The sequence below is a fragment of the Pedobacter jeongneungensis genome, from assembly GCF_039538295.1.
In the GTDB taxonomy this organism is placed as follows: Bacteria; Bacteroidota; Bacteroidia; order Sphingobacteriales; family Sphingobacteriaceae; genus Pedobacter; species Pedobacter jeongneungensis.
Genome location: NZ_BAABBY010000001.1, coordinates 1 through 115,343 on the forward strand (window position 1 = coordinate 1; position 115,343 = coordinate 115,343).

At 41.5% G+C, this 115,343-nt stretch carries 113 protein-coding genes, 2 rRNA genes and 1 riboswitch (1 of these 116 running past the window's edge); of the genes, 73 read left to right on the plus strand and 42 right to left on the minus strand.

Going from position 1 to position 115,343, the window contains the following annotated elements; translation table 11 throughout:
- The 3 genes from ABD769_RS00005 to ABD769_RS00015 form a co-directional block, all read left to right on the plus strand.
- A 23S ribosomal RNA gene (locus ABD769_RS00005) occupies positions 1-125 on the plus strand; the annotation flags it as partial.
- Between the two features lie 139 nt (positions 126-264).
- A 5S ribosomal RNA gene (rrf, locus tag ABD769_RS00010) occupies positions 265-376 on the plus strand.
- A gap of 1,025 nt (positions 377-1,401) precedes the next feature.
- On the plus strand, positions 1,402-3,168 hold the full coding sequence (locus tag ABD769_RS00015; RefSeq protein WP_425568843.1) for a S8 family peptidase: 1,767 nt from the start codon (positions 1,402-1,404) through the stop codon (positions 3,166-3,168).
- A 167-nt stretch (positions 3,169-3,335) separates the two neighbouring features.
- On the opposite strand, the gene ABD769_RS00020 is transcribed toward ABD769_RS00015, so the two are convergent.
- The 4 genes from ABD769_RS00020 to ABD769_RS00035 all read right to left on the minus strand — a co-directional run bounded on the left by ABD769_RS00020 (position 3,336) and on the right by ABD769_RS00035 (position 7,622).
- Entirely contained in the window at positions 3,336-4,115 is a 780-nt protein-coding gene (locus ABD769_RS00020) for a polysaccharide deacetylase family protein (protein ID WP_344848009.1), read from the minus strand.
- On the minus strand, positions 4,116-5,048 hold the full coding sequence (locus tag ABD769_RS00025; protein ID WP_344848012.1) for a glycosyltransferase family 2 protein: 933 nt from the start codon (positions 5,046-5,048) through the stop codon (positions 4,116-4,118).
- Complete coding sequence (locus ABD769_RS00030) at positions 5,048-6,229, minus strand: glycosyltransferase family 87 protein (protein ID WP_344848015.1); 1,182 nt, start codon at positions 6,227-6,229, stop codon at positions 5,048-5,050. Before ABD769_RS00030 ends, ABD769_RS00025 begins: the two co-directional genes overlap by 1 nt.
- A gap of 106 nt (positions 6,230-6,335) precedes the next feature.
- Entirely contained in the window at positions 6,336-7,622 is a 1,287-nt protein-coding gene (locus ABD769_RS00035) for a hypothetical protein (protein ID WP_344848018.1), read from the minus strand.
- A 175-nt stretch (positions 7,623-7,797) separates the two neighbouring features.
- Here ABD769_RS00035 and ABD769_RS00040 point away from each other — a divergent pair, with 175 nt between their 5' ends.
- From ABD769_RS00040 to ABD769_RS00055, 4 genes are all read left to right on the plus strand, one after another.
- Positions 7,798-10,872 carry a SusC/RagA family TonB-linked outer membrane protein gene (locus tag ABD769_RS00040; RefSeq protein WP_344848020.1) on the plus strand — a complete coding sequence of 1,025 codons (3,075 nt, stop codon included), beginning with the start codon at positions 7,798-7,800 and terminating at the stop codon, positions 10,870-10,872.
- Between the two features lie 19 nt (positions 10,873-10,891).
- A complete protein-coding gene (locus ABD769_RS00045) occupies positions 10,892-12,589 on the plus strand; it encodes a RagB/SusD family nutrient uptake outer membrane protein (protein WP_344848023.1) in 1,698 nt (565 codons plus the stop codon).
- A gap of 44 nt (positions 12,590-12,633) precedes the next feature.
- On the plus strand, positions 12,634-15,036 hold the full coding sequence (locus ABD769_RS00050) for a hypothetical protein (protein WP_344848026.1): 2,403 nt from the start codon (positions 12,634-12,636) through the stop codon (positions 15,034-15,036).
- 471 nt (positions 15,037-15,507) lie between these two features.
- A complete protein-coding gene (locus ABD769_RS00055) occupies positions 15,508-16,476 on the plus strand; it encodes a phosphatidylinositol-specific phospholipase C (protein ID WP_344848029.1) in 969 nt (322 codons plus the stop codon).
- 104 nt (positions 16,477-16,580) lie between these two features.
- On the opposite strand, the gene ABD769_RS00060 is transcribed toward ABD769_RS00055, so the two are convergent.
- Entirely contained in the window at positions 16,581-17,210 is a 630-nt protein-coding gene (locus ABD769_RS00060) for a Crp/Fnr family transcriptional regulator (RefSeq protein ID WP_344848030.1), read from the minus strand.
- Positions 17,211-17,563: 353 nt separating this feature from the next.
- Here ABD769_RS00060 and ABD769_RS00065 point away from each other — a divergent pair, with 353 nt between their 5' ends.
- The 9 genes from ABD769_RS00065 to ABD769_RS00105 all read left to right on the plus strand — a co-directional run bounded on the left by ABD769_RS00065 (position 17,564) and on the right by ABD769_RS00105 (position 27,903).
- Positions 17,564-18,169, plus strand: a complete 606-nt coding sequence (locus ABD769_RS00065; protein WP_344848033.1) for an N-acetyltransferase — start codon at positions 17,564-17,566, stop codon at positions 18,167-18,169.
- A 19-nt stretch (positions 18,170-18,188) separates the two neighbouring features.
- The gene (locus ABD769_RS00070) at positions 18,189-19,289 is read left to right on the plus strand and encodes a M20/M25/M40 family metallo-hydrolase (RefSeq protein WP_344848036.1); all 1,101 of its coding nucleotides are present in this window, start codon (positions 18,189-18,191) and stop codon (positions 19,287-19,289) included.
- Positions 19,290-20,321: 1,032 nt separating this feature from the next.
- On the plus strand, positions 20,322-20,399 hold the full coding sequence (locus tag ABD769_RS00075; protein ID WP_082035969.1) for a potassium-transporting ATPase subunit F: 78 nt from the start codon (positions 20,322-20,324) through the stop codon (positions 20,397-20,399).
- Between the two features lie 38 nt (positions 20,400-20,437).
- Positions 20,438-22,150 (plus strand): potassium-transporting ATPase subunit KdpA, encoded by a 1,713-nt coding sequence (gene kdpA / locus ABD769_RS00080; RefSeq protein WP_344848039.1) that lies wholly within the window; start codon positions 20,438-20,440, stop codon positions 22,148-22,150.
- A gap of 222 nt (positions 22,151-22,372) precedes the next feature.
- Positions 22,373-24,400, plus strand: a complete 2,028-nt coding sequence (gene kdpB, locus ABD769_RS00085; protein ID WP_344848042.1) for a potassium-transporting ATPase subunit KdpB — start codon at positions 22,373-22,375, stop codon at positions 24,398-24,400.
- Between the two features lie 132 nt (positions 24,401-24,532).
- Positions 24,533-25,093 (plus strand): K(+)-transporting ATPase subunit C, encoded by a 561-nt coding sequence (locus ABD769_RS00090; RefSeq protein WP_344848046.1) that lies wholly within the window; start codon positions 24,533-24,535, stop codon positions 25,091-25,093.
- 214 nt (positions 25,094-25,307) lie between these two features.
- On the plus strand, positions 25,308-26,378 hold the full coding sequence (locus ABD769_RS00095; RefSeq protein WP_344848049.1) for a porin: 1,071 nt from the start codon (positions 25,308-25,310) through the stop codon (positions 26,376-26,378).
- Between the two features lie 141 nt (positions 26,379-26,519).
- Positions 26,520-26,768, plus strand: a complete 249-nt coding sequence (locus ABD769_RS00100) for a hypothetical protein (RefSeq protein ID WP_344848052.1) — start codon at positions 26,520-26,522, stop codon at positions 26,766-26,768.
- A gap of 4 nt (positions 26,769-26,772) precedes the next feature.
- The gene (locus ABD769_RS00105) at positions 26,773-27,903 is read left to right on the plus strand and encodes a sensor protein KdpD (protein ID WP_344848054.1); all 1,131 of its coding nucleotides are present in this window, start codon (positions 26,773-26,775) and stop codon (positions 27,901-27,903) included.
- A gap of 260 nt (positions 27,904-28,163) precedes the next feature.
- Here the strand turns inward: ABD769_RS00105 and ABD769_RS00110 are convergent, their stop codons facing one another.
- From ABD769_RS00110 to ABD769_RS00120, 3 genes are all read right to left on the minus strand, one after another.
- On the minus strand, positions 28,164-28,958 hold the full coding sequence (locus tag ABD769_RS00110; protein ID WP_344848057.1) for an SDR family NAD(P)-dependent oxidoreductase: 795 nt from the start codon (positions 28,956-28,958) through the stop codon (positions 28,164-28,166).
- Positions 28,959-29,149: 191 nt separating this feature from the next.
- The gene (locus ABD769_RS00115; RefSeq protein WP_344848060.1) at positions 29,150-29,674 is read right to left on the minus strand and encodes a response regulator; all 525 of its coding nucleotides are present in this window, start codon (positions 29,672-29,674) and stop codon (positions 29,150-29,152) included.
- 128 nt (positions 29,675-29,802) lie between these two features.
- Positions 29,803-30,165 carry a hypothetical protein gene (locus ABD769_RS00120; protein WP_344848063.1) on the minus strand — a complete coding sequence of 121 codons (363 nt, stop codon included), beginning with the start codon at positions 30,163-30,165 and terminating at the stop codon, positions 29,803-29,805.
- Between the two features lie 364 nt (positions 30,166-30,529).
- On the opposite strand from ABD769_RS00120, the gene ABD769_RS00125 reads away from it, so the two are divergent.
- Together ABD769_RS00125 and ABD769_RS00130 are read left to right on the plus strand one after the other, a co-directional pair.
- Positions 30,530-30,691 carry a hypothetical protein gene (locus tag ABD769_RS00125; RefSeq protein ID WP_344848066.1) on the plus strand — a complete coding sequence of 54 codons (162 nt, stop codon included), beginning with the start codon at positions 30,530-30,532 and terminating at the stop codon, positions 30,689-30,691.
- 14 nt (positions 30,692-30,705) lie between these two features.
- On the plus strand, positions 30,706-31,215 hold the full coding sequence (locus ABD769_RS00130; RefSeq protein ID WP_344848068.1) for a DinB family protein: 510 nt from the start codon (positions 30,706-30,708) through the stop codon (positions 31,213-31,215).
- A gap of 205 nt (positions 31,216-31,420) precedes the next feature.
- On the opposite strand, the gene ABD769_RS00135 is transcribed toward ABD769_RS00130, so the two are convergent.
- The 3 genes from ABD769_RS00135 to ABD769_RS00145 form a co-directional block, all read right to left on the minus strand.
- Positions 31,421-32,311, minus strand: a complete 891-nt coding sequence (locus ABD769_RS00135; protein WP_344848070.1) for an SDR family oxidoreductase — start codon at positions 32,309-32,311, stop codon at positions 31,421-31,423.
- Positions 32,312-32,795: 484 nt separating this feature from the next.
- Positions 32,796-34,754 carry a PAS domain-containing sensor histidine kinase gene (locus tag ABD769_RS00140; protein ID WP_344848073.1) on the minus strand — a complete coding sequence of 653 codons (1,959 nt, stop codon included), beginning with the start codon at positions 34,752-34,754 and terminating at the stop codon, positions 32,796-32,798.
- Between the two features lie 102 nt (positions 34,755-34,856).
- Positions 34,857-35,246: a winged helix-turn-helix transcriptional regulator gene (locus ABD769_RS00145; RefSeq protein WP_344848075.1), complete on the minus strand. Its 390-nt coding sequence runs from the start codon at positions 35,244-35,246 to the stop codon at positions 34,857-34,859.
- Between the two features lie 90 nt (positions 35,247-35,336).
- Here ABD769_RS00145 and ABD769_RS00150 point away from each other — a divergent pair, with 90 nt between their 5' ends.
- On the plus strand, positions 35,337-36,077 hold the full coding sequence (locus tag ABD769_RS00150) for an SDR family NAD(P)-dependent oxidoreductase (protein ID WP_344848078.1): 741 nt from the start codon (positions 35,337-35,339) through the stop codon (positions 36,075-36,077).
- A 331-nt stretch (positions 36,078-36,408) separates the two neighbouring features.
- On the opposite strand, the gene ABD769_RS00155 is transcribed toward ABD769_RS00150, so the two are convergent.
- The 5 genes from ABD769_RS00155 to ABD769_RS00175 form a co-directional block, all read right to left on the minus strand.
- Positions 36,409-37,953, minus strand: a complete 1,545-nt coding sequence (locus ABD769_RS00155) for an FAD-dependent monooxygenase (RefSeq protein WP_344848082.1) — start codon at positions 37,951-37,953, stop codon at positions 36,409-36,411.
- A gap of 77 nt (positions 37,954-38,030) precedes the next feature.
- Positions 38,031-38,156, minus strand: a complete 126-nt coding sequence (locus tag ABD769_RS00160; protein WP_344848084.1) for a hypothetical protein — start codon at positions 38,154-38,156, stop codon at positions 38,031-38,033.
- A 154-nt stretch (positions 38,157-38,310) separates the two neighbouring features.
- Positions 38,311-39,135 (minus strand): helix-turn-helix domain-containing protein, encoded by an 825-nt coding sequence (locus ABD769_RS00165; RefSeq protein WP_344848086.1) that lies wholly within the window; start codon positions 39,133-39,135, stop codon positions 38,311-38,313.
- A gap of 25 nt (positions 39,136-39,160) precedes the next feature.
- Complete coding sequence (locus ABD769_RS00170) at positions 39,161-39,652, minus strand: cupin domain-containing protein (RefSeq protein WP_344848088.1); 492 nt, start codon at positions 39,650-39,652, stop codon at positions 39,161-39,163.
- Positions 39,653-39,661: 9 nt separating this feature from the next.
- On the minus strand, positions 39,662-39,913 hold the full coding sequence (locus ABD769_RS00175) for a hypothetical protein (RefSeq protein WP_344848091.1): 252 nt from the start codon (positions 39,911-39,913) through the stop codon (positions 39,662-39,664).
- Positions 39,914-40,172: 259 nt separating this feature from the next.
- Here ABD769_RS00175 and ABD769_RS00180 point away from each other — a divergent pair, with 259 nt between their 5' ends.
- From ABD769_RS00180 to ABD769_RS00205, 6 genes are all read left to right on the plus strand, one after another.
- Positions 40,173-41,048: an alpha/beta fold hydrolase gene (locus ABD769_RS00180; protein ID WP_344848094.1), complete on the plus strand. Its 876-nt coding sequence runs from the start codon at positions 40,173-40,175 to the stop codon at positions 41,046-41,048.
- Between the two features lie 79 nt (positions 41,049-41,127).
- Entirely contained in the window at positions 41,128-42,099 is a 972-nt protein-coding gene (locus ABD769_RS00185; RefSeq protein ID WP_344848097.1) for an aldo/keto reductase, read from the plus strand.
- The gene (locus ABD769_RS00190; RefSeq protein WP_344848101.1) at positions 42,100-42,927 is read left to right on the plus strand and encodes a helix-turn-helix domain-containing protein; all 828 of its coding nucleotides are present in this window, start codon (positions 42,100-42,102) and stop codon (positions 42,925-42,927) included.
- Positions 42,928-43,472: 545 nt separating this feature from the next.
- Complete coding sequence (locus tag ABD769_RS00195; RefSeq protein WP_344848104.1) at positions 43,473-44,132, plus strand: SdpA family antimicrobial peptide system protein; 660 nt, start codon at positions 43,473-43,475, stop codon at positions 44,130-44,132.
- Positions 44,133-44,205: 73 nt separating this feature from the next.
- Entirely contained in the window at positions 44,206-45,117 is a 912-nt protein-coding gene (locus ABD769_RS00200) for a sporulation-delaying protein SdpB family protein (protein ID WP_344849529.1), read from the plus strand.
- Positions 45,118-45,128: 11 nt separating this feature from the next.
- Positions 45,129-45,704 (plus strand): sporulation delaying protein family toxin, encoded by a 576-nt coding sequence (locus ABD769_RS00205; protein WP_344848107.1) that lies wholly within the window; start codon positions 45,129-45,131, stop codon positions 45,702-45,704.
- Positions 45,705-45,764: 60 nt separating this feature from the next.
- Here ABD769_RS00205 and ABD769_RS00210 read toward each other — a convergent pair whose 3' ends face one another.
- From ABD769_RS00210 to ABD769_RS00220, 3 genes are all read right to left on the minus strand, one after another.
- The gene (locus ABD769_RS00210) at positions 45,765-47,036 is read right to left on the minus strand and encodes a serine aminopeptidase domain-containing protein (RefSeq protein ID WP_344848110.1); all 1,272 of its coding nucleotides are present in this window, start codon (positions 47,034-47,036) and stop codon (positions 45,765-45,767) included.
- Positions 47,037-47,206: 170 nt separating this feature from the next.
- Complete coding sequence (locus tag ABD769_RS00215) at positions 47,207-48,289, minus strand: sensor histidine kinase (RefSeq protein ID WP_344848113.1); 1,083 nt, start codon at positions 48,287-48,289, stop codon at positions 47,207-47,209.
- A 108-nt stretch (positions 48,290-48,397) separates the two neighbouring features.
- Positions 48,398-49,144 carry a LytR/AlgR family response regulator transcription factor gene (locus tag ABD769_RS00220; RefSeq protein WP_344848116.1) on the minus strand — a complete coding sequence of 249 codons (747 nt, stop codon included), beginning with the start codon at positions 49,142-49,144 and terminating at the stop codon, positions 48,398-48,400.
- Positions 49,145-49,530: 386 nt separating this feature from the next.
- On the opposite strand from ABD769_RS00220, the gene ABD769_RS00225 reads away from it, so the two are divergent.
- The 4 genes from ABD769_RS00225 to ABD769_RS00240 are packed head-to-tail and all read left to right on the plus strand — an operon-like array spanning position 49,531 to position 52,516.
- Positions 49,531-50,367 carry a sporulation delaying protein family toxin gene (locus ABD769_RS00225; protein ID WP_344848119.1) on the plus strand — a complete coding sequence of 279 codons (837 nt, stop codon included), beginning with the start codon at positions 49,531-49,533 and terminating at the stop codon, positions 50,365-50,367.
- 54 nt (positions 50,368-50,421) lie between these two features.
- On the plus strand, positions 50,422-50,979 hold the full coding sequence (locus ABD769_RS00230; protein ID WP_344848122.1) for an SdpA family antimicrobial peptide system protein: 558 nt from the start codon (positions 50,422-50,424) through the stop codon (positions 50,977-50,979).
- Entirely contained in the window at positions 50,972-51,985 is a 1,014-nt protein-coding gene (locus ABD769_RS00235; protein ID WP_344848125.1) for a sporulation-delaying protein SdpB family protein, read from the plus strand. Before ABD769_RS00230 ends, ABD769_RS00235 begins: the two co-directional genes overlap by 8 nt.
- 24 nt (positions 51,986-52,009) lie before the next feature.
- On the plus strand, positions 52,010-52,516 hold the full coding sequence (locus ABD769_RS00240) for a PH domain-containing protein (RefSeq protein ID WP_344848127.1): 507 nt from the start codon (positions 52,010-52,012) through the stop codon (positions 52,514-52,516).
- 12 nt (positions 52,517-52,528) lie between these two features.
- Here the strand turns inward: ABD769_RS00240 and ABD769_RS00245 are convergent, their stop codons facing one another.
- Positions 52,529-53,425: a helix-turn-helix domain-containing protein gene (locus ABD769_RS00245; RefSeq protein ID WP_344848130.1), complete on the minus strand. Its 897-nt coding sequence runs from the start codon at positions 53,423-53,425 to the stop codon at positions 52,529-52,531.
- Between the two features lie 161 nt (positions 53,426-53,586).
- On the opposite strand from ABD769_RS00245, the gene ABD769_RS00250 reads away from it, so the two are divergent.
- From ABD769_RS00250 to ABD769_RS00300, 11 genes are all read left to right on the plus strand, one after another.
- Positions 53,587-54,438: an aldo/keto reductase gene (locus ABD769_RS00250; RefSeq protein WP_344848133.1), complete on the plus strand. Its 852-nt coding sequence runs from the start codon at positions 53,587-53,589 to the stop codon at positions 54,436-54,438.
- Between the two features lie 55 nt (positions 54,439-54,493).
- Positions 54,494-54,946 (plus strand): nuclear transport factor 2 family protein, encoded by a 453-nt coding sequence (locus ABD769_RS00255; RefSeq protein ID WP_344848136.1) that lies wholly within the window; start codon positions 54,494-54,496, stop codon positions 54,944-54,946.
- Positions 54,947-54,956: 10 nt separating this feature from the next.
- The gene (locus ABD769_RS00260; RefSeq protein ID WP_344848139.1) at positions 54,957-56,027 is read left to right on the plus strand and encodes an alpha/beta hydrolase; all 1,071 of its coding nucleotides are present in this window, start codon (positions 54,957-54,959) and stop codon (positions 56,025-56,027) included.
- A gap of 13 nt (positions 56,028-56,040) precedes the next feature.
- Positions 56,041-56,763: a carboxymuconolactone decarboxylase family protein gene (locus ABD769_RS00265; RefSeq protein WP_344848142.1), complete on the plus strand. Its 723-nt coding sequence runs from the start codon at positions 56,041-56,043 to the stop codon at positions 56,761-56,763.
- 20 nt (positions 56,764-56,783) lie between these two features.
- Positions 56,784-57,845, plus strand: a complete 1,062-nt coding sequence (locus tag ABD769_RS00270) for an alpha/beta hydrolase (protein ID WP_344848144.1) — start codon at positions 56,784-56,786, stop codon at positions 57,843-57,845.
- Positions 57,846-57,856: 11 nt separating this feature from the next.
- Complete coding sequence (locus ABD769_RS00275; protein ID WP_344848147.1) at positions 57,857-58,348, plus strand: cupin domain-containing protein; 492 nt, start codon at positions 57,857-57,859, stop codon at positions 58,346-58,348.
- Between the two features lie 352 nt (positions 58,349-58,700).
- Positions 58,701-58,958: a DinB family protein gene (locus tag ABD769_RS00280; protein WP_344848150.1), complete on the plus strand. Its 258-nt coding sequence runs from the start codon at positions 58,701-58,703 to the stop codon at positions 58,956-58,958.
- A 7-nt stretch (positions 58,959-58,965) separates the two neighbouring features.
- Positions 58,966-59,175, plus strand: coding sequence for a hypothetical protein (locus ABD769_RS00285; protein ID WP_344848153.1), 210 nt, complete (start codon positions 58,966-58,968; stop codon positions 59,173-59,175).
- Positions 59,176-59,972: 797 nt separating this feature from the next.
- On the plus strand, positions 59,973-60,212 hold the full coding sequence (locus tag ABD769_RS00290) for a hypothetical protein (protein WP_344848156.1): 240 nt from the start codon (positions 59,973-59,975) through the stop codon (positions 60,210-60,212).
- Positions 60,213-60,244: 32 nt separating this feature from the next.
- Complete coding sequence (locus ABD769_RS00295; RefSeq protein WP_344848158.1) at positions 60,245-60,529, plus strand: helix-turn-helix domain-containing protein; 285 nt, start codon at positions 60,245-60,247, stop codon at positions 60,527-60,529.
- A 4-nt stretch (positions 60,530-60,533) separates the two neighbouring features.
- Positions 60,534-61,406, plus strand: a complete 873-nt coding sequence (locus ABD769_RS00300; protein WP_344848161.1) for a reverse transcriptase family protein — start codon at positions 60,534-60,536, stop codon at positions 61,404-61,406.
- 334 nt (positions 61,407-61,740) lie between these two features.
- Here the strand turns inward: ABD769_RS00300 and ABD769_RS00305 are convergent, their stop codons facing one another.
- Positions 61,741-62,118, minus strand: a complete 378-nt coding sequence (locus ABD769_RS00305) for a DUF7674 family protein (protein WP_344848164.1) — start codon at positions 62,116-62,118, stop codon at positions 61,741-61,743.
- 556 nt (positions 62,119-62,674) lie between these two features.
- Between ABD769_RS00305 and ABD769_RS00310 the strand changes: the two genes are divergently transcribed.
- The 3 genes from ABD769_RS00310 (at position 62,675) to ABD769_RS00320 (ending at position 65,955) form a co-directional block, all read left to right on the plus strand.
- Positions 62,675-63,871 (plus strand): sulfite oxidase, encoded by a 1,197-nt coding sequence (locus ABD769_RS00310; protein ID WP_008245487.1) that lies wholly within the window; start codon positions 62,675-62,677, stop codon positions 63,869-63,871.
- Between the two features lie 158 nt (positions 63,872-64,029).
- Positions 64,030-64,560 (plus strand): DUF305 domain-containing protein, encoded by a 531-nt coding sequence (locus ABD769_RS00315; protein WP_056095405.1) that lies wholly within the window; start codon positions 64,030-64,032, stop codon positions 64,558-64,560.
- A gap of 3 nt (positions 64,561-64,563) precedes the next feature.
- Entirely contained in the window at positions 64,564-65,955 is a 1,392-nt protein-coding gene (locus tag ABD769_RS00320) for a beta-propeller fold lactonase family protein (protein ID WP_056095402.1), read from the plus strand.
- A 6-nt stretch (positions 65,956-65,961) separates the two neighbouring features.
- Here the strand turns inward: ABD769_RS00320 and ABD769_RS00325 are convergent, their stop codons facing one another.
- The 5 genes from ABD769_RS00325 to ABD769_RS00345 all read right to left on the minus strand — a co-directional run bounded on the left by ABD769_RS00325 (position 65,962) and on the right by ABD769_RS00345 (position 70,327).
- The gene (locus ABD769_RS00325) at positions 65,962-66,948 is read right to left on the minus strand and encodes a YeiH family protein (RefSeq protein ID WP_008245480.1); all 987 of its coding nucleotides are present in this window, start codon (positions 66,946-66,948) and stop codon (positions 65,962-65,964) included.
- 117 nt (positions 66,949-67,065) lie between these two features.
- Positions 67,066-67,815, minus strand: coding sequence for a substrate-binding domain-containing protein (locus tag ABD769_RS00330; RefSeq protein ID WP_008245473.1), 750 nt, complete (start codon positions 67,813-67,815; stop codon positions 67,066-67,068).
- 11 nt (positions 67,816-67,826) lie between these two features.
- Positions 67,827-68,747: a molybdate ABC transporter substrate-binding protein gene (locus tag ABD769_RS00335; protein ID WP_056870676.1), complete on the minus strand. Its 921-nt coding sequence runs from the start codon at positions 68,745-68,747 to the stop codon at positions 67,827-67,829.
- Positions 68,748-68,766: 19 nt separating this feature from the next.
- On the minus strand, positions 68,767-69,222 hold the full coding sequence (locus ABD769_RS00340; protein ID WP_008245470.1) for a DsrE family protein: 456 nt from the start codon (positions 69,220-69,222) through the stop codon (positions 68,767-68,769).
- 19 nt (positions 69,223-69,241) lie between these two features.
- Positions 69,242-70,327 carry a c-type cytochrome gene (locus ABD769_RS00345; protein WP_187593149.1) on the minus strand — a complete coding sequence of 362 codons (1,086 nt, stop codon included), beginning with the start codon at positions 70,325-70,327 and terminating at the stop codon, positions 69,242-69,244.
- A 144-nt stretch (positions 70,328-70,471) separates the two neighbouring features.
- Here ABD769_RS00345 and ABD769_RS00350 point away from each other — a divergent pair, with 144 nt between their 5' ends.
- Genes ABD769_RS00350 through ABD769_RS00360 form a run of 3 tightly spaced genes read left to right on the plus strand, consistent with a single transcriptional unit; the run spans position 70,472 to position 72,300 of the window.
- On the plus strand, positions 70,472-71,371 hold the full coding sequence (locus ABD769_RS00350; RefSeq protein ID WP_056095397.1) for a LysR family transcriptional regulator: 900 nt from the start codon (positions 70,472-70,474) through the stop codon (positions 71,369-71,371).
- A gap of 37 nt (positions 71,372-71,408) precedes the next feature.
- The gene (locus tag ABD769_RS00355; protein WP_344848202.1) at positions 71,409-71,870 is read left to right on the plus strand and encodes a hypothetical protein; all 462 of its coding nucleotides are present in this window, start codon (positions 71,409-71,411) and stop codon (positions 71,868-71,870) included.
- Positions 71,871-71,910: 40 nt separating this feature from the next.
- Positions 71,911-72,300 (plus strand): YidH family protein, encoded by a 390-nt coding sequence (locus ABD769_RS00360; protein WP_008245456.1) that lies wholly within the window; start codon positions 71,911-71,913, stop codon positions 72,298-72,300.
- Between the two features lie 160 nt (positions 72,301-72,460).
- Here ABD769_RS00360 and ABD769_RS00365 read toward each other — a convergent pair whose 3' ends face one another.
- From ABD769_RS00365 to ABD769_RS00380, 4 genes are read right to left on the minus strand one after another with little or no spacing between them, the layout of a single operon-like run.
- Entirely contained in the window at positions 72,461-73,753 is a 1,293-nt protein-coding gene (locus ABD769_RS00365; RefSeq protein WP_265856908.1) for a voltage-gated chloride channel family protein, read from the minus strand.
- Positions 73,754-73,771: 18 nt separating this feature from the next.
- Positions 73,772-75,052, minus strand: coding sequence for a phosphopyruvate hydratase (gene eno / locus ABD769_RS00370; RefSeq protein WP_008245454.1), 1,281 nt, complete (start codon positions 75,050-75,052; stop codon positions 73,772-73,774).
- A 58-nt stretch (positions 75,053-75,110) separates the two neighbouring features.
- Positions 75,111-75,524, minus strand: a complete 414-nt coding sequence (locus ABD769_RS00375) for an EamA family transporter (RefSeq protein ID WP_008245453.1) — start codon at positions 75,522-75,524, stop codon at positions 75,111-75,113.
- A gap of 9 nt (positions 75,525-75,533) precedes the next feature.
- Complete coding sequence (locus ABD769_RS00380) at positions 75,534-76,082, minus strand: phosphatase PAP2 family protein (RefSeq protein WP_187593151.1); 549 nt, start codon at positions 76,080-76,082, stop codon at positions 75,534-75,536.
- 42 nt (positions 76,083-76,124) lie between these two features.
- Positions 76,125-76,193: riboswitch (Fluoride riboswitch) on the minus strand.
- 227 nt (positions 76,194-76,420) lie between these two features.
- Between ABD769_RS00380 and ABD769_RS25050 the strand changes: the two genes are divergently transcribed.
- From ABD769_RS25050 to ABD769_RS00420, 8 genes are all read left to right on the plus strand, one after another.
- Positions 76,421-76,759, plus strand: coding sequence for a four-helix bundle copper-binding protein (locus ABD769_RS25050; protein ID WP_008245450.1), 339 nt, complete (start codon positions 76,421-76,423; stop codon positions 76,757-76,759).
- A 1,544-nt stretch (positions 76,760-78,303) separates the two neighbouring features.
- Entirely contained in the window at positions 78,304-79,695 is a 1,392-nt protein-coding gene (locus tag ABD769_RS00390) for a TolC family protein (RefSeq protein ID WP_056095310.1), read from the plus strand.
- 7 nt (positions 79,696-79,702) lie between these two features.
- The gene (locus ABD769_RS00395) at positions 79,703-82,924 is read left to right on the plus strand and encodes an efflux RND transporter permease subunit (RefSeq protein ID WP_056095306.1); all 3,222 of its coding nucleotides are present in this window, start codon (positions 79,703-79,705) and stop codon (positions 82,922-82,924) included.
- Positions 82,925-82,936: 12 nt separating this feature from the next.
- Positions 82,937-84,016, plus strand: a complete 1,080-nt coding sequence (locus tag ABD769_RS00400) for an efflux RND transporter periplasmic adaptor subunit (RefSeq protein ID WP_056095304.1) — start codon at positions 82,937-82,939, stop codon at positions 84,014-84,016.
- Positions 84,017-84,084: 68 nt separating this feature from the next.
- Complete coding sequence (locus ABD769_RS00405; RefSeq protein WP_056095301.1) at positions 84,085-84,315, plus strand: hypothetical protein; 231 nt, start codon at positions 84,085-84,087, stop codon at positions 84,313-84,315.
- Entirely contained in the window at positions 84,312-84,878 is a 567-nt protein-coding gene (locus ABD769_RS00410) for a hypothetical protein (protein ID WP_056095298.1), read from the plus strand. The genes ABD769_RS00405 and ABD769_RS00410 overlap by 4 nt, the downstream gene beginning before the upstream one ends.
- A 31-nt stretch (positions 84,879-84,909) precedes the next feature.
- Positions 84,910-85,092 (plus strand): hypothetical protein, encoded by a 183-nt coding sequence (locus tag ABD769_RS00415; RefSeq protein WP_056095295.1) that lies wholly within the window; start codon positions 84,910-84,912, stop codon positions 85,090-85,092.
- Between the two features lie 88 nt (positions 85,093-85,180).
- Positions 85,181-85,537: a response regulator gene (locus tag ABD769_RS00420; protein ID WP_056095291.1), complete on the plus strand. Its 357-nt coding sequence runs from the start codon at positions 85,181-85,183 to the stop codon at positions 85,535-85,537.
- Between the two features lie 73 nt (positions 85,538-85,610).
- On the opposite strand, the gene ABD769_RS00425 is transcribed toward ABD769_RS00420, so the two are convergent.
- From ABD769_RS00425 to ABD769_RS00480, 12 genes are all read right to left on the minus strand, one after another.
- Entirely contained in the window at positions 85,611-86,000 is a 390-nt protein-coding gene (locus tag ABD769_RS00425) for a YidH family protein (RefSeq protein WP_056095288.1), read from the minus strand.
- Positions 86,001-86,340: 340 nt separating this feature from the next.
- Positions 86,341-86,796, minus strand: coding sequence for a DsrE family protein (locus ABD769_RS00430; protein ID WP_056095285.1), 456 nt, complete (start codon positions 86,794-86,796; stop codon positions 86,341-86,343).
- 4 nt (positions 86,797-86,800) lie between these two features.
- Positions 86,801-87,880: a c-type cytochrome gene (locus ABD769_RS00435; protein ID WP_199562757.1), complete on the minus strand. Its 1,080-nt coding sequence runs from the start codon at positions 87,878-87,880 to the stop codon at positions 86,801-86,803.
- Between the two features lie 12 nt (positions 87,881-87,892).
- Complete coding sequence (locus ABD769_RS00440) at positions 87,893-89,233, minus strand: MBL fold metallo-hydrolase (protein WP_056095282.1); 1,341 nt, start codon at positions 89,231-89,233, stop codon at positions 87,893-87,895.
- A gap of 122 nt (positions 89,234-89,355) precedes the next feature.
- Positions 89,356-89,637, minus strand: a complete 282-nt coding sequence (locus tag ABD769_RS00445; protein ID WP_187593152.1) for a DUF983 domain-containing protein — start codon at positions 89,635-89,637, stop codon at positions 89,356-89,358.
- Positions 89,638-89,747: 110 nt separating this feature from the next.
- Complete coding sequence (locus ABD769_RS00450) at positions 89,748-90,161, minus strand: DUF6691 family protein (protein ID WP_090985890.1); 414 nt, start codon at positions 90,159-90,161, stop codon at positions 89,748-89,750.
- A gap of 11 nt (positions 90,162-90,172) precedes the next feature.
- The gene (locus ABD769_RS00455) at positions 90,173-90,730 is read right to left on the minus strand and encodes a YeeE/YedE family protein (protein WP_056095272.1); all 558 of its coding nucleotides are present in this window, start codon (positions 90,728-90,730) and stop codon (positions 90,173-90,175) included.
- A 163-nt stretch (positions 90,731-90,893) separates the two neighbouring features.
- Positions 90,894-91,232, minus strand: a complete 339-nt coding sequence (locus tag ABD769_RS00460; protein WP_197413310.1) for a rhodanese-like domain-containing protein — start codon at positions 91,230-91,232, stop codon at positions 90,894-90,896.
- Positions 91,233-91,248: 16 nt separating this feature from the next.
- Entirely contained in the window at positions 91,249-91,869 is a 621-nt protein-coding gene (locus ABD769_RS00465; RefSeq protein WP_056095270.1) for a class I SAM-dependent methyltransferase, read from the minus strand.
- A 7-nt stretch (positions 91,870-91,876) separates the two neighbouring features.
- The gene (locus ABD769_RS00470) at positions 91,877-93,295 is read right to left on the minus strand and encodes an MBL fold metallo-hydrolase (RefSeq protein ID WP_056095268.1); all 1,419 of its coding nucleotides are present in this window, start codon (positions 93,293-93,295) and stop codon (positions 91,877-91,879) included.
- Positions 93,296-93,380: 85 nt separating this feature from the next.
- Positions 93,381-94,178 carry a sulfite exporter TauE/SafE family protein gene (locus ABD769_RS00475; RefSeq protein WP_056095265.1) on the minus strand — a complete coding sequence of 266 codons (798 nt, stop codon included), beginning with the start codon at positions 94,176-94,178 and terminating at the stop codon, positions 93,381-93,383.
- A gap of 124 nt (positions 94,179-94,302) precedes the next feature.
- Entirely contained in the window at positions 94,303-94,944 is a 642-nt protein-coding gene (locus ABD769_RS00480; RefSeq protein ID WP_090985886.1) for a Crp/Fnr family transcriptional regulator, read from the minus strand.
- 505 nt (positions 94,945-95,449) lie between these two features.
- Here ABD769_RS00480 and ABD769_RS00485 point away from each other — a divergent pair.
- The 19 genes from ABD769_RS00485 to ABD769_RS00570 all read left to right on the plus strand — a co-directional run.
- Positions 95,450-96,430, plus strand: a complete 981-nt coding sequence (locus ABD769_RS00485) for an efflux RND transporter periplasmic adaptor subunit (protein ID WP_265856928.1) — start codon at positions 95,450-95,452, stop codon at positions 96,428-96,430.
- Complete coding sequence (locus ABD769_RS00490; RefSeq protein WP_187593154.1) at positions 96,423-97,637, plus strand: efflux RND transporter periplasmic adaptor subunit; 1,215 nt, start codon at positions 96,423-96,425, stop codon at positions 97,635-97,637. The genes ABD769_RS00485 and ABD769_RS00490 overlap by 8 nt, the downstream gene beginning before the upstream one ends.
- Before the next feature lie 285 nt (positions 97,638-97,922).
- Complete coding sequence (locus ABD769_RS00495) at positions 97,923-98,360, plus strand: hypothetical protein (protein WP_265856930.1); 438 nt, start codon at positions 97,923-97,925, stop codon at positions 98,358-98,360.
- Positions 98,361-98,468: 108 nt separating this feature from the next.
- Positions 98,469-98,957, plus strand: coding sequence for a DUF3347 domain-containing protein (locus ABD769_RS00500; protein WP_344848249.1), 489 nt, complete (start codon positions 98,469-98,471; stop codon positions 98,955-98,957).
- A gap of 117 nt (positions 98,958-99,074) precedes the next feature.
- Complete coding sequence (locus tag ABD769_RS00505) at positions 99,075-99,647, plus strand: DUF3347 domain-containing protein (protein ID WP_344848252.1); 573 nt, start codon at positions 99,075-99,077, stop codon at positions 99,645-99,647.
- A 7-nt stretch (positions 99,648-99,654) separates the two neighbouring features.
- Positions 99,655-100,131: a heme-binding domain-containing protein gene (locus tag ABD769_RS00510; protein ID WP_344848255.1), complete on the plus strand. Its 477-nt coding sequence runs from the start codon at positions 99,655-99,657 to the stop codon at positions 100,129-100,131.
- A gap of 80 nt (positions 100,132-100,211) precedes the next feature.
- On the plus strand, positions 100,212-102,926 hold the full coding sequence (locus ABD769_RS00515) for a multicopper oxidase domain-containing protein (protein ID WP_344848257.1): 2,715 nt from the start codon (positions 100,212-100,214) through the stop codon (positions 102,924-102,926).
- A gap of 12 nt (positions 102,927-102,938) precedes the next feature.
- On the plus strand, positions 102,939-105,476 hold the full coding sequence (locus ABD769_RS00520) for a heavy metal translocating P-type ATPase (protein WP_344848260.1): 2,538 nt from the start codon (positions 102,939-102,941) through the stop codon (positions 105,474-105,476).
- 194 nt (positions 105,477-105,670) lie between these two features.
- The gene (locus ABD769_RS00525) at positions 105,671-106,000 is read left to right on the plus strand and encodes an ArsR/SmtB family transcription factor (RefSeq protein WP_344848262.1); all 330 of its coding nucleotides are present in this window, start codon (positions 105,671-105,673) and stop codon (positions 105,998-106,000) included.
- A gap of 38 nt (positions 106,001-106,038) precedes the next feature.
- Positions 106,039-106,608, plus strand: a complete 570-nt coding sequence (locus tag ABD769_RS00530; RefSeq protein ID WP_344848265.1) for a DUF6428 family protein — start codon at positions 106,039-106,041, stop codon at positions 106,606-106,608.
- A 7-nt stretch (positions 106,609-106,615) separates the two neighbouring features.
- Entirely contained in the window at positions 106,616-107,107 is a 492-nt protein-coding gene (locus ABD769_RS00535) for a GNAT family N-acetyltransferase (protein WP_344848268.1), read from the plus strand.
- Between the two features lie 4 nt (positions 107,108-107,111).
- Entirely contained in the window at positions 107,112-107,531 is a 420-nt protein-coding gene (locus ABD769_RS00540) for an arsenate reductase ArsC (protein ID WP_344848271.1), read from the plus strand.
- A gap of 3 nt (positions 107,532-107,534) precedes the next feature.
- Entirely contained in the window at positions 107,535-108,614 is a 1,080-nt protein-coding gene (gene arsB / locus ABD769_RS00545; RefSeq protein WP_344848274.1) for an ACR3 family arsenite efflux transporter, read from the plus strand.
- A 27-nt stretch (positions 108,615-108,641) separates the two neighbouring features.
- Entirely contained in the window at positions 108,642-109,412 is a 771-nt protein-coding gene (locus ABD769_RS00550) for a metallophosphoesterase family protein (protein WP_344848276.1), read from the plus strand.
- A 9-nt stretch (positions 109,413-109,421) separates the two neighbouring features.
- Positions 109,422-109,754, plus strand: coding sequence for a helix-turn-helix domain-containing protein (locus ABD769_RS00555; protein ID WP_344848279.1), 333 nt, complete (start codon positions 109,422-109,424; stop codon positions 109,752-109,754).
- Between the two features lie 16 nt (positions 109,755-109,770).
- The gene (locus ABD769_RS00560; protein ID WP_344848282.1) at positions 109,771-110,508 is read left to right on the plus strand and encodes a metallophosphoesterase family protein; all 738 of its coding nucleotides are present in this window, start codon (positions 109,771-109,773) and stop codon (positions 110,506-110,508) included.
- 503 nt (positions 110,509-111,011) lie between these two features.
- On the plus strand, positions 111,012-113,192 hold the full coding sequence (locus tag ABD769_RS00565) for a TonB-dependent receptor (RefSeq protein WP_344848285.1): 2,181 nt from the start codon (positions 111,012-111,014) through the stop codon (positions 113,190-113,192).
- Between the two features lie 416 nt (positions 113,193-113,608).
- Positions 113,609-113,929, plus strand: a complete 321-nt coding sequence (locus ABD769_RS24965) for a DUF6660 family protein (protein WP_425568844.1) — start codon at positions 113,609-113,611, stop codon at positions 113,927-113,929.
- A 102-nt stretch (positions 113,930-114,031) separates the two neighbouring features.
- On the plus strand, positions 114,032-115,343 hold the beginning of the coding sequence (locus ABD769_RS00570) for a CusA/CzcA family heavy metal efflux RND transporter (protein ID WP_344848288.1). Its footprint extends 3,071 nt past the window's final position; only the first 1,312 of its 4,383 coding nucleotides appear in the window; the start codon lies at positions 114,032-114,034; the stop codon falls past the right edge of the window.

The following is a 115,343-nucleotide window of genomic DNA, read 5'->3' on the forward strand; positions in this document are numbered from 1 at the left end:
GCGAAACTAGCCACGAGATGAGAATTCCATATAGGACCGTAGCAGACTACTACGTTGATAGGCTACAGATGTAAAGCTGGTGACAGCACAGTCGAGTAGTACTAATCATCCGAAGCTTTCAAAGCAACAACATTCGTTGTTTGTTCTTCTAACATAACTTCTTTCAATAATATGTCATTTAAGCAAAAAGGGTAAAGACCAGAGACCAAAGACGTATTTCGCTTTAGTCTTTAAGCTTTCATCTTTAGTCTTAATTAAAAATATTTAGGTGCCTATATCGGTGGTGTCCACCTCTTCCCATTCCGAACAGAGAAGTTAAGCCCACCAGAGCCGATGGTACTGCGGTAACACGTGGGAGAGTAGGTCGGTGCCAAATCTTAAAAGAAACCCTTTAACAGAAACGTTAAAGGGTTTTCTTCTTTTACAGCGGGTTTGTAATAGACTTCTCACCATTAAGGAGTTGAGAGAAGTTAAGTCCACCAGGGCCGATGGTACTGTCCCGGAACTCCGGGATGGGAGCCCCCGGTCGGTGCCAAATCTTAAAGAAACTCTTTAACAGAAACGTTAAAGGGTTTTCTTCGTTTACAGGGGTTTGTAATTGACTTCTCACCATTAAAGAGTTGAGAGAAGTTAAGCCCACCAGGGCCGATGGTACTGTCCCGGAACTCCGGGATGGGAGCCCCCGGTCGGTGCCAAATCTTAAAAGAAACCCTTTAACAGAAACGTTAAAGGGTTTTCTTCGTTTACAGAGGTTTGTAATTGACTTCTCATCATTAAGGAGATGAGAGAAGTTAAGGGTTGTTCCCGCAGATAGCGCTGATCGCCGCAAGGGCCTTCCATCATCCATTTTACATCTTCCAATTAAATAATTAAGATAAGTTAAGCTCCCTTTTTTTTAATGGCCTTAACTTATTAATGATAAAAGGAACCTAAAGTATTTCTCACCATTAATGAGTTAAGATAAGTTAAGGGTTGTTCTTGCAGATAGCACTGATAGCCGCAGAGGCCGTTCCGTCATCCATCTTCCATTTTACATCTTCCATCATACCTCTATCCATGGTTAAATAGCCCTGATGGGAGCGGTATCCCTTTTGGGCAAAGATGATTGCTTATGTTAAAATGATTTCCCAAAAGGATTAAGCTTACAGCAGGACGGAACCCAACCTAAATGCACAGAAACCTGCGCTCCAAAAAAATATACTAAATTCAGTTATATCAATATTTAGCGTATAATGCTGATATGTTCTCACGGATTAAGCAGATCGCTTTCGAAAACTTTGCGCCTTACATCATCCATTTTCCATCTTACATCATCTCATCCCCCTTGTTAAAAAATGTAAAATCTTACGTCCTCAAGGTAATAAAACCGTATTATTGTAGCATTACGTACATAATGCTATGATGAACGCTAACCTGAAGAAATTAACTTTCCTTGTTTTTATTTTCTGCATAAGCCTGAGTGCTTTTGCCCAGAATAAAAATGTACAACTCCCCGCCAATTGGTTTAATTTAGATTTAACGGAAAACGGATATTTTGGTATCAGTACCGAAAAGGCTTATCGTGAGCTGTTAAAAGAAAAAAAGCCTAAACAGAACATTATTTTAGCTGTAATTGATGGGGGAGTAGATACCACTCATCCCGATTTACAACGTATTTTATGGACGAATAAAAAGGAAATACCTGGTAACGGAATTGATGATGATGGCAATGGTTATATAGATGATATACACGGATGGAATTTTATTGGATCTAAAAAGGGAAATCTGGAATTTGATAATTTAGAACTGGTGAGGTTATTAAGGATTTACAGGCCAAAATACCAGTCTACTACTAATTTAACCCCTTTAGATAGTACGCAAAAAGAAGAATTTAGGTTGTACAAAAAAATGGTGGGCGATTTTGGTAAGAAATACGAAGATGCCAGCAATACATTTGCTTTCCTCATTGCCATTAATAAAGTTTTAGATTCTGTAGCCAAAATTAATAAAAAGGAAATGCCAACGCTTGAGGACATTGACCGCTACAAGGCTGATGATGATACGGAAGAGCAGGTGAAAACCATTATCAGAAAAGGTTCTAAAGAGGATGGTGGTTTTGATAAATTTTACAAAAGTATAAAAGAAGGGTACAAGCAATATGATGCCATGCTGAAATATAACCTGAATCCTAAATATGATATGCGGGCCGAATTGGTAGGGGATGATTACAGCAATTCTTACCAGAAATATTATGGAAATAACGATGTGAAAGGACCGGATGCTTTCCATGGTACACATGTATCGGGCATTATCGGTGCCGACCGTACAAATTCAATTGGTATATCAGGCGTAGCCAATAACGTCAGTATCATGGCCGTCAGGGTTGTGCCTACCGGTGATGAGCGCGACAAAGATGTAGCCAATGGGATCCGTTACGCGGTTGATAATGGTGCAAAGGTAATTAACATGAGTTTTGGTAAGAGCTATAAATGGGATAAGAAAGCTGTAGATTCTGCAGTTAAATACGCTGAGAGCAAAGGTGTATTATTGATACATGCAGCTGGAAATGATAACCAGAACAATGATCTGGAAGAAAATTACCCGAACAAGTTTTTTGATAGCAAAGAAGCTGAAGTTTATAAAGAAGCCAACAAAAAGCCAGCGAAACCCGATTTTACTCCACCCCGCCCAATGGGACAGAATAACGGAATGGGAATGCGGCCTCCTTTCGAACGATCAACATTGGTTAAACCCATCGTAATAGATTCGGCAAAATTTGCCCTTCCGCATGCCAGCAATTGGATCGAGGTGGGCGCAAGTGCATACAAAGATGATGATAACCTGAAAGCTGATTTCTCTAATTATGGCAAATATAGCGTTGATGTTTTTGCGCCTGGATTTTTAATTAAATCGACAGTGCCCGATAATAAATATGAAGAAGCGGATGGAACAAGTATGTCCTCGCCTGTTGTTGCTGGTTTGGCCGGTTTAATTTTAAGCTATTATCCACAGTTAAAACCTGCTCAGGTAAGGGAAATTATTATGAAATCAGTTTCGAAAGTAGCCCACAAAGTGAAGTACAAAAATGAAAAAGGTGAAAATGTTCGGGTACTTTTTAGCGAAATATGTGTGAGCGGAGGCATTGTTAACGCTTATAATGCACTAAAATTAGCAGAGACGTATAAATAAAGTAGATTTTTAGTTTTTTGGAGCGCAGGGCCATTACAGCTATTTAGGTTTGTTCCCGTGCTCCTCTGTATCCCTTTGCTGCGCTTTCGGGGATGCCGCTTCGCCCGGGGCTAAATGCTCCTGTAACTGCCCCGAATACCAAACGTTCAAATATTTTTCTTAAAAAACTACCGGGGCAGATTTTTAATAAACTCCTGAAAAGTTCCGAAGGGATAGTTTTTCGCTTTCATCCACGAAATAAGTGCTTTCATACGTTCGATCATTTTTAATCCTGTATTTTTCCTCACATAACCCGGGAAACCAAAACGTTCAAAATCGTTCAGATCAGTAAATTCCCAGGGGTGGAAATAAATATTCAGGTATTTATCCTTTTTGTAGGTCCAGCTGGCCAGTGTTTTGTAAATGCTGAGTGGTAAGTTATGAAATGACAACCAAAATAAAGGAAACCTCACAAGCGGACTTACCGATGCCGGAATCTGCAATACGTTCTCTTTAACAAAATGCGTTCTCGAAATATTAAAATTATTGTACCTTCCGGGCAAATAGGTGGGGTTTATCGAAGTGTTATAGGTGTAGCCTGCTTTTTCTATTTCTTTTTCATCAACAGGCATCATCCTCGCCATGCGGTAACCTGTAATTTCTTTCCCGGAAAGTTCTTCGAGTTTAAGTTTGGATTGAAGCAGGTGTTCGGGTTTAAAATCTGAATGATAATAACCGTGAGAAGCCAGTTCATGTCCTGTTTCTGTAATCCGTTTAATCAGGTCGGGGATATTTTCGGCAAAAGTAACGGTGCAAAAAAAAGTGGCTTTTACTTTATATTGATCCAGAATGTCTAAAATAGCCACGGTACCCGCCCTCGAAATGGCGATCTGATCTTCAAATGAAATATCTTTTCCATATTCAAAGGGCATATCAAATTCTTCGATATCAAAACTTAACAGTACCATTTATTTTTGCTGAATATTAGTTGAACGGATAATATAATTGGGACGGTTTTTAGACTGCATGAACATTTTACCAACGTAAATCCCAATTATGCCCAAAATAATAAGCTGCAGTCCGCCAAAAAAGACAATGGTCATAATTACCGATGCCCAGCCAGAAACTTCTACGTGGTTTACAAAAGCATAAATAATGTAAGGGATATACAGGACTGATGCGAATGAAAGAATAAAGCCCAGATAAACAGCAGAATACAGTGGTTTTATACTAAACGAAGTTACACCATGTAAGGCTAACCTTAACATTTTTTTAATGGTGTATTTGCTTTGTCCCGAGAAACGTGCAGCAGGATTATACCTGATGGCAAACTGTTTAAAGCCCAGCCATTTTACCAGCCCGCGTAAAAAAGGCTCATTTTCGTGGAAATTCCTGAAAACACTCACCACTTTTTGATCAAGCAAACGAAAATCAGCTGCGCCAGGTTCTAAATCAATATCAGATAACCAGTTTAAGGTTTTATAAAACAGGTTTGAGGAGCTTCTCTTGCCTTTTGACAGGTTTTTATCTTCTTCCCTTATGGTATAAACCACTTCAAATCCTTCCTGCCATTTCTGTAGCATTTCAGGAATCAGTTCTGGCGGATGTTGCATATCGCAATCCATAGAAATTACACAATCGCCAAAAGCATGATCCATACCGGCTTTTACCGCCAGTTGGTGACCGAAATTTTTCGAAAATTCCAGAAAGAAAATATTATCAGCCGTTGCCGCATAATCCTTAATTTTTTCGAGGGTATAATCGGCGCTTCCATCATCCACCAGGATAATTTCGTAACGGTAATCGATCAACGAAAAAACATTTTTAATACTTTCGGCAATTACGAAAATATTATCGGCTTCATTGTAGGCAGGGATTACTATAGAAACTAATTTATTCATTAATCGGCAATCTGATAAGATTTAAAATCTTCTTTCATCATTTGGTATATTATGGTTAGCCAAATAATTACGCAAGGTAGGGCTTTAAGCGAATATAGACGAATAAATTCTTTAACAGCCCGGGGAAAAATATCGGTTGGTGATAAGCTAGTTAATACAAAAGCAAAAATAAATAAGGCAATTATCCATCCTTTTTTGGGGTTTTGCTGCACCATAAACCAAACGGCTACACCTACAAAAGCAATAATATAAGTTGGCGATTCTGACCCGCTGCTAAATATCACGGTAAAAATCAATGTCGAGGCCAGTAGCATTAACCTAAAACCCAAATATTTGTATTGGTTAATGCGGGTATATGGCAAACCAAACAAGATTAAACCGCCCAATAAAAACGGCATGTTCGGAATGTTGATATTACCTGTTGCCCTTCTAACGATGCCCATTAAAGAAATATCCTGAAAAGAAGTTAGAGAGGCATTCAGCTCATTTTTATGTGCCAAAGAATGGTACCAATCGCTGTATGATTGTATGACAAATGCCGGTGATGATATCATCATGGGCACAGCAAACAACAAAGCAAATGCAATAAAACAGCCTAAAATGAATTTTAACTTGTTTTTGGTGAAAAAGAAAAAGGCTAATCCAACTATCCCGTAAAGTTTTACCAATGTACCAAATGCAATAAAAAAGGCAGATTGTATTTCCTTTTTTTTGATCAGGTAAGAAAAACTGAGTAATATAATTCCGGTTAAGGCAATGTTGAACTGAAAACTAAAAAGTGCCGTTAATGCCTCATGCGCGGAGATCCAGGCGATAATTGTCCTTTTTTTAAGCGATATAGGTAAGCTGTATATGCCCCAAAGCAATATACATACATTGGCAATGTTCCATAATATACAGCCTAAACCGTCGGGTAACAGGGCAAATGGTGCAATAAAAACCGAAAATACTGGTCCGTAATGGTTACTGTCTAAATATTCGGGATAATTGCTGTATAAATTCTGGAGATCTGCGGTATGCCAGTACACATATTTAAAGATCAGGTAATTATTGTACGAATGATGGTGATATTGCTTAAAACCGGCAACAACAGCCAGCAGGAGATAAATAGCAATAACACATTCCTTTTTTAAAAGAAATGTGAATACTTTGTTTAAACCGGCGTTTTTCGAAATGTTCATTATGATTAGTGCCGCTAATATAACTATTTTAACAGCTTGCTTAATGATCTATTCCTTTTTGGGATTTGTTTTTCGTAGAGATGATGAAAATTTGAATAAGAGAGGATTAAAACTTCTCGCCGGTTGTTAAATCAGCAAGGCTGAAGTTTTTAAAAGAACCTATACCTGCAAAAACAACTTTGAAACCCATTAACTTTCCAATTGGGGTACGATATTTGGTTTTAAAGATTTCCCTGCCGTTTATAAACAGGATTACCTGTTGTTTTTCTACCCTCAGTTTAACCTGGCCACCATTGGTGAGGTCATGTCCAAATTCTCTCAAATCATCTTTTTGACCTGTTTTTTTAACTTCCGAAAACTTGTATGAACCCCAAACCGTACACTCAGGTTTGATGATACTCAGAAAATGTTTATCGCGTTCTCCATAGAAAACCAGATCTACCTGAGAGCAACGCACCCCTGGTCTTTCTGCAGAAGTAGTAATACCGGCATTGAACTCGAAATTATCGGCACTGATTTGTGTGGGTTTAACATTAGCGAACGACACAAAAAATGTTTTACTCGTATCAACACCTGCATCCAGCGCATCTCTGCTGGTTACGTGATAATCATGCATTGTAGAAAGCCTTTTTAATATCGGATAAACCCTCGTCGAATCATTTTGCATGGTTGCAATAATATCCCAACCTTTGCTTTGCAGGTACACATAAGCTGTATCTATAATGGTATTTTTATGGTATAATAAAGGGAAATACCTTCCCGGAGTTTCGTAATAATGATTTGCCGTACTGTCGCTAAAATTCGATTGCTTTAACCTGCCGTCTCCAAAATCTATCACAAAATTGCTTAATTCATCAGATAGTTTTCCTTTTACACCAAGCTTAAAAATAGCGGAGTGCGGGCTTTTCCCTTCCGGATTTAAACAGACCAGCTTTACATTGCGAACTTCATCATTTTTAAAAAAATAGTAAACACCGGTAGATACGGCTATGATAAAAAAAGCAAATATGAAATAAAGGGTATAATTAGGCTTTGGTTTTACAGGTATTGATGGTGCAGCATGAACTGTACTGTTTTCCCTTTCGGTTACCGGGTGTAAAAGTTCAAATTCGTACCAGTCCCTAAAACCGATAAATTGTGCAAGGGCATCTCTCGTTGCTTTTTGCGGGTAATAACGTGTAGGTTTTTTCAGTTTTCCGAAAATACGTTTTAATGTATTTTCACTTAAATGCACTTTGGTTTTCCGGTGCAGTAAACCACTGAGTTTAATGTAATCGCTATTCTTCCATTCCGAAATGCTTTTTTCACCGATCTGAAGTGCTACTTTTTTACAACAGATATCCAGCTGTTTAAAAAAAACAGAATTTTCAGCCTGTACAAATTCACTATTCATTCGGTCTAAGTGGGTGATTATTAGTTTGTTGTCTTATCAATAATATTGATAAACATTTGTATAAATGGTTATCGTTTTGGGACTTGAATCATTGCCTAAGTTTATCATAGCAAATGAAGGTAAAAAGTTTCTTCGCTGCAAAACAAACTATTTTTTATAAAACTAACCAAATTTAATGAAAAGAAAACTACTCTTAATGGTGTTCTTCTTGTGCAGTTGTTATGCACTAAAGGCACAAACCAGATCGGTTACCGGGAAGGTGATTGATGCAGGTACCAAAGAAAGCCTGATTGGTGTTACCATTAGTATTCCTGGTACAAAAACGGGTACTACAACCGATGCCAGCGGTCTCTTTAGTTTAAATGTTCCAACCGGTACGGATAAACTTTTGGTTACATATATCGGTTATCAGGAACAAATGGTTTCGATAACCGGCACAAACCTGACCATTAGTTTGGCTGCCGATACCAAAAATCTTAACGATGTAGTAGTGGTGGGTTACGGTACCCAGAAAAAGAAAGATTTAACGGGCGCAATTTCTACCATCAGTGCCGAGGATATTACGGGAAGGCAAACCGCTCAGATTTCAGAGTCCTTACAGGGTGCTGTTCCGGGTGTATCGGTAACGCGAAGTAGTGCGGCACCAGGTGCGGGGGCAACAGTGCAGATCAGGGGCGTAACCACCTTAAACTCAAATGCACCTTTGGTAGTGGTTGATGGGATACCTGTAAGCAGTATGGATCTGGTGAACCCAAATGATGTAGAATCGTTCAGTGTGTTAAAAGACGCTTCTTCCGCATCCATTTACGGGTCAAGAGGTGCCGCTGGTGTAATTTTGATTACCACCAAGCGCGGCAAGAACGGAGCTTCAAACCTTGATTATAATTTTGAGTACGCCCTGCAAAAACCTACAGCTTTACCTACCTATGTAAACTCGCCTACCTACATGCGGTATTTTAACGAGCAGGCCACTAACGATGGGTCGGCAACCGGACCCTACGCAAATGACTACATTGTAAACTTTGATGCGCGCAGGGCCGCAACGCCAGATCTGTTCCCTTTTGGAAATACCGATTGGCAAAGCCTGATTTTAACCAGAGATTACGCCCCAAGGCAGGAGCATAACCTGAGTTTTACTTCGGGTACCGAAAAGTTAAAAACCAAAGCTTCTTTCGGTTACCAGGATATTGGCGCTTTTTACAATAACTACAATTACGAACGTTACCAGTTTAGGGTAAATAACGATATTAAACTCAGTGATAAATTCAATGCTAATGTCGATTTATCGTTCAGGCGTTTAAATAACCTTTCGCCGGTAAATAACCCATTTAGCGGGCAGAGCCCGATTTACGAAGCGAGGTTAATGCCGCCTATTTATGGTGCTACTTATACCAATGGGGCTTATGCCATTGCAAAAGACGGGCGAAACCCGCTGGCCCAGTTAAATGAAGGTGGAACCACAACAGGGGCTTCTAACCAGTTACAAGGCCGGCTGGCTTTAAATTTTAAACCCATTAAAGATTTAACCTTAACGGCGCAGGTTGCACCTACCTTCGATTTTGACAAGAGTAAGGCTTTTTCGAAAAAAATTACCTACACCAATGCTGATGGTACATCAAGTGCTGCTACCAATACTGCTTTAACCACTTTAAGGGAATCACGTAACGAAACTTACCAGTTAAACAGTCAGTTTTTAGCTAATTACACCAAAAGTTTTAACAATAAGCACAATTTTAGTGCGCTGGCAGGTTTCGAGAGCATTTACTTTAATTACGAAACATTGGGTGCAGGCCGCGACGGATTTGCATTAACGGATTATCCCTATTTAAGTGTGGGCTCACAGCTTTTGAGGGATAATTCAAGCGATGCTGGGCAAGAAAGCCTTCAATCATTTTTCGGCAGGTTAACCTACGATTTTATGGGTAAATATTATATTCAGGCCAATTTAAGGTACGATCAGTCCTCACGTTTTGCTCCCGGATTCCGTGGTGCATCTTACCCTTCTTTTTCGGCCGGATGGAGCATTTCGGAAGAAAACTTTATGAAAAATGTAAAGTGGGTAAGCTTTCTAAAATTAAGGGCTTCTTATGGTGGGGTGGGCAATCAGCGCATTACCAATCCGTATCAAAACAATGCACAAAATTATTATCCTTCTCAGGCATCTATCGATCTGTCCAATACCGCACTGTTTTATCAGAACGGCGTATTGGTGCCCTTAACAACTGCGGCCCAAACCATTTATGCCATCAGGGATATCAGATGGGAAACCACAAAATCATCCGATATCGGTATCGATGCCGCTTTCTTAAATAACCGCTTAAGTATTACTGCAGATTATTATAAAAAGAGTACCAAAGATATATTGCTTTCTCTGGATATCCCCTATAATCTGGGTTACGACAGGCCGACTCAAAATGCAGGAATTTTAGATGTATATGGATGGGAACTTGGTTTAAACTGGAAAGATAAAATTGGCGATTTTACTTATAGCGCAGGTTTTAACATTGCCGATGCCAAAAGCAAGATCAAAAATATGAATGGTACCCGCCAGGAAATCAACAGTCAGCAGGTAAATATGGAAGGCAGCCAGTTTAACGAATGGTATGGCTATTTATCTACAGGAATTTACCAAAATGTAGCCGCTGCAAACGGGGCCGCTAAAACCAGCTCGGCCATTACCGCTGGCGATATCGGTTATGTTGACCTCGATCATAATGGGATTATCAACGCTGATGATCGTGTTCTGCTAGGTGGTTCTCTGCCACGGTACCAATATGGAGGCAATATCAATATCGGTTATAAGGGATTCGATTTTAGTATGGCCTTTCAGGGTGTGGGCAAAAGGTTAAGCAGATTGAATAATGATGTGGTAAGGCCTTTCCAGGAGCAGTTCGGTAATTTTCCGACCTTGCTCGATGGCAATTTCTGGAGTAAAACAAATGGCGCAGAACAAAATCTTGCAGCGCAGTATCCAAGGTTATCAAACACCAGCAGCACAAACAATTATGCCAGTTCTGATTTCTGGTTGATAGACGGATCATATTTCAGGTTAAAGAATGCCACGCTGGGTTACACCTTTAGTAAACAGGCGTTATTAAAAAAAATCGGCCTGCAGTCTATCCGGATTTATGTTGCCGCAAATGATTTCCTCACCAGCAGTAAATTTCCGAAATATGCCGATCCCGAATCTGGAAATGCCAGTTATCCCATCGTTACCACCTTTTTGGGCGGAGTTGCAGTTAAGTTTTAACGGTTCAAAATATTATAAAATGAAAAAGTTATTCATCATCATATCTATCCTGGCTTTCTGCGGATTTTCTTGTAAAAAGTTTGATTTAAACCCCTTATCAAGTCCCGGTTCTGATAATTTTTATTCAAACCAGAACGAACTGGAGCTCGCTGTAAACGATTTGTACCGTTTGGATTTCTGGACGCCGGTTAAAGAAAGCACTGGCGCCTGGGAAGAATTCTTTTCCGATAATTGTTTTTACCGCGGTGGCTCAGGCGGTAATCCGGTAATTGCCGGCAGTTTATCCTCAACAGATGGTAATGTGCAAACCTTTTATCAAAATTGTTATAAGGCAATTGCCCGCGCCAATACTTTTTTAGAAAGTAAAGACCGTGCCGCATCCAATACACCATTAGCCGTTATAACCAGGCTTGAAGCCGAAATGCGTTTAATAAGGGCTTACCAATACACCAAATTGATTACCCATTTTGGGGATGTGCCGCTCATTTTAAAAACGCAGACCATAGAAGAAGCGAGCAATGTTGGTAAAACAACAAAAGCAGATATTTACAGCTTTATAAAGACAGAATATGATTTTGCTGCTCAAAACCTGCCACAAAGTTATGGCGCAGCAGTTAAAAGATTAACCAAAGGTGCCGCCCTGGCTTTAAAAGCGAGAACAGCCTTATACATGGGCGATTGGGAAACGGCAAGAACAGCTTCTTTAGCGGTAATGGAATTAAACGGTGCAGGCGCTTATTCTTTAAATACTTCTTACGCTGCATTATTTCAAAGGGCTGGGGAACAAAGTGCCGAAATTATTTTAAGCATCCCGCGCGATCAGACCCAAAAGGTATCAAGTGTACCCGATGATATTTTAACCCGTAATGCAGGTGGATTTGCCGCTACCATGCCAACCCGCGAACTGGTTGATGCTTACGAATGTACCGATGGTAAACCAATTGATGAATCTCCCTTGTACAATCCATTAAAACCATTTGATAACCGCGATCCACGTTTGGCAGCCACAGTGGTGCCTTTTAATACCTATTGGCTGGGCTATAATTTTAATCCGCATCCGGATTCAACACAGGTTTGGAGCAATAAGTTAGGGCGGAAAGTAACCAATAACGATACCCGGGCAGTTGCACCTTTTGCCACCTTTACCGGTTTTGTTTGGCGCAAAGGTGTAGAGCAGAGCTGGTCGGATACCCATAATGAAGATAATGATGCCATTATTATCCGTTTTGCAGAAGTGTTGATCACTTATGCCGAAGCTAAAGTAGAATTAGGACAGGCAGATGCAACTGTTTTAGATGCCCTGAATAAGGTAAGGGCGAGGGCTTATGGTGTTGCGTCAACTCAAACCGGATCCTATCCTGCAGTTACCACGCTTGATTTAACCGAACTCAAAAAAGTAGTAAGGAGAGAAAGAAGAATAGAATTTGCATTTGAAGGTTTACGTTACATGGACCTCATCAGGTGGAAGCTTGCCGAAAAAGCACTTACTAAACCCGTTATTGGCTTACCCGATCCTGCTAACCATAACAGGGCGAAATGGCCTTTCCCGGGTGTTACACCAATCGATGATGATGGAATTGCCGATTATTCAGGTTTTGGTGCTGATGTAAAAATTCTGTTTACCCGGAGTTTCGATAAAAACAAACAGTATTTATGGCCAATACCCGCCGTTGAAGTAAGATTAAATCCAAAATTGACACAAAACCCGAATTATTAAATACAACAGCCGGAACAATACTTCCGGCTGTTTAAAACATACACATGAAAACAAACCTTATATTAAAACTTAGTGCCTTAATAAGCGCTGCCGTTTTTACCGTTCAATTAACCGCTGCCCAAACAAAACCCTTACAGGTAAGTGGTGTTTATCCGCATCTGGCCACATTTAACGAAAGCTGGGATAAGCAAAACTGGCAAATAAAAGGAGCTACGAAAAGCTATGGCGATGGTGGCGAAAATGGTATAGGTGCCATTACGCCCTGGGCAGGCAAACTTTGGATGGTTACCTATTCACCTCACATGCCTAAAGGAAGCTCAGACAAGTTATATAGTATCGATAACAACCTTAACGTTACCATACATCCCAAAAGCATTGGAGGCACCCCGGCTAACCGGATGATCCATAAAGAATCCAATCAGTTAATTACCAGCAATTATTTTATAGATGACAAAGGTAATATCAGGGTAATCCCGTTTTCGGTGATGCCCGGCCGGATGACTTCAACCACGCGCCACCTTACCGATCCGGCCAACATGGTTTATTTTTACGACATGGAAGGGATGCTTTACGAAGTTAATGTGCATACACTTGCCGTAAAAAAACTATTTAATAAACCTGTGCCTGGTTGGCATGGCAAAGGCGCTTATACAGCACAAAAACAATTGGTAGTGGCCAATAATGGTGAAGAAGCTGTTTTTAAACTCACAAAAGACATGCTCGAAGCAGGCGATTTACCAAAAAATGATGAAGAAAAAGGTGTTTTGGCCAGCTGGGATGGAAAAACATGGAAAATAATTGAACGCCGACAGTTTACCGATGTAACCGGACCAGGTGGTATTTATGGTTCTCCAAATGATAAATCGCCGCTTTGGAGCATTGGATGGGATAAACGTTCGGTGATGTTGAAATTACTGGATGGTGGAAAATGGTACACCTATCGTTTACCCAAAGCAGCCCATACCTACGATCACAGTGGTGGTTGGTACACCGAATGGCCACGTATCCGCGAGGTTGGCAACGGCAAAATGCTGATGGACATGCATGGCATGATGTACGATTTTCCAAAAACTTTTTCGAGGAACAACAGTGGGGGGATTGCCCCGGTAAATAGCCATTTACGCTACATTCCTGATTTTTGCAGCTGGAACAACCAGATCGTAATTTCGACTGATGAAACCACCGTTTTGGAAAACCCGATGGCTGGCAGGGCGCAATCTAACCTATGGTTCGGGCAATGGAACGATTTAAAAGACTGGGGCGGTGCAACCGGTTGGGGCGGCGTTTGGGATAATGATGAAGTTAAATCTAATATCCCTTCAGATGCCTTTTTGGTCAATGGTTTTGATAAAAAGGTTTTACACCTTGCTCAGCAATCGGCAGAAGCTGTGCGTTTTACCATTCAGACAGACAAAAACGGGAATAATATATGGGAAAACTACAAAACAATAACTGTTGCGGCCAATAAATATAAGTATTTTGTATTTCCGGCTGATTTTAAGGCAACCTGGGTACGGATCATAACAGATAAGAACTGTATAGCCTCAGCATTTTTTCATTTTACCGGAAAGATGCATAAAAACGAAGATCCGATGTTTAACGCACTGGCCGGGATTACTGAGAAAGTTAAAGTGAACAATAATTTAATCCGTCCTTCAAATTACAATAAAAACCTTCAGGTTTTAAATACAACAAACAGCAAAAAACAATATCAGGAAGTTGACGAGAAATTATCGTTTTTAAATCCTGCTGCCGATAGTACCGCACAAATGGAAAAGCTTTTGGCCATAACTAAAAATTATAGTGTTGATGATGCTTCCGTTATTATAAAAGATAAAACCGGCACTTTCCGTTTGCCAAAAGGATCAGCTGAATACGAACTTTTTCCTTACCGCGATAAAAGAGAGGTAGAATCCGAACGTTTTATGATGAACATCCAGGGTACTTTTTACGAAGTTGGCCGCGAATCCGGATTCAGTGCCATCAGGCCAGTTGCCACCCACAATAAAAAGATTACGGATTTTTGCACCTGGCGGGGATTATTAGTGATGAGCGGTACCAGGCAGGGCGCAAATCCAGATGGACACTATTTTGGTAACCAGGCCAACGGATTGTGGTATGGCGGTATTGATGACCTGTGGAAAATGGGTAAACCAGTGGGAGAGGGTGCCGTATGGAAAAATACAGCTGTAAAAGCGAACGAACCATCATTACCATACATTATGACGGGCTACGACCAGAAAAAGGTAAGCCTGACAGCTGATAAAGATGCAGAAATCACCCTGGAGATTGATTTCGACCTATCGGGTTTTCACCCTTATAAAACATTTTCTATCAAAGCAGGAGAAACCATAAATTATACATTCCCCGATGGTTTTAGTGCACACTGGGTGAGGGCTGTTGCCAATAAAAACTGCCAATCAACCGTAATGTTTACCTATTTCTAGAAAATCCGACAAATTAATTATGATTTACAGCGCTGGTTATTAGTTTTTTAGCTGTTCATAGTTTTGGATAGGCTTTGGATATGTTTGAATCATCACATCACCTCTGTTAATTACTATAATTGTAATGTAATGAGGTATTAGGGATATCTGATGTACAATGTCTAGGGACAACAAACGCGATCGATGCAGGGGCTTACGCCCTTGCATTTGATTTCAACACTTTTCCATTTCAACTGAATTTAATCGGAAATTAAAAGGTTGCCCTATATCAAACCGTAAATATTTGGTTAGTATTTACAAGGTTTAGTTGATTAATATAAGGCCATGGTGTAATAACACTGTGGCCTTTTCTTTTTATGCCACTCAAATTAAACAATCATTATAAAATTGTTAAGTGTATCGATTTAGTAAAACCTTTTACTAACTTTAAGACACTGAACCAAATAGATCATCAATCTTCCTTAAAAAACTATGAAGAAACTTCAACTGCCACTTTTCGTGGCCCTGGTGCTCACCTTTAGCGCCTGTAAAAAAGAACAAGAACAGACTGAAAAATTTTCGGGACCAAAACTGAAAGAAAATGTTAATCCAAGTGCAGCATTATTAAGTTTTTCACTCAATAACTGGATGAGTGTACTTGCCGATCAGAACAGCATTGCTACTATTTCTATCCCAGGTACGCACGATTCTGGTGCTATGATAGAACCCGTTGCCGGTACGGCTAAATGCCAGAACCTGAGCATTGCCGATCAGTTAAATGCAGGTGTGCGCTACCTTGATATCCGTTGCAGGCACATCGACAATGGTTTTGCCATTCACCACGGGGCCATTTACCAGAACCTTAATTTTAATGATGTGCTGAATGCCTGTATCAATTTTTTAAACAGTCACCCAACAGAAGCCATTATTATGAGTGTGAAAGAAGAGCATACCCCATCGAACAATACCCGTTCCTTTGAGCAAACTTTCGACTCTTATGTACAGCAAAATCCAGGCAAATGGGATTTAGGGAATAATATCCCAACCCTGGGCAGTATCCGCGGAAAAATCAGGTTGTTAAGAAGGTTTGGGGCATCGTCATCAAAAGGGATCGATGCTACTGCCTGGGCCGATAACACCACGTTCGATATCAACAATGCTGCTGCTAATTTAAAAATACAGGATTTTTACAATGTTAACGATGTAAATACGAAATGGACCAGAATAGAAACCTTGTTGAACGAAGCAAAAAATGATACTTCGAATAAACTTTACCTTAATTATGCAAGCGGATACAAAGCGGGTATATTCAGTATCCCTAGCATTACTACAGTTTCAAATGCTGTCAATCCAAAAATCACTACCTTTTTTACCAATAATACGCATGGTAAATTCGGTATTATCCCGCTTGATTTTGTTGATTCGGGCCGGAGCCAATTAATTGTAAACACAAATTTCTAAACCTAAACCACTTGATTTATTGGTTCAGGTAAATGGCGGTACATCCAAATGGGGTGTGCCGTCTTTTCAGGCTAAATTAGAATGTATTTATTGTTTCAGGTCGTTTATACCTCCACAGGCTCTTTGTCCGCTTTATTCAATTCTTTACTTCTGATCCTGCTTAAGGTTTCTAATCTCATGCCTAAATAGCTGGCCAGATAGCGTAGAGGTATTTTGTTCAGGTCTATTTTTTTGCTTTCTTCCAGTTTCTGATACCTCCGCAGTGCATTTGGAATCCGTGCCAGGATCGATCTTTCGGATGCCGCGTAATAATGTAAGGCTAAAAGTTTTCTGCCAACAATATTTGCTTCCTCAAAATTGGCATAAGCATATTCGATCAGCGTATAAGGCACGCGGATCAGTTCACAATCTTCTAATGCCTGCAAATATTCAACAGAGTGGTTGGGCTGAAGATCGGGATGGCGGATAGCCCCGACAATGTTGTTTCCAAAACAGAACCAGGTGGTGATATCTTTATCGCTGTCTTTTATAAATCCCCGCACAATGCCGCTAACAACGAAATAAAGTGCCGCATTACTATCAACAGGAGAAACAATGTGTTTATTTTTTCTAACGGTTAAAAGTGTACACTGCTTTGCATAAAGCGCAACAAGAACGGGAGAAATTGGATGATATTGCTCCATATACTGGATGAGTGGCTTAACAAAAGAGCTGCTGTCGGGATTAGGCGTCATATCATAAAATTTAGGTTAAAAGGGATCTACATAAGATATAATGTACTAAAAAATTTTGAATACTCAGGTATATATCTGCTTTACAATTACTAAGCCTGGCCAGGTTATTCCTGTTAGGTTTAAACTAACATACGATAAATATGAAGAGAAAGTTTTCTGCTTATTTATAACAAAATCCTATCGTGCTTTTTCAAAATGGAATTAAGCCTTTCATTTTGGTAGGGTAAGGAAAGCTTGACCATATTTTTTAAATAAAAATAAGGACCCCTGAAGTATTTTAACAGCGATTGTGGCAAGGGTAATGATTTGCGGTATTCGATTTGTAATAGGCGCGGCATGAAATTTTAATCATCATGGATAACCAGATCATTTTTGTACGTATCGCCAATCATAACGATGCACCTTACGCAGAAGAAATTATAACAGAAACAGAACAATCGGCCATAGCACGTGGCTCAGGAATCGCCAAAAGAACCGCAGCATCAGTAATTGAAAAAATGACAGCTGGCAAGGCGGTAATCGCCCTAACCAATACCGGAGAATGGGTAGGGTTTTCTTACCTCGAAACCTGGGAAGGAGGCCGTTTTGTTTCCAATTCGGGATTAATTGTTGCCCCAAAATTCAGGAATTCGGGGGTGGCGAAAGCAATCAAAGACAGGATTTTTAAAATGTCGAGAAGGTTGTACCCCAATTCAAAAATCTTTAGCATTACCTCTGGTCCCGCCATTATGCGGATGAATGCTAAACTTGGTTTTCTACCGGTAAGTTTTGCCGAAATTACCCACGACGAGCATTTCTGGGAAGGTTGCAAAAGCTGTGTAAACTATGATATTCTGGAACGCAAGAAAAAATGCAACTGCCTGTGTACCGCGATGCTTTTTGATCCTGAATATTTTATCGATGCCCAGCCTGTGGTGTACCAGCAGGCAGAAATTTATCAGGAAGTTGCTCATTCTTAATTACCTAACCACATCAGTCATGAATACCATTAGTAAAATACACCTTACCGAAGGCCCTGATCTTAACCATTTATACCAGGAATCGGTCGAACTTCTTTCTACATTAATTACCATCCCATCATTCAGTGGCGAAGAAAACCTCACAGCCGATCATATCGAATCTTTTTTAAATCAGCACGGCATTAATACTTTTAGGAAACATAATAATGTTTGGTGCTACAATAAATACATGGATGCGGCAAAACCCACTATCCTTTTAAACTCTCACCACGATACGGTGAGACCCAACGGACAATATACCCGCGATCCTTTTAGTCCGGTTATAGAAAGCGAAAAATTATATGGTTTGGGCAGCAATGATGCCGGAGGGCCATTAGTATCATTAATAGCCACTTTTTTATATTTCTTTGAGCGGAAAGACCTGCCTTTTAACCTTTGTTTAGCTGCTACAGCCGAAGAAGAAACTTCAGGCGAACTGGGTATCCGCGACATTCTGGGTGATGTTAAAGAAATTGCCTTTGCCATTGTTGGCGAACCAACCTGCATGCAGATGGCCATTGCCGAAAAAGGTTCGATGGTGATTGATTGTGTTGCTAAAGGTCGATCAGGTCATGCAGCGAGGGAAGAGGGAGATAATGCCATTTATCATGCTTTAAAAGATATTGAATGGTTTAAAAGTTACCTGTTCCCGATTATGGATAATCAGCCGCAGCCCGTAAAAATGACGGTGACTGAAATTAAAGCGGGCATTCAGCATAATATCGTACCCGGCGAATGCAGTTTTACTGTTGATATCCGGTTCGACCATAATTATACTGAAAGGGAAATTGTAAATACCATCATTAACCATACTTCATGCAATTTTACGCTGCGGCCAAATGTTTTAAAACCATCTTATATCGATATTCTTCATCCTTTGGTTGTGGCAGGAATTGGTCTGGGCAGGCAAACATACCTTTCGCCAACAAGTTCAGATCAGGGCTGGCTGGATATGCCATCCATTAAAATGGGACCGGGTAATTCTGCCCGCTCGCACACGGCTGATGAGTTTATCGGTGTGGAAGAGATTGAAGAAGGGATTGATATTTATATTAGTTTGCTGGAATCGCTGTCATTCTGAACCTCTGCTAACCCTCGTTTATAACGAGTGTTGTAATAGGATATCGTTTGCAACGATAAAATCGTATGACTATTTATGCACTCGTTTGGAAACGAGCGCAAGCATGAAAGACTCTGAAACAAGTTCAGGGTGACGGCCCTCTGAAAGCCTCGTCATTGCTGAGAAGGCTTTTTCAGCCGACGAAGTAATGACGACCATATTAAAGGGGCTGTCAATAGTAGTGTAATAAAGGATCTCTAGCCGATGAAACACAGAACCCAAATTACACCGTGTTCAAAGCAGTAGGTTTATTTAAGCCATTGCTCATACAAAACAGATTCTTTACTGCGTTCAGAATGACAGTTACCTGGTCTTAGCGTCTCGCTAAGACTAAGTTTTTTTGCCACGGAAACTCAGAAACACAGAATTAAATGGTAGTTCTCACCCGGAATTCTTAATCGCGGTTGTCATTCTGAACGCAGTGAAGAATCCCTAACCGATGAAACACAGAACCCAGATTGGGAGCTAATTTTACATAAAAGCCCCTGAAAAAAGTTCAGGGTGACGACTTAATAAAATGAGCGTCATCTCGACTGTATCGCAGTGAAGCAGAGAGATCTATCTCGAGACAGATTTAGCATCGCTGAACACTTCGTGGTTCTTGGCTTCGTTGCACTCCACTCAAAATGACGGAATGAAGTGAGGTTACGCTAAGGCCAGAGGAGAGATTTAACCCTGCATGAAAGACGCTGGAACAAGTTCAGGGTGACGACTCTCTGAAAGCCTCCCAGCAATGGCGGGTAATTCCCACAATGAAAAAAACCTTTCCAAAATGGAAGGGTTTTTTTGTGCCCAAATTTTAATAATAAAAAATATTTATATGTAATTAATTGTAAATCAGTTTTTTATACTGTTTTTGCCTTTTGTGGTACGGGAGTTGGCTAATGGCATTCAAAATCATTAGAATCATGACAACACTTATTGTTTTAATCCTCGTTTTGCTCTGCTGGGCTACTTACAAATCAATCGACTGGTTCGAAAAAATCTAACATTATGATCGCATTATTCATTATCGCCATCGCCGTATTTATCTACATGATTTACGTGCTGATCAAACCCGAAAAATTTTAATCTTTCTCCTCAGTGGAGAGCAATTAACAAATCAAAAAATGAACACTGAATTAACAGGCATTATTGCCACCTTCCTGCTTACCCTGGTTATCGCAATACTATTGGGTAAATACCTGGCCAAGGTTTTTGCAGGAGAAAAAGTCTGGACAGATTTTTTAAAACCATTGGAAACTGGTATTTATAAGCTTTCCGGCATTAACGTAAAAGAACAGATGAACTGGAAGCAGCAGATGAAAGCCCTGCTTACCATTAATATATTGTGGTTGTTTTACGGCTTTTTCGTACTCATCTTTCAGGATAAACTTCCCTTCAATCCGGATGGAAACCCAGGGATGACCCCCGATCTGGCTTTTAACACCATCATCAGCTTTGTTGCCAACTGTAACCTGCAGCATTATTCGGGCGAGAGTGGCGTAAGTTACCTCACCCAGCAATTTGTACTGATGTTTCTTCAGTTTGTAAGTGCGGCAACAGGTATAGCCGCTGCGGTGGTATTTTTTAAAGCTTTCAGAGATAAAACAACAACTCAACTGGGCAATTTCTGGGAATTTTTTGTAAAATCAATAACCCGTTTATTGTTGCCATTATCAATTGTTGTGGCCCTGATTTTAACTTTTAACGGTACGCCTGCAAGTTACGACGGGAAAGACAAATTTATTTCTTTACAGGGCGATACGGTAAATGTTTCGAGAGGACCTGCTGCACAAATGATCGCCATTAAACACTTAGGTACTAATGGAGGTGGATATTTCGGCGCCAACTCAGCACACCCACTCGAAAACCCAAGTTACCTGACCAACATGACCGAAATTATTGCACAAACCATTATTCCTTTGGCTATGGTGATTGCTTTCGGGTTTTTTATCCGCAGGAAAAAACTGGCCTGGACCATTTTCGGTGTAATGACGATCGGTTTCTTTATGTTACTCTTACCAACAATAAGTTCCGAATTAGGCGGTAACCCGGCTTTGGCAAAAATGGGTATCTCGCAAACCACGGGCGCAATGGAAGGTAAAGAAATGCGGATTGGTCCTGCAGCTACCGCATACTGGAGTACACTAACTACTGTAATTTCTACCGGATCGGTAAACGGAATGCACGACAGTACCATGCCTTTAACCGGTTTATGGCAATTGCTGGCCATGATGATCAACTCATTTTATGGGGGTTGTGGGGTAGGTTTATTAAACTACTTTATTTACCTGATTGTTGCTGTGTTTATTTCTGGCCTGATGGTGGGGAGAACGCCGGAGTTTCTCGGACATAAAGTAGAAGCAAGAGAGATTAAAATTGCCGCCATTATTACTTTGTTAAGTCCGTTTTTGATCCTTGCCGGAACAGCCATTGCGAGTTATATTTTTACCAGCCACGGCGATGCTGCATGGGCTGTTCAACCTAAAAACTGGCTCAATAATCCTGGTTTCCACGGATTTTCTGAAATGCTGTATGAAATCACTTCATCCAATGCCAACAACGGTTCGGGTTTTGAAGGATTGGGCGATAACAATATCTTCTGGAACTTATCAACCGGTATTGTGATTTTCCTTGGCCGTTTCCTACCGATTATCGGTCCGGTTGCCATCGCTGGTTTATTGGGTGCGAAAAAATTCATTCCTGAATCGGCTGGTACACTTAAAACAGATACCAAAACCTTTGCCCTGATGACTTTTGCGGTAATCCTGGTATTGAACGCATTATCTTATTTCCCTGCGTTGGCATTAGGTCCATTGGCAGAATACTTTACACACTAAAATGGAAAAGGTAAGATGGAGGATGGGAAATGGAAAGTTAACCATTAACTCCTTCATCATCCATTTTACATCTTCCATTATACAAAAATCAATATGGAAAAGGTAAGATGACATGGAAAACGTAAGATGGAGGATGGGAAATGGATAATTAACCATTAAGCCTTACATCATCCATTATACATCGTCCATTTTACATTAACCATCATACATAAAAATAAAAACATGAAACCCAATAATAAATTGTTCGAACCTGCCTTAGTGCAGACCGCGCTAAAACAATCTTTCATTAAGCTCGATCCAAGGGCGATGGTCCGCAACCCGGTAATGTTTACCGTAGAGATCGGAACCCTGGTGATGGCTTACGTTACCGTGTATTCTTTCAGCCATAGCGGACAGGGATCACCATTATATAATTTTTTCATCTTTTTGGTACTGTTGCTTACGGTATTGTTTGCAAACTTTGCCGAAGCCATTGCCGAAGCAAGGGGTAAAGCACAGGCCGATAGTTTACGTAAAACCAGAGAAGAGACACCGGCCAAAGTGCTTTTGGCAAACGGAACTATCGAGATCCGTTCTTCAAACCAGTTAAAAAAAGGAGATGTATTTATCTGCGAAGCCGGTGATACCATCCCTACTGATGGAGAAATTATTGAAGGGATTGCCACTATCGACGAATCGGCCATCACCGGCGAATCGGCTCCGGTAATCCGTGAATCGGGTGGTGATAAATCTTCGGTAACCGGTGGTACAAAAGTTTTATCTGATGAGATCAAAGTTCAGGTAAGTACTGCTCCCGGCGAAAGCTTTTTAGATAAAATGATTGCCCTGGTTGAAGGGGCTTCACGTCAGAAAACACCAAACGAAATTGCCTTAACCATTTTACTGGCTAGTTTTACACTGGTATTCATCATTGTATGCGTAACCTTAAAACCTTTTGCCGATTACGCTAATACACCAATTACCATTGCTGCGTTGATCTCACTTTTTGTGTGTTTAATCCCAACCACCATCGGCGGACTTTTATCGGCCATTGGTATCGCCGGAATGGACAGGGCATTAAGAGCCAATGTAATTACCAAATCGGGTAAAGCGGTAGAAACTGCCGGTGATATTGACGTGCTGCTTCTGGATAAAACCGGAACCATCACCATCGGTAACCGTAAAGCCACCAATTTTTATCCAACTGCCGGCATAAACATTAAAGCTTTTACCGATGCCTGCGTATTAAGCTCGTTGGCTGATGAAACCCCTGAGGGAAAATCGATCATCGAACTGGCTGCCGAGCAGGGTGTTAAATCTGCCGGAACGCCAGAGGGATCTGCATTTATCAAGTTTACTGCCGAAACCCGTTCGAGCGGACTTGATACTGCTGATGGCAGAAGGATCAGAAAAGGTGCTTTCGATTCGATCAGGAATATCGTGCAGAAAGCCGGAAATAATTTCCCTTCTGATATCGAAAACCACGTAAAAACCATCGCCACCAATGGCGGAACACCTTTAGTGGTATCTGAAAACGAAAAAGCGCTTGGCGTAATTGAGTTACAGGATATTATTAAACCGGGCATTAGCGAACGTTTCGAACGTTTGCGTAAAATGGGCGTAAAAACGGTGATGGTTACCGGCGATAACCCTTTAACCGCTAAATATATCGCAGAAAAAGCAGGGGTTGATGATTTTATCGCTGAGGCTAAACCCGAAGATAAAATGAACTATATCAAAGATGAGCAAGCACTTGGCAAGCTGGTGGCGATGATGGGCGATGGTACCAATGATGCCCCTGCTTTGGCACAAGCCGATGTTGGTGTAGCCATGAACAGTGGAACACAGGCCGCTAAAGAAGCAGGTAATATGGTGGATCTGGATAATGACCCGACCAAACTGATCGAGATAGTTGAAATTGGTAAACAATTGCTGATTACCCGCGGTACACTCACCACCTTCTCAATAGCAAATGATGTGGCCAAGTATTTTGCCATTGTACCGGCATTGTTTATTGCATCGATACCTGCTTTGCAAAGTCTGAACATTATGGGCTTGCACTCACCAGAATCGGCAATTATGTCGGCAGTGATTTTTAACGCCATCATTATCCCAATCCTGATCCCATTAGCCTTAAAAGGTGTGGCCTACAAACCCATCGGTGCAACCGCTTTATTACGCCGTAACCTGTTTATATACGGTATAGGCGGTGTGGTAGCTCCATTTATAGGTATAAAAATAATCGATTTATTGGTGGGGTTATTTGTGTAAAGAAAAATGTCATGCTGAGCGCAGCGAAGCATCTGCAGGCGATAAAGAACTATCTAAAATCCGGCACTGCCTGATAAGTTAGAGATGCTTCGTTTCTCAGGATCACAACAATAAAAATTAAAAAATAAAAAGATGAAAAAGTACATTATTCAATCTATCCGCTTAACACTTGTATTATTGGTGTTGTTATGCGTAGTATATCCAATCACAGTGGCCTTTATCGGTAAAATGTCTAAAGGAAACGGTGGAGGAGAAAAAATTACCAGAAATGGTAAAGTTGTGGGTTATGCCTTGTTGGGACAATCGTTTAACAAACCAGAATATTTCTGGGGAAGACCATCGGCAGTTGCTTACAATGCAGCAGGTTCGGCAGGTTCTAACAAAGGACCATCTAACCCCGATTATTTAAAAGAGGTTCAAACCCGTATTGATACTTTATTGAAATACAATCCTGGGCTTAAAAAATCAGATATCCCTGCTGATATGGTTACAGCATCAGGAAGCGGATTAGATCCCAACATTTCTGAACAAGGTGCGGCCATTCAGATCCAGAGGGTTGCTGCAGCCCGTAAAATCGATGTAAAAAAGGTAAAAGAACTCGTTGCCATGAATACCCTTAAACCTTTCATGGGCGTTTTCGGCCCTTCATCAGTAAATGTGCTGAAATTAAACCTTGCCCTTGATGAACTTTAATAGCAGGACTAAAAAAGTATCGTCATCTCGACCGTAGTGGAGAGATCTGAGGAGTAGATTTCATAGATCTCTCCGTTCCAGTCGGGATGACGACCGCGGGGGGAGCATTAACAAAAAACAATTTCCCAAAACAATAACAACTGCAATGCTTTAAGGCCTGGTACCAACAAACCTGGGCCTTAGGCTTTGCCTAATACAAAACAATTCAGATAAAATGAAAAAACTATTATTACTTGCCGCTACACTTACAACCGGATTATTAGCTAAAGCGCAGGATGAACCAAAAATTAAAGTAAGCGGATACCTTGAAGCTTATTACGGATACGATTTTAATAAACCTGCCGATCATAACCGCCCTGGTTTTATTTATTCGCATAACCGCGCAAATGAGGTAAACCTGAACCTTGGTTTTATCAAGGCTGCTTACGATAGCGGAATGATCAGGGCCAACTTAGCGGTAATGGCCGGAACTTATGCCAACGCCAATCTTGCTGCCGAACCTGGTGTGTTGAAAAACATCTTTGAGGCCAATGCAGGGGTGAAATTATCTAAAACAGAAAACCTGTGGATTGATGCCGGTATATTTTCATCGCACATTGGTTTCGAAAGTGCAGTTTCAAAAGATTGCTGGGTGCTTACAAGGAATATCTCCTCAGAAAATACCCCTTATTACGAATCAGGAGCAAAAATTACTTATGGTACCAAAGATGGCAAATTTACAGCTACCGCCCTGTACCTGAATGGGTGGCAACGCATAACCCGTCAGAATGGGAATGATAAACCTGCCGGCGGACTACAATTCACCTGGAAACCTACTGATAAAATCACTGTAAATTATAGCAATTATCTGGGTACAGAAGGTGCTGATTCGGTTAGGGTAAACAGGTTTTACCACAATGTTTATGGTATTTTTCAGCTTACCGATAAGTTTGGCGTAACGCTTGGTTTTGATTACGGAACCCAGCAAAAACAAAAAGGCAGCAGTGATAAAAGCGAAGTCATTTCTCCTGTAGCCATTGCCCAATACAAATTTGCACCAAAATGGGCTGTTGCCGGACGATTCGAATATTATGAAGACAAAAACGGAATTTTTATCGCCACCGGAACGCCACAGGGTTTTAAAACAAAAGGTTATTCGTTAAACGTCGATTACTCGCCGATAAGCAATGCGGTAATCAGGCTGGAAGGAAAAACTTATGATAGTAAAGACAAAATATTTGCCCGCGAAGGCGCTGCGGTTAATGCCAATGCAAGTTTAACAGCAAGTATTGCGGTGTCGTTTTAATATCCGGTTCGTCATTTCGACCGAAGTGGAGAAATCTATGAAGTATTTGTTTCATAGATCTCTCCCTGCCCGAAGCAGGCGGGCATTTCGCTTTGCTTCAGTCGAGATGACGAACATTTAAAAAATAAATAAAATAAAACAATGCATCCCTACATAGAAATCTTATTCAGCTTCTTTTTAGCATTTCTCGGCATGTTAATGATGAGAAAATTAAGCTCGTTAAAAAGAAAACGGATAACTGCCGACAAGAAAAGTTATGCCACAGAAAAATACTTTAAACTGCTTTTTAATAAGATTTCCTTTAGATTTATGATGGTATTGTTTATGCTGGTGATGATTATTGCAATTACTATATTGATCGAAAACGGAATCATGAGCGTTAGCTGGTAATATCATGGAAGAAGAACAAAAAGAAGAATCGGTAAGGCACTTTTTGGATCTGGTAAAGAAATCCAGGCGCGGAAAACTGAAAATCTACATCGGTATGAGCGCAGGCGTGGGCAAAACCTATCGGATGCTCCAGGAATCGCATGCATTGCTGCGCAATGGGGTAGAGGTTTGCATTGGTTATGTTGAAACCCATAAAAGGGTAGAAACAGAGGCGCTTGTTGCGGGTTTGCCGTTAATCCCCAGGAGGAAAATTTTTTACCGTGGTAAGGAAATTGAAGAAATGGACCTCAAAGCAATTCTGAACCGCCATCCCGAAATTGTAATTGTTGATGAACTTGCCCATACCAATGCCGAAGGCAGCAAAAACAGTAAACGCTGGCAGGATGTTTTCGATCTGCTCGAAGCCGGTATCAGCGTAATTTCGGCGGTAAATATTCAGCATTTAGAAAGTATAAACGAAGAAATTGAACAGATTACCGGTATTGCAGTTACCGAACGGATTCCCGATAAAATTCTTGAACTTGCAGATGAAATTGTAAACATCGATCTTACTGCCGATGAATTGGTTACCCGGTTAAAGGAAGGTAAAATTTACGATCAGTCGAAAATCGAAAGGGCGTTGGGCAACTTTTTCCAGTCGGATAAAATCCTTCAGTTGCGCGAGCTGGCGCTAAAAGAAGTGGTACACCAGGTAGAGCGGAAAATCCAGACCGAAATCCCAAAATCGATTAAACTCCGTCCCGAACGCTTTTTGGCCTGTATTTCCTCCAATGCTGAAACCGCTGGTGTAGTAATCCGAAAAACAGCAAGACTGGCTTCCTATTACCGGTCGCCATGGATGGTGCTTTATGTGCAGAGTGATAGTGAAAGCATGGAACGCATTAAACTGGATAAACAACGGCACCTGATCAATCATTTTAAACTGGCTACCGAACTGGGTGCCGAAGTAATTAAAATAAAAAGCAACGCCATTACCAAAACCATAATTGATATTGCTTCCGAAAAGGAAATTACCACGATATGTATCGGTAAACCCCATCTTAATATTTTTCAGGTGATTTTGCGTACTGCCGTTTTTAACGGACTGTTGAAAAACCTGGCCATGAAGAATATTGATCTGGTGATACTATCTTAGACAGTTATGAATGGTACTGTAGCTGAAGGTGTGGCGATTATTTTTTAGCCACGGATGCACTGAAAACACGGAAAATAATTCGAACAATTATCATTCCCATTGGTCAGTTATTTGTGATACAGGTATAGTCGGATCGTCATTTCGCTGTGCTCCAGTCGAAATAACGACCAGACTATTATAATAGTTTGTCATCCTGAGCCTGTTGAAGGATTTGAGCAATAGCATAAAGATTCTTCACTCCGTTCAGAATGACAATACCTTTATAGTATAGACCGTACCAATCCGCCCTCTACCCTGATGGCTGCGCCATTGGTTCCGGAAGCTAAAGGGCTTGCATAAAACGTTACCGCATTTGCAATCTCACTTACATCTAAAAAGCGCTGTAATAATGAGGTAGGGCGCATATGTTTAAAGAAATCGGTTTCTACTTCTCCTACTGTGATATTTCCTTTTTTAGCTAAATCTTCAATAAAAGTACCCACACCTTTAGATTTGGTAGGACCGGGCAAAATTGAATTAACGGTTACTTCAGTTCCCTTGCTTAGTTCGGCCAGGCCACGGCTAATCGCCAGTTGTGCTGTTTTAGTCATGCCATAGTGAATCATTTCGTCGGGAATAAATACAGCAGATTCGCTCGAAATAAAAATAATCCGGCCCCAGTTTTTCTTTAACATTTTCGGGAACAATTCGCGTGATAACCGGATGCCGCTCATTACGTTTACTTCAAAAAATCTGAACCAGTCTTCATCACTGATTTCTTCAAAAGCTTTTGGCTCAAAAATACCGGCATTATTAACCAGGATGTCTATTTCAGGGAGTTGTGCCATGAGCTTGCTTACTTCTTCAGCCTTTGAGAAATCAGCGGCTATGCCCGAAACAGTTCCGCTTCCTGCAATACCTTCCAAAGCTTTAAGGGCCTCATCTACACTGCTTTGCGATCGGCCGTTGATAATTACTTTAACACCTTCTTTTAACAAACTTTCGGCAATTGCGAATCCAATCCCTGCGGTAGAGCCGCTTATAAATGCTGTTTTATGCTTTAATTGTAAATCCATTTTTTGTTTTTAATAATATTGATTAAACACACGTTGCCCTGTGGAATATACAAACTGAACAATTTTCAGAGGAAAAAGTGTCATAATAAAATGCTAAAATTTATTATGACTGAAGCAGAATTAAGCTATAGATTAGCTGGTTAGCACAATGCCAAGAACTTTAACTGGGTATGAAATGATCAAGTGTGTAATTAGTTACTTTTACTTAACTGATTATCGACTTTTTTAAGCAGGTCGAAAATGTCAAAAGGTTTTGCAATAAAATCTTCTGCTTTACAGTCGCGCCGCATTTCATTTAGTCCTGCATGGGCACTCATCATCATAATTGGTATGCGTTTGGTGGCTTCGTTGCTTTTCAGGTCATCGCAAACGGTTAAACCATTGCCGTCAGGAAGCCTCACATCAAGTAAATATAAATCCTGCGATCCTTTATCTTCAAAGGCCATAAAGTCCTTCACGTTGGAGAAACCATATACTTCATATTGTTCATCGGTCAATATCATTTCGATAATCTCACGTATTCCCTCATCATCCTCCAATAAACATATTTTTTTTCCCATAGTACAAAATTCCTTACCCATTAAGTGATTAGCAATAAATTTTAACACCAAAAGCGCGATAAAGTTTTGTATTGTTGATGATTTACTAAATAAATTAAAATTTACAGCTAAATTCTCCTGAATCTGTTTTCTGATGAGTGATAAAGATTGTGGCACTATGCCCAGTTAAGAGGTCGCATCGGTGAACGAAACCCGGTGCGCAATATCGGCTTGTCGGTTCATTCAATGATAAGTCGCCATTTCGGTCCAGAAATTCCGGTAGAAATGACGATTTATCGTTAATGTTATCTGATCTGTTGTTTCGCCGCTTTAAGCTGGGTAGCCAAAAGTACGCCTCCAAGTGCTGCCGTTAAAAACACGCCTTCGAAAATCCACAGGCGCTTTTTCTTTTTCAAGCCTTTGTAAAAGGAGTGTGCCGCAATAACACCAAGGCCAATAAATTCCATATTTCTTTGCGTCCGTTTAGAAGGATCTTTACTTTTAATTAAAGCAATGCGCAGTAACTGATCAATTAAACTGAGGTTTTTAGAAACGCCTTTTCTAATCTGTTTTTTGGTTGCAGAAGCACCTAGTTTTTTGGCAGCGGTTTGTAGTCCGGTAGTGGTAATTTCGTTAATTAATTGTGTTTTTGTTTCCCTTTTTTCCATACTTATTTTTCATTGGTATCTATTATTTCAACTCAACTTAAGGGATATAGTTTTAACTAATGTAAGAAAATATTTAATTATCTACCACCTGTTATTCCGTTCTGGATATTGTTATTGCCATTTTTTAAGCTCTTTTATACTGAAAGGATTACCAAAACGGTAAGAAAATGAGTGGGCGCCGGCCTTCTGACTATGGGACTATTTGCAACCGCAAAGAACGTAAAGGAAAATTGCAGAGGGCATGAGCAGGGTACATGTTATGATGGTAATAATAGATGGATTTTGCTTACGCTACTTATCACCGAACCCCGGTCTTCCGACTTTCGGACTATTTAATTATCTTTGATTACCAATCTTTAATACTATGTTATTATTTGCAGTTCCGTTATATTTCATTGCTTTTTTCGGCTGGATCATTTATGCCGCCTTTGTAAAGAAAAACCTTAAGCAGAATATGCCCATGGTTTATTTTGGTGGTATATTTAGCCTGATCTGGATTGTGATTGTAACGATCTCTTATATTTAAGACCGGTAGCTAATATGTCGCAAAAACCAGAAGTTTGGCAGAGAGGACCGTTGCCCGGTATCGACCCGTTATTACAACCGGTTGCGCATGCACTTTTGCAGGCGAGGGAAGAAATTAATGAGTACATGGATGGATTTCCGTCAGCATTACTTTGGGAACGCCCTGCAGGGATGGCATCTACAGGTTTTCATCTTCAGCATTTAAGTGGCGTGCTCGACAGGGTATTTACTTATGCCAGGGCCGAAGGATTATCCGAATCTCAGTTTTCGCAACTGGCAGAAGAGGGTTCCGATAATGCTGAAGGATATACCGTAGCCGATCTGGTAGGCCGTTTTAATCACCAGGTTGATCTTGCTTTACAACAATTAAAAAATACAGATATAAACACCTTGCCTGATTTTAGGGGAGTTGGCCGTGCTAAACTTCCTTCAACAGTTATTGGCCTGCTCTTCCACGCAGCAGAACATACCATGCGCCATGTTGGGCAACTAATGGTTACTGCTGCGGTAGTGAAAAGTAGCTGATTTTTTAAACCACAGATTTACACAGATTAAAACAGATTTAGTTTCATCTATTTCCCGCGGTTTTTAATTACAGCGCTTATTAAAGTAAAGGCGCAGAGGGTAAAGAGCAGGGTGCAGGTAAAAATTAATACCATTTATCTTATCACCTTATCTTCTGACCTCTGACACCCGACTTTCGGACTTATTCCATTATCCCTTTTACGTTCTAACTAAAATAATGTCCCTTTTCCATATCTGGAATTAAACCTGCCTGAGTTGGCTGCCAGTTTAAACTTTCGCGGGTAATCTTGTTCGATGCGGGGCAATCTATGCTTGCAAAGCCGCCAAGCCATCCAAAATGTTCTGCTGCTTCTGCTGCGGTTACGGATACTACCGGGATATCGAGCTGTTTACCAATGGTTTCAGCGATGGTTTTAAAAGTAATCGCTTCTTCGGCCACACCATGATACCTGGCACGGGGCGTCGCATTTTCTAAAGCCAACCTGTAAAGTACGGCTGCATCTAAACGGTGTACCGCTGTCCAGCAGTTAAGGCCTTCGCCAATGTAAGCCGAAACCCCTTTTTCGCGGGCAATGTTTATCAGCATGGGTATAAAGCCATAATCTCCTTCACCATGAACTGATGGCGATAAACGTACCACTGCCGAACGTACACCAAGCGCAGCAACAGCGTCGGCCGTTTGTTCTGATACACGGGGGTGGACTGAAACGCCTGCAGCGGGAATAACAGCCTCAGTAGCCAATTTTCCCGGACTTACAAGTGCCGTGCCCGATGTTACAATAAAAGGACGGTCGGAGCCAGCCAATTCGGCCCCAATCGCTTCAATGGCAAGTTTATCTACCCCGCACATTTCTTTGTAACGGGTAAAATCGTGAATAAAACCTGTGTGGATTACGCCATCAGCTGCTGCTGCACCACTGCGCAGGCTATCTAAATCGGTAAGGTCGCCGCGATGTACCTCTGCACCAGCCGCAATTAATGCATCGGCCGAGGCATCTGAGCGGGCCAAACCTAAAACCTGATGGCCGTGGTTAATTAATTCTTTAACGATTGCAGAACCGACAAAACCTGTGGCTCCTGTTACAAATACACGCATGATTAAATTTTTATTTAAACAGTTATTTAATTTTTTGATGAAACAAATATCGGGGGCTTGTGGCAGAGAGATTTAGCCAAATCAGTTGATGTTGTAGCCAAAAACCGTAAACAGAATGGCTTTACGCTTGATGTTTTTTTGAGGAAATCAAAAACAGAAGCTTTTAGGATAAAGTAGTCCCGCTCCCGCTTCTGCTCCGATGTAAAATCGGGGCATCCCGCTTTGATCGCCTGCCTGCTGCAGGCAGGGGTTTAGGTGGCAAGGTATTGTGGAAATATTTAGGGTTGCAAAATGCAGAAGGAAACTATTATAGACATTATGTCTTTAAACCCTCAATAGCAGTAGAAACCCAGGTGTTTAAACCTGATTGCAGCGGTAGCTCCCGGTTTTTTTGTAACCGGGACTACAAGTAAAAAGCAGGACGAACATTAAAACTAACTACCGTTTCTGCTTTCCAAATCAAACGAAACAATAATTTATTTTGTTACCCTACCGGAATAGAAAAAATAAACGTAGAACCCTGATTGGGGCTGCTATCTACCTTGATTGTGCCGTGGTGCCTTTTTACAATTTCGGCACTAAGATACAGGCCTATGCCAAAGCCCGAAATGGTTTTAGCATTTTTGTTATCTGCCCTGAAAAAGCGCTCAAAAAGCCTTTGGGTGTCTTCCTTTTTTATGCCTATCCCTTCATCTTTGATCTTTACAGTTGCCATGTTGCCTTCTTTCTCACAACTGATTTCAATTTTGCTGCCTGATGGCGAATATTTAATGGCATTGCCAATCAGGTTGGTAATTACCGAGCCCAGCTTATCCCTGTCTGCCTTAACTTCGAAAGCGGGGCAGGGATGGTGGATGATCTGATGGGTGGCCATTAACATTTCAAAATCTGCGATCATTTCGTCAATAAGACCGGAAAGGAAAAAACGGCTCATCTCGAGCGAAATTTTACCTGATTCTAAACGCGAAACATCCAGAAAACCGTTAATGAGTGTAGACATTTTCCTGATCTGGCTTTCTACCTTGGTAATAATTGTTTTGGCCACACCAACATCATGTATTTTAAGCGGTAACAGTTGCATGTAGGCTTTAAGTGAGGTTAGTGGCGTTTTAAGCTCGTGGCTCACCATGCCAATAAAATCATTTTTCCTCAGTTCATCATGTTTCTGTTCCGTAATATCCAATACCGAACCAATAAAACGGGTTGGTTTGGCTTCGGCATCAAAATAGGCCTTTCCCTGTGCTTTTACCCACCTAACCTGCCCGTCTTCTGCACCTACCGTGCGGTATTCGATGTCATAATCGCCATTGGTTTTCTCTTTGTTGTACACATCTTTGATGTAATTACTTACGCGCTCGCGATCGTCGGGATGAAGACCTGGTAAGAAATCGTTTTCGTAAGAAACGGTATTGTGGTGGCTAATGCCAAAAAGTACCCGGCAGCGTTCATCCCATTCTAAGGTGCCAAGCTTAAGGTCCATATCAAATGTACCCATCTTTGCCGTCATTTTAGAGAGGCGTGCCTGTTCGAGGGCCAGTGCTAAACGGTGGTTACTATCCTTTGCTTCAGATAATGCGGTATGTTCTCCGGTAATATCCTGTAAAGTGCCGCTAAAGCGGGTTACCTGTTTGTTTTCGTTAAAAAGGGCTTTTCCTTTGGCCCTTACCAGCCTCACCTGATCGTTATTCGGGTTTATGATGTGGTATTCGATCGAGTAATATCCTCCGGATTCGTAATCCATGGCTTTTTCAATGGCATCAAGCACCCGCTGGCGGTCTTCTTCTGCAATAACATCAGTAGCTTTAGAAAGGTCGATTTCGGAATCAGCAGTTAATCCAAACCACGATTTAAGCCTGTCGTTACCAATAAACTTTTGCGTTAGCGGATTGAGGTCCCAAGTGCCCAGTTCTGCCGCTTCGATGGCGAAATCAAGTTCTGCTTTAGCCTCGCTGATGCTGTTAATGGCCTTAACCTGTGTGGTTGTTTCTTTGCAGATTACCAGAACACCTTCGGCAATTCCTTTACTGCTTTTAACAGGACTATAAGAAAAATCAAAGTAGCACTGCTCAATATAACCGTTGCGGTTTAGGGGAACAATAAAGTTGGGAAAGCCATAAGTTTCGCCCGTTCTTACTTTTTTAAACATGGGGCCAATGGTATCCCATATTTCGGCATAAGTATCTTTAGCGCTTCCACCTAAGGCTTGCGGATGTTTGTTTGTGCCGTTTATTGGTCTGAAAGCATCGTTGTAGAGCTGTATATATTCTGTTCCCCAGCAAATCAGGATAGGGAAATGTGTGCTAAGCATCATACTCACCATCGACTTTAATGCAGCATCCCATTGTTCAGGATCTCCTATGGGACTGTCTGCCCAGTTGTATGCCCTGATCAGGCTGCCCATTTCTCCTCCGCCCTGCAAAAAGTCTGTTTGATCTCTGTTCATAAGTATAATTAAGCCATCAAAGTCCCGGTATTTATTTGCAGGCTAATGTTAAAGGTAGTAAAATGCAATGCTTTATCTGAGTCCGGTTATTAATTAACCAAACTAATCTATAGTTGTTTCAGCCAGTTCATTCTGATTTTTGTTGATGTGGTTGCGATACATGTTTCCCCAATCAGACATGGTGTTGAGCATGGTTTTCATGGTGCGGCCCAAATCGGTTAACTGATATTCTACCCTCGGCGGTACTTCGGGAAAGACCATGCGCGTAATAATCTGGTCTTTTTCCAATTCTCTCAATTGTGCCACCAGCATGCGTTCTGATATGCCTTCAATATCCTTTTTAAGTTCGCCATAGCGCATTGTACCGTAAGACAGGCGGCACAATATGGCTGGCTTCCATCTTCCGCCAATTACCGCAAGTGATGAAGACATGCCGCAGGTGTCGATCATCTTTTTTTCATTCAATGCATTGGTTGAGGTTTCTTTTCTCATTTCTAACTTTTTTGTTAGTACCTAACAATTTGTTGCTTACTCCCAAATGTACAGTATCTGTTTTAATTTAGCAGAAAATTTAGAAATCATATGAAAAAATTAACAGATAAAATAGCCCTGGTAACCGGTGGAAGCAGGGGCATAGGTGCCGCAATTGTGAAAAAACTTGCCGCCGAAGGTGCAAAAGTTATATTTACTTACGCCAGCTCACCAGAAAAGGCGCAGGCCGTTGTAGCCGATATTGAAGCAGCGGGTGGTACAGCCCTTGCTTTACAAGCCAACAGTGCAGTACCTGCCGAAGTTACTGCTGTGGTAGCCAAAACCATTGCTGATTTTGGCCGCATTGACATCCTGATCAATAACGCAGGGATTTACATCGGAAAGGCTTTTGAAGAACACACGCTCGAAGATTATAACAACATCATGGCCATTAACGTTCAGGCGGTTTTTGTTGCGGCTTTAGCTGCGGTAAAAGGAATGCCTGAAGGGGGGCGGATTATTACCATTGGCAGTAACATGGGCGATAATGCGCTTGGACCAGAAACTACACTTTACACCATGAGTAAATCGGCATTGCAGGGTTTTACCCGTGGTTTAGCCCGTGATTTGGGTGTACGTAAAATTACAGTAAACCTGGTTCAGCCCGGACCAACCAATACGGATATGAACCCTGCTGATGCACCTTTGGCCGATTTTTTAAGAACGCGTATGGCTTTGCCGGAATATGGGACAGTAGAGGATATTGCAGCTTTTGTAAACTTTATTGCAAGTGATGAAGCTAAATACATTACCGGTTCGTTTTTAACCATTGATGGCGGGTTGAACGCTTAGCAGTTATCACTTCCACGAAAGGTCGTTATTACGAGGAGGAACGATGAAGCAATCTTAAAACAATCGCTATTAGCGAATCGTATAGGATTGCTTCGTACTGAAGCAATGATTTAAAACTGATAATTTATTTACCATATGAGACATTTAAGGGGCATATAAGCTTACATGTTCTTATATTTTTTATATGGTTATATGGAATGCGCTGCTGCAAAAAGACTGCTTTAACAACTTAGATGCTCTTTAGGTGATTAAGATGGTGAAATAATAATGTGATATTTTTTATAACCACCTTAGTCACCTTAGTTTTACATAGCATATAAACCTTCTATGGTTAAGCAAACCATTTCTCCATTGCTTCTGCAAGCCCAGGATAATTTACACCATCATCAGCAACCCATGCAACAATCCCGTCAGGGCGAATTAATAATGCATTCAAACCTAAACGGTCTGTTACATTTCCGGCAACGTACTTTAACAAATCATACTGAGCGGTAAGCTTTTTCATTTTTTCGTTATTCCCAAAATCAAGAAGTATTCCTTTGCCATCGTGCATCAAATCGCCAATGGTGCTGCCGTTTTCAAATTCGAAATTAGGTGTGCTATAACCAACTAAAGCATGCTGATCGCCCAGATCGTAATGTGTAGAAATGCCCCAAACCCTTTCAGCCATGTAAGTGGCGCCATCGCGGGTATTCATTAAGTCGCTTACAATGGCATGTAATGCTTTGGCTTGTGGAGTAGGTTTCATAATTTCTACCTGTGCCCGCGACCAATCGAGCACTTTTTCGCCTATTGGGTGCCTTTCGGTATCATAACTATCCAGTAAACTTTCAGGAGCAATATTTTTAATGGTTGCGGCAAGTTTCCAGCCCAGGTTCATGGCATCGCCCAGGCCGAGGTTTAAGCCTTGTCCGCCCAAAGGCGCATGGATGTGTGCCGCGTCGCCTGCTAAAAATACACGTCCTTTGCGGTAAGTGGTAGCCTGCCTCGCACGGTCGGTCCAGGTGGTAGCGATATGTAGCCTGGTAAGCGTTACATCAGTTCCTGATACACGGCGCAATACTTCCTGTATGTGTGCGAGTGTAATGGGCTGTTCTGAACCATGAAAAGCACCACCATCAAAATCCTGTATGGCCATATAACCAGGCTGCGACTGCAAATACATGCCCCTTTCGGTTACATTACGGCCCGGGCGGAGTTTTTCGGGATCTAAAATATCTACTTTAGCGGTATAACCCGTAAATTCGGGCTCTGTACCGGCGAATTCGAAACCACCGGTTTTGCGCACCACGCTACGCGCACCATCGCAGCCCACAAGCCATTTGCCGGTAAATGATTGATCACCAGCGCGAACGATCACTCCATCAGCATTTTGATCGAAGTGGCTAATGGCAAGCCCGCGTTTAATGATAACACCCAGGGCATCGGCCCGGCGCGAAAGTATTGTTTCCAGCTCAGCCATTTCAGAAATCAGGCTGGTTTCGGTAGGGCCGGGTAATCGATATTTCCACTGTGAGGTATCGATATTGCCTTGAAGAAACGGGATACCTGCAAAATGGCCAGCCTGCCTTTGGGCACCCTGTTTATGGTTTTGATGTTGATGTGGATTTTTAAGCTGTTTGTGTATTTCGAGTTGCCCGAACAAACCACGACGGTAAAGTGCTTCGATGGTAGGAGCCGAGAGTCCACGTATGCCGAAAGGTAACTGTTTTAAAGGAGAATGCGGATCAGTTGCCTTTTCGAGAATAAGCACTGAACATTTGGCTAAGGCCAGTTCGCAGGCAAGGAACAACCCCACAGGCCCTGCGCCGGAGATGATGACATCGTAACTGAAATTATTATGTGCGGAATTTCCGCTGTTGATTTTACTATCCATGATTGAAATGATTATAGCACAAAATTCAGCAATGAAACCAAATCAGGCTTGTATAAACACGACAATCGTATAAGAGTTCAATAATCCTCGCTTTCGCCATCACGTTTCCAGATATCCATCCAGGTGTTTACCACGGCATCGGGCATTGCTCCTTTAGCAGTAAGCTTTTGGAAATTTTCTGCTTCGAACGTTCTGCCGGTCAATCCATCAGGAAGCTGTGATTGTTCTGGTTGGTGGCCCAGGTAGAAATACCAATAATTTTGAAAGCCTTTGTTATAAAACAGATGTTGATTTTAGAGATGTATCAAGGATCAGAATTAATAAGGAATTGCATGATCTTTTACGAAACAAGTCTTTTTATTTTGCATTTTTTTTGGCAAAAGCAAGTACATCATTGGCGGCGGCTTGTTTGCCTTTTTTAGCGTTGCGGGCAAATGCAGCGGGGCTGGTGCCACTGTATCGTTTAAATTCCCTGCTCAGGTGCGGCTGATCGGTATAACCCATTTCATGAGCTAACCCGGTCAGGTTAACATCAGGCTCAGTCCATAAGCGGTTACGTACCTGTTCAAATCGCATCAGGCCCGATACATCTTTAACGGTATAACCAGATGATTGTTTAAAGTTTCTTTCCAGGGTACGCAACGTGGCATGGGCCGCTTCGGCAACCTGACTTACCGGAAGATTGCCTTTTGCTTTCTGCATCGCCATGCCTGCTTTATGCAACATGCTATCGGCAGCAACCCCTAAACGTGCATCAAGGAAATATTGTTTTACCTCTGCAACCGCTTCTTCTATCCGGCCGGCGCTCACCAACCTGCTTAAACCATTTTGAAGTTGCGCCATCGGATGTTCAAAAACCTGTACGCCAGCTCTATCAGGATGCAAACCGAGTAAATCAAAAACTGTCCATGGGAAACACCTGATCCCGATGATTTCCAAATCGCCCCTGGTATAAAAATGAACCGGCTGGTTGAGCAACCCCATCATAAAGGGAGACGGTAAAGCCTGCAGGTTTTCGCCCTGTTCCACGGAAATGTTCCCGAAATAAAAGATAATCTCTGCGTAACCATCGGGAATCACCTCGTAACCGGATAACCCTTCGCCTGATGTTCTTTTATTATACCAAAAACACTTGATGGTATCCCGAAGGGCTTCGGGAGCATCATATTCCTGGTGTAACATGTTAAATGGCGGCATAGTAGCAGGATTATCCCAAAAAATCGGGAGGATATGTTTTTTGATTGTATTTCAGGTCCATCTCTTTTAAAAATGCCCTTCGTTGTTCTGTTAATGCAGGGGCTGCCGGCATTTCGCCCGGAAGAACTGGTGAGCCTATTTCCTGAAAGAGTTTTTCGAGACCTGCGGGTACGACCGTACAGAGTAATCGTGCATTTTTTTCGGAAGTATTCTTAAAACAATGGATCGCTCCACCCATAGGGATATTTACAAAGCCATCTTTTGCCACGGTTTGTTTACCCGCTTCTGTTTTAAATTCAACTTCCCCTTCCAGTACATGGAACATTTCCTGTGTATCGGGATGGGCATGTGGTGGTGGGCCACCTCCGGGCGGAACCGTCATTTCGATAACGGCATAATTACCATTGGTCTGCTCGCCAGAGATAATGATCCGGTAATTACCGCCGGCTATACCTAGTAACTCCCCTCCGTTTTTGTTGATGATTGTAATATTGGATTCCATAGTATTATTTTATCTCAAATTTCTTTCCTTTAAAAGATTTTCCAATTCCTGGTTATTGTACTTTGAGTTATTAATCAGCTTGTAGGCAAAGAATAAAGGAATGAGTGTTAAAAATCCGAAACTGCTTTTCATCACACTATAAAATATAACTCCAATCAGAAATCCTATCAGTGCAGCGTTCATAATCTTTGCTGATTTCATTTTTTTAGCTTCCTGCAGTAATTCTTCATCTGTTAATTGCGCTAATTCGTTTTGATTCATTTGTTAGGGTTTAAAAATAATAGGTTTGTCGAAATTCAAATATATGCAATAACCAGATTTACTAAAAACCGAAATGGTGTTTATTGATTGAACAGGCTGATCTCATTTTCAGAGCGTCAAGGCAAACTCCTCCAGATTTTTTTAAGGCACATCCACAATGTCGCAATTCGCCGCTAAAGTTGTCGTTTTTACGCCGTCTTAAAACCTGAAATGAACGCCATATTTGTATCGTCAATAAATCAAAAAACTAAATCGCCTTATGAAAAATTTATTCAAAACAGGAAATTTCCTTAAATCAATACTGGTTATTATAATCATGGTGTTTGCAGCCGCTCAATCAAAAGGGCAACAGGTTAAACCTGCCGGGAGTGGTTACGCACCTGTTAAGGGGACTAAAATTTATTACGAAGTATATGGTGAAGGCAAACCGCTTGTATTACTGCATGGTGCTTTTATGACCATTGAAACCAACTGGGGGCAATTAATCCCCGAACTAGCCAAAACAAGAAAAGTAATTGCCATTGAACTGCAGGGACACGGACACTCACCGTATTCTGACCGGAAATTAGAACTGAACACCCTGGCAAGTGATGTGGAAGCGGTAATGAATCATTTAAAAATAGACAGTGCTGATGTTGCCGGCTATAGCATGGGTGGCTCAGTAGCTTATCAACTGATTGTACAAAGCCCAAAGCGGGTAAAAAAATTAGTGATTATTTCTTCTACCTATAAAACCAGTGGCTGGATGCCTGCCGTAAGCGATGCGTTTAAAGGAATGAAACCTGAATTTTTAGAGAACACGCCAATGAAAACAGCTTACAATGCAATAGCGCCCGACAAAACAAAATGGACTCCGTTTTTAACACAGATGATTGATTTTATTAAGGTACCGTTCGACATTGGGGATGCCAGTATTGCGAAAATTACTTCTCCGGTATTGCTCATTGCCGGCGACAACGATGGCCTGGATAAAACAGAGCTGATTAAAACTTACCAGTTACTCGGGGGTGCTGTATTTGCCGATATGGGTGCGATGCCAAAATCGCAACTGGCCATTGTGCCTGCGCAAGGCCATGTAAGCCTGATGATGCAAACCAAAACCATATTGGGTTATCTGGAAGGCTTTTTGAAGTAGAGCAACTTTGAGCCGTACAGACAAAATATTTGAGCCGTAGAAGAAAGTGATGAGTGTTTGGATTGCTGATCTTTGAATTATGAAAAACATCACAAAAATTCAGCTGGGCCAAAATGGTCCGCTCGTATCTAAACTTGGTTTAGGCTGTATGCGCATGTCGTCTGTTTGGGGCGGTCCTACACCCGATGAAACGGAAAGCATTGCTACCATTAACGAAGCTTTAGATAGCGGCATTAATTTTTTAAATACAGGCGACTTCTATGGCGCTGGTCATAACGAAATGCTTATTGGCAAAGCCATTAAGGGCAGGAGAGATGATGCCTTTATCAGTGTAAAATTCGGTGCCATCTTCCATAACGGTCAGTGGCTGGGACTGGATCTTCGGCCCATTGCCATCAAGAATTTCATCAATTATTCGCTCACCCGTTTAGGAATCGAAACCATCGACCTTTATCAGCCCTGCCGCATGGATGGAAGCGTACCGGTAGAAGACATCATCGGAACCGTTGCCGACCTGATTAAAGAAGGTAAAGTGCGCCACATTGGTGTTTCTGAAATTACGGCCGATCAGCTTCGTCAGGCCAATAGCATTCATCCCATCAGTGCACTGGAGATTGGTTATTCGCTGGCCGACCGTCAGATAGAAACTGATCTTTTACCAGCTGCAAAAGAACTGGGCATTGCCGTGGTGGCGTTCGCCAATACTGCTGAAGGCTTATTAACCGGCGAAATGAAAGCTCCGCTTGCCGAAAATGATTATCATAGCCATTTCTCCCGCTTTCAGGGCGAAAACCTCGTTCACAACCTCGAAAAAGTAGAAGTATTGAAACAGTTGGCCCACAATAAAGGCTGTACACCAACACAGGTAGCCATTGCCTGGGTAAAAGAACAAGGCGATCATATTATGCCTTTAGTAAGCATGAGCCGCAGATCTCGTTTACCTGAAAATATGAAAGCACTCGATATTGTATTTACACCCGAAGAAATAAACACTTTAAATACTACTTTTGCAATAGGTGCTATACATGGTGGCACTTATTTACAACGCTAAATGATCAGTCCTGCAGAAATCCTTCCCGGCGTAATCTTTTATTCTTACCTCTCTGCCGAGCGGAAAGAAAAAGTGTGTTTCTGGAACCACCATACCCTGGTGCTGCAGGTTTCGGGACAGCTGGTGCTGGAAACCTCCGGACAAAACATTTCGATGTCTGGTGGACAAGTACTCTTAATTGGTAAAAATCAGCTGGGTACGCTCACCAAAACACCGCTGCCCGGAGGAAACTATGAAACCATCGTAATATCCCTGCAAGAAGACCTTTTGCGCAAGATTGTGCTGGAAGAAAAACTCGAAGCGGACCAGAAATATATTGGTCCGCCGAATATTTTAATTCCGTCAAATGAATTTTTGCAGGGCTATTTTCAGTCAATTATTCCATATGCCCGGAGTTCGGGCGCCAGCATGACAGACGAGATGGGCATTTTAAAAGTGAAAGAAGGGATTAAATTGCTGTTGCTGGCCATGCCTTCACTGCGTAACTTTCTGTTCGACTTTTCAGAGCCTTATAAAATCGACCTCGAAAAGTTTATGCTGAGCAACTTTCACTTCAATGTGCCTGTTGAAAAATTTGCGCAGCTAACCGGCCGAAGCCTGGCAGGTTTTAAACGCGATTTCCTGAAAACATTCGGTGCGCCGCCCCGTCATTGGCTGCAGGATAAACGGCTGAATGAGGCAAAGCACCTCATCGAAACCAAACATCAAAAACCCTCTTCCATTTACCTCGACCTGGGCTTTGAAAGCTTGTCGCATTTCTCGCATTCCTTTAAGAAAAAGTTTGGCATGGCGCCTACAATGTTTAATGATGGGGTTGCTCCAAAATAATTTTTGAAGAGCACAATTTTTTCAAACAAAAAGATCAATGTTCTATTTCTTTTTAAGATTCATTACTGCTACAATCGCTCACTCTCATCGGCACTGCTTTTCTCATAACTGCTTTTTTTGAAGCTTTTTCCGGATCTAAAATTGTATCTCATAGAAAAATATAATTTTCTTGTCTGAAATTTAGAATTCCTTATAATTGCCTGATTGTTGTAATAACTGGTAATCTGGGGATTGCTGCTAAATAATATGTCTTATGAAATCATGGGATAAGGACATTGTTTTAATGGTATCCCGAAGGACTTCTGCTGTTCAAATTCCTTGTACACACATTACATGTTAGCATAGTAAAGTTTAAGCCAGTTTAAATACAAGATGATCTTCGGAAAGCAAATTATTATGACTAATTATTTCCTGCAAAAAAGATATTCCAGATAGCAATTATAAGGTTATAAATAATGCGATAAGATTTATTCACATTTAGTTATAAATTGGGATACGAAAACCTTACTAATCTAATAATAAAGGGAAAAATCAATAAATGTTATATGGGTAACAGAAAGAAAGGCTGGTTGGGAAATGAAAATGATCAACAGATTTCAACTATTTTTTTTGGATTTAAGCCTGATGAAACAGAACCGTATCAGGAAGATGAGCAGGAGCAAATAGAACCTGCCATTACCGGATTATCGCTCATTTTTCTTGTTCTCGTTATTTTCAGTGCGATTGTACTTTATTGTGTAATGACTACATCGTTACAAACTCCATTTAACACCAGCAGCACAGTAAAGCGTAATACCTTTTATTTTTTGCCACAGGGCTGGGCATTTTTTACAAGAGATGCAAGGGAGGAAAAACTTTGGGCCTATAAAAGAACCGGAAACGGTTCGCTTATTCCGTTAAGTCCCTCGGGTGGAAGTTTCATTTACCTGTTCGGAATTAATCGCGAGGGAAGGAAATTAACTTCTGATTATAACCGGTTGCTTAGTGGAATTGATAGTGCTTTATGGAAGCATATAGATTTTGATTTAACTAAGATTGCCGTTGATTCCAGGCAGAAAACAATCTTACATATTAAAAATAAAGATGAAACATGGAAAGCTAAAGGCGAGGTGGTTTTTGTCAAGAAAAAATTAACACCCTGGGCCTGGAGCCATTTCGAATCTGTAAAAATGCCATCAAAATATGTACGGATATTCATTGATTAAAAGGGTAGATGCGGAAATCAGAAAACTGATTGCTCCATTCTTGCAAAAAAACATCTATACCTATAAACTTGGTATGGCACGAACGGTATTGGCTTTGTCTACTTTTCTAACCATTATGCTAAACAATCCCGAGTTGCTTTTTAAAAATGCCGATACCTTTAATGCAGCTAATCTAAAATCTGGTCATTATATTTTCCAGAAATTCAATTTTTTTCTAATGTTCGGCGTTGACCACCTTTTATGGGCAAAATATATAGCTGCGGCCATATTACTTTTGGTGATTTGTGGCTTTCGGCCCAGGTTAACCTGTCTTTTTCATTCATGGATATGCATCAGCTTTAATTACGCAACCTTACTAATTGAAGGAGGTGATCAGATTGCAGGGAATCTAAGTCTTATGTTAATTCCGATATGCCTGCTTGATCGAAGGCAATGGCACTGGACTACTGATAATCATCCATCTCAACAATCCGTTTTGATATCAGGGTATTTCCTGCTAATCATCAAACTGCAGATGTGTATCATTTATTTTCATGCAGGAATAGGCAAAATCCCAATTAATGAATGGGCTAATGGAACTGCTACATACTATTGGTTAAATGATCCGGTATTTGGTATGACAGATTGGATGCACACTTTTATGGATCCGATATTATCTAGTGCTTTTGGAGTTGCCTTACTTACCTGGGGAACAATTGTTTTAGAGATTCTGCTTTTCATGGCTATTATGATGAACAAGCGCGCTAAGAAAACCTTGTTTATCCTTGGAATTACCTTTCATTTAGGCATTTTGTTTTTCCATGGCTTAGTATCCTTTTTCTTTTCTATGGCCGCTGGCCTTATGCTCTATTTGTGGGTTGATAACCCGCTTGGCAGCATTGGCATATTAAGAGATTTAAACTATAAGCATAAATACATATCACTTAAAAAATACTCCATCTTTATTCAGAAAAGATGGAATATTCATCACCATATCAATAAATAAAAAATAAACTCATGAAAAAAAAAATCATTAAAAAAAACAGCATCTATGTAGTGCTTGTTGCAGGTACAGCCATTACATTCGCAAGCCTTGGATTTATTCCAAAAGAAGAAAAATCTAACTACGCCCGGGCAACTGCGGAATTTAGCGGACAGAGCATTTTCAAAGGTATTTTCTTTGGCGATAAAAAGGTAGGTGCTTTTATTCCCGAGATTTCGGATGAAAGAAACTATAAGGGTAGTGCAGCAGGACTGGATCAGTTTATTAAAAAAATCGAAGCTATAGATGCTGATTTCTTCAGTTCATTCAAGCTTTCGATGGAAAGTGGTAATCCAATTAAGGTAGAGCAGGCACTTAATGATGCAAATAAGATCCTGTCTAAAATTGTAACCGTTAAAATAGCATCTCAGAAGAACGGTACAGAGGAAACAATGGTAGCTATCATTGGTCAAACCGCATCTACTGATATCACTTGGGTCCCGGGACCGTTAAACAATCTAGCTACAGCGGTTTCCACCGATGGATTGCCAGGACCTACATTAGATCGCGAGAAAGCTATCTCCTATCTTGCAAATAGTCTTAAAAAATAACAGTACAAGGGGAAAGCATGCTTTACCCTTGTACTTAAACAGGGTGTTGGTTGTATTGATCTATTTCAGGTTTTTAATAAAAGAAACAATGTTTTTTCCAAGTTCGGCGTTTATAGGAAGTTCACCGTTAGTATAAGTTTTTAAATTTTCTTCCTTATCCATAGGTGCATTTTTCAGTACATGGTTCATGCCTTGTATGGCTAAAAAAGATGCCTTTGAATTTGCTTTAGCTAACTTCTGTCCACTATTGGTGCCAATTTGAAGATCGGTGCTTCCACTAATAACAAGTATGGGTGTATTTATTTTTTTTAGTTCAAATGCTGCATGGTGTCGCATCGCTGAAATGAGGTATTCTTGTGTTGTCGGGCTAAACAGGTTTTTTGTTGCAGGACTAAGTTCGCCATGATAAAGATTTCCTTTCTTTAGGTTACCTAGAATTGTTTTAGAAAGTTTTAAATCTGTAGCTTCCAAAGTTTTGGATAACTGACCTTCGAGCACAGTTCCAAGATCAGTATCATAACCGCTTAAGCAGATCAAGCCAGCCGGATGACTTTTAAGCGCGGCAGCAATGGCAATAGATGAGCCCTCGCTGTGCCCAAGAACAATAACTTTTGAAAACCTTTCATCCTTATTAAGTTGATCAACAAACGCGGAAGCATCATCAACATAATTATCCATAACAATCGTATTATTGATTAGCGCCTGTGCACTTTTAGCAACACCGCGTTTGTCGTAACGCAGGCTTGCTATTCCATTTGCAGCCAGGGTATCTGCAAGCATGGCAAACGAATTTGTGACTAAGGCATCGCCCTGGTTCATGTTCCTGTCTGTTGGGCCAGATCCACCTATCATTAATACAATCGGAATTTTTTCCAATGTTTTAGGAGGCAACAGCAATGTGCCAAAAAGCATAGCTGGCGCTTTGCCTAAGGTATAATTATCAGTACTTTCTTTTCTGACTAAACCCGAAGCAGAGGTAGGTCTTGACAACTGCCTTATACCTGCTATCTGTCCGTTTTTAATGACCAGCAGGATAGTTACCAGTGGGCGTTCGAATGTTAAATTATATCTTTGTATTTCGGCATCAGCAGTCGATATATTCTTTGTACTGGTAATTTTTCCCAGCTGATTCATTAACTGTCCGAGAAGATTATCACTTCCGTCTTTTCCTAGGGCTGATTTCATTTGAGGCGTCATCATGTTGTAAAGCGAATCTTTTAAATTCTGATTAAATGCGCCAATAACATGTTCAACAGTTATACCGGATTTTTGCTGTGCAAATGCGAAAAAAGAAATCAAAGTAAAAAGAGAAATAAACAGATGTTTTTTCATTGTTAACGTTCTTAATATAAACATTCATGCACGTTTTTATACGTTCCTAATGTAGCAAATTAATAACACAATCATTTTTTTTCGATATAAAAGGGATGATTGGCATGATGAAATGGAGAATAATGAGGAATAAGATTTGCAGGGTTAGTTATTGTTGAGAGGAAGAGTAGTTAATGTGAAACATTGTTGCAAATTATTTCCAGCTCAAAACATTCTCCTGTTATGCGAGAGCTTAATTTAGCCTCTTCTCCGTAAGTATATTGCAGCCTGGTGGCAATGTTTTTAATACCCTGCCCGCTACTTTCAACTGAGGGGCTTTGGTTGATAAGATTTCTGGTAAATATTCGTAGCGTATTGTGGTTTAAAGTTACCGAAAATACGGCAGGGCTCTCACGCTCGCTAAAATCTCCGTGTTTTACCATATTTTCGGCTAGGGTTAGCAGTACCATAGGTATAAACAGGATTTGTTCGGCCTCTTCTTCAATATAGATACTGATATTCATCAAATTTTTGCGTCGCATTTGTTGCAGGCAGAATAGTTTTTCTATCTGCGCCATCTCAGTAATAATGCTTATCTGGGTTTCCTTATCATCTACATTAATGGCATACCGCATTACATCAGAAAGCTGTATAATCGCATCAGCAGCCTCCTTAGAATGTTTATTGATATGATAATGGATATAACCTAACGTGTTAAACAGAAAGTGAGGATTTATCTGTGCACGGAGAAAAGAATTTTCTGCAGATTTAAGGGCAGCTGTGGTTCTCTCATTTTTTATAATCTCCAATAACCGCTGTTTTTCCAGTTCTGTAGCACTTCGGCTTACCTCAAGGTAGCTCATCAGAAAATAATATGCTGTGGAGAATCCTAGAATATAAATACTTCGATGCAGTATTCTAAGTATAAATTCCTTATTGAGCTTAACCGTGTTGATGTGTGTAATAAAATTCTGGTCAACCAGCCAGCTCTCCAGAAAGTAATTGCATAAAATATAACTGGCAATAAGCAGCGAATAAAATAAAGGGATAGTCCAAATGGCATTAACGTTGCCCTTCACACAACGAGGTAGCAAAAAGGCTGATGAACTGTAAAATAAAATAAGGATAAGAACATAGTGGCAGGTGTAAGTAATCGGGTGACTGAAAATGCCGGAAATCAGTCCAACCACAATTGCTTCATAAATGATGAACAATGTCCACACCAGAATGTGTATCCAATATTTCCGAAAGAAGATATGAAAAAAAAAAATCATGCAACGGATTCTTTAAAAAACAAAGATTAGCTTACTGATAGTTTTGTGAATCAGGGAAATTCATAATACAGCGAGTCTTTCGCTATGAACTGAATTGATAAATAAATATTAGTTACGGCGCTTTGGTCTAATCACATGCTCAGAAATAAACTTGTTGAAATCTTTTTTATAATATTCTCCAACTGTCATTTTTAGTCCAGTTACCATTTTAATGCTGTTTCCATCAATGTCGTCAATATAATTTTTATTAATAATAAAACTCCGTTGAAACTGAACAAAATCGCCCTTCCCCAAAAGACTCTTTGCAATTTCGCTGAGCGACATATAGGTAAGTATGCTTTTTTTCTTAGTATGAATATTGATATAATTCAGGTTGCTTTCTATCGCAACTACATCCGAATATATGATCCTGATCAACTTCAAGTTGTCTTCCCGGCTTTTAATAAAAAAGAAATCATCGGCCCCTATAATGCTGTTGTCTGGTTCCTCTGGTTTTTGAGTTGAGGGAAAAATTTTGTCGATGGTTGACATAAATACAGCCAAACTAATTGGCTTTAGAAGATAATCATTTGCATTAACACCAAAAGCTTCGAATCCATATTTTGTATGAGCAGTTGTAAATATGAGTTTATTGGTCATCGTTCGCACCTGTTTTGCCAGCTCAAGTCCCGATATTCTGGGCATATTGATGTCCATTAATATAAGGTCAACTTTACCATGTTCGCCAAGTGTCCGCATTGCATTAATCGGATCGTTATAGGTACCAATAAGATTTAACTCAGGCATCAGATGGATATAATCTTTGAGCGTTTCTATTGCATGAATTTCATCATCAACAATAATACATCTTTGCATAAAATAAGAGAATTAGATAATCCAAATATATTTATTTATTAATATAGTTAACACTTTAACCGCATAAAATCTTTTAACAGATTGTAGCAGCTGATCTAATTTGATGTAAGTTATGGATTACAACTGTTTAATTAGTTAATTTTTAGTATTTTGATTATATTTCTGATTGCTCATGTAAATAATTACTGCTTTAATAGACAAGAAAGAAATAACAATTTTTCTGAATCTCTTTCATGTGCAAACACCTTTAGGTATAGAAAATGAGCCTTTTAATGGAAAATCTTTAGCAGGATATAAGCATAAAATTAACTTTATTCAATTATATGTAATGCTGGTACCTTAATGCAAATAATTGACTAATAATTTAATATCTAAAAAAAAACGCAATGGAAAAAATCAGATCATTCTGTTCCAAGTGGTACATTCTCTGTACCCTGATCTTAATTACACTGTTTTACAGTTGTAAGAAATCCGATGCCCCGCAAGTGGCAGATTTAAAGGGAGAAGAAATCTTCCGTGGCATCTACTTTGGAGAGGGGAAAGTAGCCACATCCTTAAAAGAGTATGTGCCAAACTTCTCTGAATGGCTTGAGGATAGTGATAAAAAGCTACTTTTCGATGCTGAAACTGGCTTTATTAACAAAATAAACCAAAAGCATCCTGGATTTTTCAATCATTTTGAAACTGAAATCAAAAGTGGTGATGTTGGCCGGGTTAAGGTTGCATTAATAGGCGCTACAAAAGCTTTGCGCGAGGCTGCAGAATCAAACAACGATATTGCCGATATTAAGGTGAATAAAGATGAGCAGGCAAAGTTGTTAAAGCAAATGGATGCTGATAATGTTAAAGGAATGAAGAAAGAGCAGCTAACTGCCCTATTGAAAACCGAGAAATATAAAGAGATGCTAGCAAAAGCATTCGGGTCAAAGAGCAGTTCAAAATCTTCAACTAATTTAAGTGCTCAAGAAGCAGATCTTGAAGAAGCAGCCTCAAAAGATGTTAACAGAAATCTTCACCGTGGGGTAGAAACCTATGTTTATGTAGAAGTTGTTCTTGTTCTTGTTGTTGCTGTTGCCGCTGTATTTGCTGCAATTCTTGGCGAAACAGAACCTGTAGACACTCTTGATCCTGAAGGTCCGCCAGCTGACGATGCGCCAGTTCCGGTAGCTTCGTTAAAAACCACTCAGTTCCTTTCTACAGTAACCAAGTCTTTCGCACATTAATTTTAATAACAAGAAATCTAAGTTAATGGGCCCGGTTTCGGGCCCAACTTTACTATGCCAAAAAATATAAAAGTATTTGTCCTTTTCTTAGCCGCTGTTTGGATTGGACTATTTATCTCATTGATATCGGTTTCGCTAAACTATAATGCGATGTCAACCTACTTTTCTGTTCAGAGCAGATCTATTAAGCTGCTGATGCCGGAAGGATGGGGTTTTTTTACCAAAAACCCTCAGGAGCCACGGATTTATTATCTGATTAATAAAGAAAACAAGTGGGTGATGGATCCTAACACTAGGCGGGCAAACCTGCATAACTTTTGGGGGCTTAAAAAGCGTCCGGCACATTACGGCGTTCTCTATTACACCCAAGTGCTTAAAAGAATCCCCATGGCTACATGGTTAAAGCTAACTGACCGTAGTTTTAGTAAACTTAATTTAAGTGGTCCTTGTATCATTCCCTTTAATATCAAAGTCGCTAAAACCTATCAGGAGGAACTTCCAAACCAATTGGTTATTGTGAAACGCAGAATATTGCCATGGGCTTTCCGCGATTTTCGGGATCAGACTGGAGATTCTGTTATGGTTGCCAAAGTAAATTTAATCTATGAATAACTTTCTCTTTATTTCCTACCCGCTAAAAAATCCCTGGACCAACGTTTACGGAGTAGCAAGATCGCTTCTTGCATTGGGTACATTGCTTACCCTCTTACTGAACAATAGCAGTATTTTATTTCCGGAAAAACTATCCGGTATGCAGCTTATGCAATATAGTGGATTAAACCTGTTACGGATTAATTACTTTTTTATATTACGCGATTATCAGGTTTTTGCACGGATATTAGCCATGCTGATCTTATTATTTGTTATTTCCGGATACAGGCCAAGGTTTTCAGGGATCCTTCATTTTTGGATATCCTCAAGTTTTGCTACTTATTGTATCTGTATCGAAGGGGGGGATCAGATTACGGCAATTCTCACTTTATTGTTACTGCCAATATGCTTTACAGATCACCGGCAATGGCATTGGGATGTGGCACAAAAAACCGAAGGGAAATCTAATGATTACCTGAGGATTGTGGCGTTATCTACATTTCTTTTCATCAGGGTGCAGGTATGCCTGGTTTACCTACATGCTGCAACGGCTAAATTTAATGTTCGAGAGTGGATTGATGGAACAGCCACATGGTATTGGTTCAAAGACCCAACATTTGGTCTTAATTATTGGGTTTCGCGCGTGGCAGAACCATTGGTCCAAATTCCATTTTTTGTTGCAATGATCACCTGGGGTTCGCTTGCAATTGAACTTATGCTCTTTTTATCTCTCTTTCTGGAAAAGGAAAAACGTAAATATTTTCTCTGGACAGGTATAGGTTTTCATTTTATGATACTGGTTTTTCACGGGCTTTTTGCTTTCTTTTTTGCAATGGCCGGGGCACTTATCCTATATCTTAGGCCGGTAGATATGGAATTCAGTTTCGCTTTTTTACGGCAAATTCGCATTTTTAAGCCGGGAGACTTTTTTAATACAATACGTTTAGGCAAGAGAGAAACACACTTAACGCCAGAATTTAAACCCCAAAAAGCAGATAACAGAAGTGAAAATATGATAATGGAGTAATCAATAATCAGTTTTTATAGTGAAATGAATACCCCAATCAACTTTCGCCAAAAATATACGGTTTCTATGGATATGATGACCAGATTAATCACTTTAGTGCTGATTGCAATCACCATCTATGTTGTGTACCAGCAGATCGTAATTTTTTTAGAAAAAAAAGAGATGAATACCATTTTTGTTGGGGCAATCCTCATTTTAGTTTTATTATTATCCATTGCATTTAAGCCGCTTTCTTACATTTTGACTGTGGATAATTTAGTCATCAAGCGGATTGCAGGAGATATTCTTATTGCTAAAAATGATATAAAATCTGCAGAACTCCTTAAATCAGGTACTTTAGGTACATTGGTAAGGGGATTTGGAATTGGAGGTTACTTTGGCTATATGGGCAGTTACTATAGTTCGAAAATTGGCTGGTTAACAATGTATGCTACACGCAGGGATAATAGAATACTGATTACAATCAAAGATGATAAAAAGATAATCATTACACCTGATGAGACAACTTTAGCCGCTGCCTTAATAATATAGATTACTAATTACTCAATTCATTCCCCGGTATTCATTGGGCGTACTCCCAACCCTTTTTTTGAATAGCCGGATAAAGTGCTGCGGATATTTAAAACCAAGCTCGTAAGCGATTTCGCTAACCGTTTTACTGCTGTCGAAGATTTTATTTTTAGCTACATCAATAATTTTGGCCTGAATAAATTCCTGGGCTGATTTACCGGTTTCCTTTTTGATCAGGTCTCCAAAATAATTTGCCGAAAAATGAAGTTCCTCTGCACAATAGGCAACAGAAGGGAGACCAATTGAATAAGGTTTTTCTGACCTGAAATAACCATTAAGTAATTTTTCAAAGTTCTCCAGCACACCTTTGTTTACGGCATCACGTGTAATAAACTGACGATCGTAAAAACGGTCGCAATAATTCAGCAGCAGTTCAATATTGGAAGCAATAAGCTTTTTGCTATGCTTATCAATAGATTGCTGAAGTTCTGTGTCTATTTTGGCAAACAAATCCAATACCAGTTGCCTTTCTTTGCCTGATAGATGCAAGGCCTCGCTGGTATTATAGCTAAAGAAGTTATACTCACTTAACGTTTTTCCTAATGAAGTACCGCGGATCAGATCGGGATGAAATACCAGTCCATGACCCACAGGCTGGTAGTAATCTGTTTTATTTTCCACATCAATGGTTTGCCCCGGAGAAATGAAAACTAAAGTTCCAGCCTGATAATCGTAATTGTGTCGCCCATATTTTAAATCACCACATTTAACGTCTTTAAGGAAAACGCAATAAAGTTCAAAGTTCATTTTGGAGCCTGTGCGTTCATGAGCTTTAGAAAAGTCGAGCACGCTTATCAGTGGGTGAAACGTTTCATGATTATTAAAAGCATTGTATTCACTGATTGTATCAAAATTAAATTCCTTTTCCATAGCGTTATGTCTTTGCTTATACAAACTTAATTAATTCGATGGGCTTGCAAACCTATCTTATCTGCTAACCGTAATATTGGTAGTAAAAGCAGGAATCTGTCTACTCAGGTCTTGGATATAGAGCGGATATTTGTAATACAATCAGAGGAAATCGTCAAGATATGGAAACAATTAAATTAAATAACGGCATAGAAATGCCATTACTGGGTTTCGGGGTATTTCAGGTAACCGATCTGAAAGAATGTGAACGCAGTGTATCCGATGCAATTGATACCGGTTACCGTTTAATTGATACTGCAGCTTCTTATATGAATGAGGAAGCGGTAGGTAAGGCGATTAAAAATAGTCATATAGCACGGGAAGAACTGTTTATTACCACCAAAATTTGGATACAATCAGAAGGGTATGCCGGTACAAAAAGGGCTTTTGAAGCATCATTAAAAAAGTTGCAACTGGATTATCTCGATTTGTACCTCATCCACCAGCCTTTTGGCGACGTGTATGGCGAATGGCGGGCTATGGAAGAACTGTATAAAGAAGGCAGGGTAAGGGCAATTGGTGTCAGTAATTTTCATCCAGACCGGCTTATGGACCTGATTGTTCATCATGAGGTTGTTCCGGCGGTTAATCAGGTCGAAACGCATCCTTTTCATCAGCAACTGGAGGCGCAACGCTTTTTAAATGAAAACAAGGTGCAGATCGAATCCTGGGGACCTTTTGCGGAAGGGAAGAACAATATTTTTAAAGATGAACTGCTGCAGGCTATTGGTACACAATACAACAAATCTGTTGCTCAGGTTGTGCTTCGCTGGCTCATTCAGCGTGGTGTAGTAGCTATTCCAAAGTCGGTTCGTAAAGAACGCATGGCAGAAAACTTCGATATTTTTGATTTTAAGCTTAGCGATGAGGATATGAACTCCATAAAGAGCTTGGATACGCTTACCAGCAGCTTTTTTGATCACCGCGATCCTGCCATGGTGAAATGGCTTGGAGAAAGAAAACTGGAGCCGTAACCAGATAAGATCAGCAGATAAATCAGATAAATAAACATACCCTAAAAACAAGATTATGAAAACCTCAATTATCGGACTATTCTTCATCATCATGAGCATCACATCGGCTAAGGCACAAACGAGTACACCTACGAAAACAGAGCAGGAGATCATCAAGCTATCTAAAACCAAATGGGATTGGATGGCCGACAAAAATGTTGACTCTTTAAGCGTATTATTTGACGAAAAAGCAGTTTTCGTACATATGGGCGGAAGCTGGGGAAAAGCCAGGGAAATAGCGGTGATTAAAAGCGGTGGTATCCATTATAAAAAGGCCGATATTCATGCTGTTGCTGTGAATATTATTGGGAATACGGCTATACTGCTCAATAACATCACGCTGCTCGCGGTGGTTGGTGGCAACGAAGTAAGCAATCCGTTTATCGTAACCGAAGTTTATGTTAAACAAGGCAGTGGCTGGAAAATGGGTTCATTATCCTTTACCAAAATAAATCAGCCTGCACAATAAATAACAATTTATGAAAAGAGAACTAAGAAATTATGCCAGCGCAATACTCTTGCTCACGCTTAGTTATACATCGCTTGAGGCACAGCAAAAAGTCAGTTCAAAACCTTTAACCATTGCAGCACAAGGGGCATTTTCTGCTGGTGGTATGGTTATAAAAAGCGACGGCGTATTCGACCCGCTTAAACCCTGGAATGTACAACAGGGCGGGCAAACAAGGCATGGCGATCATGCTGATGTTTTTTATCAGATCCCGCAGAAAGCAAAACGCTACTCAATGGTTTTTCTTCATGGTTACGGCCAGACCAGGAGAAGCTGGCAAACCACTGCCGATGGCAGGGATGGATTTTCTGACCTGTTTTTAAGGAAAGGTTACGGCGTGTATCTTGTAGATCAGCCCGGACGTGGCGAAGCTGGTCAGACAACAAAACCGGGGCAGATTACCGCAACACCTGATGACCAGACCTGGTTTACCCAGTTTCGCATTGGTTTGTATCCGGCCTTTAACGAAGGAGTACAATTCCCTAAAGACAGTTTATCGCTGGACCGGTTTTTCAGGATGATGGTACCGAATACCGGCAGTGTGGATGAATCAACAATAGTGAATGCCATGTCGGCTGTTTTTGAAAAATCCGGAGATGGTATCTTATTTACACATTCTGCAGGCGGTGCCCCCGGTTGGAAAACAGCGGTTAAAAATGATCATGTAAAGGCAATTGTGGCCATCGAACCCGGAGGATTTGCTTTTCCTGAGGGCGAAGTACCCGAAGGAAACCGTGGTGGCAAGGGATTACCCCTTAACGAATTTATGAAGTTGACAAAAATCCCTATAGTGGTTTATTTCGGCGACTTTATTCCAAAAGACGAAACCAACGCTGCATCCTTAAACTTCTGGCGTAACGTACTGGCCACAGGAAGGCAATGGGCCAGGGTGGTAAATGCCCATGGTGGTGATGTTACCATTGTTCATCTGCCTGAAATTGGCATCAGGGGAAATACGCACTTCATCATGTCGGATTTGAACAGTAACGAAATAGCAGAGGTAATTACAAAATGGCTTAAAGAGAAAAAGCTGGATAAATAATAAGCGCAATAAAATGAAAAAACTGATAATAGCCCTGGCTATGATATTTGGACTAAGCCTTAACAATAACGCAACTGAAGAACGAAAAGATGGCGAAACCTTAACCCTTAGGCAACAAAAACTGGTTGCCATCTCATCGCTAACAGCAAAAGGGGATCTCGGTCAGCTTAAAACAGCGATTGAAGGAGCATTAGTATCGGGCCTCACGGTAAACGAAATTAAAGAAGCCATCGTCCAGTTGTACGCTTATTGCGGCTTTCCGCGTAGTATCCGCGGGCTCCAAACCTTTACAGGCGTGCTCGACGCTCGCAAGGCCAGGGGGATTACCGATAAACGGGGCCAGGAAGCCACGCCGGTTCATAGCAATCGCAGCAAATACGACAGGGGTAAGGCGATACTGGAAAAATTAACCGGCGCACCTGAAACAGGACCGAAAACAGGTTATGCCGCATTTGCGCCCGAAATAGAAGTATTTCTCAAGGAGCATTTATTTGCTGATATTTTTGAGCGGGATGTATTAAGCTATGCAGATCGCGAACTGGTAACGGTGGCCGTACTGACAAGTATTGGTGGGGTAGAACCCATGTTGCGGTCGCATTTAAATATCTGTCTGAACGTTGGTTTATCGCCCGGCCAGTTGCAACAGTTTGTGGGTTTGATCAATCAGTCAATTGGCAAGAAAGAAGCTGATGCAGCACACATCGTGTTAAACGAGGTGCTAAAAAGCAGGAAGTAAGATATATAGAGAAAGAAGAAATGAAAAAAATAACATCAATTATAGCATTAGCCATCACAATGGCGGGTTTAAATAGTGCCGAAGCCCAAACCGGTAAAAAAGCAGCTTCGCAAAATCCTTATACTTTGGTGTATAGGGGAGCCATAACCAGTAATGAGAAAGGAAAAGTAAACATTCATCCGGTGAAATATAAATTAAACGGGATTGATATCGCTGCAAACGTATATACACCTGCAAATTACCATGTCTCAAAAAAATATCCTGCTGTTGCGGTAGCGCACCCTAACGGCGGTATTAAAGAACAAACGGCAGGATTATACGCGCAGCGTTTGGCAGAAGCGGGTTATGTCACCATTGCTGCCGATGCTGCCTATCAGGGCGCAAGTGGCGGCGAGCCACGCCATACCGATAAACCGGCAAACCGCATAGAAGACATTCATGGCATGGCCGACTTTATTACGCAATTCGCCGGAGTTGATGCAAAACGTTTAGGGGTTTTAGGTATTTGCGGTGGTGGCGGTTATACGTTAAAAGCAGTACAATCAGATAAAAGGTTTAAAGCCGTGGCTACCTTAAGTATGTTCAACTCGGGCGAGGTAAGGCGTAATGGTTTTCAGAATACCCAGCTTGCAACCATACAGGAGCGTTTAAAACAGGCTTCAGCTGCCCGTGCACAGGAAGCTGCCGGGAGTAAAATCATTTATGCCGGTGTAGCAAGCATCACCGATGAAGAGATTGCCAAAACTTCAACCGATTTGTACCGTGAAGGATATGAATACTATTACAGAAGCCACGCACATCCAAATTCGACTTTCTTATACACCATGAGCAGCTTGTTCGACTTAATGACCTGGGATGCCACAATCAATATGGACTTAATTGAACAGCCGTTATTGATGATTGCAGGTAGTAAGGCCGATACAAAATACATGACAGATGAAGCATTCCCCAAAGCCACGAGGGCAAAAAATAAAGAATTATTCCTGATTGATGGGGCTACTCATATCCAAACCTATTGGAAACCCGAATATGTATTGCAAGCCGTAAACAAATTAGTGGATTTTTATCAAACCAACCTTTAAAATTCAGCATCATGAAATACTATTTTAGCTATACGGTAATGGTGATGGTTTTGCTTTTTGCAGCCTGCCGTAATGATCAAAAATTGGAAGCGGTACAATCTTCATCACCACATAAAGAACTTATTTTTCCGCAGGGTGATAAAAATACCAGTGATAATTTTGAAGGTGAAGTATGGGTAAAATCGCTGGCCGATGCCGATAGTTTAAATGAGAACGCCGTTGGTAATGTTACGTTTGCCCCGGGCGCCAGGAGTAAATGGCATGCCCACCCCGCCGGACAAATTCTTTTAGTTACAGATGGGGTAGGCTATTATCAGGAAAAAGGACAGCCCAAAAAAATACTACGCAAAGGGGATGTGATTAAATGCCCGCCAAATGTGCCGCACTGGCATGGTGCAAGCCAGGATACCGTGTTTGTTCAGGTGGCTATTACCGGCAGGCAAAAAGGGCCTACGGTGTGGCTGGAAGCCGTGAGTGATGATGTTTATCTTTCTAAAGGGTAAATAATATATTAGAAGGAAAACTTGAACCCGCATTCTTAGTGTATGAAACAGTGGGGTGGATGACTTGTGATTTAGGATTGAATTTTTACACGTGGCACACGTGCGCTGGCTAAGATTACCAGGCTAAATTTCTTAAATTTAAAAGCTATACTTACATTTATATATGTTTCCCTTAATAAATGCTTGTTGAATTATAAAGGCACGAATCTGGCTATTGTTTAGGCCAGGGCGCTAAGGCTTGCGCTAGCCCGGCCCTTATTTGCGTAAATGATAAATTTTGAACTTTAATGTGAAAAAGTTATTTTAGAAAACATGGCGGATCCTTCTGTTCCTGAGCACTTAAACCAAATAAATGATTAATGTACATTTCGAATGTGAAATTTTAAGGGCCAGCAGAAACAGGCTATTGCAATTAATTGAAACCAGTGGTAACGAAATATTATTTAAAATTCCAGCGGGTTTTAACAATAATATCATCTGGCAAATAGGTCATTGTATCACTTCTCAACAGCGGCATGTGTACATGCGTAGTGGATTACCGATGTATATCTCTAAAGCATTCATGGAATCCTTCGAAATCGGATCGTCTCCACGTTCCTGGGGAAATTAATCCGGATGTGAATGAGCTGAAACATTTATTGATTGATACCGTGAACAGACTTGAATCAGATCTGGAATCCGGAATATTTGTAAATTATGAGCCCTTTGAGTTACCCATCGGGTTTAAAGTGAAAAATCATATCGAGGCGCTACAAGCTGCTAACTATCACGAAGCGGAACATAGCGGCAAGATTTTAACTTATTTGAAGCTGTTGGGCAAAGCATGAAATAACCTTACTGGCGCAAGTCATCGTAAATAGAACGATAGGATGGATGACTTTTGCGATTCAGTATTTGACTCATTAAATTTTCTCGAAAAATTAAGATGTTGGTTTAACAAGGGCACTAAACTTACGTATGGATAAAAACACATTTTCATAAGCGGCACGCGTGCGCTAGTTAGGGGTTTTAATAGCGAAATCATCTGATTACTAATTATAACTAGGACAAGTTAGGAAATGGTGGTTGGAGCCTCTGTTATCTTGTTCATTTATTTTATATAATATTGTTTAATATGTGAAATAAAGTTAAAGAATATGTCTTTTCTATTATTAAATCTATAGTGCCCTTATTTACTCTTTGAATATACGATTCAATATTTTAATGCCTGTTAAAATATTTTTTAAAATAAATTTTGTTCTGTCAGGAATATTATTTAATATTGTGCTATAGTTCTTTGAAAGGTTTTTTAAAACTAAATGTAATAAATTCAAATCGTAAAGTGTAGCAATGCACAGCCTATTTAGGTCTTTTTGATGACCATAACTTTCCACCTCGTCACTTCACTTCTAAGTCTAACCGAACCGAAAAGTGTCGCGAAACCGCCTTGCCGTAATACGGTAATCCCGGAGTGAGAATGTTGACTTAATCGGATTAACCCGTTAATGAAATCATCGCTGTCTTTTTTGAAAATTAATGAAGCAGGATTCTGTAGGAGTGAATAATGAACAACGTATGTGAATTTAATTATAGCATAATTGAAAGAAGCAGGCAATATGCCTTTATAATTAAATTCTTAAAAATTATGGAAAACAATAGTTTAAAAAACATTGACAACCTAATACTGGGTATTGGGGAAATCCTTTCAAAGCACCGTTGTTCGTTTTCAGACGAAGAGCAAGTTCTTTTACGTGATTGTATTAACATGCTGGAGCAATCCAAGTCAGAGCCAGATCAATTGAAATGGCTATCGACATCTGTTAAAGTTATGGGGACGTTAGCGCGTATCTTTTCAATCTACAATCATCTTAAGGACTTATTTTAATCTGACACTCCTACTTTTTTCAAACTTTTGTTATGGACATAGGAAATACAATTAAGGAAATAAGAACAAAAAAGGGTTTAAAGCAAAATGAATTTGCCCAGAAATGTAGCCTTACTCAAGCTTACGTATCCAAAATAGAAAGCAATAGACAAGAGCCAACTTTGGGCGTATTAAAAATTATTGCTGAAGTACTGCAAACTCCACTTCCGGTTCTTTTTTTTCACTCGATGACCTTGGATGATATTGATCCTAAAAAACAAGAAGCATTTCAAATTATTCAGCCCTCAATAAAAGGGATGATAGAATCATTCTTTTAAGCCTATGCTGGATGTACCGAAATTACTTAGAATTTTAAAAATATCTCAAAAGGAGCTTGATCACCTTTTAAATAATATTGACAATTTTTATTATTTAATTAGTAATCCTAAGTTAGATAGAAAAGGTATTCAATTAATCGATAAAAACGGTAAACCTCGCACGCGTGATCTTTATCCAAGCTTAACGTTAATGAAAAGCGTCCAAAAACGTATTCATGTACAACTCTTAAAAACAATAAAACTACCTAATTATGCATTTGGCGGTGTTGCTAAAAGAGACAACATTTTAAATGCAAAAATGCATCAGGGAAACAAGTTTTTCTTCAATACAGATTTAAGAAATTTTTATCCTGGGATTAGCCACCATCAAGTGTTTGAAATGTATGTAAAGAGAAATTTCTCTCCAACAGCGGCAAGGATTCTAACCAAACTTACAACATATAAGGGAATGTTACCACAAGGAACACCTACCTCACCATATTTGGCAAACCTAGTATTTGTAAGTGCAGGGCTTGAATTGGAACAATTAACTAAAAAACATGGAATGACTCTAACTACTTTTGTTGACGATATTACAATCTCTTCAAAAACGGATTTCAAACCTTTTGTTAACGAAATATTACAAATTATTACATCGAAAGGTTTTAAAATAAGTCACAACAAGACTTTTTATCAGACTAAGCAGCCTAAAGTAACCAATGTCATTGTAAATAATAATGGTATTCAACTTCCTGATAGCTATAAAAAGAAAATCGATTCATTTGAAGATAGAGAAACACCACAGGCAAAAGGTACAATCAATTACTATAAACGGGTATATAAAATCAGTAAAATCAAAGCTTCCAAGATAAAGGAAAAGACTTTTCCCAAATCTTAAAGCATAACTAGTTTTAATAATCCCCTCGCTAGCGCACGCGTGCCGCGTGTGAATTTAATCTATCTTCTAGTCTTAGCGTCTCGCTAAGACGAATTATACTCTCAAAAAAAAGCCCATCTTTCGATGAGCTTTTAATCAGTAACCTTAGGACATAGATTCACGGATGAATTTATAGAAGATTTGCGCCCTTCAGCTAAAGTTCTTCAATAGGTTTTTAGGCTGATTGAAAATGCCAATAAAAAGGCGTCGAATGGTTTGCGAAGGAGTATCGCCAAAAGTGGGCATCAGACCTAATGCGCACTTTTCGGTCGTTCAAAATCCTGATAAAACCATTCTATTGACCAGAGTCGCGATGCCTTTTCAATATATTTTCATAATACTGTTCATACTCCGCATATACCACTGACAATTTCGTGGGCATTATTTGGACTATTGGAGCCATTATATTTGCATTTTTGCCTAGTAATAATGCTTCGCAGTATGAAACATTCAAGGCATTCTTTAAGGTATCATTCATAAGATCAATCCTCGATTCAAGGAAATCAAAACATTTAGTTATTTCCGGGATGTTGTTTTCCTCTATCAGCTTATTAGTATAACCCGCAAACACTTCCATACGCATATGTACCAGATACCTATCTTCCTCTTCAATATCTGTTTTTAGAGTGGGAAATGATTTTATCAAATCCTCGAAAAAATCTTCGTCGCTCATTGCTGATTATTAAAGAATCAAATTGGTGATTAATACGAATATCCAAGCAAAAATTTGTTCTCCTCCGGCGTTCTCATCTCGTCTTAGCGTCTCGCTAAGAAAGCTAACTAATTATAAATGGACCTGAACCAAAAAAAGCCCATCTTTCGATGAGCTTTTAATCAGTAGAGTCAATCCGCGGAAGTTCGAACTTTTATGAGCATTGCGAAGCGATAGTTGATTTTGAGAATTTGTTAAACAATAAGGTGGAAAGGCAGTATCGTAAAAAGAAATTACTATAAGTTTTACCAAGGAATTTATCATTTTGAAATCTATTCCAATAGCCTCTTCAATGAATTGTTTCGCCCATTTTTGTATTATCAAGAAACGACCGTTTTTTGATAGAAATTGAGATGAGTATTTGATAAACAGTTATAGAACTATTGTGTCTTTTCTAGCAGGCCAGCGATGAAGTAAAGTCTACAGTTGTTTCCTTTCAACCATCAAGAAAAAGGAAGAATACAAGTTATCCTATGAGAGATTTTTGGCTATATTGTAATCACCTACATTTATTGAAATGAAAAACGACAAAACATCACAAAACTACACGTTAAACAGACGTAATTTTGTTACTGGAATTATCCCGGTGATAGCTGGCGCAACAATACCATCCTGGGCTTCGGCGAAGGAGATTCAACAAACCAGAGAAGACAATGACTTTCCAGGACTTATTACGCGAGAGAAAAAGCCATTAAATATGGAGTTTCCATTTCCTACGTTAAAAAACAGGATTACTCCAAATAACCAGTTCTTCATCAGGAGTCATTTTAATATTCCCAATATTGATGCTACAAATTGGGAATTAGAGATTGGCGGCAACACCAATCATGTCATAAAGATCAATCTGAGCGAACTTAAAAAGCTTCCTGCAAAAAAGGTAATGGCTACTATAGAATGTGCCGGAAACGGACGTGCTAACCTCGCCCCAAAAGTGAAGGGTTTAGGATGGGAACAAGGTGGGATCAGCAATGCTGAATGGACAGGAGTACCTTTATCCGTATTGTTAAAGAAGGCTGGCATAAAGGTGGGTACGGTAGACATTATTTTGGAAGGGAATGATGAGGGGATGATTACAGAAGAGCCGAAATCACCAGGAAAAATCAAATTCGCCCGAAGCATTCCGTTAAATATAGCAATGCAGGATCACATCATCATCGCCTATGAAATGAATGGAAAACCATTGAGTGCTGAACATGGTTTCCCGGCAAGGGCAATTATTCCAGGATGGTATGGTATGGCATCTGTGAAATGGCTGATGAAAATTACTGCATCTGAAAAGCCGTTTGATGGCTATTGGCAGACGATTGAATATGCTTACTGGAAGCGTGTTGAAGGACTACCTACCTTGACGCCCGTAACCACTACATTGGTTAAGTCTGAAATATCAAGGCCGGTATTGTTTGAAGCGGTGCCGGCTGGAAAACCTTATCAAGTAAGGGGTGCAGGATGGTCAGGTGATAGTAACCTATCGAAAGTAGAAATAAGCACGGATAAAGGAAATTCATGGCAACCAGCAAAATTAATTGGTCCTGCTATCCCTTTCGCCTGGCAGCTATTTGAATTTGAATGGGTGGTTCCTGCTAAGACTGGAAGATATAGTTTAATGGCTAGAGCGACAGATCAAAATGGCAAAACGCAACCCATGGAGCATGATTTAGACAGAAGAACTTACATGGTTAATTTTATCTCGCCAATTGATGTAGATGTAATATAGCTCAATAAGAACAAATTTCAGGATCTTGCGGTTATCGCATAAGGCTTGTTTGGCATAAACAGTTTATCACAATTAATATTCTACATCAAACCATGATCAGATTCACGTCTATACTTCTACTATTTGCTAGTTTCTCTGCACGAGCACAACATGAACACATGCAAATGGCAACTAAAAAAAATGTCTTCCTTGGGCAAATGGCTCATATGATGATGAAGATGGATGAAATATCAGCTACCACATCTGCAGACAGAGATTTCATACAAATGATGATCCCACATCACCAGGGTGCTATTGATATGGCAGAAGAAGAGATTAAGACCGGAAAAAATAAAGAAATGATTCAGCTAGCTAAAAGTATCAAAGCTGAGCAACAAACCCAGATTCAGCAAATGCGACTCCTGCTCAGCCATCCTGAAGGATTTATCGCTACAGGCAACCAACATCAAAACGCCAACCAGAAGATGATGAAAGTGATGATGGAACAAATGCCTGAAGAAAAACAATTGTCTGATACTGATCTGTCCTTTGCAAGGATAATGCTTCCTCACCATCAGGCTGCCATCGACATGGCTAAAGTTGAGTTGCGGTATGGAAAAAATAAAAATGTAAAAAGACTGGCCGAGAATATTATCTCAGATGAACAGATAGAAATCCAACAAATGAAGACATTTACAAACTCCCATTAACATATGAAAAAGATATCCTTGTTTACGCTATTAATATTCAGTTTTGCCCTACAATCAAAAGCACAATCAATCTATGCCCAAGACAGGGTTTATACAGGCAATCAGATATCTAATACGGTTTCTGTCTTAGATCCCTCAACACAAACGCTATTAGGAAATATTGTTCTTGGTAAACCCCAACCTGATATCTTAAGTCCTCTATATAAGGGACAGGCCCTGGTTCATGGCCTGGGTTATTCCCCTAAAAGGCAATTACTAGCAGCGGTTTCCATTGGATCAAATTCAGTAACCTTTATTTCAACAGCAAAAAATAAAGTTTTAAAAACTGTTTATATCGGACGTTCACCGCATGAGGCAACCTTTAACCCTTCAGGATCACAGGCATGGATATCGGTAAGAGGAGAATCGTATATCAGCGTAATTGATGCAAATAAACTGATTGAAATCAAGCAAATTCCAGTAGCCGACGGCCCGGGAATGGTTGCTTTTACTCCAGATGGAAAATGGGCTTATATTTGTTCCAGCTTTACTGCAGAAGTGGATGTAGTGAATGCAACTTCTTATGCTATTGTAAAGCGTATTCCAGTAGTTAGTCCATTTTCTCCAAATATATTCTGTAGTCCTGATGGGAAATGGATTGCATTGACACATAAGGATGTAGGGAAGATCACTGTCATCAGCACGGAGACAAATACGATACATACAGTACTAAATACAGGTCCAATTACCAACCATGTCACTTTTACTTTAGTTAATGATTCACCTGTGATGCTGGCAACCATTGGCGGAGAAAACAGCTTAAAAGTATTTAGTGTTTCACAAGATTTCAAGCTTACTGATAGCGTTGCGACAGGATCATTGCCACATGGCGTCTGGACTTCGGCAGATGGTAAATTTGCATATGTCGGATTAGAAAATGATGACCAGGTACAAGTGGTTGATCTGGTAAAAATGGCCGTTGTAAAAACCATTGCTATTGGACAATGTCCGCAAGCATTGTTGTACGCCGCTAATGCCAGCCCTGCAAATGCCTCAAAAGAAAATTTAACCCCGCTTAATCTTGCAGACAAAAGTCAGGTGATTAAATTGATGAATAAGGATAATTCAATGTCATCAGGCATGCTAAACGTAAGAAGCGTAGGCTTGACTGATCTTGTCCAACAGGACTTTAAAAAACTCGAGCCAAATACTTCGTATACTTTAGCGTTAACCAACTCCTCAAATGATACGTTTAACGCAGATTATGTCATCAATTCTTTTAAGACCGATGAAAAAGGAGCTTTTAGCGGTCAATCCTCGGGGATAATTAAGAGTGTAGGAACAGGTGGCGCCGATTATAAACATGTGGTTCTTATTGATGATCTTTCAAAAAAGCTGGTGATGATCAGTAACTAATGTATTTTAAACCAAAGATATAACTGCCCATAATGCAGCACTTGAAATTACTATCCATAAAATTACGCCTTGTAACAGTGGCATTATCCCCACTGCTTTCAAGATAGTAAATGAGAGTCCGCTTCCTATCAGGAACAAGGTTAAAGTTAAGCCTGCTTTTGCTAATGCTACAAAGTAGGGCGCAAAAGGCTTAATAAAAGGTAAGTAGGTGTTGGCGATCATTGCCAGGATAAATAGCCCTATAAAATAGGGTATACTAACTTTGCTATTGTTGCTTTTGAACAGGAAAGATGTACCAAACGCTACGGGAACAATCCATAGTGCTCTGGCTAACTTAACAGTTGTGGCTATCTGTAGTGCTTGTTCACCATATTTACTGGCTGCCCCAACAACAGAACTGGTATCGTGAATAGCAATGGCACACCACATACCAAATTGTGACTGTGACAAGTTAAGCGCATGTCCGATAGCGGGGAAAAGAAATAAGGCCACCGAGTTGAGTATAAAAACAGTACCCATTGCAACGGAGATCTGTTTTTCTTCTGCGTTCATTACAGGCGACAATGCAGCAATAGCACTTCCACCACAGATCGCCGTTCCAGCTGATATCAAAAAAGATGTTTTACGTTCTATTTTAAATACTTTTCCCAGGATAAAACCAATGATAAGCACTCCGAAAATAGAAACTACGGTAAACAGTACGCCTTCTTTTCCTGCTTTCATTGCACTGAATACATTCATTCCAAATCCTAGCCCGACAACAGAAATTTTTAGCAGCAGGTTTGTGGCCTTGTGATTTAAATGCAGATAGGGATGTTCCATTAGTTGCGCCAATACTAATCCTAGCAATAAGGCTAAAGGAGGCGACATAAATGGAAAGAGGCACAGCAAAACTGCCAGGATGAAGATAATTTTACGGGTGTTTAAATTTAAGTTTAGCAGGTTACCCGCCTTTATTTTAGAAGAATTTGAATTGTCTTTGATTTGTGTCATAATTTTGATTGTCTTTATTTTCTAATTCAAAGATCCATAACTAATAAACCCCGATCAAATCATTAAAACTTATCTTCCATAACTTCATGTTATAGAAGATAAGTTTTTAGACATTATTTATTCCCAACCCCATTTTTTGAAAATGAGATGTCCTTTATCGGATTGCATAAACTTGATAAAATCCTCAGTTTCCGACTTATGCGTACCAGTGCTACCCCTCACTACAGGTGTACCTCTATAGACTGTTTGTGTAACAGGAATCCTAACCATTGAGGTGAGGTCTGGTAAACGGTTATGCCAGGAGCCAAATGTTATCCAGGCATCATATTGAGGATCATTTTTCCATGCAGCAATACCCAATGCCGAATTTGCAAATGTACCTGCTATACGCTGCTGTATGTTTGCAATCAGATCTTGTCGACCTGCCAAATCTTCCCAAAGCCCCATTTGCCCAGCCCCATTCACATCAAGAATTTTCACACCTGGTTTACAGAGATCGCCCAGATTTTTGATGTTTTTAGGATTGCCGGGCCGTACCAGGATCGCTGCCGCACGTTTATATAACTCTGTCCGAGAGTTCGCCACTATCATGTTTGGGTGGTCAGACATGAATTTTGAAAGCATGTATTCTGCTCCTCCAAAGAACAGATCTGCATGTTTCATTGCATCCGGCATCCATTCATTATCTGGCCCGGCAGTGACTTTAATTACGATATCATGCTGCTTTCCAAAAACCTTCGCACATTCATTGATCGGTCCGAGCGGCCCACCGGGACCATAGACATATAAAGTATCGTTTGGGATTTGTGCATTCCCAATGGTCACTACAGCAACGACTGACAATATGGTTAAAAATATATTTTTCATTGTGTTTATGTTTAAGGTAAATCAAAACCAAACTTTTTGTAGATGGCAGCAGCCTGCGGACTGATCAAAAAATCCATAAAATCTTTTGCAGCGGCCGGATGTGGCGCATCTTTTAACTGTCCCGCTATATATTGCGCATGGATATTCTCTTTTTCAGGAATTTCAATGAGCTCAACAGGATGGCCAATCATTTTCTGATAGTAGGCCTCAGTATACCATACTGGAGCGGCGTCACTTTCGTTGTATAGGATCCTCATTGGTGATTGGCGATGATGGATCATGGTAAGATAAGTAGTCTTATCTTTAACTTTATCTTCCATGATGGTAGATTTTAATGTTTCCCCTCCAGCTTTCACATAGGCTTCTTCAATACGTTTACCGATCCCTTCATTCTCTGGATTGGGCATACTGATCCTCAGCTCTTTATTTGCTAAATCTTTGAGTGACTTCAATGCCTTCGGATTTCCCTTTTGGACCATGATTGCCAACCTGTTTCTAGCATATAAAGTCGTTTTGCTAAACCATTCAGGGGTCATGTCTATCCGGTTCTTACCAGCTGTATAAACATCCGGCTTTAAGGTAATTCTCATGTTGCCCACCACAATGCTACCGGTTTTTATTTGTTGGGCTAAAATGCCTGGGGGAAGCGTTTCGGCAAATACCCGCTGATAATGTGGATATGACTTTTTAAAGGCTGCAATTAATTCGTCAATGCACATAAACTGGTTACCGGCAAAGAAAACCACCAGTTGGGGATCATTAATGTCTCCAAAAAGATCAGGCACATTGTCTACTCCAGGTACTGTGAACTGAACTTTACTTTCAGGTGGAGTATTCCAGGGCGGATCAAAGCGATGATCCTGGGCCTTAACATTTCCACAAAGCAATAAAAATGCAACTGTGGCTAAAAAGGTGTGATTTATATATTTCATGATTTTCTAATTATTTGGTTTAAGGATGTACAACTGCCCATCCCTGATATTGACGGATGATGATTTCACCATTGCCGCTGGGTACATAACTGATAAAATCAAATAAGGTATTTTTTTCGATTTTCCTTTCTCTGACGGTATTTTCACATTGTGCAAGAATTACTCCTCTGGATTGCAGTTCTAACAATGTTTTTTCAAAAGATCCGTTCTTCTGGTAAACAGCTACGCCATCTCCAAAGGCAATAAGTTCTGCATTGATTTTCCCTTTTAACCTGGGATCGTCGAGTGCATTTTTTAGGTTTCGAAGTGTTCCTGCAATCTTTTTCTCATCACCGTTATTGATTACATACAGTGCCTTATAATTTTTCAGGGTGGCTTTTGCCCCTGTAAAATTAGCAGGTGTAGCTTGGGCAAAAGTGGCCGAGGTTGCTGCGATCAGCAAAAATAATGTACAGATTAAGGTTATTTTTTTCATGATTTTAGATTTTGATGATTTATTTAGTTGTTAGTTTTACTTGTTTTTCGGAGGTTACAATTGGTGCAAATGGACCATACTTATGTTGATTTTCAGAAAATTTGTCGGCATATGGTCCGTATGGCGCATCAAAAGGTTTTTTTAACAAATCAGGGTAATCTTTTCCCTGATCTTTATGTGGTCTTGGCTGTGAGTTCACAAAAGCAGCGAGATCCCAGGCCTCCTCATCACTTAACCGCGCATCTCCATATCTGGCACCATATGGCATATTGTTCTTTACGAACCCCGCAAAGTTACTGAGTCTATACATCCCTGCGCCATCATTGTAGCTGTGTTTGCCCCATAATGGCGGATAAACATAAGTTAGTTTGTCTTCATCGAGTATTCCCTCACCATTTGCACCATGACAACTTTGACATTTACTGGTATATAAAATCGCTCCATGTTTGACATTCGCTGCCCTATCCAGGAATTTTAATTTTTCGGTTCCCGTTCCAAACACTTTCTCCCCTTTTTTTACACCTGTTCCAAGCCATTTCATATAAGCCAGCATTGCCTGTATCTCTTTACTAGATTCGTCTGGTACTTTGCCTGCAAGACTTCGATTGAAGCACTCTGCAATACGTGCCGATGCAGGTTCAACCTTTCCTGATCTGCCACTCATTTTAGGAAAACTGGAAATAAAACCAGCATAATTATTTCCGAACAGTTTGGTTCCACCCTCGAGGTGACAATTCTGACAATTCATACCATTTGTAATACGGGCTATGGATCCATTTGGCCCAAAATATTTGCTCGTATGTGCTATTAATTCTTTGCCATACCTGATCATCTGGCCGTACTTGGTGTCCGCCGGAATCGTATTTTCATCAGGCGCTTTCCAGGCATCAGCAGGTACAACCTGGCTTTTGACGTTAACAGCAGCTATACCGGTTTCCACATCCTGTTTGGTTTTTGCTGTCACTACATCTGGCTGCCCATTAAAAAATAAAGTGCAGATGAAAATGGTTCCACAAGCAACAAATAGAAACGCAATGATAGCCGTTGTCCTGGCTGTATATATAAGTGCTTGTCTGATTTCTTTTTCTGTTGATTCCTTATTCATAACCAATATTTTTCTGTTACAAATGTGCATTTATTCTACTCATCAGAAAAAGCATAAAAAGTTATTGATGATAACGTAAGGTTATGATGTCAGTACCCGTTGAAACAAATTGTTTGTATCTTAGGTTATCTACTAAAACCGTGTATGATAGATTTCCGTTTGCAAGTATTTTATGCTGTCGCTAAAAGGCTGAATTTTACAAAGGCCTCGGCAGAGTTATTTATCAGTCAGCCTGCTGTAACCAAACACATTAAAGAATTAGAGCAGGAGTTCAAAATGTCATTATTTGAACGCAGTGGAAACAAAAAAATCAGCCTCACCCCAGCCGGCGAATTATTGTTGCATTACGCAGAACAGATTTTTGGAACTTACCGGGAACTGGAATATGATATGAATCTACTTACTAAACAGCATAAAGGAATATTGAGGATTGGTGCCAGCAGTACTGTGGCACAATATATCATTCCACCTGTATTGGCACAGTTTCACAATAAGTTTAAGGATATACAAATTCAACTGGTTACCGGAAACACAGAAGATGTAGAGCAGCGTTTGATTGCTAAGGAAATAGATTTTGGAATCATTGAAGGCATCTCCCGGAACCCACAGATTAAATACGAACAATATCTAAAAGACGAGCTGGTGCTGGTGTGTTCTGGTCACAATTATGCCATGAAAAAGGAAATGATCAAACCGAATGAGTTGAAGGATTATGATTTATTACTTCGTGAACCTGGTTCTGGTACACTAGATGTTATTGCATATGCTTTAAAAGCACACCAGATAAAGGTGGGGGACTTAAATATAGAAATGCAGTTAGGTAGTACCGAAAGCATTAAATCCTATTTGATTCACAGCAAATGCCTGGCTTTTTTATCTATCCACTCCATATTGAAAGAGCTCAAGAATAATGAATGCCGCATCATAGATATCAAGGATATGGTTATCGAAAGGCCGTTTCATTTCATTCAGCTTCATGGTCAGCAGGACGCTCTGGCGGAACTATTTATGCGCTTCGCTAAAAGCTACAACTATAATGTATAGTGTTACCGAAATTTCGAGGCAATATCAGCCAGCTAAAGTGCTGCTGCTCTTTGTTTCTGAAGCTCCTGGAGGTGACGATAAACATTTTTACCTGGGAAATACTAATCTGTTTCGAACAATTTATCTTGCATTTAGTGAGGTATTTGGCGATTTTAAATCTGTAGAAGATTTTTTGCAGTTCTTTAAAGGCACGGGATGCTTTTTGGAACATCTAACTTGTACACCTATTGATAAATCGTCAGTTAAAATCAGAAAAAACCAGAGGCAGGGGGGAATAGAGCAATTAGCTCATAAAATCAGAACATATCAACCCCGATTAATCATGATCCTAATGAAAAGCATTGAACAAGAGGTTAAAGAATCTATTGACCTATCAGGCTTATCGTTTATCGAAGAAATTGCAGTTACCTGCTATCCTGCCGGCACTGAATCAAACAGGCTTACTTGCATCCGGGATACCAGGGTTATCATCTCCAAACTGGCATCGATATTGACATAACATGCAAATATATTGCTGTAATATACCGATACAGAACAAGATGAAAATTCAAGATCAGGAAAACACCAAACAGCATGCAGGAGACCATTTGGCTAATGAAAGAACATTTTTGGCCTGGATCAGAACCAGTATTGGTATCATGGGATTTGGCTTCGTGGTGATGAAATTCTCGCTATTTATCAAGCAGATCAGTGCCGCACTGGGGAGTAAAGTGCCCCTGCACCAAACCGGAGATTCCCGCATTATCGGGATTTTTCTAGTTGCCCTGGGAGCAATTACTATCATTTGTTCTTACTTAAGATATAATTCAACGAAAGAACAATTGAATCAGGGGGTGTATTACCATTCAACACTTTTTGTTAAAGTTTTAACCGCTTTAGTTTTCATAGCTAGTATACTTTTACTGCTCTACCTTATTAAAACAACATAGGCAGTTAAATCATCTGTACTTGATGCTTTAGAAAAGAGAGGAAGGAAAGCGGTCGATATAGCGTTGCTTTTTGATATAAATTGCTGATTGCATTGGTCAAGGATCTTATAAAAATTTCACCTCTTTATGATAATCCACAGGAACAGGATAAGTCAATATTTTATGTTCCCGTAAATATTTTGGGTACCGCAATACGCTGTGAAGAATATATACCTGAATGGCCACTGAAAAAATAGGCTGTAAAACAGGCTACCGCAAAAAACATGGTGTATTCACTACCAAAAAGTTCTATACCCATAATCGTACAGGCAAGGGGTGTATTCGTTGCACCAGCAAAAACAGCAATAAATCCAAGGGCAGCAAACAAACTAACTGGAGCATTTAATAAGGTCGAAAGTGCATTGCCTAATGTTGCGCCAATATAAAACAAAGGCGTTACCTCACCACCTTTAAATCCAGTTCCTAATGTTAAAGTTGTGTAAATGGTCTTCCATAACCAGCTCCAAGTATCTGCTCCACCAGGCTGAAAAGCAGAGGGAATTGTAACGGCTCCTTGGTATTCGCTATCCACGCCCAAACTTAAGTAATCCGGTTTCCCGATGGCGTAAGTCAAGCCTATAATAATCAGACCACCGATAACAGGAATAAGCCACTGGATCTTACATACTTTAGAAAAAAAGGCCTTGATCTCATGCACCATTACAGCAAACAGGTAGCTGGCCAGACCAAACAATGTGGATGCTAGAATAACCTTACTAAGCAGGAGTAGGTTTACCGGCAGGTATTCAGATAGAAAGTAGGCACTTTTCTCTATGTGATCGATGTGATAAGCGGTATGATGGATGCCCCAGGCAGAGACAGTAAGATCACCAAGCACGCTGGCAATTAATGCGGGAAGTAAAGCCTTGTACTCTATTCTTCCAATGGCCAGAACTTCCATTGCAAATATGGCACCGGTGAGCGGTGTTCCGAACACCGCCCCAAACCCGGCTGCAATTCCCGCGGTAAGGAGCATCTTGGTGTCTACCTCATTTAGCTTAAACCAGCGGCTAAACATTCCTGCGATGCTTCCTCCGATTTGTACCGCGGTTCCCTCTCTTCCAGCCGATCCGCCAAACAAATGGGTAATCACTGTAGTTATTAAGATTACTGGCGCCATCTGCCTGGGCACTCCACCACCCGGCCTATGGATTTCATCCATGATCAGGTTATTTCCTTTTTCTGAGGACCTACCAACTGACTGATAAATCAGGTGGATCACAATACCTGCTAAAGGTAGCAGAAAAATGAGACAGGTATGCTGAAAGCGAAAGTGAATGGCCCAGCCTAGCAGCCAAAGGAACAAGGCAACCATACTTCCTATTGCAATGGCAACAGGAAGTATAAGCAGCGTCCATCGAACCGCATATTTAAAAACCGAAAGGTGTTCAAATAAAAATTTATTATGTTTCATTGTAGGTTAGCGGCTGATTTATAATTTTTTATAAAAAGTATTGATTCCTGCAAATGATGCCCTATCACCAAGTTCTTCTTCTATCCGAAGCAACTGGTTAAATTTAGATACCCTTTCAGAGCGGCAGCCACTTCCTGTTTTGATGTGCCCCGCACCGGTAGCGACAACCAGATCCGCAATTGTCGTGTCTTCAGTTTCACCACTGCGGTGAGAAATAAAGCAATTGTAACCGTTTTTTTGGGCTAGTTCTACGGCCTTTAGCGTTTCGGAAACTGTACCGATCTGGTTCAATTTAATCAGTACGCTGTTTGCAATGCCCTGGTCGATTCCCTGCTGGATAATACTCGGGTTGGTGCAGAATATATCATCTCCAACCAATTCCACTTTGTCTCCCAAAAGGCTGGTCAGCTTTTTCCATCCCTCCCAATCGTTTTCGCCCAACCCGTCTTCCAACAGGATAATTGGGTACTCTTTTAACCATCCTTCCCAAAAGCCAATCATTTCATCTGTTGTGATCCGTTCTTTAGAACTTTTATAAAATTCATATTTTCCATTATTCCACATTTCGCTGGTCGCTGGGTCAAGACAAAGGGAAATATCCTTGCCTGGAGCAAAACCGGCAATATGTATCGCTTCCATGATGATTTGGACGGCTTCCTCATTAGAACTCAGATTTGGCGCAAACCCACCTTCGTCACCAACTCCGGTATAATAGCCTTTCGCTTTTAGCAGACTTCTCAGGGAATGAAAAACAGCTTCGCCCATACGGATACTTTCCTTAAACGAGGGGGCGTTATGAGGGGCAATCATAAATTCCTGAAAATCGATGTTGTTATCAGAATGCCTTCCCCCATTAATGACATTCATGCACGGTACGGGCATTACGTAACCTTCCCTTTCCACTAGCTGCCTATACAAGGGAATCCCTTTTGCAACGGCCGAAGCCCGGGCGAAGGCGATTGAGGCCGCAAGCATCGCATTTGCGCCGAGCCTTGATTTATTCTCGGTTCCATCCAGACCAATTATATGATCATCGAAGGCCTGCTGACCCTCAAAGGATAAGCCGGTGACTGATTTGCCGACTTCGACGTTAATCCCTTTTACTGCTTTTTCCACGCCTTTACCATTATAGCGCTCTGGATCACCATCTCTAAGCTCTACGGCTTCTTTTTCACCCGTACTTGCCCCGGATGGAGAAATACCCCTTGCTGTTGTTCCGTTAAGAGTGACTTCTACTTCTACTGTCGGATTGCCCCTGGAATCCAAAATTTCACGGGCATGAATTTTAGTTAATTTCATAGTTTTTTGTTTTATATTGATTTTTAGTATTTCGGTTGCTTACAAATAATTGAGTTTCTCAAAAGATCAAAACCAGTGTTCCCCCAATGATCAGCAGGGCACCAAAGAATACTTTCAGGGTAAGAGCTTCTTTCAGGAACACCATTGCAAGTATAATAGTTAGGGCAACACTCAACTTATCAACAGGGGCGACCTGGGACACTTTCCCGATCTGCAAAGCCTTGTAGTAGAATATCCAGGACAAGCCGGTGGCAAGGCCAGATAAAAAAAGAAATAGCAGGTTATGCTTTGACAGTTCCGTAATTCCTTTAAGTTCGCCTCTGGCCATTACGATCCCCCAGGCTACAATCAGTATTACCACCGTTCGTATGGCAGTAGCCAAATCAGAATTGACATTGGTTACGCCGACTTTTGCAAAGATGGCCGTAAGGGAAGCAAAGAAAGCTGATAATAGCGCGTAGATCCACCACATAGTTTTATGTTAATTTTCCGTTATTGAATAATTCCAAAGTAATGAGTACAAGAACCGTTGCTCCGGCAATGATCCGGTAAATGCCGAACCAGCGGAAAGAATGCTTTTGAAGATAGGTGATGAAAGAGCGGATGGCCATCCATACATCCCACCCGCACCTGCTTTACTTAAATGAATGATCGTAGTTAGATTCGGTTCATGGGAAGGGCGTAGACGCTTAACGGTGTTTTTAATCAGTCCTGAAGCAATCTGATCTGCACTAGCAACTAGTAGCGCAATGGTAATAAGAACCTGCCAAATTTTTTTGCAGAAATTCTGGAAGAGGCAATAAATAATGAAGGCATAAAAAGGAAGCCAAAAACGCTTATCACTGGCCCAGTACATGATCGTATCCCAGAATGCATTATGGTGCTGATTTATCCACAAGAACCATTCAGTTTCAACCGGCAGGACCATTGCTAACACTGATCTCACTTTGGCAGACAGACAAAGTAAGACAAGCGCAATTAAGATAGCTGCCAGCAATAAGAGTTGAGAATTTATTTTTAATTTTTTCACCTACAATACTTTGACCGGCAGATTTTATTACCTGCTGGAATTTCTATTGTAGGCGCCATCAGCTTTTGAAAAAAGCGGTTGAATCGGAAGGACACCATTTCCGTATTGCAAATATAATACTAATAAAATGATGTGCAAAATCTTAAAGTAGGTGTTGAGAATTTAATTTATCACTATTCCTCCTTATTTGAATACGAGAACCAGTTTCTTATTCTTCTACCGTTTAAACAAGCATCATATCACGGGATTAAAGCTTTTCTTAAACAAAATGAAACCGCCTGGAAATAACCATGTTATCTATATAGGAATTTTTTTTATAACCCTAAAAAATTAAAGTTATGGGATACCATGAATGGAAAAACTGTATTGATGCATGCTTAAAGTGTGCTTCAATTTGCAATCATTGTGCAAGTTCATGCACTCAGGAAGAAGACGTGAAAATGATGGCGCGGTGTATTGAGCTTGATATGCAATGTGCAGCCATCTGCTACTCTGCCGCTCAATTGATGAGTATGGGTAGCTCTTTTGCTCAAGACATTTGCCGTATTTGCGCAGATATTTGCCAGCAATGCGGAGATGAGTGTAGTAATCATCATACCCAGCATTGTCAGGAATGTGCAGATGCTTGTAAGGCTTGTGCGGAAGAATGCAGAAGAATGACAGGAGTAGCTGCTTAAGATGCCAATCACCGTGAGCATTAATTGATTAAGGGCAGCATTCTAGTTGCCCTTTCATTTTTATAAATAGGCAAATTTATTCCATTCATTTTATTTTCATTATTCCCTCATTATTTGATATTTACCAAGGTTTGAGGTTGTTCTTGGTATGTCCTTTCTCTAGCCTTAAAAAAATGGGTTTTTTAGGATATGATTCTCATAAACTCATTCCATTATTCAAATAAGAATTTCAGTTTTTGATGATGAGTACTTGATAATTCGAATTCTATGAAAATGAAGGCTAGATGCGAGTTGAGGAATGCATTAAATAATGCATGAACTTTCAATTCCCGCTTCATCAAATTATTTCAAAAAACAAAAAATACAAATTTCATTTCAATGGCGGTGTTAAATCAATCACGTTGTTAAACCGAGGGTATGTACCTTCTAAATTAAATGCAAGCTACATGGCATTTGCGCATAATTGTAAAAAAATTTAGACCAAACGGATTTCCCCCCGTTTATCCTATAATTGAATAATATTCAAGCTGATCGATGTTCGCAATTGAAACTAATCCACATGCTTATTTGGCTAATTAGATAGCAGTTTATGGAGTTCAACACTGATGTCTAGACAATTGGTGTTTTATAAATAGTTGCGGTATATCTTAATTTTAGGGAAAATTCTAAAAAGTTCGAACCGAAAAATTCAATTTAATCTATTGTAAGTGACTTATTTTCAAGTTCTTAATGTTTAAAAAATAAGAGGCATACTTTTTAGATGCCTCATATTGCCACTTAGTAGGGTCAACCCGCGGAAGTTCGACCCTTTTTGAGCATTGTGAAGCTGTGGTTAATTTTGATAAAGTTTTGAACAACAAGATGGAGGGACAGTATAGGAAAAAGAAATTATTCGATGACAATCGAAAGTAGGGTGAGAAATATCGTAACCTAATATTTGTTGATATTTTGTAACGGTTTTGTTGCGGTTTATCCTCTCATCTTTTTAGATTAATGCAGATTTTAGCGCCTATATATTTAGGTTGTTAAATTTGAAGGGTTTGAAAGTTAAGCAGGTACCAAATTGCTCTATAATTGGAGTCGTCTTGCTGTACCTGATTATCTCTTTGGGCAATATCTTTTTTTTATCCAACCTCTCCCTTTTAGAGTCCGCCCGGGGAATAAAATCAGCTGCGCAGTACAAAGGTAGCTTTTCTCCGCTTGGAAAGGATTCAAAAATTACCAGACAATTTAAGTGTATCCTTGATGAACGCAAGAAAACCGTGCTTCCTGTTTTGGAAGCTTTTCTTATCGGCGTCATCTTATTTTTGGGGCTTTCGCTTTTAGCCTCTAACCTAAACAGGTATTTTCTTGAGATCAGATACAGGATTGCCGGATCAGTCCCAATTTATATTTCCAACCAGGTCTTTCGGATCTGAGATTTATCTCAATTTTCTTTTATTGACAGGTCCTTCAAATGATGAAGTGACGACGGCCGGTTAATCACCGTGTTTCCTGTCCAAGACGTCCGTCAAATCTTTTTCCTTAAATTTTAATTTAAAGACATGATCCGTATTAAACAGATTTTCTGTTTGTTCCCACTTTTATATATGGGGCTGGAAAGCCATGCCCAAACCTCCCCAAAGCCCATCGGGATCGTTGATCTGATCGATCACGTGACCGCTTTTTCACCTTCACTGGCCGCTGATTCAGCAACAGTTGATATACGTGCCGCCCAGTTAAGAGAGACCGCGGCGAATGCCCTTCCAAATCTGAAGCTTAATTATCAGGCAGATCTGGGCTCAAACAATAATGTTGCAGGGCCATACATGGCCTTTGGTATTGTTCCTTCCAATTCCAGAGGTGTTAGGACTGAAAGCACTACCAAGGCTACACTTACTAATCTTGGTATTGTCTCCCTTGATTGGGAGGTCTATAATTTTGGTGCCTATAAAGCTCAGAATGCAGTCGCCAAATCAGAACTTGTCGTTGAACGATCCAAGTTTGCCCAGCGCCGATACCAGACAAGGGCCATCGCTATTGATGATTACCTGAGTCTACTAAAGCTTCAGGACATGCTATCCATTCAAGCAAGCAATATCAGTCGCAATGAGCAGATCAACCGTTCGATTTTATCCCTTGCCAGAAGCGGTGTGCGTCCGGGTGTGGATACCAGTATCGCAGGGGCCGAACTCTCCAAATCAAGATTGAACTATATTGAAATGGACAATACCTACAGACAGGTTCAGCTCGACATTGCAGCAATCAGCGGGCTAAATCCGGAAAGTATTGTCGCTGACAGTACGATCCTGGATCGGCTAAAATCGCTTGAGGTAAACCTATCGGTAAAGTTGACCGACAGTTCAAGCCATCCGCTGCTTGATTTCTACAAAAGCAATTATCTAAGCAGCGTTGAGAAGGAAAACCTGGTCAAAAAAGCCTATAATCCAAAGGTAAGCCTGCAAGCTGCTGCCTGGTCAAGGGGATCAAGCATTGATGCCAATGATAATTTCAACAGTCTCTCGAATGGCTTGGAATGGCAACGGGAAAATTACCTCGTGGGCGTAGGGATCAGTTATAACTTATTTGATCTGCGCAGGCGTCAGTTGAAGCTTAGGACCCAAAAGGCCAGTAGCAATTTTTACTTAAAGGAACTACAGCAGGAGCGGCTAATGTTATCAAATGCCGCCCTTCAGGCAGGCCTTGAGATCAGTACCGCGCATAAAAGACTCGATGAAATACCAAACCAGCTAAAGGCAGCGGCCGCAGGGTATCGCCAGAAGCTCTCGCTTTATAAGAACGGGCTGACCGACATCATTGAGCTCAATGCAGCCCTGACCATCCTTTACCGTGCAGAAACCGATTTTGTCAACGCAAAATATCTGTACATCCGGGCGCTTTTTCAAAAGGCTATCGCCACCAACCAAGTAGATTCACTGTTAAACACATTAAAATAATAAAGATATGTCAATGGTTACCTCGGCCCTGAAAAAGCCGATTACAACAGTGGTGATCACCGCGAGTTTACTGCTCTTTGCAGTTCTCAGTGCGCTGAAGATCCCAATAGATATTTTCCCCCAGCTTAATTCGCCGACAATATATGTTATTGAATCCTACGGAGGTATGTCTCCACAACAGATGGAGGGCTTCTTCTCCACTCGTCTACAGGATCAGTTTCTTTATGTTAATGGCGTTAAGAATATTACCGCCAAAAACATTCAGGGTTTGACGATGCTAAAGCTGAGTTTTTATGAAAGCACCAATATGGCAGAGGCTTCTGCCCAGGTTGCCTTGCAGGTTAACCGGGCCATGAAGTTCTTCCCTCCAGGCGCTTTGCCTCCGCAGGTGGTCCGCTTTGATGCCTCTTCACTGCCAGTAGGCCAGCTTGTACTCTCGGCCAAATCCCGCAGTCTGAAAGAAATCTATGATATGGCGGCAACGCGTATCAGGCCCATGTTTTCCTCTGTCGCAGGGCTTTCAGCGCCACCGCCATTCGGTGCCAATTCCCGCTCGATTACCATTAGTGTAGATCCGAGCAAATTAAGGAGTTATAATCTGACTCCGGACGAGGTGGTAGGGGCTTTATCCAAGTTCAATGTCATGTCTCCTTCGGGAAATCTAAGGTTGGACAATACCATGATGGTGACCTCTATGAACTCCCTGGTTAAAACGGTCGATGAATTCAACAACATTCCAATAGCTACAAAAAACGGCGTTTCAATATTGGTAAGGGATGTGGCAAGGGTTGCCGATGCAGCGGATGTTACCGTGGATTATGCATTGATCAACGGGAAACGGTCTGTGTATATTCCTGTGGTCAAAACAGCAGACGCCTCGACTTGGTCAGTGGTAAAGTCCTTAAAGGCCAAAATCCCCGAAATGCAGAGCCTCTTGCCGGACGATGTCCACATCTCTTATGAATTTGACCAGTCTGTTGCCGTTATCAACTCGGTAAAAAGCCTGATCACTGAAGGTGGTCTTGGTGCACTATTAACGGGCCTAATGGTGTTGCTATTCCTGCGTGATCTGCGAAGCAGTCTTATCGTGGTGATCACCATTCCGGTATCGATTTTAATTGGGGTGCTTTTACTAGGCATGTTCGGTCAGACCATAAATATCATGACCTTGAGCGGTCTGGCACTTGCAATAGGGATCCTGGTCGATCAGGCAACGGTGACGATCGAAAATATCCATCAGCACCTGGAAATGGGCAAGCCCAAACGCGAAGCCATTTACGATGCCTGTGAAGAAATCGCATTCCCGCTGCTGCTCATCCTGCTGTGTATTCTGGCAGTATTTGCACCATCTTTTATGATGAACGGTATACCAAAGGCGATGTTTTTGCCACTATCCCTTTCGATTGGCTTCACCATGGTTGTCTCTTTCATCGTGGCCCAGACCTTAGTTCCCATTCTATCCAACTGGATGATAAACGAAGAACGTTACCAGCACTATGACCATGGTAAGATCCATGCTCATGCAGGAGAGGCCCTGGACGAGAGGCAAGGAGAGCAGGTAGAAAAGCATCTGCAAAATGAAAAGGATGAACCGGAAAAAAATGATTTCTTTGAAAGGGTGAAGGTGCGGTTTATGGCAATCATCCAGCGGTGGATGCCGATGAAAAAAGGTATTGTCGGGATTTATTTAGTTCTGGTGATTTCTCTTGCAGGACTGGGATTTGTTTTTATTGGAAAGGATATGATGCCAAAGCTCAATAACGGACAGTTCCAGATCCGCATCAAAGCGCCGGACGGTACCAGATTAGAGCGCACCGAGGAGAAATTTAAGCAGGTACTTTCCATTATCAATCAGACAGTAGATAACCATATCGCAGTTAGTTCGGGATACGTTGGGCTTATTCCGAGTAGTTACGGAACAAGTAACTTATATATCTTCAATACCGGTACCCATGAGGCTGTGCTTCAGGTGAACCTTGATGAAGATTATAAGGTAAATATGGATGAGCTGAAAGATGCGCTGAGAAAGAACATCGCTTATAAACTTCCTGACCTACGTATCACCTTTGAGCCGATTGACATGACCGAAAAGATTATGAGCCAAGGCGCTGCAACTCCTATTGAGATCAGAGTAGCAGGAAAAGATATGGACCAGATCGAGTCTTACGCTAATAAGGTGCTCTCTAAACTTAAAAAAATAGATTACCTCCGTGATATCCAGATTGCTCAACCCCTGCACATTCCCGTGGTTTCTATTACCCTTGATAGATTAAAGGCGGCGCAGTTTGGGCTGAACGTGGTTGATATCGCAAGGTCAGTTACTGCAAGTACCTCATCCAGCCGATTTACTGAGAAGAACCAATGGCTCGATGAAAAAACCGCCTATACCTACCAGGTACAGGTACAGGTTCCAGAGTATGTCATGAATACAATGGATGAGCTCAAAGAAATTCCTTTGGTTAAAGGGCAGAGCAGTCCGGTACTGGGCGACATCGCTACTTTCAATACCAGTTACCTTCCAGGAGAATATGACCGCTCCGGGCCAAGACGCTTTCTGACCGTGAGCGCAAACATTTATAAAAAGGATCTTGGAACGGCAACTGCTGATGTAGAAAAGGCACTAAAGTCCGTAGGCACGCCTCCTAAGGGACTAACTGCTGAAGTGAAAGGTATGTCGAGCCTGTTGACTGAAACACTATCTTCTCTTCAGGGCGGACTTGCTTTTGCGATATTGGTGATCTTCCTGCTGCTTGCGGCCAATTACCAGTCTTTCAAGCTTTCGCTGACGGTTCTTTCGACCGTTCCTGCTGTAATCCTTGGGTCGCTTACCGCATTATTGCTTACAGGCTCGACCCTCAATCTACAGAGCTACATGGGGATGATCATGTCCACCGGGGTGTCAGTGGCCAATGCGATACTTATCGTGACCAACGCCGAAAAACTCAGGCTGGATTACAAGGATTCTACCCGGGCGGCAGTGGTGAGTGCCGGGATTCGTTTAAGGCCGATCCTGATGACCAGTTTTGCGATGATAGCCGGGATGATCCCGATGGCCTCTGGGTTGGGCGAATCCGGTGAACAGACCGCGCCGCTCGGCAGGGCTGTTATTGGCGGGCTATTCTTTTCAACCCTTGCCGCGCTCTTCATCCTTCCGCAGGTTTTCGCCTGGGTACAGAAAAAAAGCAGCTTAAAAGAACCAAACCTAATGCCTAGAAAAACAAGAATTTAAAAGATAAACAACATGAAAACCAGATTCATTCCCATCATAATAATTATAAGTACTCTGGCCGCGTGTGGCGGAAACCAGAAGCCCGTGAACATCAGTCCCGAAAAAAACGGCAAGGAAGCCAAATATGAAACCACAAAGGTCGAAGAAGAGGCCCTTTCCAGTTTTACCCGCATTCCCGGGGTGCTCAAGCCTTTCAACCAGGTAAACATTTTTCCCAAGGCCAATGGTTTTGTGAAAGCAATACTGGTCGATTTGGGTTCTAAGGTGACCAAAGGCCAGCTGCTGATGACCCTGGAAGCACCGGAACTCGAATCACAATTGCAATCGGCAAATTCCCGTTACCTGCAGGCACGGGAGACCGCATCGGCGAGCAGTGAGAAATACAGACGTCTGAAAGAAGCAGCAAAAGAGGAAGGTTCGGTATCTCCGCTAGAACTTGATAATGCGCTTTCCAGGATGAAAGGAGATAAGGCCATAGCGGAGGCTGAGCGGTCAAATGTATCCTCCGTACGTACCATGCAGGACTACTTGAAAGTATATGCGCCTTTTGACGGGGTGATCGTTGACAGGAATGTATCACCGGGAGCACTGGTGTCGGCGGGCAAATCTTCGGACCTACCCATGCTGGTATTGCAGGACCTGACCCACATGAGGCTTGAAGTTTCTATACCTGAGGATTATGTAGACAAAGTGGACCTAAGCCAGATGGTCAAGTTCCGCTTCAATGCGCTGCCGGGGGAACAGCGCCAGGCCAAGATCAGCCGGTCTGCAAATTCACTGGGCAACATGCGCCAGGAAATCGTCGAGGTTGACGTGGCCAATAAAGATAACAGGTTGAAGGCCGGCATGTATGCCGAGGTTGAAATCCCGCTTAAATCCGGTGCGACTTCGCTTCTTGTGCCTAATTCTGCTATCGTGCGTTCTACAGAACGGAAGTACGTAGTGGAAATTGCAAATGGTAAAGCCAAGCTCGTTGACATTAAGGAAGGGATGAAGGGAACAGAGATGACCGAGATTTTTGGTTCCATCAAAGCCGGGACAGAGATTATTTCGCCCGCGAACGATGAGATCAAAAGCGGTCAGACGCTATAAAACATTGCCGGGCGGATATTAGCCGCCCGGCAAATCTTTTTATTAGTCAGATAAGAAAAAAGGAAAATATGAAAGATTTAGAATTTAACCATGAGTTTGAAATCGGGGGAAAACACATTTGCATAGATGTCCCAAAGAAAAGATGCAACCAGGTCTACATCGAGGGAGAGCTGGTTGGGACGGTTTGGGAATGTAAAAAACAAGGGGTAATATCCTTTGTATCAAGAGATTTTAAGCTTGCCCCTTACCTGGAAAGCATTGCGGCCGAGTTAAACATTTTTTACAGGACCTCCCTATGAGTGCCTATGCCGGATGGACATTTCAACCTTTTCTGATCTGTTTCCTGTTATTAATGACTGTAAAGGTAAAGGCGCAAGATCAAACTGCCGTCCCCAAGATATCGGTAGGCTTTGTCATGGGCTTTCCGACCGGTAAGACGGCTAAAACTTATGTCAACGGATATGGGGCATCAACAAAGGTGGAATTCAAGGTTTCGGAGCACCTCAACCTAACCGGATCTGCGGGCTATATGACTTTCCGCTACAGGGATGAGGTAAAAAAACGTCTCGATTATTTAGGAGAGCCAACAAGCATGAATGGTGTTGTTCCAATTAAAGTCGGAGCAAAATATTACTTTGAAGGTATCTATTACGCTGCCCTTGAGCTTGGTGCAGCAAATACTCTTGGAGACCGGCTGAATACCTCTTTTGCCTACGGACCGACTTTGGGTGCCAGCATTCCAATTTCGAAGCATTATAGTGCAGATCTCGGCCTTCGTTATGAGGGTTGGAAAAGCAGCGGAGGGCAGGTTTCCTTTTTTGGACTTCGTTTGGCTCTGGCAATTTCAGGAACTAAAAAATAATAGGCAAAATATTTAACCTAAAATTTAAATTATGACAGAGAAAAATATTTCACAACCATTTGAAACTTTTGACCATAATAAATCCTCAGCAAAGGGTGGAGATAACGCATATCACCCCGCAAACCAAGATAGAGAGGTTTTATTGCGTTACCTGCTGGAGCGGTTGAACCTGGAAACCGGCCATCTCAATGAGAAGCGAAAATTGAGGAAGTAGGGGCCTTTTTAGACCTTTAAAAAAACATTCGTAGGAATGGCAAATCAGATTTATTATAACCAGGGGCAACCCACAATATGCATGACAAATGGAAAAGATGATATATCTTTTGGAAAATGATGAGGGTATAACCGAAGTATTACAGCTTCTTTTTAACAGTGAGGGGTACGGGGTTTCCGCGTTTTCTTCGGTAAGCTCGTTTATGGCAGGGCTAAGTGATCATGTTGCAGATCTTTTTCTGCTGGATGTTATGCTCCCCGATGGAAACGGCATTGAAGTCTGCAGTTACCTGAAGTCCTTAGAGAAAACCCGGAATGTTCCGATTATCATGATGAGTGCTCATGCGGACCGTTATGACATCAGAAGGGGCTGCGCTGCAGAGAATTTTATTAAAAAGCCTTTCGATATTCACGACCTGCTGCGTTTGGTAGCGAAACATATTTGACCGGTGATAAAGTACGGGTTCTCTCAAGTTTGGTATTCGTGCTCACAATCAGTGTTTCCATGTCAGAGATCCGCTAAGTCGTTCTTACAAGATATATCAACAAAAGCATGCTTGAAATGAAAATAACCACGGTAAGGACTTTGATGAGTGTAGAGGAATGGTAATAACTGCCTTGATTAATAAGTGTATGAGTTTTTTGATAGCGCATAAATGCCAGGATGATGGTCAGTGCGCCTACCCCGACAAGAAGTATTCCTATCCTCTGTGAGTTGCCGGTTTGGTGTACGACGGCTTTGGCCCCAAGAGCGAGAGTGATCTGCTTGATAAAAAGTGAAAACTTTACCACCACAAAACCAAAGCCCATAATTCCTATGCTAGTTCTTATCCAGGCAAGAAAAGTCCGTTCGTTGGCCAGATGGTCACCAGTGTTTGATTTAGGAATGGCTTGTTCTTCTTTTTCCATTATTGATAATATTGGTTGACGGATCACCGCATGCCTGATTAACAAAATTTTATCAATGCTGTTTGGGCGAGTACTGTTTTAATTATGTAGCTTTTCGATAAATTCCCTAGCATTTTTAAATGCGTTACTCCGCACAGCACATACGATGATAGACAATTTTGTCGAACCTTTTGAATTTTAGTGTTGCCGGCATAAGCCATTGATATTTAAACATGACAATAATTTTCGGCGTTTGCGGCCCCGGGTGAAATGGATCCGGCACAACTGATCCTAATCTTTGCATCGTATCCAAATACCAATTTGCACCTTTTAAAGATTCACTGCCGTTTTGGTTTTTACATTAGGGATGAACGATTACCCATCCTTCCGCCGAACGGATGATGATCTCTCCGTTGCCGCTTGGCACATAGCTGATGAAATCGAAGAGATCTGACTTATCGATTTTCCGCTCGCGAACGGTATTCTCGCACTGCGCCAGAATTACGCCCTTTGACTTTAGCAAATTAAGCTGCTCAAGGAACTTTCCATCCTTGCGATAAACCGCCACGCCATCCCCGAAGGCGATAAGCTCAACCTCCAGTTTTCCCTTCAATCTTGGATCCTCCAAAGCATTGTTGATGTTCCTGAGTGTTCCCGAAATATGTTTTTCCTCGGCACTGTTAAGTACATATAGCGCTTTATATGATTTCTTTTTTGCAACAGCACCCGTAAACGGTTTTTTTGTCTCCTGTGCAGATACATTGGTGGTGATGACCATCATGATGACAAGCTGGAGTAAGATCAGTAATTTTTTCATGTTTCTATTTTTTCTGTTTTATAGGTGCGTGCTGTTCAGCCATGTCAATAAAGGGACCATATTTATGCTGCTTTTCGCTAAAGTGATCTGCATATGGCCCGAAGGGATAATCTATTGGCTTTGTGTACAGGTTTTTATAGTCGTTTTTGGAATCCAGGTGCGGTCTGGGCTGCGCATTCACAAATGCAGCTACGTCCCAGGCTTCCGCATCCGTTAAGTTCGGATCTTTGTAGGTGGCGCCATAAGGCATGTTGTTTTTGACAAATCCTGCAAAATTTCCAAGCCTGAACATTCCTGCACCATCGTTATAGCTGTCCCTGCCCCAAAGGGGAGGGTACATATATCCTTTTCCATCAGGTGAGGCAACGCCTTTGCCCGTTTCTCCATGACAGCTGCTGCATTTGGAGGCATATACCATTTTCCCCTTCAGGGGATCTGCAGGCACATCCAGATATGGGATTTTTTTTACCGAATTATCCGCAATGGAATGTGCGGCATCCTGTTTTTTTCCAACCCATTTTAAATAGGCCAACATGGCGACCATTTCCCTGGAATTTCTTCCCGGAGCTTTGCCGTTCATGCTTCGCTCGAAGCACTCATTAATCCGTTCAAAGGCTTCTTCCTTTCTACCGCTTCTTGCGCTCATTTTTGGAAAACCTGCATAAAAGATGGAGAAATTATTCGCAAAGGGCCTGGTTCCTGCATCCAAGTGGCAGTTCTGACAATTCATACCATTAGTCAGCTTTCCTACGATACCCTGCGGCCCTAAATAGTATGCCGTACGGACAATCAAATCCCGGCCATACCTGATCAGATCCGCATCAGCTTTGCCCTGAAGCTGCATCGTATCAGGCGCCTTCCAATATTCGGGTTTAGCAACACGGCGCTCTAAAGGTTTTATTTGATTCTTTTGAATGGATGGATTAGGCTTATCCGCATAGAAACTTTTTGGAAGATGAAATCCGCTGAGTGCTAAAACAAGAGAAAACATGATCACAACGAATAGAAATGACGTCCATACGAGATATTTTCCAAACCGGGCAAATACCTGCAGTTTATCCTCGTTGTTTCTTTCTGTTTTCACACTTTTAAAATATTAATTCTGAAAATCCTTAATGGCCTCACCAATATCAAGCACCTTTTGCTTGCCATCAATAACGGATGCAATCAGTGAGCTTGCAGCCGCACTTCTGTATCCACCGGCGCAGTGTACTGCTACGGGTTGCTCCAGCGGAATTTCGTTTACCCTTTCCCTTAAATTTCCCAGTGGAATATTTATGCTGTTCTCAAAAATACTGTTTTCCATACGCTCTGTCTTGTTCCTCACATCCACAATGGTATATCCATTTTGGTTCTCTTTAAAATTTTGGATATCGATAATCTCATCCGGGACAGTTTCTACTGCGTTTATAAAACCGCCGGCAAGCTGCGTTTCATACCCGATGGATGCGGTCCTCGCGATAAGACTATGCAATGTAGCAAGATTTTCTGCCATAAGATAATAAGGCTCTTCAGGCTTCACAATGCTGCCCAGCCAGGTTTCAAATTTGTTTCCATCCATGATATTTACAGCGCCTTCTATATGTCCCTTCTTAAAAACATCTTCCCTTCGCGTATCGATAATTAGGGCATTTGGTTTTAAGTTTTCACCGGATTCCATGATCTGAACCGCACTTACCGAATCTTCAAACGGTGCTGCGCCTTTCTTGTTCAAGGCCACATCAAAAGGGAAGTAAAATGGAATGAATGGCTGGTTTTCATTTAATGCGCTCACAAAATCGGCCTCAGTCATTTCCTGCAGTGACCAGTTACTTCTTTTTTCAGCACCAATGGTACTGCTATTGGCCTCGCTCAACGCTTTTCCGCAGAGCGTACCTGCCCCGTGTGCCGGATACAGAATCACTTCATCTGAGAGTTTCATCAGTTTGTCCCTTAATGAATGGTACATTTGGGCGGCAAGGAAATTGCGTTCCGCCATTGAATCACCTCCGCTTTCCCTTAAATCCGGCCTTCCGCAGTCACCGATAAAAAGGGTATCTCCGGAAAATAGCGCTTTTTGTTTCCCATCGTGTTCGAGCAAAATACTGATACTATCCGGAGAGTGCCCCGGGGTGTTGATTGCCCTTAAGGTGATCTTTCCCAGGGTTATCGTCTGGTCTTCATCAAATGGGGAAAACAGGTAGGACGGCGTATTGAGTTTGCTGCAATATATTGTTGCGCCGGTCTTATGATGGATTTCAAGATGAGCACTCACAAAATCCGCATGCGGGTGCGTCTCGATAACACCAACTATTTTGGCCTGGTGTTTTTCGGCAAAATGGTAATATGCAGACGGATCCCTGGAGGGATCGATCAATATGATTTCATTCCGGCATTCGCTCAGTACCGCGTAGCTGTAATGGGAGAGGTGCTTGTCTTCAAATTGTTCTATTTTCATGTGTTTTTATTTTTGATTAATGTGTTTAACGGTATGATTCCTGCCTTTGCCAGGTTTACATCAAATTTACCCTTTAGCGGTTCTTCGCACTGTAACTTTTGTCACAGCGCCCCAAAATCTTCTCAGCAGTTTCTGCCTGCACTTTCATCATATTTGATCGGAGAGAGGATATGGAGCAAAAGGGTCCTGGCATAGCGGTAGTTGAAGGTGAACAGTAGGATGACCGGAGAAATAGTGGTTGCGATGATTGCCCACTGCTCTTCTTCGCCAAAGATCATGAATGCCAGAATGCCCGCATTGACAAGTTCTGCGACAATGAAAACATAGCTCACATACATCGCTCCGATAAAGAAGCCCGGCTCTATCTCATAGTTCAGGTTGCAGCAGGCAAATTTTTTATTCATCTGATCATATTTCCAATGGAACATGGAATGGGTATATAATTTTCCCTTTCGGCACCTGGGACATCTATGGTCTATTATAGCCCTTAGTTTGCTCATCAGATTCTATTTTATTAATGAGGGAGCTTGCTTTTCATCGCTCCGTATAGATAGGTGCCCAGGAGCGCACCAAGGATGACCACCGCCATACCGGCATATCCGCTCCCAAGGTTGACGAACATGGGGCCGGGACAGGCGCCGGTGAGTGCCCAGCCCAGGCCGAAAATGGTGCCGCCTAGTAGGTATTTTATATAGGCCTTGTCCTTATCGTGGAAGACAATCGGATTTCCGGCCAGATCCTTGGCTTTGAATTTTTTGATCAGCCATACTGCAATTACGCCAAGTACAACGGCCGTACCAATAATTCCATACATATGGTAAGACTGGAAACGGAACATTTCCTGGATCCTGTACCAGGAAACAGCCTCAGACTTGGTCATGATGATTCCGAAAAGTGTTCCTGCAAGAATATATTTTATGAATTTCATTTTTTTTAGATTTAAAAGATAAAAGGCATGATGAGGAAAGTCATGATCAGGCCACCAACAAAGAAACCGATTACGGCTACTAGTGATGGTACTTGCAGATTCGAAAGCCCGGATATGGCGTGACCAGAAGTACAACCGCCTGCATAACGAGATCCAAAACCGACTAATAAACCACCGATGAGTAAAATAGCCAGCGTTTTTAAATCTTTCATTGCTTCCAGTGAAAACAGGCCGGTTGGATTTAACCCACCATCGAACTTAATGCCCAATTGATTTAAATCGGAGATTGTGGCGGATGATAATTTTACGGGAGATGGACTGCTAAGGTAATTTGTAGCAACAAATCCACCTATTACCGAGCCGATAAGGAACATGAGGTTCCAGGTCTGGTCTTTCCATTTAAAATCAAAAAATTTTACTTTCCTGCCTGCTCCGGCTATGCTGCACATCGTTCGCAGGTTTGATGAAAAGCCAAAGGACTTTCCGAAAAAAAGTAGGATGAGCATAATGAGTACGATCATGCTGCCCGAGAAATACCAAGGCCAGGGTTGTTTAATAAAATCAATCATGTTTTTTTAAATGAAATGTTAATATGGGTGTTTTTGTTGTTGTTAAAAGGTAATGCCTGTGGCGGTTTGAGCAAGTAAGTGCTGAATCATTTTAGCAAACTGCCATCCCGAAGAAATCCGGCCGGCAGCGTTGAATAGATCAATATTTCTTGAATATATTTCTTCATTTTGGCCAGGTACCGATACCTCCAACCAGGTTGAATGCTTCCACCCCAAGTTTTCTCATCTCCGATACCGCTGAGGAGGAACGCTTTCCACTTCTGCAATAGAGGAAATACCGCTTGGCCTTATCCAGCTTTGCAAGTTCTAAAGAAAAGGCAGAACCCAGGAAATCGATATATATGGCTGAAGGAAGCGCGCCTGGGGCATATTCAGGCTTTGTCCTTACATCTAAGAGGACTGCGTCACTGCTTTTTGTAAATTCGTTTTTGAAGTGGTAGCCATCGAGGTTGTACGCACCTTTTGAAAAAAAACTGCTGATCATTTGAAGTAGTTTATTCATTGTATTTATTCGTTTCTTATTGCTCTGTATTTTTTTTAAAGCTGCAGAACAGAAAATCCTGCGTGCTTTGCATTGGGGTAGTGTGCTCTTGCGGCCTGCACTCTATTTCGGTAAACCCTTCTCTAAATATCTCGCGCAGCGTTCTTTCACTGTATCTTGAAACGGGCAGGCCACTGCATTTTTCTGGTCCGGTGAGCGAAAAAGTCGCCATGACCAAGTATTCTCCGGTAAACTGACCTGCCGTGTTTGCATAACTATGGATTTCCTCTGATGAATGAAGGAAATGAAAAGTGGCCCGGTCATGCCAGACTGCATAACTTCTTTGCGGCACAAAATCCCTGATGTCTGTCTCGATCCAGTGTATCCTGCCAGACAGTTCTCCAAGCCTTGCCTTTGCCTTTTCCAATGCCCGGGAAGATATATCCACTACGGTAATATCGCTGTAGCCTTCCTGAAGCAAAAAATCCACAAGCAGACTGTCTCCCCCGCCAATATCGATTATCGGAGCAGATTTATCCAGATTGAACCCCGTTATCATCTCCATTGAAACTGTGGGGTAGACCTGCGTCCAGCTGACCTGGTCAGGACTTTTTTCTAAATACACCTTTTCCCAGTGCGATTTTTTCTCATTTTTCATATCCCTTTTATATTAAGGTACTTGGACATACAAATGCTGTAGTCGGAATACATCCGTTTTCCTGTATGGCCTTAAAACCACCAGCCACATCGATGAGGTTGTGGTACCCGCGTGAGCGCATGATGGAATTGAAAATAACAGAACGGTAACCACCTGCGCAGTGAACAAAGTAGGTCTTGGTTTTATCGACGGTGCCGAGGTTTTCGTTGATATAATCCAGTGGAAGGTTGACAGCACCCTCGACATGCTCGCTTAAGTATTCCTTTGTTTTTCTGACGTCCAGAATATTTACCTCCGCTTTTTTGCCGATTTCGGCCAGCCGGGCTACACAAACCGATTTTATCTCGTCGGTTTCCTGACCAGCTTTTTTCCAGGCAACGACGCCGCCATCTAGGTAACCTACTGCACCATCAAATCCTACTCTTGATAAACGGGTGAGCACTTCTTCAATTCTACCCTCATCTGTAATAAGTAAAATAGGATGTTTAATGTCCGGGATTAAAGTTCCTACCCAGGGGGCGAAATTTCCATCGATGCCAATATTTACCGAGTTTGGGAGAAAGCCTTTTATAAAATCCTCTGGAGCTCTTGTGTCGAGAATTACCGCTCCTGTTTCATTTGCAACCCGCTCAAAAGCATCGGGGTTAAGGGCTTGCATGCCTCGTTCTATCACTTTGTTAAAACTATCATATCCATGGATGTTCATCATGACGTTTTCAGGAAAATATGCAGGAGGCGGTAAAAGACCATCAGTAACCTCTTTAATGAATTCGTCTTTGGACATGCCTGCCCTTAGCGCATAATTGGTCTTCTTTTGATTTCCCAAAAGATCGGTGGTCTCTTTGCTCATATTTTTTCCGCATGCGCTACCCGCACCATGTGCAGGATAAACCATAATATCATCGCTTAAAGGCATGATCTTATTGCGTAAAGAATCAAAGAGATAACCTGCTAGCATCTCACTTGTAAGCTCACTGACCGGTTTCTGTGCCAGATCGGGTCTTCCCACATCGCCTATAAAAAGCGTATCGCCGGAGAACAGTGCTATTTCCTTTCCTTGCTCATCGCTAACCAGGAAACAGGTGCTTTCCATGGTATGTCCTGGGGTGTGCAACACTTTAATCTTTGCCCCACCAAGTCGCAACACTTCTCCGTCTTTCGCACCGTAAAAATCAAAGTCGGGTTTTGCATTCGGCCCGTAAACGATTTCTGCGCCGCTTTCTTTAGCCAGATCAATGTGTCCGGATACAAAATCGGCATGGAAATGTGTTTCGAGCACGTATTTTATTTTTGCGTTGTTCTTCCGTGCACGTTCCATATACGGACTAACCTCTCGAAGCGGATCGATAATGGCCGCCTCTCCGTTGCTTTCTATATAATAGGCACCTTGTGCCAGACATCCGGTGTAAATTTGTTCTATAATCATGATGATTAAATTAGTATGTCAAAATTAATCCTTAACGATATGGTCGTTGGTGACTTTTGTCACACAAGGAGTTTGTTTCTGAAGGTTACTTAAATATTACCTCTTTTAGAATGATGTAGCAACCCATAACCAGTACAAACCACCCGAAACCTTTCTTCAGTTTTCCTCCATCTATTTTTTTGTTTATCATTCCACCTACCACGATACCGGCGATGGCAACGGTAGTAATTTTGGCGAGAAAGATCCAGTCGATATGGAAATGTCCAAGATCGCCGGTGAAACCGATGAGCGAATTAAGCGCTATGATGAAAAGTGAAGTACCTACGGCCTCTTTCATGGGTAAGCCCACTAAAATAACAAGTGTAGGAATAAGTAGAAAGCCACCACCAGCACCCAAAAAACCAGTAGCGAGGCCGATGGCAATGCCGTATAAAAACAGTTTACCGATGTGAAGTGGGGGTTTTTCTATTCGGGTGCTGCTTTCTGCTCTTGCACCTTTAATCATCGCTGTTGCAGCCGCTACCATCAAAACTGCAAAGAGTACCATCATGAGCATGTTTTCTGTTAACTCAAAATCGCCGATTTTTATTATTATCTTGGGTATAAGGGGGATAATGAATTTGCGGGTTAAGAATACAGTTGAGATGGATGCACTACCAAACAGCAAAGCTGTTTTAATATTCACCAGCCCACGCTTAAAATTCCCGACTGTACCTGCTAAACTTGTAGAGCCAACGATGAACAATGAATAAGAAGTAGCCAATAGCGGATTAACCCCAAATAGGTAAACCAGTACCGGCATGGTGAGGATAGAACCGCCACCGCCGATCAATCCAAGCGAAATTCCAATTAAGGCAGATGCAACGTATGCAATGATTTCCATTTCTGTTATTTTTTAACAAAAATCGAGTTATCATCTACCAATGTTGGTGACTTTTGTCACACTCATTATATTTTCAAGAAGTGATGCCTTTCGCAGTAAAAATAACTTTATTCTTTTTATGGGCTTAGGCTAAATATTCGATGTAATTACGGTACATCTTAATTTCTCCTGCCTGCTCCATTTTCTTAAGCAGCCTTGAAATTACTTCCCGGGAGGTGTTCAAATCAGATGCAATTTCACTGTGGGTAAGGTGCAGTTCTTTTGTGTTTAAATCTCCAGCTTGCTTTTTCAGGTAAAAGGCCAGCCGCTCATCCATTGCCTTAAAGGCGATATTATCGATGACAAAGAGGAGTTCTTCAAAGCGCATACGGTATGTTTCAATGACAAAGTAATACCATGTTCTGTAATCCCGCATCAGCTTATCCATCAGGGCAATCGGAATCATGAGTACCTTGGTCTGTTCAATGGCCTTTGCCATTACCTGACTGGTTTCCTGTTTGGTTGCGCATATCATGGAAAGTGCACACGCATTTCCTGGCTGGAGATAATACATAAAGAATTCCTGTCCATCTTCTCCCTCCCTGTAGAGCTTTACCATGCCTTCTACGATAAGCACCGTGGAGCGCATATTCTGCCCAGTTTGCATGAGCATATCACCTCCCTGAAAATCCCTAAGCGTCGCATTCTCGATAAGGATGGTCTTAAGGGCAGGTTCAAACTGGGGAAAAAGTCTTTCGATGTATTCCGCAATGGTCATATCTTTCATTTTAGCTGTTTTGGATTTTAAAGATAACTATACTGCAGGCCTGCGCCAAAATTCTTTAAAATATTGGAATACATTTTTTGGATATAGAATAAAGGGTATAATAAATTTACAAAGAAACTCTCTATGGTTCCCTAATTAAAACATGCAGCGCGTTTTTTCCAAAGTAAACCTAACACTTCGTCCAGGGATAAAGCTGACAAAAATCACATATTGTTTTTTATTTTTTATCCCTTGTTAATCTTTATGTTTTTTGATCGACCCGGAAAGAAATAGCCCGATCAGTGCGACTTTTTAAAGGTACCACCATAACTATGAATCGTAACAATGAGGTCATAATTAGCTTCTGAGGCGTGGCTTACTAGTCTTTGGGCATTTAATTTTATATATTGAATTAAAGTGGCTCAAACGCTTGCTGGCTTAAGACTTATTGTTATCCAAATAGGATCAGTGGGGATCTGCTTTTTAAAGGGTCCCCACTTTATGGACTACTTGGGGCAATTTCCTGATGGCGGCTAATATATTTTTTTACGTTGCGGTTTTTCAGTTTCTGCCTATGTTCCCAACCCTGACCCATCTTATTGAATACCTATTTAGAATATATATTCCGCTTCCCGTTCAGACTTTCGGTTTCTTTGTGGCCCTGGCATTTATTTCTGGTTACCTGCTGTTTTCTGCTGAGCTTAAAAGAAAGGAGGCTGCAGGACATATAGCACCTGTTGAGATTATTATACAGCCTAAGAAGGAGATTTTGTTATGGGAATGGATAACCAATGGATTTTTAGGTTTTCTTATCGGGTATAAACTGGTTTATGCTGCAGGGAACTATGCTGCTTTTGCTGCTGAACCCGGACAAATCATCCTCTCTCCAAGGGGAAGCTTACCGGGAGGGTTGCTGCTTTGCGCAATTCTTCTTTTTACCGTCTACCTTAAAAAACGCAGGCTTTCTCTGTCGGACCATAGGCCGGTTCATATTTTAAGGCACCCTTACCAGATTATGCCTGAGCTGATCACCTGGGCTGCCCTGTTCCAGGCCATTATCAAGATCGACAGAAATTCACTGGCCAGCTTAGAGTTAAATCAACCGGTTAAGATTACCCTGCCGGATCTGCCAGGTAAAACGTTATATGGGAAAGTAGATTTTATTGAACCTACCCTTCAGCAAGGTGACAAAACGGTTAGCGCAAGGGTTTATCTGGACAATATGGAACATCAGCTGAAGGTAAACAGTCTAATCAATGCCTCAATAGAGACGGGAAAATCCAAAGGGCTTTGGATACCGAGGTCTGCTCTGCAGGATCTTGGGCAGACAAAAATAATCTGGCTAAAAAAAGGCAGCTTATACTATGCACATAGTGTAAATATTGGGACTTTCAAAGGGAACGAAATACAGATAACAAGAGGCCTTTCCGCAACCGATACCCTGGCAGTAGATGCAGGGTATTTAACAGACAGTGAGAGTTTCATCAAAACAAAGGGTCATGAATAACATAAAAAGAATTAACCTGAAAAGGATCTGTGCCTTACTGATTATTGTGCTTTCAGTAAGTATATTTAACAGCTGCAAACAAAAAGCAGAGCCGGCGGCAAAAGCAAAAAGCAAATTTTACTATACCTGTTCCATGCATCCACAGATACATGAAGACCATCCCGGCAACTGTCCGATCTGTGGCATGAAACTGATCAAGGTCGAACTTACTGGATCAGGAAATTCTGCCACGGAAAAAATAACATTGACAGCAAGCCAGATTCAGTTGGCAGGCATAACAGTTGATACGGTAAGGGAAGAAAATACAGGGGGCGAAAAACTTCTGACCGGAACAGTTGCCACGGACGAAAGTAAGGCGGAAGAGATCAGTGCAAGAGTGGCCGGACGCATACAGCGTTTATTTGTTAGGTCCGTTGGAGAAAAAATAACAATAGGTCAGGCAGTGTATTCCATTTATAGCGAAGACCTGTTATCAGCCGAAAAAGAATACCTTTTGGCCAGGCAGCAGCAGAAGGTATTAAATAATCCTGACGTCGATTATGAGGCCATGATCAAGACAGTAGAGCACAAGTTATTGTTATGGGGCCTGAACTCCGCCCAGATCATAAATCTTTCTTCTTTGTCCAAAACTTCGGCCACTGTTACCATATACAGCAAGGTTAACGGAACGGTAAGCGACATAGCCATCCACGAGGGTGATTACGTAACTGAAGGGATGGCTATATTAAAAACGCAAGGGTTAGCCAATCTATGGATAGAGGCGCAGTTATATGCCGGCGAAAGCGGAAACTATAAGGAAAATGACATGGTGAATGTCTCTTTTCCAGATCTGAACGGACAGGTTGTTAAAGGCAAGGTGGAATTTGTAAATCCTGAACTATCAGATGAATCTAAGGTTGTGCTCATCCGGATCGCAGTTCCAAATACGCAGGGGCTGATCAGGCCGGGGATGTTGGCATACATTTCCATTGGTAATGGAAAACAGAATGCTGTTGCTGTGCCCACATCTTCAATACTAGCAGGAGGTAAAGGCAATAAGGTATGGATCAAAAATCGTGATGGAAGTTTTTCTGGAAGAAAGGTCAATACCGGAGCAGAGAACGGGGGCTATGTGCAGGTATTGTCTGGCATTTCACTAGGTGAAATAGTGGTCACCAGTAGAGCCTACCTCTTGGAGAGTGAATCGATATTCAAAAATGGAGGGTAAGGTTATGATTTGGTGCGTCATATCTTATGGATAAATACCCATGGTAAGTAAAATTTGGCATAGTATGTAGCTTGATTGCGCTAATACTGTCTGGACCTTGGTGAAAAGCAAATCCAGCATTTGACAGGTCGGAGTCGGCGAAACGAAATTACTTTTCGAGGGGCCGAAAAATATTGAAACAAGTTCAATGTCAGAAATTTGAGGTGATTTTCTAATATAATTATATAAAAGATATGGGAAATTATATAAATTTAATTTTGCATCTTTATATAGATTTGTAGTCTGATGAAAACCAAAGCCATCTTTCTTTTAGTGATTTTTCTGCTCAACACTGTTGTTGGCCTTGCCTGTGCAGTTGGAATGGAAAGAGATAATCACGGAGAAATTGATGATCATGTTTCCTCTAAAAAGAATAATCACAAACATGATCATCAGCATAAAGGTGCACATGTGCATAAACACAGTGCTTCAAATGGACCGAATCTTTCAAAAGAAGATCCCTGTTGCAAGACTCTGGTCAACGACCTTGTGGTTCAGGGGAAGCTTGTTCCCCAAAGCGTTAAAAACCAGGTTATCCTACCTGTTCTATTGCTTCCAGATTATAATTACAACTTTTTAATTCCTTCTGTCAAACTGGCTCTCAAAAAGAGCGTTTACGCCGGACAGCGGGAGCGGCCACCCAACAGGGACATCCGGATTTCCATCAATAGCTTTCAGATATAAGATTTCACCAAGAATTACCAATAGAGCCCGTGTTACATTGACATGGTGCCTGGCTTTCGCGCGGCCAAAACTCCTGCGGAAAGAGTGTAAACATTTAATCTTAAAATCATGAAAAAAATATTTTTTCTGGTTGCCCTATTGGCAATCGTTTTCACTGGCCGCGTCCTTGCGCAAAATAGCCAGACACAGTCACTTTTAACTTCTTATTACGATATCAAAAATGCATTGATAAATGCAGATGCGACAGTCGCCGCCTCAAAAGCCACTGAGTTTTCCAGAGCGCTGGGCAGCATGGACATGAAGTCAATGCCAGAAGCCGATATGAATATATTTATAGGTTTACAGGATAAGCTTGCCTTTGATGCCAAGCACATATCGGAGAGTAAGGATATTGCCCATCAGAGAGAACATTTCGCAACTTTTTCTGCCAATCTTTTTAAACTGGCAAAAGCGGTTAAACTCACCAAAGCGCCTGTTTATTATACCTATTGTCCGATGAAAAAGAGCTATTGGCTTTCTGATAACGCTGGCGTCAAAAACCCTTATTTCGGTAAGCAGATGCTGACCTGTGGTGCAGTAAAGGAGACTATCAAATAATTCATATTGTTATTGAACGGACATTTAGCATTGAGATGTTTTGGTACGTTCAATATAGCTGTGTGCATATATTCTACATACAGCTCGAAATAATTTATTCAAAATATATCAATAACAATGAAAACATTAATATATAGCCTTCTGGGCCCACTATTTTTCCTTGCCGCCTGTACAAATGGCAAAAATGAAAAGCAAGATTCTGCTGTAGCGGATTCCACGACCAAAAATGTTTCTAGGGAAACCAATAAGGTAAAAAAAACCCAAACGGCTGCGCTTTTATCCGGCTATCTGAAACTGAAAAATGCCCTTACCACGGACGATGATAAACAAGCTGCCGCCGCAGGCAGTGAAATGGTCGCAGCGTTCGCCAGTTTTGATGAAAAATCATTGACTTCGGAGCAGGCCAGGGCATATAGCGATATTCGGGATGATGCCAAAGAGCACGCAGAGCATATCGGTTCCAATGCAGGCAATATTGTCCATCAACGTGAGCATTTCGATATGCTGAGCAAAGACATGTACGATATGATCAAGCTCCTTGGCACTGACAAGCCCCTGTATGTGGACCGTTGTCCCATGTACAACAATAACAAGGGTGCAATCTGGGTGAGTGAGATAAAGGAGATCAAAAACCCTTACCTTGGAAAAACGATGCCCACCTGTGGCACTGTCAAAGAAGAACTGAAATAGCACAAAAATGACGGGCATAAAGAAAATCGTTCTTGGGCTATTAGTTATCTTCCTGCTTATGCAGATCTTACAGCCTGCACGCAATAAAAGCGTGCAGGTTATGCCTCAGGATATATCCACACTTATTCCTGTGCCTGATGATGTACAGGGTATACTTAAAAAATCATGTTATGACTGTCATAGCAACAACACGGAATATCCATGGTATGCCTATGTTCAGCCGCTTCACTGGTACCTTAACAGTCACATACGATCGGGAAAAGAGGAGCTGAACTTTAATGAATTCGCCGGCTATACCTTGCGGAGGCGTCAGAACAAACTGCGGGCCATAGAAAATAGCTTAAAAGATGGTACAATGCCGCTTTCCTCTTATAGCCTGATCCACAGAAATGCAATATTAGATCCAAGGGAAAAGTCGATACTCATAAAGTGGGTACAGAATTCAAGGGATAGTTTGAACAGAAAGAATCTCACTGCTCTTTAATTAACAAAGAAATGAAAAATATATTAACAGTCTTTTTATTGATAATTTATTCTGTGGTTTCCGCCCAGGATATGAAGGGAATGAAAACGGACAAGAACGGCAGTGCTGGTCAGTCCAGGGTAATCTATACCTGTGTGATGCACCCGGAAATACAATCGGAAAAACCCGGTAACTGTCCAAAGTGCGGAATGAAGCTTATCCTGCAGAAAGGTAAAGTGGATAAGGCAAAGACAGCTGATCCGGGCAAAAAGAAGCAAGGTACAAAAAAGGGAGCTATGGAAGGCATGAAAATGCTGGCAGAAAAATTGGAAAGTAAGCCAAAAGAGGAATCAGTAACCTATACCTGCCCAATGCACCCTGAGATCCATGACTCCAAACCTGGCAACTGTCCCAAATGCGGGATGAAGCTAATCAGGGAAAAGCCCAGGTCAGCGCCTGAACAGAATGGGGGAACAAAGGAAAGTTCCAAAAAGAGTGAGGATATGGGGGATATGGCGGGCATGGCAATGGATGATAACAGTTCTGACATGGAAAATATCAAAACTGCAAAGGCCAATTTGGGCCCGATTAAGACCGTTGCGAATAAATTTCCACCACGTACCGTGCGTTATGATCTTTACATAGCCGATACAACGGTAAATTATGGGAGAAAATCAAAGCGGGCAATTGCGGTAAACGGTCAGATCCCCATGCCCACACTGACCTTTACGCAGGGCGATACCGCCCTGATCTACGTGCACAATAATCTCGACGAGGAAACCGCGCTGCACTGGCACGGACTTTTTCTTCCGAACAAGATGGATGGTGTTCCTTTTCTGACCCAAATGCCGATCAAACCGCACACTACCTACATCTATAAGTTTCCCATCGTCCAACATGGAACGCACTGGTACCACAGCCACAGCGGCCTTCAGGAACAGATAGGTATGTATGGGGCATTTATCATGAACAAACGTACGGAGTGGGATATTCCAACCCTTCCAGTAGTCATTAGCGAATGGACAGATATGAAGCCCGAGGAGGTTCATAGAAGCCTGAAAAATGCCAACGACTGGTTTGCCATCAAAAAAGGGACTACCCAGAGTTATGCAGAAGCGATCAGGACCGGACATTTTAAAACAAAGGTAGCCAATGAATGGAAGCGCATGAATGCCATGGATGTGAGCGATGTTTATTATGAAGCCTTTCTCATCAATGGGAAAAATCAGAACGAACAGCCGCAGTTCAAGGCTGGGGACAAGGTAAGGCTGCGTATTGCAAACGGTGGAGCCTCAGATTATTTCTGGCTTAAATATGCAGGGGGCAAGATTACCGTTGTCGCTACCGATGGAAATGATGTGGAGCCTGTAGAGGTCGACAGGCTGATTATAGCGGTTTCCGAAACCTATGATGTAGTGGTCACGATTCCGGAAAATAAGAGCTATGAATTTTTGGTCACTCCTGAAGACCGTACGGGATCAGCATCACTATGGCTGGGCAAGGGAGAAAAGGTCCATGCAGAGAAAATGCCCAAACTGAAGTATTTTGCCGGAATGAAAATGATGAACGATATGATGGATATGAGCGGCAATATGGTACAGATGGAAGGCATGAAGATGCAGAACCAGATCATGGATATGAATACGGTGATGTACCCGGAGGTAACCGGTGAAGAAAATTCAAAAACAGAGAAAAAAATGAAGGGGATGCCTGGTATGCAGATGTCTGGTGACAAGAGCATGGCAGGGATGAATATGGAGGCAGAAACCGCCGATATCGTTACTCTGAACTATAATATGCTTCGAGATCCAAAGAAAACAACCCTGCCAAAAGGCCCATGGAAGGAACTTAAGTTTGACCTTACAGGAAATATGAACCGTTACGTCTGGACGCTGGATAACAAAACCGTTTCTGAAAGCGATAAGATACTGATAAAAAAGGGCGAAAATGTTAGGATAATCCTTTACAACAACAGTATGATGCGCCATCCTATGCACCTTCATGGCCATGACTTCAGGGTAATTAACCGGCAGGGAGAATATGCCCCGATGAAGAACATTATCGACATCATGCCCATGGAGCGGGATACCCTTGAATTTGCAGCAACAGAGCCAGGAGGCGACTGGTTCTTCCACTGCCATATTCTCTATCACATGATGAGCGGTATGGGAAGGGTATTCAGTTATGAGAATTCTCCGCCTAATCCCGAAATCCCGGACCCCAAGCTGGCACAGCGAAAACTTTTCAGTGATGACAGGGTATTTCATCCAATGGCACGCATCGGAATCGAAACCAATGGCAGCGACGGAGAGATTATGCTCGCCAATACCCGTTACCGCTTTACCACTGAATGGCGGATTGGGTTTGACAAGGAAATGGGCTATGAAAGTGAAAGTCATTTTGGAAGATATATCGGGAGAAACCAATGGCTATTGCCCTATATCGGATGGGATTTTAGAAAAAGAACGGTTGATCCCTTGGACAAGAATGTTTTCGGGCAATCACTTTCGCCGGGAAACAATCTTTTCGGGCAGGGAAATACCAAAAATTTCAGGCAGGTATTTCATTTGGGAGTTCAATATACCCTACCACTGCTGATCGTTGCAGATGCTTCCCTCGATCACAAGGGGAATGTCAGGTTTCAGCTGATGAGGGAAGATATCCCCGTTTCCAAAAGACTGCGCTTCCAGTTTATGGTCAATACCGATAAGGAATATATGGCCGGATTCAGGTACATCGTTACTAAGTATTTTGGGCTTTCAACACATTATGACAGTGATATGGGCTATGGCGCCGGATTGACATTAAGCTATTAACAAATCAAAAACATGGAACACACCTATAAAATAACCGGAATGAGCTGTCAGGGCTGCCGGAGCAAAGTCGAAAATGTGCTGAATGCGATTGATGGCGTTTCTGCACAGGTGACCCTTGAACCTGCTGAAGCCGTCATAACTATGCAAGAACATATCCCGACGGAAAAGCTGCAGGAGGCTCTTTCTGCCGCCGGACATTACGGTATTGAAATGGCAGTTCAGGGAAAACATGTTCTAAAATCTTCAGAACATCCTAATCATGATCATTCAACCCATGAGCAAAGTCCCAAGGTTGAAAATGATGATAAAAATGAAGCGGGAGGCCTGTTTTATTGTCCTATGCACTGTCAAGGTCAGAAGACTTATGATAAGCCAGGTCATTGCCCTGTATGCGGGATGGACCTGGTAAAACAGCCTGCCAAGAAACAGGCATCTCAATTTACCTGCCCCATGCATCCCGAGATTATCAGGGACAAACCAGGATCATGTCCGCTCTGCGGAATGGACCTGGTACCTACAGGGACAAACCTTGAAGAAGAAGATAAAACTTATGAAACCCTGCTCAAAAAGTTCAAGATTGCAGCAGGTTTTACCATACCCATTTTTGTTATTGCCATGACGGAAATGATTCCCAGCAATCCTTTGTTTGATCTAATGGAACTTAAATACTGGAACTGGGTTCAGTTTTTTCTTTCTATTCCGGTGGTCTTTTATGCAACCTGGATGTTCTTTCAGCGTGCATGGCAATCCATCATTACCTGGAAACTGAACATGTTTACACTGATTGGGATTGGTGCCGGGGTATCCTGGGGCTTCAGTATTGTCGCCCTTCTATTCCCCGGAGTTTTTCCTGATCAGTTTAAAACACATCACGGCACCGTTTTCGTTTATTTTGAGGCGGCAACCGTGATTCTTACGCTGGTACTGCTCGGTCAGCTTTTGGAAGCCCGGGCGCATGGCAAAACCAACAGCGCCATTAAGGAGCTGTTGAAGCTGGCACCTAATTCAGCAACAAAAGTGGTCGGGGATAAGGAAATATCAGTATCTATTGATGATATTCAGAAAGGAGATCTGCTGAGGGTAAAGCCTGGTGAAAAAATTCCGGTGGATGGTAGTATTAAGAACGGGGAAGCTGTAATTGATGAATCCATGATCACAGGAGAACCCCTTCCTGTTGAGAAAAAGATAGGGGATAAAATCAGTTCAGGAACCATCAATGGTAAAAAGACCTTTGTCATGCTTGCCGAAAAGGTAGGCTCAGAAACACTGCTTTCTCAGATCATCGAAATGGTCAATTCCGCCAGCCGCTCAAAAGCGCCCATCCAAAAGATGGCCGATAAAATTTCAGGTTATTTCGTGCCTGTTGTGGTATTGATTTCTATTGTAACGTTCGTGGTATGGGCAGTATACGGCCCCGATCCGGCCTATGTTTATGCTTTTGTAAATGCAATCGCGGTATTGATTATTGCATGCCCATGTGCGCTAGGCCTGGCTACCCCAATGTCGGTAATGGTGGGAGTAGGGAAGGGCGCTCAGTCTGGTATACTGATCAAAAATGCGGAATCTCTTGAGAAAATGAATGCTATTGATGTAGTGGTCATCGATAAAACTGGTACGGTTACAGAGGGAAAGCCCTCGGTTGAAAGTGTGGTTAGCGTAGATAAGGGCTTTACCGAAAAACAGATCCTGGAGAAAATTGTGGCTTTGAACAGCAGCAGCGAACATCCATTGGCACAGGCAACTTTGCGTTATGGGGAGGAAAACGAAATATCCGTTAAGGCTATATCCGACTTTGAGGCCGTTACCGGGAAGGGCGTAACAGGCAGTCTGAATGGGGAAAGACTGGCTTTGGGGAACCAAAAACTGATGGAGCATGTTAAAGCGGCGATTGATCCTAGTCTGTCCGAGCAGGTTAGTGCCGCTCAAAGGCAGGGCAAGACGGTTTCTTATTTGGCCGTTGGAAATAAAGCAGTGGGGTTTGTTGTGATTTCGGATAAGATCAAGCATTCCAGCACAGCTGCTATTCTAAAGCTCCAGCAGGAAGGCATCAAGGTAATCATGTTTACCGGAGACAATGAGGATACAGCGAGGGCAGTAAGCGCAACTTTAAATCTGGATGGGTTCAAAGCTCAGATGTTGCCTGAAGATAAGCTGAATGAAATAAAAAAACTACAGGCCGAAGGCAAAAAGGTAGCCATGGCAGGTGACGGCATCAATGATGCCCCTGCACTTTCCCAGGCTGATATCGGGATTGCGATGGGCACGGGAACGGATGTAGCGATCCAGAGCGCCGCGATTACATTGGTGAAGGGAGATTTAAACGGGATCGCAAAAGCAAGGTTGTTAAGCCATAACGTTATGGCAAATATCAAAGGAAACCTGTTTTTTGCCCTGGGATACAATATATTGGGCATTCCGATAGCGGCAGGTATTTTATATCCGTTTTTTGGAATTTTACTTTCTCCAATGATCGCTGCACTCGCGATGAGCTTTAGCTCGGTTTCCGTTATATTAAATTCCCTGAGATTGAGAAATGCCAAAATCGACTGATATTTTTAATTAAGAAATAAGGTAGATGCTGTTACCGATGGACGTTATTGAAGTATCTAATAGATCGCAGGCTTTGGTTTTTTCAAGCGGATGAAAACGTAAAATGCAGCTTTTTGATTTTCTGGTCACCACAAATAAAAATCAAATTTATTTTGGGTTATTGATTTTATATCGTAATATTGCGATATAAAATTATGGGACTTACAAGATCAGAAATATTCTCCGACGAGCAGAACCAGCTTTCCACACTGCTGAAAGCAATTGCGCATCCTGCCCGCATCGCCATCCTGCAAAGGATCCTTATATCCAATACCTGTATCTGCGGGGATCTGGTAGAGGAACTGGGCTTAGCACAGGCTACCATTTCGCAACACCTTAAAGAACTTAAAACAGCCGGGATCATTCAGGGAACGATCGAAGGCGTGAGTGTCTGCTATTGTATCAACCCTAAAACCTGGAAATTATTGGAAGAACAGTTGGGTACATTCTTTGGCTCGTACAAAGGCGAAACTACCTGCTGTTAACCTTTTTTTATTTATATCAATCGTTAAATTGCAATATTATGAACAATGCAGAATTGACCAACTGGCAAACATTTAAAGCCACATTAGAACAACATCCAGATTTAACCTTACAGTTCCAATATGCGGAAGGTAAGTGGGTAGACGCTTCATACCATATTACCGAAATCAAACAGGCACCAATCGTATCTGTGGATTGCGGAGGAAAAATGAATACCTGGACAGAAATTATCGTACAGCTTTGGGAGCCATCTGTACAAGACAGCGAAAGAGCCATGCAGGTCAGCAAAGCGTTGTCAATTGTAAGTCTGGTAGAAAAATCATTACCGCTCAATCCCCTGGGAACTGTTAAGATAGAGTTTGGAAACTCACAGTTTGATACCAGACAGATGTATCCCGGCGAATTTTTGATCGATGGCGATAACCTGATCGTTAACCTGATCCCTGATTTTACGCAGTGTAAAGCAATCGGACGTGGGGGAAGTTGTGGAACAACAGAAACAGGGGAAGAATGCTGTGTACCAGCGGTGAAAGAAGAAAAACCAAAATTACAGATGGTAAACCTTGCTGGGGCGGGACAGACCTGTGAACCCGGTTCGGGCTGCTGCTAATCAGCGTATGGAAATTATAGAATTACTCCCCTTGCACTGGGAAGAGGTTAGAATTATTTATCTACAAGGTATCGCCACTAAGCAGGCTACCTTTCAGACCGATGCCCCGGCATGGGAAGAATGGGACAAAGGCCACCTGGCTGGTCTCCGCTATGTCGCTATCATTGATGGCAACGTGGCAGGCTGGGCAGCTTTAACCCCTGTTTCAGGCAGATGTGTCTATGCAGGGGTAACAGAAGTGAGCGTCTATATACATGAAGGCTATCGTAGTAAAGGGATAGGTGGGGCGCTATTGCAAAAGCTGGTCACCGAAAGTGAGGCCAGTAACATCTGGACGCTGCAATCAGGCATCTTTCCGGAAAATACGGCAAGTATCGCCCTGCACGAAAAGCTCGGTTTTAGAAAAATCGGTTATCGCGAAAAGATCGGCAAGATGGACGGGGTATGGCGGGATACAGTGCTGATGGAACGAAGAAGTAAAATAACAGGAAAAGAATAAAAACATGAAAAAAATATTAGTACTCTGCACAGGAAACAGCTGTAGAAGCCAGCTGGCAGAAGGTTATTTAAGGCATTTTGCCGGAGACAATGCAGAGATCTACAGCGCAGGGATTGAAACACATGGCGTAAATCCAAAAGCTATCGCAGTCATGGCTGAAGATCATATCGATATTTCGGGACATACCTCGAACCATGTAGATGAATATGCCGGAATTGATTTTGATGCAGTAATCACTGTTTGCGATAATGCCAATGAAGCCTGTCCTTTCTTTCCGGGCAAGGTAGACCGCTTCCACCAGAATTTCCCTGACCCTGCAAAGGCTACAGGAACGCCAGAGGAAGTGCTGGACGAATTCAGAAGGGTACGTGAGCTGATCAAAGCCTATTCAGCAGATTTTGTAAACCAGTATATAAACAGATAAACCATGAGTGCAAACAATTGTGCCCCCGTTGCAGAACGAAAAAAACTGGGATTCCTTGACCGTTACCTGACCCTATGGATCTTTATCGCGATGGCGATAGGGGTTGGCATCGGCTATTTTATCCCATCATCTTCCGGTTTTATCAATTCCTTTTCCAGCGGTACAACCAACATCCCACTGGCCATCGGCCTGATCCTGATGATGTACCCGCCACTTGCCAAGGTAAAATATGAAAATATGGGCGAAGTGTTTAAGGATACTAAAGTGTTGAGCGTTTCCCTGGTGCTGAACTGGGTGGTCGGTCCGCTGTTGATGTTCTTTCTGGCCATTACTTTTTTAAGGGACTATCCTGAATATATGGTTGGCCTGATCCTGATCGGGCTAGCACGTTGTATCGCCATGGTGGTGGTATGGAACGAGCTGGCAGAAGGTAACCGCGAATATGCCGCTGGCCTGATCGCATTGAACAGCATCTTCCAGGTATTGTTATACAGCGTGTTTGCCTATATATTCATTACCGTATTGCCACCTTTCTTTGGCCTGAAAAGCCTTGAGGTAAATATAACCATTGGTGAGATCGCAAAAAGCGTGGGCATTTATTTAGGATTGCCATTTGCAATGGGTGTTATCAGCAGATATGCACTGATCAAACTCAAAGGTGAAGACTGGTTCCAGAACAGGTTTATACCATTTATATCTCCTATAACCCTGATCGCTTTGCTGTTTACCATTGTCATTATGTTCAGCCTGAAAGGTAACCTGATCGTACAGATACCAATGGACGTGGTTCGTATTGCCATACCGCTGGTGATCTATTTCTCTATCATGTTCATCGTCAGTTTTTTTGCAGGCAGGTATTTCGGGGCAGATTATTCTAGAAGTACTTCCATTGCCTTTACTGCCACTGGGAACAATTTTGAACTGGCGATCGCTGTGGCCATTGGTGTGTTTGGAATCAATTCGGGACAGGCATTTGCCGGAGTAATCGGACCTTTGGTGGAAGTACCCGCATTGATTGCCTTGGTTAACCTGGCCTTCTGGTTCAGGAAAAAATATTACGCGCCTGTACAGGTGCCGAATTAATCAAACTCAACAAACCTCAAAATAACTATGAAAATTGCTTTATTCTCTGACATCCATGCCAATCTTCCAGCACTGGAAGCGTTCTTTAAAGACGTTGAAACCAGAAATACCGATGCCATTTATTGCCTGGGCGACCTTGTGGGCTACAACATCTGGCCCAATGAAGTGATCGATGAGATCCGGAGGCGCGGCATACCCACCATTGCGGGAAATTATGATTGGGGCATTGGCCGATACAGTGATGATTGCGGCTGTGCCTATAAAACTGACGAAGAAAAAGAGATGGGCAAGGTGTCTATATCTTATACAAATGAAATTGTAAAAGATGAACAGCGCGCCTACCTAAGAACGCTTCCGGCACATATCAGACTGGAATACCAATTAAACCACGACAAACGGAATATCCTGTTCGTACACGGCAGTCCAAGAAAGGTAAACGAATACCTTTTTGAAGACCGTGAGGAGAAAAGCATGATCAGGATCATGGAGCAGGCCGATGCGGATATCATGTGTTTTGGTCATACCCATCAGCCTTACCACCGCATTTTAAATTCCGGAACTGATGGTAACGATCACTTCAGGCATGCGATCAATATCGGATCGGTCGGTAAGCCGAAGGACAAAGACCCAAGGGGCGGTTATGTGATCCTGACCATTAACCCGGAAAGCACAGTAACCGATAAAGACAGCATCCAGGTTGAATTCATCCGCTTTGATTACGATATCGAGAAAGCTGCAAAAGCAGTTGAGGACAGTCCCTTTCCCAATGAATATGCTGATATGTTACGTAACGGATAATGATCAGGAATGAGTTATTCCGATAAATATAATTCAGTTCCGGAGCAAAACAGCTTTGGGAGATTTATCAAGGAACAACGTTCCTTAAAAATGATGACCCAGAATGATCTCGCCAGCATGCTGGGACTTAACAGGACGCTTATTGCGAAGATAGAAATCAATAGGGTTCCTTTTAACTACAAAAGGCTGGATAAACTGGCAGAGATATTCGGGGCCGATCTTACAGAGGTTAAGCTTAAGTTTTACAGCTGGCATTTTACCAGCTTAATTAAAGAGGGAGGCTGCCCGTTGAAAGCGCTGGATCTGGCAAAAGCAAATTTTAAGAAACCAGATTTAAAATAATATAGAAATAAAGGAAATGAAAGTTGCATTATTTTCGGACGTACATGCCAATATCTTTGCTTTTGAAGCTATGCTCAAGGATATGGACAACCAAAAGCCCGACGCAGTTTATTGTCTGGGAGATCTTGTAGGTTATCACATCTATCCCAATGAAGTCATCGATGAAATCCGCAGGCGAGGGATTGCAACCCTGAAAGGCAATCATGACGAAAAAGTTGAAAACATCATTACCACTCCTGAAAGTTTAAATGAACCGGGTAAAAAATATGCTTATCATTTGATCCGTCAGGATAACATAGAATACCTGAAAACACTTCCGGCGCATATCAGGTTAGAATATAAGCTGAACAGTGAAAGGTTAAACCTTGTTTTCGCACATGGCAGCACCAGGAGCATAGATGAATATATCCTGATAGACACAGATGCAGACTATGTTTTGGAAATGCTTAAAGAAGCTGATGCGGATCTCCTGTTTATCGGACATTCACACAAACCCTATCATAGAATCCTGGAAACGCCAGATGGAAAGTTCAAACATGTGATCAACCTGGGGTCCGTAGGAAAGCCAAAAGACGGTGATCCAAGGGGATGTTACGTTATAGTCCATTTAAATGCAGGCAGTTCCACAACCGATAAAAATGGTATCGAAATTGAATTCAGACGTGTTGAATACGATGTGGAAGCATCTGCTAAAGCTATAATAGAAAGTCCATTGCCCGATGAGTTTGCTGATGCCTTGAGGCTTGCAAAATAATCTCAATCAATTGGACAATCAAATTTGAGGGTGCCGTGCTCTTATTGTTTATTTACAGGCTTTGCAACCGGTAATATCAGATAATAACGGCGCGGGTATCAGTAAATTTTATACTTTTACACCGTGAAATTCATTGCCCTGGTTTTATCTCTCATTGTATTTACGTTAACCGCGGTACCATGCTGTGCTTTAGCGCGAGAAGATAGCCATGCACTGAAAACCGATAAAGCGGAAAAACATGCTTGCAGTGAACATAATGATAATTGCTGCAAAGGCTGTTCACCGTTTTATGTCTGCGGTAACTGTATCGGCTTTACCATCACTACACGTACAATGATCGTTTTTGCGGTCCAGCTTTTACCTGTTCAGCACAATACGGCTTATATTCCACTTGAGCTCCAGGCTACTTCTATTTCCATCTGGCAGCCGCCCAAACTTTCGTAGTTTATTTTCCTATCGTCCTAAATGGACATATTTATCGAAATCATTATTTAAAGATCATTATGAAAAGAACGATTGTGGTTTTGGCTATACTGTTGTTTACAGCTACCGCCTTTGCCCAAAATACATATAAAGCCGTCATCAAAGACGCAAAGACAAATCAGGTACTTCCAGGAGCTACATTAAAAGTGATTGGGACGAACATTGGCACTAAATCAGATAGTGCAGGTATTGCAAGTGTCGGTGGCATACCTTCAGGTAAACAGATCATTCAGTTTAGTTATGTAGGCTATCAAACCAAAACTGATACGCTGACTTTTCCCCTTGCTGAAACTAACGTTTTGACTGTTTTGCTTACTGCAGCTGAAGAAGACCAGGAACTGGAGGATGTAGTGATCTCAGCTACAAGGAGCAGCCGTACCATTGATAATATTCCTACACGGGTCGAGGTCATCGCCGGGGAAGAATTGGATGAAAAGGGAAATATGAAACCTGGAGACATCCGCATGATGCTGGCAGAAAGTACCGGGATCCAGACCCAGCAGACTTCTGCGACCAGCGGAAACTCCAGTATCCGCATACAGGGACTGGACGGAAAATATACCCAGATCATTAGAGATGGCTTTCCGTTATACTCTGGTTTTTCAGGTGGTTTAGGCCTGCTTCAGATTGCGCCATTGGATCTGCAGCAGGTAGAAGTGATCAAAGGTTCATCGTCCACCCTTTACGGAGGTGGAGCAATTGCTGGACTGGTAAACCTGGTTTCTAAAAAACCGACGGAAGCGCGTCAGCTTAATTTCCTTTTGAACGGTACTTCTGCTTTGGGACTGGATGCCAGTGGTTTTTATGGACAGAAATTTGATAAAATAGGTATCACCGTTTATGGTGCATATAACAAAGGGACGGCCTATGATCCTTCTGATGTTGGCTTAACGGCCATCCCCAAGTTTGACCGTTTCACCCTGAACCCCAAGTTATTTTTTTATTTCAATGATGCGACCACGCTTTCGGCAGGAATCAACGCTACAACTGAAAAACGGATTGGCGGCGACCTGGATTATGTGAAGGGAAATGGCAGTGCTGCCCATTCTTATTTTGAGGAGAATAAAACTGGGCGTTACAGTTCTCAGGTTGAATTGGATCATAAACTGAGTGAAAAGGAAAAGCTGGTTATCCGCAATTCGGTGAGCTATTACGATCGGAGTATCGGATTGCCAAATTACCTGTTTTCAGGCGTTCAGGTATCAACCTACAGTGAGGCAAATTATAGCCGTAACGGAGAAAAAGCAGACTGGGTGTTGGGGATGAACTTTTTGACCGACAATTTTAAGGAAGACCGGAACAGTAGCAATGCACTCAGAAGTTACAATTATAATACCATTGGAGCATTTGCACAGAACACCTGGAACCTATCTAAAAAAATTAGTCTTGAATCAGGAGTAAGGGGAGATTACCACAATGAATATGGATTTTTCTTCTTACCAAGAATTTCCGGATTGTGGAAGATCAATGAACATTTTTCTACCCGCTTAGGCGGTGGTTTAGGTTATAAGGCGCCAACTGTATTTACCGAAGATGCCGAGCGGATCCAGTTCAGAAATGTAGCGCCTTTAGATGTGGCAAATACAAAGGCGGAACGCTCATATGGCGCCAACTATGATGTTAACTATCGCACCTCCCTGTTTGACGGAGCGGTTGGATTCAGCATCAATCAGATGTTTTTTTATACCCGTATCAATAACCCGATATTGTTGATGGCCTCTAGTGGTGGCAATCTCACCTATGTACAGCCGAAAGGCAATTTAGATACAAGGGGAATGGAAACTAATGCCAAAGTAACCTATGGTGATTTTAAACTTTTCATAGGTTATACATTGGCGGATGTAAACCAGCATACAGCAAGTACCAGCACGGGTTATCCGCTGGTTTCAAAGCACAGGTTAAATAATGTACTGATGTATGAGATTGAAGATAAGTGGAAGATCGGTGCAGAGGCATACTATTTCAGCAAACAGTTGCTAAATGATGGTGCCACTGGTAAAAGCTATTGGACCGCCGGTCTGATGGCAGAAAAGCTTTGGGAACGGTTTTCAGTTTTTGTGAATTTTGAGAATTTAACGGACACCAGGCAGACCAGCTTTGATTCTATCTATAGAGGAAGCATTACAAGTCCTGTTTTCAGGGACATCTATGCACCTGTCGATGGTTTTGTGGTAAATGGAGGGATAAAATTCAAACTTTAAACCTGGGGTAATTGACTTTTCTGTGTAGTTAATTCACATTTTAGCCGGGCTAGGGATTTGATATTTAAAAAATCCCTGGCCCGGCTGATTTGAAACTTTCATCGCGGTTAAAAGATAAGTCCCATAAGGAGCGTCCTTCTGGCTGGTTAGGGCAGTTGTGTAAGGTTCAGGGTTACCCCCTTGACTTGTATCATCAATAAATGAAAACTTCCTTCCCTTTTTACCCAGATTATATGAAGTTTTTTGGTTTGGGCAAAGGAGGTTTCCGGTTGTTTGTTCAAGTGGTGGAACTTTTGAAGGATGGGTGAAAAACTGTAGGCTATGATTATTTTAATTACAAAGTATTAAATTTTTTCAAACCAGGACTAAAAAATTTTGTTCTTAAATAAATTTATATATTTGGTAAAATTTTGAAAGTGAAAATATCCAGTTTGTTTCTCTGCTTCATTATCGTAATACTCAGCTGCATTCCATGCGCTGACGTATTGGCTATGGGCAAGTTGCATGGTGGACCTTTAACTGAAAAAAGCATAACAACACATTCTGCAGCAAAAGAACGCACTGATTTCTGTTCACCGTTCTGCGTTTGCTCGTGCTGTAATACCACTTCTGAAGTTATTTCTTCAACACCTCTTGTGGTAATCTCAAAACCAATAAGCTCAGAATATAATGAAGCTTACAGGGGTGAGGTTATCTCTTTACCATTATCTGTTTGGCAGCCGCCTAAATTAAGTTAAAAATCGATCTTCATTTCGATGCTGTGTTTTTGCCCGTAATCCATACGAGGCTACGCTGTGCATTGATCTGGCTTTTTTATTTTTTACTTAATTAAACAAATAATGCTGAAAAAAATTATTCAGTTTTCAATAGCGAACAAGCTTGTAATAGCCCTGTTCACTTTGGGGCTGATCGCATGGGGCGTATATTCCCTGAGACAACTTCCCATTGATGCCGTTCCCGATATCACCAATAATCAGGTTCAGGTCATAACCCTTAGCCCATCCCTTGCTACCCAGGAGGTAGAAAGGCTTATTTCCTATCCAGTAGAACAGACCATGTCCACCATACCTGAAATAGAGCAGGTCCGCTCCATTTCAAGGTTCGGACTATCGGTTGTAACCATCGTCTTCCAGGATGATGTTGACATCTACTGGGCGCGGCAACAGGTAAATGAAAAGCTTGCCGAGGCCAAGAATAACATCCCATCAGGACTTGGTAATCCGGAAATATCACCCATCTCAACAGGTCTTGGGGAGATATACCAGTATGTGATCCATGCAAAGCCCGGATTCGAAAAGAAATTCAATGCACGCGAGCTGCGCAGCATCCAGGACTGGATCGTAAGAAGACAGCTCCTTGGAACGCCGGGCATTGCGGAGGTCAACAGTTTCGGTGGACTTTTGAAACAGTATGAGATTGCGCTTGATCCCGATAAGCTGCGTAGCCTGAACCTGAGCATCAGCGATGTTTTCGATGCCCTGGAACAGAACAATCAGAACACGGGGGGCGCCTATATAGACAAAAAGCCCAATGCGTATTTTATAAGGAGCGAAGGCCTGGTCGGCAATCTTGATGACATCAATAAGATCGTTGTCAAAAACAATGCGAACGGAATCCCGGTGCTTATCCACGATATCGCCACCGTACAGATCGGCAGTTCAATCCGTTATGGCGCACTTACCCGTGCAACAAAGGATGGAGAAGGTGAGGCTGTTGGCGGTATAGTAATGATGCTGAAAGGCGCAAATGCCAATAACGTGGTAAAACAGGTGAAGGCTAAGATAGACAGAATCAGTAAAACTCTACCTAAGGGGGTAACCATTGAACCGTTCTTAGATAGAAGTGCGCTTGTTGACCGTGCCATGGGCACAGTAGCCAAAAACCTGATCGAGGGCGCCCTGATTGTTATTTTTGTCCTGGTTCTCTTCCTTGGGAATTTTAGGGCCGGGCTTGTTGTAGCTTCAGTGATTCCGCTAGCTATGCTTTTTGCGATTTCCCTGATGAACCTTTTTGGCGTATCGGGAAACCTGATGAGTCTTGGCGCGATAGATTTCGGACTTATCGTCGATGGGGCCGTAATTATTGTGGAAGCCACAATGCACATCCTCTCTGGGAATAAGCTTGGCCGCGCTTATACACAGGCCGAAATGG

What these genes read in the sequence shown, in the direction of transcription:
- ABD769_RS00015 (WP_425568843.1), top strand. Translation starts at nt 1,402, where the DNA reads ATGAACGCTAACCTGAAGAAATTAACTTTCCTTGTTTTTATTTTCTGC.
- ABD769_RS00020 (WP_344848009.1), bottom strand. Translation starts at nt 4,115, where the DNA reads ATGGTACTGTTAAGTTTTGATATCGAAGAATTTGATATGCCCTTTGAA.
- ABD769_RS00025 (WP_344848012.1), bottom strand. Translation starts at nt 5,048, where the DNA reads ATGAATAAATTAGTTTCTATAGTAATCCCTGCCTACAATGAAGCCGAT.
- ABD769_RS00030 (WP_344848015.1), bottom strand. Translation starts at nt 6,229, where the DNA reads ATGAACATTTCGAAAAACGCCGGTTTAAACAAAGTATTCACATTTCTT.
- ABD769_RS00035 (WP_344848018.1), bottom strand. Translation starts at nt 7,622, where the DNA reads ATGAATAGTGAATTTGTACAGGCTGAAAATTCTGTTTTTTTTAAACAG.
- ABD769_RS00040 (WP_344848020.1), top strand. Translation starts at nt 7,798, where the DNA reads ATGAAAAGAAAACTACTCTTAATGGTGTTCTTCTTGTGCAGTTGTTAT.
- ABD769_RS00045 (WP_344848023.1), top strand. Translation starts at nt 10,892, where the DNA reads ATGAAAAAGTTATTCATCATCATATCTATCCTGGCTTTCTGCGGATTT.
- ABD769_RS00050 (WP_344848026.1), top strand. Translation starts at nt 12,634, where the DNA reads ATGAAAACAAACCTTATATTAAAACTTAGTGCCTTAATAAGCGCTGCC.
- ABD769_RS00055 (WP_344848029.1), top strand. Translation starts at nt 15,508, where the DNA reads ATGAAGAAACTTCAACTGCCACTTTTCGTGGCCCTGGTGCTCACCTTT.
- ABD769_RS00060 (WP_344848030.1), bottom strand. Translation starts at nt 17,210, where the DNA reads ATGACGCCTAATCCCGACAGCAGCTCTTTTGTTAAGCCACTCATCCAG.
- ABD769_RS00065 (WP_344848033.1), top strand. Translation starts at nt 17,564, where the DNA reads ATGGATAACCAGATCATTTTTGTACGTATCGCCAATCATAACGATGCA.
- ABD769_RS00070 (WP_344848036.1), top strand. Translation starts at nt 18,189, where the DNA reads ATGAATACCATTAGTAAAATACACCTTACCGAAGGCCCTGATCTTAAC.
- ABD769_RS00075 (WP_082035969.1), top strand. Translation starts at nt 20,322, where the DNA reads ATGATCGCATTATTCATTATCGCCATCGCCGTATTTATCTACATGATT.
- kdpA (WP_344848039.1), top strand. Translation starts at nt 20,438, where the DNA reads ATGAACACTGAATTAACAGGCATTATTGCCACCTTCCTGCTTACCCTG.
- kdpB (WP_344848042.1), top strand. Translation starts at nt 22,373, where the DNA reads ATGAAACCCAATAATAAATTGTTCGAACCTGCCTTAGTGCAGACCGCG.
- ABD769_RS00090 (WP_344848046.1), top strand. Translation starts at nt 24,533, where the DNA reads ATGAAAAAGTACATTATTCAATCTATCCGCTTAACACTTGTATTATTG.
- ABD769_RS00095 (WP_344848049.1), top strand. Translation starts at nt 25,308, where the DNA reads ATGAAAAAACTATTATTACTTGCCGCTACACTTACAACCGGATTATTA.
- ABD769_RS00100 (WP_344848052.1), top strand. Translation starts at nt 26,520, where the DNA reads ATGCATCCCTACATAGAAATCTTATTCAGCTTCTTTTTAGCATTTCTC.
- ABD769_RS00105 (WP_344848054.1), top strand. Translation starts at nt 26,773, where the DNA reads ATGGAAGAAGAACAAAAAGAAGAATCGGTAAGGCACTTTTTGGATCTG.
- ABD769_RS00110 (WP_344848057.1), bottom strand. Translation starts at nt 28,958, where the DNA reads ATGGATTTACAATTAAAGCATAAAACAGCATTTATAAGCGGCTCTACC.
- ABD769_RS00120 (WP_344848063.1), bottom strand. Translation starts at nt 30,165, where the DNA reads ATGGAAAAAAGGGAAACAAAAACACAATTAATTAACGAAATTACCACT.
- ABD769_RS00125 (WP_344848066.1), top strand. Translation starts at nt 30,530, where the DNA reads ATGTTATTATTTGCAGTTCCGTTATATTTCATTGCTTTTTTCGGCTGG.
- ABD769_RS00130 (WP_344848068.1), top strand. Translation starts at nt 30,706, where the DNA reads ATGTCGCAAAAACCAGAAGTTTGGCAGAGAGGACCGTTGCCCGGTATC.
- ABD769_RS00135 (WP_344848070.1), bottom strand. Translation starts at nt 32,311, where the DNA reads ATGCGTGTATTTGTAACAGGAGCCACAGGTTTTGTCGGTTCTGCAATC.
- ABD769_RS00140 (WP_344848073.1), bottom strand. Translation starts at nt 34,754, where the DNA reads ATGAACAGAGATCAAACAGACTTTTTGCAGGGCGGAGGAGAAATGGGC.
- ABD769_RS00145 (WP_344848075.1), bottom strand. Translation starts at nt 35,246, where the DNA reads ATGAGAAAAGAAACCTCAACCAATGCATTGAATGAAAAAAAGATGATC.
- ABD769_RS00150 (WP_344848078.1), top strand. Translation starts at nt 35,337, where the DNA reads ATGAAAAAATTAACAGATAAAATAGCCCTGGTAACCGGTGGAAGCAGG.
- ABD769_RS00155 (WP_344848082.1), bottom strand. Translation starts at nt 37,953, where the DNA reads ATGGATAGTAAAATCAACAGCGGAAATTCCGCACATAATAATTTCAGT.
- ABD769_RS00165 (WP_344848086.1), bottom strand. Translation starts at nt 39,135, where the DNA reads ATGTTACACCAGGAATATGATGCTCCCGAAGCCCTTCGGGATACCATC.
- ABD769_RS00170 (WP_344848088.1), bottom strand. Translation starts at nt 39,652, where the DNA reads ATGGAATCCAATATTACAATCATCAACAAAAACGGAGGGGAGTTACTA.
- ABD769_RS00175 (WP_344848091.1), bottom strand. Translation starts at nt 39,913, where the DNA reads ATGAATCAAAACGAATTAGCGCAATTAACAGATGAAGAATTACTGCAG.
- ABD769_RS00180 (WP_344848094.1), top strand. Translation starts at nt 40,173, where the DNA reads ATGAAAAATTTATTCAAAACAGGAAATTTCCTTAAATCAATACTGGTT.
- ABD769_RS00185 (WP_344848097.1), top strand. Translation starts at nt 41,128, where the DNA reads ATGAAAAACATCACAAAAATTCAGCTGGGCCAAAATGGTCCGCTCGTA.
- ABD769_RS00190 (WP_344848101.1), top strand. Translation starts at nt 42,100, where the DNA reads ATGATCAGTCCTGCAGAAATCCTTCCCGGCGTAATCTTTTATTCTTAC.
- ABD769_RS00195 (WP_344848104.1), top strand. Translation starts at nt 43,473, where the DNA reads ATGGGTAACAGAAAGAAAGGCTGGTTGGGAAATGAAAATGATCAACAG.
- ABD769_RS00200 (WP_344849529.1), top strand. Translation starts at nt 44,206, where the DNA reads ATGGCACGAACGGTATTGGCTTTGTCTACTTTTCTAACCATTATGCTA.
- ABD769_RS00205 (WP_344848107.1), top strand. Translation starts at nt 45,129, where the DNA reads ATGAAAAAAAAAATCATTAAAAAAAACAGCATCTATGTAGTGCTTGTT.
- ABD769_RS00210 (WP_344848110.1), bottom strand. Translation starts at nt 47,036, where the DNA reads ATGAAAAAACATCTGTTTATTTCTCTTTTTACTTTGATTTCTTTTTTC.
- ABD769_RS00215 (WP_344848113.1), bottom strand. Translation starts at nt 48,289, where the DNA reads ATGATTTTTTTTTTTCATATCTTCTTTCGGAAATATTGGATACACATT.
- ABD769_RS00220 (WP_344848116.1), bottom strand. Translation starts at nt 49,144, where the DNA reads ATGCAAAGATGTATTATTGTTGATGATGAAATTCATGCAATAGAAACG.
- ABD769_RS00225 (WP_344848119.1), top strand. Translation starts at nt 49,531, where the DNA reads ATGGAAAAAATCAGATCATTCTGTTCCAAGTGGTACATTCTCTGTACC.
- ABD769_RS00230 (WP_344848122.1), top strand. Translation starts at nt 50,422, where the DNA reads ATGCCAAAAAATATAAAAGTATTTGTCCTTTTCTTAGCCGCTGTTTGG.
- ABD769_RS00235 (WP_344848125.1), top strand. Translation starts at nt 50,972, where the DNA reads ATGAATAACTTTCTCTTTATTTCCTACCCGCTAAAAAATCCCTGGACC.
- ABD769_RS00240 (WP_344848127.1), top strand. Translation starts at nt 52,010, where the DNA reads ATGAATACCCCAATCAACTTTCGCCAAAAATATACGGTTTCTATGGAT.
- ABD769_RS00245 (WP_344848130.1), bottom strand. Translation starts at nt 53,425, where the DNA reads ATGGAAAAGGAATTTAATTTTGATACAATCAGTGAATACAATGCTTTT.
- ABD769_RS00250 (WP_344848133.1), top strand. Translation starts at nt 53,587, where the DNA reads ATGGAAACAATTAAATTAAATAACGGCATAGAAATGCCATTACTGGGT.
- ABD769_RS00255 (WP_344848136.1), top strand. Translation starts at nt 54,494, where the DNA reads ATGAAAACCTCAATTATCGGACTATTCTTCATCATCATGAGCATCACA.
- ABD769_RS00260 (WP_344848139.1), top strand. Translation starts at nt 54,957, where the DNA reads ATGAAAAGAGAACTAAGAAATTATGCCAGCGCAATACTCTTGCTCACG.
- ABD769_RS00265 (WP_344848142.1), top strand. Translation starts at nt 56,041, where the DNA reads ATGAAAAAACTGATAATAGCCCTGGCTATGATATTTGGACTAAGCCTT.
- ABD769_RS00270 (WP_344848144.1), top strand. Translation starts at nt 56,784, where the DNA reads ATGAAAAAAATAACATCAATTATAGCATTAGCCATCACAATGGCGGGT.
- ABD769_RS00275 (WP_344848147.1), top strand. Translation starts at nt 57,857, where the DNA reads ATGAAATACTATTTTAGCTATACGGTAATGGTGATGGTTTTGCTTTTT.
- ABD769_RS00280 (WP_344848150.1), top strand. Translation starts at nt 58,701, where the DNA reads ATGATTAATGTACATTTCGAATGTGAAATTTTAAGGGCCAGCAGAAAC.
- ABD769_RS00290 (WP_344848156.1), top strand. Translation starts at nt 59,973, where the DNA reads ATGGAAAACAATAGTTTAAAAAACATTGACAACCTAATACTGGGTATT.
- ABD769_RS00295 (WP_344848158.1), top strand. Translation starts at nt 60,245, where the DNA reads ATGGACATAGGAAATACAATTAAGGAAATAAGAACAAAAAAGGGTTTA.
- ABD769_RS00300 (WP_344848161.1), top strand. Translation starts at nt 60,534, where the DNA reads ATGCTGGATGTACCGAAATTACTTAGAATTTTAAAAATATCTCAAAAG.
- ABD769_RS00305 (WP_344848164.1), bottom strand. Translation starts at nt 62,118, where the DNA reads ATGAGCGACGAAGATTTTTTCGAGGATTTGATAAAATCATTTCCCACT.
- ABD769_RS00310 (WP_008245487.1), top strand. Translation starts at nt 62,675, where the DNA reads ATGAAAAACGACAAAACATCACAAAACTACACGTTAAACAGACGTAAT.
- ABD769_RS00315 (WP_056095405.1), top strand. Translation starts at nt 64,030, where the DNA reads ATGCAAATGGCAACTAAAAAAAATGTCTTCCTTGGGCAAATGGCTCAT.
- ABD769_RS00320 (WP_056095402.1), top strand. Translation starts at nt 64,564, where the DNA reads ATGAAAAAGATATCCTTGTTTACGCTATTAATATTCAGTTTTGCCCTA.
- ABD769_RS00325 (WP_008245480.1), bottom strand. Translation starts at nt 66,948, where the DNA reads ATGACACAAATCAAAGACAATTCAAATTCTTCTAAAATAAAGGCGGGT.
- ABD769_RS00330 (WP_008245473.1), bottom strand. Translation starts at nt 67,815, where the DNA reads ATGAAAAATATATTTTTAACCATATTGTCAGTCGTTGCTGTAGTGACC.
- ABD769_RS00335 (WP_056870676.1), bottom strand. Translation starts at nt 68,747, where the DNA reads ATGAAATATATAAATCACACCTTTTTAGCCACAGTTGCATTTTTATTG.
- ABD769_RS00340 (WP_008245470.1), bottom strand. Translation starts at nt 69,222, where the DNA reads ATGAAAAAAATAACCTTAATCTGTACATTATTTTTGCTGATCGCAGCA.
- ABD769_RS00345 (WP_187593149.1), bottom strand. Translation starts at nt 70,327, where the DNA reads ATGAATAAGGAATCAACAGAAAAAGAAATCAGACAAGCACTTATATAT.
- ABD769_RS00350 (WP_056095397.1), top strand. Translation starts at nt 70,472, where the DNA reads ATGATAGATTTCCGTTTGCAAGTATTTTATGCTGTCGCTAAAAGGCTG.
- ABD769_RS00360 (WP_008245456.1), top strand. Translation starts at nt 71,911, where the DNA reads ATGAAAATTCAAGATCAGGAAAACACCAAACAGCATGCAGGAGACCAT.
- ABD769_RS00365 (WP_265856908.1), bottom strand. Translation starts at nt 73,753, where the DNA reads ATGAAACATAATAAATTTTTATTTGAACACCTTTCGGTTTTTAAATAT.
- eno (WP_008245454.1), bottom strand. Translation starts at nt 75,052, where the DNA reads ATGAAATTAACTAAAATTCATGCCCGTGAAATTTTGGATTCCAGGGGC.
- ABD769_RS00375 (WP_008245453.1), bottom strand. Translation starts at nt 75,524, where the DNA reads ATGTGGTGGATCTACGCGCTATTATCAGCTTTCTTTGCTTCCCTTACG.
- ABD769_RS25050 (WP_008245450.1), top strand. Translation starts at nt 76,421, where the DNA reads ATGGGATACCATGAATGGAAAAACTGTATTGATGCATGCTTAAAGTGT.
- ABD769_RS00390 (WP_056095310.1), top strand. Translation starts at nt 78,304, where the DNA reads ATGATCCGTATTAAACAGATTTTCTGTTTGTTCCCACTTTTATATATG.
- ABD769_RS00395 (WP_056095306.1), top strand. Translation starts at nt 79,703, where the DNA reads ATGTCAATGGTTACCTCGGCCCTGAAAAAGCCGATTACAACAGTGGTG.
- ABD769_RS00400 (WP_056095304.1), top strand. Translation starts at nt 82,937, where the DNA reads ATGAAAACCAGATTCATTCCCATCATAATAATTATAAGTACTCTGGCC.
- ABD769_RS00405 (WP_056095301.1), top strand. Translation starts at nt 84,085, where the DNA reads ATGAAAGATTTAGAATTTAACCATGAGTTTGAAATCGGGGGAAAACAC.
- ABD769_RS00410 (WP_056095298.1), top strand. Translation starts at nt 84,312, where the DNA reads ATGAGTGCCTATGCCGGATGGACATTTCAACCTTTTCTGATCTGTTTC.
- ABD769_RS00415 (WP_056095295.1), top strand. Translation starts at nt 84,910, where the DNA reads ATGACAGAGAAAAATATTTCACAACCATTTGAAACTTTTGACCATAAT.
- ABD769_RS00420 (WP_056095291.1), top strand. Translation starts at nt 85,181, where the DNA reads ATGGAAAAGATGATATATCTTTTGGAAAATGATGAGGGTATAACCGAA.
- ABD769_RS00425 (WP_056095288.1), bottom strand. Translation starts at nt 86,000, where the DNA reads ATGGAAAAAGAAGAACAAGCCATTCCTAAATCAAACACTGGTGACCAT.
- ABD769_RS00430 (WP_056095285.1), bottom strand. Translation starts at nt 86,796, where the DNA reads ATGAAAAAATTACTGATCTTACTCCAGCTTGTCATCATGATGGTCATC.
- ABD769_RS00440 (WP_056095282.1), bottom strand. Translation starts at nt 89,233, where the DNA reads ATGAAAATAGAACAATTTGAAGACAAGCACCTCTCCCATTACAGCTAC.
- ABD769_RS00445 (WP_187593152.1), bottom strand. Translation starts at nt 89,637, where the DNA reads ATGAATAAAAAATTTGCCTGCTGCAACCTGAACTATGAGATAGAGCCG.
- ABD769_RS00450 (WP_090985890.1), bottom strand. Translation starts at nt 90,161, where the DNA reads ATGAAATTCATAAAATATATTCTTGCAGGAACACTTTTCGGAATCATC.
- ABD769_RS00455 (WP_056095272.1), bottom strand. Translation starts at nt 90,730, where the DNA reads ATGATTGATTTTATTAAACAACCCTGGCCTTGGTATTTCTCGGGCAGC.
- ABD769_RS00460 (WP_197413310.1), bottom strand. Translation starts at nt 91,232, where the DNA reads ATGAATAAACTACTTCAAATGATCAGCAGTTTTTTTTCAAAAGGTGCG.
- ABD769_RS00465 (WP_056095270.1), bottom strand. Translation starts at nt 91,869, where the DNA reads ATGAAAAATGAGAAAAAATCGCACTGGGAAAAGGTGTATTTAGAAAAA.
- ABD769_RS00470 (WP_056095268.1), bottom strand. Translation starts at nt 93,295, where the DNA reads ATGATTATAGAACAAATTTACACCGGATGTCTGGCACAAGGTGCCTAT.
- ABD769_RS00475 (WP_056095265.1), bottom strand. Translation starts at nt 94,178, where the DNA reads ATGGAAATCATTGCATACGTTGCATCTGCCTTAATTGGAATTTCGCTT.
- ABD769_RS00480 (WP_090985886.1), bottom strand. Translation starts at nt 94,944, where the DNA reads ATGAAAGATATGACCATTGCGGAATACATCGAAAGACTTTTTCCCCAG.
- ABD769_RS00485 (WP_265856928.1), top strand. Translation starts at nt 95,450, where the DNA reads ATGGCGGCTAATATATTTTTTTACGTTGCGGTTTTTCAGTTTCTGCCT.
- ABD769_RS00490 (WP_187593154.1), top strand. Translation starts at nt 96,423, where the DNA reads ATGAATAACATAAAAAGAATTAACCTGAAAAGGATCTGTGCCTTACTG.
- ABD769_RS00495 (WP_265856930.1), top strand. Translation starts at nt 97,923, where the DNA reads ATGAAAACCAAAGCCATCTTTCTTTTAGTGATTTTTCTGCTCAACACT.
- ABD769_RS00500 (WP_344848249.1), top strand. Translation starts at nt 98,469, where the DNA reads ATGAAAAAAATATTTTTTCTGGTTGCCCTATTGGCAATCGTTTTCACT.
- ABD769_RS00505 (WP_344848252.1), top strand. Translation starts at nt 99,075, where the DNA reads ATGAAAACATTAATATATAGCCTTCTGGGCCCACTATTTTTCCTTGCC.
- ABD769_RS00510 (WP_344848255.1), top strand. Translation starts at nt 99,655, where the DNA reads ATGACGGGCATAAAGAAAATCGTTCTTGGGCTATTAGTTATCTTCCTG.
- ABD769_RS00515 (WP_344848257.1), top strand. Translation starts at nt 100,212, where the DNA reads ATGAAAACGGACAAGAACGGCAGTGCTGGTCAGTCCAGGGTAATCTAT.
- ABD769_RS00520 (WP_344848260.1), top strand. Translation starts at nt 102,939, where the DNA reads ATGGAACACACCTATAAAATAACCGGAATGAGCTGTCAGGGCTGCCGG.
- ABD769_RS00525 (WP_344848262.1), top strand. Translation starts at nt 105,671, where the DNA reads ATGGGACTTACAAGATCAGAAATATTCTCCGACGAGCAGAACCAGCTT.
- ABD769_RS00530 (WP_344848265.1), top strand. Translation starts at nt 106,039, where the DNA reads ATGAACAATGCAGAATTGACCAACTGGCAAACATTTAAAGCCACATTA.
- ABD769_RS00535 (WP_344848268.1), top strand. Translation starts at nt 106,616, where the DNA reads ATGGAAATTATAGAATTACTCCCCTTGCACTGGGAAGAGGTTAGAATT.
- ABD769_RS00540 (WP_344848271.1), top strand. Translation starts at nt 107,112, where the DNA reads ATGAAAAAAATATTAGTACTCTGCACAGGAAACAGCTGTAGAAGCCAG.
- arsB (WP_344848274.1), top strand. Translation starts at nt 107,535, where the DNA reads ATGAGTGCAAACAATTGTGCCCCCGTTGCAGAACGAAAAAAACTGGGA.
- ABD769_RS00550 (WP_344848276.1), top strand. Translation starts at nt 108,642, where the DNA reads ATGAAAATTGCTTTATTCTCTGACATCCATGCCAATCTTCCAGCACTG.
- ABD769_RS00555 (WP_344848279.1), top strand. Translation starts at nt 109,422, where the DNA reads ATGAGTTATTCCGATAAATATAATTCAGTTCCGGAGCAAAACAGCTTT.
- ABD769_RS00560 (WP_344848282.1), top strand. Translation starts at nt 109,771, where the DNA reads ATGAAAGTTGCATTATTTTCGGACGTACATGCCAATATCTTTGCTTTT.
- ABD769_RS00565 (WP_344848285.1), top strand. Translation starts at nt 111,012, where the DNA reads ATGAAAAGAACGATTGTGGTTTTGGCTATACTGTTGTTTACAGCTACC.